This window comes from Pseudoalteromonas thalassia, assembly GCF_049257215.1.
Taxonomy (GTDB): domain Bacteria; phylum Pseudomonadota; class Gammaproteobacteria; order Enterobacterales; family Alteromonadaceae; genus Pseudoalteromonas; species Pseudoalteromonas lipolytica_C.
Genome location: NZ_JBMMUE010000007.1, coordinates 1 through 115343, shown reverse-complemented (window position 1 = coordinate 115343; position 115343 = coordinate 1). Strand labels below are relative to the sequence as shown.

The window sequence follows — 115343 nt, the reverse complement described above, 5'->3', positions numbered from 1 at the left end:
CTTACTTAGGTGAGCAAGCGAAAGAGCTTGCAGAAAACTTTGATAACGTAACTGTTGAAATTATTGGCGAAGAAAAAATGGCTGAGCTGGGCATGAATTCATACCTAGCGGTTGGCCGTGGTAGTGCTAATGAGTCAGTAATGTCTGTGATCAACTATCAAGGTGGCGACAAAGATCAAGCGCCAATCGTCTTGGTTGGTAAAGGTTTGACCTTTGACTCAGGTGGTATTTCAATCAAGCCAGGCGAAGCCATGGATGAAATGAAGTACGACATGGGTGGTGCTGCAGGTGTTATTGGTGCTATGCGCGCCTTGGTACAAATGCAGTTACCTATTAATGTGGTTGGTGTACTTGCCGGATGTGAAAATATGCCAGGCTCGAACGCTTATCGACCGGGTGATATTTTAACAACCATGTCAGGTCAAACTGTTGAAGTGTTAAATACCGATGCAGAAGGCCGGTTAGTATTGTGTGATGCATTAACGTATGTTGAGCGTTTTGAACCAGATACTGTTGTCGACGTAGCGACACTAACTGGTGCGTGTATCATTGCGCTGGGCTCTCATGCTACGGGTTTACTCTCAAACCATAACCCACTTGCTCATGATTTACTTAAAGCGTCTGAGCAAAGTGGTGACCGCGCATGGCAATTGCCACTGTGGGATGACTACCAAGAGCAACTTGAAAGCCCATTTGCTGATTTCACCAACTTAGGTGGCCGTGCAGCAGGTACGATTACTGCAGCGTGCTTCTTGTCTAAATTTACCAAAAAATATAATTGGGCTCATTTAGATATTGCAGGCACAGCGTGGCGTAGTGGCGGTAAAAATAAAGGCGCTACAGGCCGTCCGGTCCCAATGCTGACACAATATTTACTTAACCGCGCAGGCGTAAACGAAGCCAATCACGACTAACAAGCTAAACATAGCTAAATAAGGCGCCAAATGGCGCCTTATTAATTGAAGCAATACGCGTTCTATGTCAAAATCCCTGCTTTGATCTGTGTATCTGTGGGGACGCCCGTCACAATGAGTATGAACGCACAATTTTACGTTCTAAAACAAGATGATAATGCCCAGCAATCAACTGACGCACGTTTCGATCTCGCGGCAAAAATTGCTGCTGATCAGTATCGTCTTGGTCATCGCGTATTTATTTACGCCGATAACACTGACATGGCCCACACAATCGACGACATCATTTGGTCATTTGAACCAGATAGTTTTGTACCACACAACCTACAAGGTGAAGGCCCTAAAGGTGGCGCACCGGTTGAAATTGGTATGACTCCGCCTGTCGGCAACAGAAAAATATTAATCAACTTAGCTGAACACCTGCCGGATTTTATTCGCCGTTTTCAGCAAGTTTTTGACTTTGTACCCATTGAGCCAAACGCTAAGCAAGCCGCCCGTGAGCGGTTTAAAAAGCTTCGCCAACTGGGCGCTCATATTGCAACGCAAGAAATTGACATTTAAGCATTTATTTAAGGTTCTGTGTAATGGATAAAACCTATAATCCGCAAGATATTGAACAGTCTTTATACCAAGACTGGGAAGAAAATGGCTACTTTAAACCGTCTGGCCAAGGTGACGCATACTCAATTATGATCCCGCCACCAAACGTCACGGGTAGCTTACACATGGGCCATGCGTTCCAAGATACCATCATGGATACGCTAACGCGTTTAAAGCGTATGCAAGGCAATAATACATTATGGCAAGTAGGTACTGACCACGCGGGTATCGCAACACAAATGCTTGTTGAGCGTAAGCTTGCTGCTGAAGAAGGTAAAACACGCCACGACCTAGGCCGTGATGCATTTATCGAAAAAATCTGGGAGTGGAAAAACCACTCTGGCGGCACTATCACTAAACAATTACGTCGTTTAGGTGCTTCTGTAGATTGGGACCGTGAGCGTTTCACTATGGACGAAGGTCTTTCTGAGGCGGTTAAAGAAGTATTCGTACGTCTTCACAAAGAAGATTTAATCTACCGTGGTAAGCGCCTAGTAAACTGGGACCCTAAACTACACACCGCTATTTCTGATCTTGAAGTTGAGAACAAAGACAAACAAGGTCACATGTGGAACTTACGTTACCCACTTGCTGATGGCGTAACAACACAAGATGGTAAAGACTATATCGTTGTTGCCACAACGCGTCCTGAAACAATGCTAGGTGATTCAGGTGTTGCGGTTAACCCTGATGATGAGCGTTACCAAGATCTGATCGGTAAAGAAATTTTACTACCTATCGTAAACCGTCGTATTCCAATTGTTGCCGATGAGCATGCAGACATGGAAAAAGGCACTGGTTGTGTAAAAATTACCCCTGCCCACGATTTTAACGATAACGAAGTGGGTAAACGTCACCAGCTTCCTATGATCAACATCTTCAATAAAGATGCTGCGATATTAAGCGAAGGCGAAAGCTACACATTCGACGGTAAAGAGCTTGAATTAGATGCGCCAATTCCTGAGCGCCTACACGGCCTTGACCGCTTTGATGCACGTAAAGCGATTGTGAGCGAATTTGAAGAACTTGGCCTACTAGAAAAAATTGAAGATCACAGCTTAACAGTCCCTTACGGTGACCGTTCTGGCGTAGTGATTGAGCCACTTCTTACTGACCAATGGTACGTGCGCGTAGCACCTCTTGCTGAACCAGCAAAAGAAGCGGTTAAAAATGGCGACATTAAATTTGTACCTCAGCAATACGAGAACATGTACTTCTCGTGGATGAACGACGTACAAGATTGGTGTATTTCACGTCAGCTTTGGTGGGGTCACCGCATCCCTGCTTGGTACGACAACGAAGGTAACGTATATGTTGGTCGTGACGAAGCTGAAGTACGCCGCGATAACAACCTTGCTGATGATGTTGCACTTAAGCAAGACGAAGACGTTTTAGATACCTGGTTCTCGTCTGCGCTTTGGACTTTCTCAACGCAAGGCTGGCCTGCAAACACTGATGATTTAAAAACTTTCCACCCGTCTGACGTGCTGGTAACAGGTTTCGACATCATCTTCTTCTGGGTTGCTCGTATGATCATGATGACCATGCACTTCATCAAAGATGAAGACGGCAAGCCACAAGTACCATTTAAAACCGTTTACGTAACAGGCCTTATCCGTGATGAAAACGGCGATAAGATGTCTAAATCGAAAGGTAACGTTCTTGATCCTATCGACATGATTGACGGTATCGACCTTGAAAGCCTAGTTGAAAAGCGCACTGGTAACATGATGCAACCACAACTAGCGAAGAAGATTGAGAAAAATACTCGCAAAACATTCGAAAACGGTATCGAAGCACACGGTACAGACGCGCTACGTTTCACCCTTGCAGCAATGGCTTCAACGGGCCGTGATATCAACTGGGATATGAACCGCCTAGAAGGTTACCGTAACTTCTGTAACAAACTATGGAACGCGAGCCGTTACGTATTAATGAATACAGAAGAGCAAGACTGTGGTTTCGCTACAGATGCTGAAAAACAGTACTCACTTGCTGATCGTTGGATTTTAGGCCAATTTGAAGCAACAGTTAAAACCTATACCGAGCATCTAGAAAACTACCGTTTTGACCTAGCTGCAAACACCATTTATGAGTTCACTTGGAACCAATTCTGTGACTGGTACCTAGAACTGACTAAACCAGTATTGTTTAAAGGTAACGAAGCACAGCAACGTGGTACTCGTCATACTTTGATCACGGTATTAGAAAGCCTACTACGCTTAATGCACCCGTTAATGCCTTACATCACAGAAACGATTTGGCAACGCGTGGCACCACTTGCAGGCATTGAAACTGCGGGCACTAGCATCATGGTTCAAGGTTTCCCTGTTTACAATGAAGCAAATGTTGATAGCCAAGCGATGGCTGACCTTGAGTGGGTTAAGCAATTCATTCTTGCTATTCGTAACATCCGTGGTGAGATGGATATCAGCCCAAGCAAGCCATTATCGGTATTGCTTGCTAATGCGTCTGACGAAGACAAGCGCCGCTTAACGGATAACGAAGCATTCTTAGCGTCTCTTGCTAAGCTTGAAGAGTTCACGCTTCTTGATAACAAAGACGATGCACCTGCATGTGCAACATCATATGTTGGCAACCTTGAGATCATGATCCCAATGGCTGGCCTAATCGATGTAGAAGCTGAATTAGCCCGTATCGCGAAGCAGCTTGAAAAAGCAGAAAAAGGCTTAGCACAGGTTCAAAACAAGTTAGCTAACGAGAAGTTCGTAAATAATGCACCAGAAGCTGTGCTTGCTAAAGAGCATGCTAAACTGGCTGAATTTACAGATGCGAAAGACAAACTATTAGCGCAAAAAGCGAAAATCGAAAGTCTATAACAGCATATATCAAGCGCGATTTATTCGCGCTTACAAAAAAGCCGCGCTATAACATTGTTATAGCGCGGCTTTTTAATGCTCTGTAGCGCAACTTTACATCGCGCCAGTATTAAAACGTGTAGTTATACTGAGCACCAACTAGTACTGCGTGACCTTTTGATTCATATTCCCATGAAACATTTTGGCCTAAAGAAGCTGCTAGGCTGTCTTTTTCAGAGAAGTTTTGTGTTTTACCACGAAGGATACTTACACCTAAGTCAACATTTGAGTTTTCGCTAAATGCGTAGTTACCACCAAACGAGAACCAGAAACGATCTGTATCAGGGATAGAGATTGATAAGTGTGATTTATCAGCTGGTGATTCGTCGTATGCAATACCTGCACGAAGTAATAATGCATCGCTGTACTGGTAGTCAGTACCGATAGAGTAACGCATTGAATCAGAGAAGTTCTCTTCTTTAGAGAATACAGGCGTTTCAAGGCTTGGTGTATATGCTTCTAATTTTTGGAAGCTGTCCCAACCTGTCCATAAGATGCTGTAGTGTACGCCTAGCTTCTTATCAACTTGATGTGAACCAGAAAACTCAGCAATTGCTGGTAGTGTTAGTTTTAACTCACCAGGTACTACAGTGCCCGCTAAACCGCCAACAGCAGCTGGAAGTTGGTTTGAGTACTCACCTTCAAAATCGATATCTGTTTCGCTGCGGTAGTTAAAACCAAAACGGCTATTCTCATCTAGTTGATACATTACACCAACGTTCCAACCAAAGCCGTAGTCGTCGCCTTCAAGGTGAGCGATTTGCGTGCTAGCTGGTAAACCAAATGGGTTAGTACCTGCATTACGAATCACTTTCGCATCAGCATAAACATAGTTTAAACCAAGACCTAGGCTGAACTGTTCGTTGATTTTGTATGAAGCGCTTGCATTCATATTTACAGTAACGATTTCAGTTTCACCTGCAATAGAGCCCGCAGCGTAGTCATCATTAAATTCAGTAGAAAGACCAAAGTTTGAGAAAGCACCAAAGCCTAGTGATACTTTGTCGTTTAATGGCATTGTGAAGTAGCCAGCAGGAATAAATGCAGATGGTGCGATGCTGTCATCATCAATAACATTCTCATCTAAACCATATGCCGCACCTTCTCCATTTAGACTTACGTCTGGAATTACAGCAATGCCTGCAACTGAAATTTGCTTGTCTTTGAATAAAGACATAAGTGCAGGGTTGCGAGCAACAACAGAGGCATCATCAGCTACGGCTGCTTCACCAGCGTATGCACGACCTAAACCTGATACGTTTTGCTCTGCTAATTGGAAGGCTGCAGCAAAGCTGTCAGCAGAAACAACAGCAAGTGATGCTGCAATTAGTGTTTTAGTGAACTTCATAAATCTGTGTCCTCTTGCAAACTTGTGCGTTAGCTAATCCAACATCGAGGGCAACCCATTAGTTAAGCATAAAAGATTAGCACTGTATGTTGGTATTAGATGTTTTATTCTAATGATTACAAACTTTCGAACATTACCTTAATTAAGATCAAAAAACTGTAATTTTTCGTTAGAAATAGGTAAAAAACCCGCATTTTAACAACAAGATAACAACTTATTAAAACTCATCAGATCTCTGGTTACAAACCTTGCAAACAACAATAGTTATCATTTGCATTGACATGTATTTGTTGTCCCTTTAGACTTAAATAAAGGTTTTTCAGTTAGGATCGGACCATGGAAATCGCACTTATTGTTGTTGCGCTGATGTTATGCGGTGTGAGTGTTCATTATTTTTGTAAAGCTAACTACTGTGCGTGTACTAAAGCAGGTGATTGCGATAACCCTGTGAATCACTTTTGGTTAAAAGCGATGTTTAGTGCGGTATTGTCACTCATGTTATGTTGCATCGCCTTGCATGTCGAAAAAGGGACGTTGTTGTGGTTGGTTTTAATGACGAGTTGTTTTAGTGGTGCATTTATATCAGCAAAACGCAGCGCTAGAAAACGCTGCGTTAAGTCTAAACAAGCAGATGCTCTTTTAACAAACGAGCCAAATTAAGCTGATAATCTAGCGGTTTTATACTTGCAACAATCTTAAGATCTTGCTCTTCATTCAAATTAACATCTTTCGCAGTAATGTGGTGCTTGTGTTTCGCGTTATAAAATATTTTAACTTTAGGCTTGATTGGATTTTGATGATTTCCTTCCATTACCAGCGCCAAACGCTCATTGTTTAACTTCACAATCGTGCCAACAGGATGTACACCTAAGCATTTAATAAAGCGTTGCACCAACTCTGAATCAAACATCTGTTTGTTAGCAAGTAAATAGCGCAGTGCCGAAATGGGTTCTTCACCCATTTGGTGAGGTCTGTCCGCCGTCATTGCATCATACACATCAACAATAGCCATAATGCGCGCTGGTCGACTTAACTTTTCTCCGGTGATGCCCCGAGGATAACCGCTGCCATCTAAACGTTCATGATGATTAACTATCATCTCTAACATTAAGGGCGTAATGCCTTTTTCACCTTTCACTAAACCTAAACTTTGTGCCACATGTTTTTTTACTACCTGCATTTCATTATTATTTAATGCGCTTGGCTTAGAAAGAACCCCCTGTGGCATCTTGGCTTGCCCAATATCATGCAGCAATGCACCCATTGCTAATTCTTTAATGGTTTTTTCTTTATAGCCTAAGTACTTGGCAAACACACTAACCAAAATGGCGGTGTTGATCATATGTCGCCAATTATAAATATGTTTATCTCTGAGCCGCGTTAAGATAGTCAACGCATTGTGATTACGAAATACCGAGCTGACTATATCAACGGCGATATCATCAAGTACCGACACATTCATTTTTAAACCCGAGGTAATATCAGAGTAGAAGCCTTGCAATTTTCGACTATGTTGTTCGTAATGCACACTGGCTTTTAGAAACTCTTGTTGAACAGTGATCCCTTGCGGTACTTCGTTAGCCGCAGGCTTTTGTTCTACTTTGGCTTTAGTAGTCTCAGGTTTTGGTTGATATTTTTTAGGAAGTGCAACATCACTTTGGGTGAAGTCGATAAGAAGCTCTTCAACACCTTCAGATATTAAGCGCTGAATAATAGTTTTATCGCGGACCAGGCCACGCGTCTTAATTTTTATGCTATTTATGTGCTCTTGCTGCTTACTGACACTGTCAACAAACATCCCTGGTACTAGTTCGGCAATGGGTAAAGTTATAAGCATAAACGCGCTTGGTGTATAAAAATATTGAGTTTTTAATTATCACCAATTAATCAAAAATGTCTATATATTATTCTTAGAATACGAAATAGGTATGGGTTAGAAAATTGAAAAGAGGAAAGTTAAAAAAGGGAAAGTTAGAAAGTAGCAACTCGCTAACTTTACTCTTTCCCCTAGAAGCTCACAAACTATTAAGTTTCAATCTGAGAGCTGACAGCTGATAGCTGTTTACTCCTGAAAGTAAGTGCCCCAGCCGTCGTATTCAACATCAGTTTGCTGAGCAAGCGCTTCTAGCTTGTCTACGTCTTCCATAATCGCTTCTACGTCAAGTTCACACTCAACAACCACATCAAAGCTCCACACTTTCTCGCCGTCTTCTAGCTCAAGTTCAGCAGGCTCTTCAACATCATAACCTAGTTTAAAAGCGGCTAAAGCTGCTTGCTCTAACTTTTCAAAATTTTCGCTAACAAAGTGGTGTTCCACTTCATAAAGTACTTCAGGATCTGAGCCATCTTCAAGTAATGAAGTTACGATGTCTTCAGTAATTTCGCGCCAATTTTCCATTATTTATTTCTCACTTGAGCATCTAATTCAGTTATTTTAGCAGCCATAACCTGATGAACATGGGATGCATGATCACGAGCAGATACGTCTTTATCAAGATAGATTGGCGCTAACATTTCGAGATAAATTGTACCATTATCCCAGCGATTTAGCTTAATAGTTTTATGTGTTGTACTCATACAAACAGGCACTACTGGCACATCGGCACTCATAGCAGTATGAAAAGCACCGGTTTTAAAAGGTAATAAACCTCGGCCATAGCTACGCGTCCCCTCAGGGAACATCCATACCGATAACCCTTTACGCTTAATTTTTTCGGCTGATTTAGAAATTGTACCAGCTGCTTTTGAGCGATTAGCTCGGTCAATTAATATATTGCCTGATAGCCAATAAAGCTGGCCAAAAAATGGGATCCACTTAAGGCTTTTTTTACCAAGGCTTACACAGTTCTCAGGCACCATCGCTGGCAAAGTAAATAAATCATAATTATTTTGATGGTTGGCTACATACACTGCAGGACCAATATTTTTAGGATCTTCGTGGTACTTAAGCTCAAGCTTTACACCCAATACTTTAGCAACTTTGCAAAACCACCCAGAGATAATGTGAACGTTATTGGCATGAAACGGCTTCACAATACATAAAAGCAAACCAACAAGGCAGCTTAAAACTATAAATAAAGCCATGAAAATAATGCGAAAAACAGCTAACAAACGAATTCTCCTCGTACTAATCAGCGCGCATTATACCGTGATTAATTGCATTTCCATAGTATTAAGCGAACACATGTAAGCTAAAAATTATTACAAAATCGCTTACCGGCATTACCATTACGGCTATCTGAAATAGCCAATTGCTAACCGTGTTCAGAGTTTTCTCTTGTTTATTTATGAAGCATCTTAAAAGGTGCTAGGCCTATGAATGATAGTATTTTCGATAGCATTATTCCTACTTATGACGCAATTGGTTGAACGTTTATGAAAAACACATCTTTATCTCTAGCTGTACTGTGCGCATTAACGCTAAGTAACTACAGTGTGGCAAATAACACAGATACTCACTACTTTAACCAAAATGCCCTTAATAGTGATACCGAAGGAAACTTTCCTGCAACCGTACTTTTTGCTCAAAATTCAATAACGCCTTCTCTGAATAAGATCGAAGACGATATTCAACCTCATTTAGTAGCGCAAAGAAAAACCATGCTGATGTTCAAGCCACATCAAGAATTAGCAAATGACTCTCAAATTATCTTAAGTGTGCTTGATAGCAACGATACCCTCGTGTATCAAACGTTTATGCGCTCGCCTGATGCCTTTACTAAACCCTTTGGTTATGATGATAATTCTGTTAACTATTCTGATAACACTTTTTCGAGCATTCTGCCGGCATCAGTTATTCAGCCGAACATTCACTTTGCGTTTGAGCTAGGCGATAAGTCAAGTAAACTAAATAACGTCAAAGTTGGTGCAAGCACAAGTCTTATAATTAATACTATTGATGTAGGCTTACTTACTCCTTATCGAGACAAGTTCACTTTTCAACACGATGCTGATTTACATCGCCAGTACTTTCAGCAAGTCCCTATTACTAAGCTATCTGTAAATAATTTTGAACCGCTGCATTTAACCGAAGTGATGATGCCTGACGGCCGCCTGTTGACTGACTCAGATCCAAGTAAAGGGGGGTTTACTCTGGCGATATGCGCCATTTAATTGCTAAAAACCTGCTGTCGCATGGTATCAATAATGCTAACTATGGTATCAATGCGTCTGGTATCGGAGGCCCAACAGCACACCCGTATAGTGCAGCACAAGTAACCGCCCATAATGCTATTGGTAAGTACGATAATGGTATCTTTGTTCACGGTTTATCAGGTGGTGCGGGCATGGTGACACTGTATAAATCTGTTGGTAATGAATTTAGTCACGAGTTAGGACATAACTTCGGTTTAGGCCATTACCCTGGCGGCGAACATGGAGTATTGAATCGCCCCGCCGATGAACGTAATTCAACTTGGGGTTGGGATGGCGACTTAGATAAATTTATACCAAACTTTTCACCTAAGTTATCGTATAAAGACCGCTGCTATAAACAGACCTGTATTGCTGCATTTAATGGTCATCAATATGGCACAGGCTCTATGTCTGGTGGTGGGCCAATGTACAGCGAGTACAACAAATACACGCTACATACTCCATACGAGTTGCAACATATACAACGCTTTTTAGAAAACAAAGCACATTTTGATAGCAGCAGCAAAACTGGGTTTAGTAAATGGGATCCGCTGACTCAATCAATGCAACCTTGGAACAATACAGTCTTAGATACCAATACACTGCGCTTGGTTAATCGCACTCCTTATAAGCAAAATGTTCCAATCACAACTATTATCGGTTTTTACGATCCTGAACAACAGCTACAAAGCTTTATTTACCCTGCACTTCACGGTGCTTCAGGCGCCGTCTATAAAGATAGCTTCTCTTCATCAAGCTGTACGTTAATTGTCAAAACCCAAAAAGCAGGGAATAAAACCTTCAACCTACCTGCAACACGATTAACAACAGGTAAAATGAATAAGATCCACATCAATCTAGAGGCAGCTTCAGTACCAACTAGCGCTTCTGTGTACTGCGACTCAAACCTACTGGTATGGCAAGAGCTAGAACCTGCAAAACAAAACTTACCAGCCTCAGTTATCACTACTCAAGAGAAGCCAAAAGCCTGTATTGTAAACATAGAAACAAACGAAGAGTTTTGTCTACAGGATGGACAAAAAGCAAGCTCTCTTCCCGCTTTTGTAAGTCGAAAGCCTGTTTATGTGAGAGCACCACAAGGTTTACAGGTTATGTTATCTGACTATGGAAACTTATCTTATAACCGCATTGCGACTTTTAATGGCACCGTTGAAAATAACAAACTAAAAAATGTTTTAGCAAAAAATGGACAATATTTAGATTTCTCTAAGCCGCGCTCTATGCGCGTATTTAGCTCTGAGGAGCCTTTAGGTTGCATTGTAAGCTTGCTAGATCAAAGTGAATACTGCTTAAAAGCAAATGAACGCTCAAACTACAGGCTACCTGCTTATATCAATAAACATCCTGTATACGTTAAAGCAACGCCAGGAGTAGCAGTGACTCTTTCTGATTGGCCGAATCTATCTTATCGCCATACAGCTACGTTCACTGAAAATACCAGCCATCAAGATTTGCAAAATGTAAAAGCCGATAACGGTCAATACCTTAACTTTTCTAGGCCGGCTTCAATGAGAGTCGTTGCAAACTAAAGCAACAAAAAGGCCTGCAATTGCAGGCCTTGTATTTTACTCTATTACTTCACTTGGCGACTCATCATTATCATCAGTCTGAGTCATCTCAACCACAGCTTCATCAACCCGCTGCAGACCGCGTGGTAATTTGTTACCTCGTCTACCCCGTTCACCATGATAATGCTCAAGATCAGACGGTTTAAGTGTCAGTTTTCGTTTACCTGCATGCAGGGTTACGCTACTGCCCTCTGGCACCACAGCAAGTACTTTTACAAACTCTTCACGAGCTTGTACTTTCGCACTTGGAATAGAAATAATCTTATTCCCTTTACCTTTACTTAACTTAGGTAAGTCACGCAGTGGGAATAACAACATTCGGCCTTCGTTAGAAATTGCCATACAGTAGTCTGTCGCTACATCAGTCACTCTAATTGGCGCGAGTAATTCACCGCCTTTAGGAACACTAACAAGCGCTTTACCGTTTTTGTTCTTACTCACTAAATCTTTAAAGTCGCTAATAAAGCCATAACCTGCATCTGAAGCCATTAACAACACTTGGTTGTCTTCAGCCATCACCACATGCTCAAAGTTGGCACCAGAACTTAGGTTAAAGCGCCCTGTCATTGGTTCACCTTGACTACGAGCTGAAGGTAAACTGTGCGCATCGGTAGCAAAAGCGCGACCACTTGAGTCTAAGAACACTGCTGGCTGATTACTCTTACCTCGCGCCGAGGCTTTATAGCTGTCGCCAGACTTATAACTTAGCCCTTCAACATCTAAATCATGGCCTTTACCAACACGTGCCCAGCCTTTTTCAGATAGCACAACTGTAACTGACTCAGAAGGAATAAGATCTTTTTCGCTTAGTGCTTTTGCTTCTACACGTTCAACGACTGGTGAGCGGCGATCATCACCGTACATTTCAGCGGCTTCTTGGATTTCTTTTTTCATCAACGTCGACATACGACGCTCAGAACCCAAAATTTGCTCTAACTTGTCACGTTCAAGCGCAAGCTCATCTTGCTCACCTTTAATCTTAAATTCTTCAAGTTTTGCTAAATGACGTAGTTTTAATTCTAAAATTGCTTCGGCTTGAATATCGGTAATACCAAAGCGCTCCATTAATACGGGCTTTGGTTTATCTTCAGTACGAATAATTTCGATAACTTCGTCGATATTTAAAAAGGCAGTTAATAAACCTTCTAAAATATGCAAGCGTGCTAACACTTTATCTAGGCGGTATTGTAAACGGCGACGAACTGTTTCACGGCGGAACGTTAACCACTCAGTTAAGATACTACGTAAGTCTTTAACTTGCGGACGACCATCAAGGCCAAGCATGTTTAAGTTTACGCGGTAGTTCTTTTCTAAATCGGTGGTTGCAAACAGGTGTGCCATTAATGGCTCAGCCTTGATGCGGTTCGAACGCGGTACAATCACGATACGAGTTGGATTTTCGTGATCTGATTCGTCACGTAAATCGGCAACCATCGGTAACTTTTTAGCGTTCATTTGTGCAGCAATTTGCTCAAGTACTTTTGCACCTGAACACTGATGAGGTAGCGCTGTAATTACAATATCACCGTGCTCTTCAGTGTAAATTGCACGCATCTTGATAGAGCCACGTCCGGTTTGATAAATCTTACGAATATCATCTTTCGGAGTGATTATCTCAGCTTCTGTTGGATAGTCAGGGGCATGCACTAACTCAAGCAGCTCTTCGATTTCAGCTTTTGGTTTATCAAGCAGTAAACAACAGGCACTGGCTACTTCACGCACGTTGTGTGGTGGAATATCCGTTGCCATACCTACCGCGATACCAGTCACACCATTGAGCAAAATGTGCGGTAAGCGCGCTGGCAATACCATTGGCTCATCCAGTGTGCCATCAAAGTTTGCGGTCCAATCAACAGTACCTTGGCCGAGCTCTTTTAATAAAACTTCAGAGAACTTAGATAAACGCGCTTCGGTATAACGCATCGCCGCAAATGACTTAGGATCGTCCGCGGCACCCCAGTTACCTTGGCCGTCCACCAGCGGGTAACGGTAAGAAAACGGCTGAGCCATCAACACCATGGCTTCATAACAAGCACTATCACCATGGGGATGGTATTTACCAAGTACATCACCAACAGTACGCGCAGATTTTTTATACTTAGCTTGCGCCGATAACCCAAGCTCGCTCATTGCATAAATGATACGACGCTGTACAGGCTTTAGACCATCACCCACATGCGGTAAGGCGCGGTCCATAATGACGTACATTGAGTAGTTTAAGTAGGCGTCTTCAGTAAAACGCCCCATTGTTTGTTGTTCTATGCCCTGCATCAGCAAGGTATCAGTATCACTCATTAACGCTTACCTATTTTTTCTTTGCGCTAACACGATAAATCACGTTAGCAAAGTCGTCTGAGATCAATAAGCTGCCATCTGCAAGTTCTGCAAAGGCAACTGGGCGACCAAATGTTTCTTCATTTTGCATAAACCCTGTAACGAACGGAGTGTATTGAGTAATACGACCTTGTTCAACGTTCGCTAACATCACTCTGTAACCCGATTTTTTACTGCGGTTCCAAGAGCCATGCTCAGCAACAAATAGTTGCTCCTTGTATTTCGCAGGGAACTGTTTGCCGTTATAAAAATGAATACCAAGAGGTGCTACGTGCGCACCAAGTGCAAGCGCAGGTGACTTGTAATCAGCAATGCTCTTACCTTGACCAAACTCAGGGTCTAAAATGGCACCTGCATGCACATAAGGGAAACCATAATGTGCCCCTTCTTCACCTTCACCTACACGGTTGATTTCGCAAGGAGGCATATCATCGCCCATCATGTCACGGCCATTATCACTAAACCAAAATGCATTGGTAGTTGGGTGATAATCAAAACCAACTGAGTTACGAACACCTTTGGCGATTGTTTTAATTTCTTTTGTATCTACATCTAACGAAAAGATACGACCATATTTGTCGTCTTCCGCACAAATGTTACATGGCACACCCACAGGCACAATTAGCTCACCGGTTGGCGCAAAGCTAATGAACTTCCAGCCATGATGACGATCGGTTGGGAATTTATCGTAAACGACTTCAAATTTAGGGTCTTTTAGGTTTTTATCGATATCTTTAAAACGGATGATACGCGACACTTCTGCCACATATAAATCACCATCTTTAACAGCTAATCCCGAAGGCATTTCAAGGCCTGTGGCGATAACCATTTTTCTATCGGCAACGCCATCACTATTATGATCTATTAATGCATATACATTGCCCGCTTTTCGTGAACCAGCATACACAATGCCTCTTTTTGACACGGCAATCTGACGCGCATTTTCAACGTCATCAGCAAACAAGCTGATAGTAAATCCATCAGCTACAGTGAGTTTATCAAGAATATCTTTGGCCATTACCGGCGCTGACAACAAGCTCAGCGATAATAATGAGGTCAGTATTTTTTTCATTTTTCTTGCCCTTTCATTCGTTCAACTACCTTAACTAAACTTGTGCGCGGTTACCGTGATCTTCTAACCACTGGCGACGGTCTGATGAACGTTTCTTTGCAAGTAACATATCCATCATCTCCATCGTTTGCTCCTCTTCGTCCAGCGTTAATTGCACTAGACGACGCGTATTTGGATCCATAGTGGTTTCACGTAATTGTAGTGGGTTCATTTCACCCAACCCTTTAAAGCGTTGAACATTGACCTTACCACGTTTCTTCTCGGCCTCAATGCGCGCTAAAATGCCGTTCTTTTCATCTTCATCAAGGGCATAGTACACCTCTTTACCAATGTCGATACGGAATAATGGCGGCATTGCTACATACACGTGACCTTCTTTAATAAGTGCAGGGAAATGACGCACGAACAAAGCACACAATAGAGTCGCAATGTGTAATCCATCCGAGTCAGCATCGGCCAAGATACAAATTTTGTTATAACGCAAACCAGATAAATCACTCGAATCTGGGTCTATACCTAGTGCCACAGAGATATCATGCACCTCTTGCGACGCTAAAATCTGACCCGACTCCACTTCCCAGGTATTTAAGATTTTACCGCGCAGTGGCATGATTGCTTGGAATTCACGGTCACGCGCTTGTTTTGCTGAACCACCCGCAGAGTCCCCCTCTACTAAAAACAGTTCAGTGCGGTCATTATCTTGCGCGCTACAATCGGTTAATTTACCTGGTAATGCAGGGCCTGAAGTAATGCGCTTACGCACAACTTTTTTGGCGGCACGTAAACGGCGCTGTGCATTTGAGATACATAGCTCAGCTAATAATTCTGCCGTTTCTGTGTGCTCGTTTAGCCATAAGCTGAATGAATCTTTTACTACACCAGAGACAAACGCTGCACATGAACGTGAAGATAGCTTTTCTTTGGTTTGACCAGCGAACTGTGGGTCTTGCATTTTTACCGACAACACATAGCTACAGCGCTCCCAGATATCATCTGGCGTTAGCTTTACGCCACGCGGTAATAGATTTCTGAATTCACAGAATTCACGCATTGCTTCAAGTAAGCCTTGGCGTAAGCCATTGACGTGTGTACCGCCTTGGGCAGTAGGGATTAAGTTTACATAACTTTCAGCGATTGACTCACCGCCTTCAGGTAACCAAACCACAGCCCAATCAGCGCCTTCTGTAGAGCTAGAAAATTCACCTATAAATGGGTCTTTTGGCAGTACTTCAAACCCTTTAACAGCTTCATTTAAGTAATCTTTTAAACCTGTTTCGTAATACCACTCTTGGCTTTCTTTGGTTTGCTTATTGGTAAACTTAATACGCAGGCCTGGGCATAATACTGCTTTGGCTTTTAGCAAATGATTAAGCTTAGTAATAGAGAAGTTAGCTGAGTCAAAATAGCTGGCATCAGGCCAAAAACGCACAGTTGTACCTGTATTACGCTTACCCACAGTACCAATGACGTTAAGGTCTTCAACCTTGTCACCGTTCTCAAAAGCCATACGAAATTGCTGTGCATCACGGCGCACGGTTACTTCAACACGAGTCGATAGCGCATTTACAACCGAAATACCTACCCCGTGTAAACCACCCGAAAACTGATAGTTTTTATTTGAGAACTTACCACCGGCATGTAGCTTGGTAAAAATAAGTTCCACACCCGGAATACCTTCTTCTGGGTGAATATCAATTGGCATACCACGGCCATCATCAATAACTTCAAGTGAGTTATCTTCATGAAGAATAACATCAATTTTTGTTGCATGACCTGCCATTGCTTCGTCGACACTGTTATCGATAACCTCTTGACCTAAGTGGTTAGGACGAACCGTGTCGGTATACATACCTGGGCGGCGTTTTACGGGCTCTAACCCGTTTAAGACTTCAATTGCTTCGGCGTTATAATTTTGCTGACTCATAGTTTTTATATCTTTTATGCGCTTAGCTATGTTTTACGTGATTTTAAGAAAATCTACAATACTTGCAAAGGTTTGTTCGAAGCCGATAAAACTATGATCGCCTCCAAATTCAACGTGTTGCTTACACTGAGAATAATAGTTAACCGCCTGCTGAAAAGGCAGTACTTCATCGCCCGTTTGCTGTAGCAAATAAAGCAATGAAGGAGTGTCTAATTGCGGCAAATATAAACTGCGCAATGCATCCATGTGACGAGTACCAAGTTCGTAATGACTATCTTGATACGGGTTATAATTTGGCCCTAAATAGTTATCGAGTAACTCAAATGGGCGAACCGCAGGGTTAATCACCACCGCAGGTATCGAATAACGTTGCGACAAATAGGTCGCATAAAAACCGCCTAATGAACTACCTAGTAATACAGTATCATCATTTAGCAATTGTTCTAATTGTATAATTGCATGTAATGGCTCATGGGTTAATCGCGGCACCTGATAATCAACATCGAATAGCGCCATATGTTCACCAAAGCGCACGGCTTTGTAAGATTGCTCAGAACTATTAAAGCCATGAATATAAATTACCCGTTTAGCCATACTACATCCGTGCTTAACTGCAATTTTTGTTGTGCATCAACATTTAAGTTAATGACACGAAATGCGGGGCCTAAATCGTCTTGCTGCCATGCCATCGTGTGCTTAGTAAATTGTATCGAGCTGGCTGGTGTAGCAAACACGCTAAGATCACGGTAAGTTTGCGTGTATTCATGATGCACATGACCATGAAACACACCAATACACTGCTCACTATTAACACACATGTTTAAAAACTGTGGGCCATTTTCTAGCATATGTTTATCTAAATAAGCTTGAATTGGCAACGGATTATGATGACAAAACACCACGCTTGGAACTTGCCCTATTGCTTGGCTTAATTCATTCAAATGCGTGTGAGTTACCCAACCTGCTGGCGTCGAACCTTTTGAGTTTGCTAAAAGCAGTTGCCCACCTAAAAAAGTAATGCGTTTACTGTTTAAAATTTGCGGGCTTGTAAGCTTTTCATATTCAGCGAGTTCATCATGATTGCCAGGCAACCAAAATACCGGGCAGCTGAGCGCTGAATCTGTAATTAATTTAGCAAAAAGTTGATAAGACTCGCTGCTGTGATCTTGTGTTAAGTCGCCACCAAACACCACACAATCAGCATCTAGCTCAGCAATGGCATGTAAACAGCGCGCAAAATACGCAGCCGTATTCACAGAAAAGTAGTCACCATTAGGTTCTTTAAATAGGTGACAATCAGTTATATGGGCGACTTTCAGTGCTGTTTTATCAAAATGATAGCGGTCACTAAACCAAGCCATTATTTACATCCCAATTTAAAACCGCTCGGCCATTTTCAACACAGGCAACCAACCAGTCATACAAAAAGGCATTAAGCTGATACTTTTCATCTTTTTGATGCATACTCGGATTCGGGTACGCGTATGAGGGCTTGATACGTTGATGAAAATCATGATGAATGATTTCAGCCACTTTCGCATCATGATACATACGGACCGTTAGATATAGAGGCTGTAATGAACTCAATTGTCCAGTTTCTTGATTAATAGAGATATCGGTGGTGTATTTAGCCGTATCGTCCACTTTTATCACAAAAGTGCTCTGACCTAACTGAACTTTTCGCTCCTGCCCTACCAAACGCTCACGTGGCAATAATTTTAGTGCACGCGCATAGTTGTGTTCACACAATATTAAGTACTTGGGTAAACTTTGAATATAGCGCTGTTCGGCAGTAACGTAGGCCAAAATAATCCCCTATTTATTGTTCCAATCAGACAGTATACGTTGCTTATTAAGTGCTAACCACTGTAATGAGATCACAGTTGCAGCGTTATCAATTTCGCCTTGCTCTAAACGTAGCATGGCCTCTTGATATGACATTACATGGGTTTTGATATCTTCATCTTCATTATCTAGACCAAAAAGGCCACCTTGATACCCAGATAAGTCAGTGCGCGCCAAATATAAGTACAAACGCTCAGTCGTACCACCAGGGCTTGAAAGATACGACATCATAAATTCGAGCTCATTAAGTTCAATGCCCGCTTCTTCAAACGCTTCTCGCTTGGCAACCTCTTCGTAGTCAGTACTACCATCAGCCATGCCAGCGATACACTCAAGTAACCAAGGGGACTGCTTTGATGCCATTGCACCAATCCTGATTTGCTCAATAAGCAACACTTGATCAGTAACAGGGTCATAAGGAAGTACAGCTACAGCATGGCCTCGCTCTAAAATTTCACGCTTAATCTCCACCGATTTACCACCAGCAAACAGCGCATGATGAAAGCGATACACATTAATTTTAAAAAAACCATCATAAACTCGCTCAATTGGCTTTAACTCTATGTCGTCATGGCTAAATTGTGAGATTGCTGATATTTTCATTCACTATTTCCTGTAAGTATTACGTAAAATTTATCGTCAATTATATTCTGTTACACTTGGACATGTAGATTTACGTAATTTTTTTTTGGTTATTCATTAAAAAAGAGTACCATGTTGGCAGTACGAAATTGTCTAAGGACTGAACAAAAAATGAAAAAAACATTACTCGCTGCGCTGATTGGTTTTTCTAGCGCATTGACTGCAACAGCAAGTAACGCTGAAGACCTACTTCAAGTTTACGAGATCGCAACCGCAAACGATCCTACCGTACTTAAAGCAAAAGCCCAAGCAGATGCGCAAGCCTATGAGAGCGATCGCGCGTTAAGTGCACTATTACCACAAATTGGCTTAAGCCTTGGCTATGAAAAAACCAAGTCGGACCTATACGATGGTAATGATGCTACAGGCTATGCTGGTTATGATTATGACCCTGACGTTTTCAGTCGTGGCCTTAGCTTAAGTCAAACATTGTTCGATTTAGGTGCATGGAACTCACTTGGTATTGCAGAAAAACAAGCATTACAAGCAACTGCACAATATGACTTTGCACGCCAAGACCTAATCGTTCGTGTTGCTGAAGGTTATTTCAATGTTTTAAGCGCCATTGATAACCTTGAGTTCGTACAAGCAGAAAAACGTGCTATCGAACGTCAATTACAACAAACTAAAGAGCGTTATGCGGTAGGTTTAACTGCGATCACTGACGTTCATGAAGCACAAGCTCAGTTCGATAACTCTGTAGCACAAGAAATTGTCGCTAAAAATAGTGTTGAAACAGCACGTGAGCAACTTCGTGAAATCACAGGTAAATACCACGCTAAGTTAGATGTATTAAATACAGAAACCTTTTCGACGGTTGCACCTAATAAACAATCAACTGACTTTATAAAAATTGCCGAAGACAACAACTTAAATCTACAAGTGTCTAAAGTAACGGTTGATATTGCAAAAGACCAAATCGATTTAGCAAAAGCAGGTCACTATCCTAAGCTAACTTTGAACGCGTCTTATGGTGACAGCCTGACAGATTTAAACAGTAATTCACATCAACCACGTGAAGACAGTGCAAAAGTGGGTGTTAACTTCAGCTTACCTATTTATTCAGGTGGAGCAACGACAGCAGCAACAGATCAAGCTCGCGCTTACTATGTTGCAGCAAGCGAAGACTTAGAAGCAAGCCTACGTGCAGTAACACGCTCAGTGATCACGTCATATAATCAAGTGGTCTCTGACATCGCAACTTACAAAGCACTTCAACAAGCTGTTGTTTCTGCAGAAAGTGCGCTTAAAGCAACTGAAGCAGGCTTTGAAGTTGGAACACGTACTATCGTTGACGTATTGATCAGCACACAAAACCTGTATAACGCAAAAAGTAACTTAGCGAATGTTCGTTACCGTTATGTTGTTTCTACACTACGCTTGAAACAAGCTGCCGGTACCCTAACTAGCGAAGACCTTATTGCAATTAATCAGGGTTTAAAAGAAATCTAATCATTTCTTCTAATTGAGTCCTTAAATAAAAGCCAGCCTAGCGCTGGCTTTTTGTATTTTTAAAGACATACAGTTAAACTAGCTTTTTTATTTTTAGAGATTTTTTTGTGGTTAGTTCATCTCCGTTTAAAGCGTCTTTTTTAGGCCCACGTTACTGGTTAACTTGGATTGGCGTGTTCTTTTTATATCTTATCTCTTGGTTACCACACAAATTACAACTTGCACTAGGTAAACTACTTGGCCGTTTAGTGCATCGCTTTATGAAACGCCGTCGCCATATCGCTGAGGTCAACATTCGTTTATGTTTTCCTGATATGCCAGAACATGAACAGCGCGAATTAGTTCGTAAAAATATGGAAAACACCGGTATTGCCATGATGGAAACTGGCATGGCTTGGTGGTGGCCCGAGTGGCGTGTAAAAAAAGTATATGGCTCCATTAAGGGCCTAGAATACTTTGAGCAAATACAGCAATCAGGAAAAGGGGTATTGTTACTTGTACCGCATATTCTTCATTTAGAAATGGCAAGCCGTGTCATGGGTTTAAAACACCAAGGCATTGGTTTTTATCGCCCTCATAATAATCCTTTGATGGAATACTTTACGACTAATGGGCGCTTACGCTCAAACGAATACTTAATTGGCAAGCGAGATGTAAAGGGTTTACTAAAAGCACTTAAAAATAAAAAAGTGTGCTATTACCTTCCTGATCAAGATTATGGCCGTAATCGCTGTGAGTTTGCGCCTTTTTATGCAGTAAAAGAGACAGCAACAACAACAGGGACTTTGCTTTTCGCTAATAGCAAAAACTGCGAAACTGTCAGCCTAACCAGCCGACGTGATGAACAAGGTCGCTACCATTTAGAAGTACTGCCTATTTTGCACGATTTCCCAAGTGGCGATGATCTAAGAGATGTAACACGTGTCAATCAACGAATGGAACAAGCCATAGATAATGCCCCAGAGCAATACATGTGGTTACATCGACGTTTTAAAACGCGCCCTGATAAGAACGCACCTTCTTATTACAAGTAGAGTGACAATTTTTAATTAGTATGTTTTTATTAAGGTAATAAACAACAAGAGTATTAGAAATGTGGTTCTGGGTTAAGCATTTATCATTAGCTTTTATTTTAATTGCTGCTGCAATCTACTTTTTATTCGGTAGCGGTCCGGTATTTGATATGAAAGAAACAAAAAATGCCGCTGCTCAGGGGTTGTCTCGCTTTTATTCTGCGTTACGTAACCAAGTAAACAGCAAAGATAACGAACGTGATAAATACGTTCTCAAGTTACCAACACCTGAAACAAGCTTAGATGTTGTACTATTTGAGCGCGAAAAAGTAGTTGAACCATCGTCACCAAACTGGACCGGCGATATTCAACCGCGCCGCTTTGAAAATGGTAATACGTTAAAAGACGTGCTCTCTGATTATGCCCGTAATGAAGACATTGTACTTTATTGGTATTTAAGTAAAGACTATGTCGTTAAAGATCATTTTCGTGTTGATAGTAATTTTGTTTCAACACTGTATCAGGTTGGCCGTGCCATCAATGACGACTTCGAAAATGAGGTTTATACCTTCTTTTGCTTTAAGCAAAGAGCAGCTGTTATCACTGAGCTCCCCTCTGCTTATGTGCGCGAGAACTGCCGCCGCTTAAAAAGCTAACGGCACTTCTAAAACCATTTTGTTTAAGTATTATTGCTGTTTGCTATAAATACTTGCTGCCACGCGTTACTAACCAATGCTATGTGCTGAGTTAGCTCAGCACGTGGCGCACAACGACCTTGCTGATCTAAACTCATTACATGATAGCGTGAGCGATAGGTAATATATGCCTCGACTAATTCCTGCTGCATTTGCTCTGTGATACAACCTAGACGTGCAGCATCAGCTAAAATACGCACGTTATCAGACCAAGTAGTTAGCTCTGGATGCTGCATCGCATTATTCAGCACCAAATATTGAGTGATAAACTCAATATCTGTGATACCACCTCTATCTTGTTTTAAATCAAACAGTTCATCATTCCCTTTCGCTAGGTGAGTGCGCATTTTTTCGCGCATCTCGATGACCTCTTTTTTCAGCTTTTCTGTATCACGTGCTTGGCACAACACATCTTTACGGATCGCAGTAAAGCGCTCGTGTAATGAGACTTGCCCATAAATCATGCGTGAGCGGACTAAAGCTTGGTGTTCCCACGTCCATGCTTGAGTTTGCTGATAGTGATAATAACTTTCTAAATTAATAGCCAGTAAGCCCGATGCCCCTTCGGGACGTAAACGGGTATCAAGTTCATACAAAATGCCAGACGCAGTTCGCGTGTTGAATAAGTGCATTAGTCGCTGCGCGAGCTTTAAATAAAACTGACGTGAATCAATTGATTTATCACCGTCGGTATAACTACTGCCATCGTGATTATGCACAAATACCAGATCAAGATCTGAATCGTAGCCAACTTCAAAGCCACCCGTTTTACCATATGCAATAACTGCAAAGCCCTTTTCTTGATCAGAAGTATTGGCTGGCCGACCAAAGCGCTCAACACAAGCATGCCAGGCAATATTGACCGCTTGCTCTACAATAGCCTCAGCAAGCGCAGTAAGGTGATCGCTAACCTTCATCACACTAAGCACACCGGTTGCATCAGCGGCAGCAATGCGTAACTGATGCGTTTGTTTAAACTGACGAAGTGCTTCCATTTGCAGCTCTAAATCGCCATGCTCTATACGCAAGAAATACTGCCTAATTTCATCTTTGTAAGCAGATAAAGGCGTCGGTTTATAGAGCACCTGAGGATCAATCAGCTCATCGAGTAAGATTGGGTAACGCGAAATATGTTCACCAATCCATTTACTATGACAGCAAAGTGCAACCAGTTGATTTAATGCGCCTGGATTTTCATATAACAGCTCAAGGTAAGCGGTTCGAGAAATAATTTTATTCAGCACTTGGCTTATCATGTTAAATGCTTCGCCACTTGCCTTGGCAACAGTAAGCTGTTTAAGCAACAGTGGCATTAATTTGTCGAGAATATCTCTGCCGCGCGTGCCTATTTTAGCCTTAGTTAAACGCGCTTTAAAGTCTTCAAGCGCCGCTTGCCAGTCAAGGTTAGGCTCGCACATCAAACTAACATCTGTCATCTCCCACGCGCTAATAAACTCACTTTCACAGGGATCTGCGCTCTCACTTTCAAAGCCAATGACTTGCTCAAACTCATTATGCACTTCAGTCATCACCTGCTCGATTGCAGCTAGGCAGTGGCTAAAATCAGCCTTATTAAGTAAATAACAAAGGCGCTGCTGATTAAGCTCATCATCAGGAAGTGTCTGAGTTTGTTTATCAGCAAAAATTTGTAAATACTGCTCTACACGACGTAATTCTAGGTAGTTCTGTTTTAACAATTGCGCTTCCGTGGATGTCATAACTTGATTATTAACCAGCTCTTTTAGAGCCAACAGTAATGACTGCGTTTGCAAGTTTGCTTCTCGACCACCACGCACCATTTGCAGAGCTTGCACTACAAACTCCACTTCACGAATACCACCTGCACCGAGTTTTATGTTATTGGTTAAACGTTTACGACGTACTTCTTGAGCAATCATATGCTTCATTTTTCTAAGTGACTCAATCACTGAAAAATCAATATAACGCCTGTAAACAAACGGCCTTAACAGTTCGTAAAACTCGCTCCAATAGCGATTCTCAGTACCAATTAAACGCCCTTTGAGCATGGCATAGCGTTCCCACTCTCGACCTTGTTCTTGATAATAATCTTCCATTGCATGAAAGCTCATCACCAAAGGACCACTTTCGCCAAAAGGCCGCAAACGCATATCTACTCGAAAAACCTGGCCGTTCACTGTTGTCTGGTTAAGCGCCATAATTAACTTTTGCGCTACCTTAGTATAAAAAACTTGAGCTTCAACTGAACGACGACCACCTTGTGTTGCAACATCTCGAGGATAAGAAAAAATGAGATCGATATCCGATGAATAGTTAAGCTCTCTTCCTCCTAACTTTCCCATACCAAGAACCAACATAGGGATGGCATTTCCGTCAGCATCGACTGGAGTGCCGCTTACTTTAGCAACTTGCGCAAAAGCCCATTGATTTGCGCTGTCAATAAGCTGGTTTGCCAGCTCAGAGATATAAGCAATGCTGTCAGCAATTGGGTTTGCACAACACAAATCTAGATACGCAACTTTCAACCAATATTTTTCACGATATAAACGCAATTTTGCCATTGCTGCTGAATCGTCAAGTTCACTTAGGTCACTGTTACTTAATGGCGACTCTACCACGCGGTTAGCACATTCTGTTTCATCAAGTAACCATGTTCTCAAAGCCGGCTGTGATTGTAAGCAGTGCCAAGCAAAATCACTTAATGATAATAACTTAGCGATATTTTCGTCGACATCTTGATCAGGGTATAAGCTAGTAAAGCGGGTTTGGCCTAACTGTTGAACTGACGTTGGAAGCGGATACGAATTACTCATTAAATACTCTCTTTTAACTTGCCAATAACCGTACTAGAATGATTATCAAAGATTTATTTAGCAGGGATCTGCATGTCATATTTATCATTATCTAACACTAGTTTAGTCGCGATTGCTATTAGTTTTGCGGTTATTTGTATCACCATAGTACTGCTGCGTATCCTAACGCAAATAAAGGCAAAACAAGCCCTTAAAGAAGAACTGGCGCAACATGATAATTTTGCTATGGGAATAAGCTTTGCCAGTGAGATCTTAGTTGTCATTGCTACCATTGCTTACATCTTTGATGAAATAAGTCTAAGCGCGGCTCAATCAAACCCTTTAAAAGTATTGATACTCATTTTTTTATTATTTTCTTTCATTAAGATTGGTCATTTAATACACCGAAAATGGATTTTATATCGCTTTAACGAAGAAGCGGCTATTTTAAAACAGAATGTCTGCGCAGCACTGGTTGATTCAGGTATGCTGATAGCTAACTGTATCATTTGTCTTGGTTTATACAATTGGTCGCATACGCAAGGCTTTAGTAGTTTACTTATTGCTACCGTTAGCTTTTTTGTCATACAAGGCATGTTTGCTCTTGATACTAAGATCCGCGAGTACCGCTTTGCAAAAGCCAACCAAGGGGCATCGCTGCAAAGTAATTTCAATTTAGAAAACACATCTATCGGCATACGTTATGCCGGGAAGTCGATTGGTCTAGCACTTTCTGGTTACGCTGGTCTTTCCAGTGCATCCTTTATTAGTGGTAAGATGGTAGAAAATTTATTCACTTTAGTATCACATTGTGGTGCTATGTGGGTGTTATTGTATGTTTTGAGCTACATTATTAAATATATTTCTTTACCCAATATTGATACATCTCTGGAAGTTGATCACCAAGATAATATTGGAATTGCGTGTATCGAATTTGCCGTTTTTGGTGCTATAGGCTATTTACTAATTAGTATGTTTTCAATTTGATCAGAAGTGTTTGAATCGTGGGGCTTTATGCCAAATAAAATTAATAATTTTTTATTAGTCGATATCGACAATGAGTTTAGTCGAGCATTCGCTGAGCATTATTTTGCTAAAGCTGAAAGCTCTACACTTGTTGTGGCTGGTGCTAATAGCCGACAAATGGTCAAGCTGATGTTCGATGAACTAATTAAAGATTATTGCTACTGCGATTTTAGCAATGAGATAAGCGTTTCTGAGCTAGCCAGCTATTTGCACGAGCATCACACAATACAGGGAGTACTCATTAATCTAACTGATTACCAACTGGCTGATGATGCACAAAAGTTTATTTATAATTCATTACACAAGATAAGGTACTTAGTTCAACAAGACGAGCAAGGTTTTAGCTTTATCCCCTGCCCTGATGCTGCTCATATTAATCACCTTTCTTGCCAATCTGAGATTGCCGAAACTACCGCTCACGTCTTAAGTGCAAAAGACGACCTTAAATAACAAATAAATAATTGCACCTAAACCGCTGTATACTTACCATATTGCTAAAATTATTAATAAGTGACAGCCATGCGAGTACCTCATATTTACCAACCTTCAGCGATTTCTTTAAACACTCCTGTAGCACTTGATGATGATGCAGCAGGTCATGTTGGCCGAGTGTTACGTATGCAAGTCGGAGATAAAGTATCTATTTTTAATGGCGAAGGCGGTGAATACCTCAGCGAAATCATCGAGGTCAGTAAAAAAACAGTCGTTGTTGAACCGCAAGAGTTTATCGATCACGACGTTGAATCACCACTTAAAATTCACTTGGGCCAAGGCATCTCTCGTGGCGATAAAATGGATTTCACCATTCAAAAATCGGTGGAATTAGGTATCACTGAAATCACCCCTATTTTTAGTCAACGCTGTGGTGTAAAACTGAGTGGCGACAGACTGCAGAAAAAACACCAACAATGGCAAAAAATTGCAATTGCTGCAGCTGAGCAATCTGGCCGTAACTTCGTGCCTGTTGTGCATCCACCTATCGATATAAAAGAGTGGTTAGAGCAAGCTAGCGACGCAATTAAACTTACCCTACACCCTCGCGCTGAGCATAGTATTAAAACCATTCAAGTGCCTAGCGAAGGTGTGCGCTTTTTAGTTGGCCCTGAAGGCGGTTTTACTGATGAAGAAATTAACATTGCAAAGCAACAAGCCTTCGTTGATATTCGCTTAGGCCCACGCGTACTTCGAACAGAAACAGCCGCATTGACTGTTTTAAGCGCATTGCAATTACAGTTTGGCGACTTAGCCAATTGAAAATGGTAAAAATACCCATATATCAAAGTTACTAAATACAGTATGGCACTTCGATTCTAAGGCAAAAATATGGCAATTAAGTTAGGCATAATCTCTGATCCAATTAGTGGCTTTAACATTAAAAAAGACACTGGCTTCGCAATGATGATGGAAGCACAAAAACGTGGCTACGAACTTTATTACATGGAAATGGACGACCTGTCACTGCGTCAAGGTCAAGGCTATGCAACAGCTGCCAAAGCCCGTGTATTTGACGATGTAAATCATTGGTACGAATTAGAAGAAAAAGCCACCGTTGCCCTTGCTGATTTAGACGTGATCTTAATGCGTAAAGATCCACCTTTTGATACTGAATATATTTACGCAACCTATATTTTAGAGCGCGCAGAACAAGCTGGCACATTAGTTATTAACAAACCGCAAAGTTTGCGTGATGCAAATGAAAAACTGTTCACCGCTTGGTTCAGTGAACATACACCTGATACATTAGTAACGCGAAGCCAAGCAGATATTCGCGCATTTTTAGCTGAGCATAAAGACATCATACTAAAACCACTTGATGGTATGGGCGGTGCCTCTATCTTCCGTGTTAAAGAAGATGATGCCAATATTGGTGTAATTTGCGAAACATTAACCGAGCATGGTAGTCGTTTTGCAATGGCACAAAACTATATTCCTGAAATCAAACAAGGCGATAAACGTGTCCTTGTCGTTGACGGTGAAGTCATGCCTTACTGCCTAGCTCGAATTCCACAAAATGGCGAAACGCGCGGTAATCTAGCAGCAGGTGGCCGTGGTGAAGCTCGCCCTATTAGCGAATCAGATCGCAAAATCGCCGAAGCAGTCGCACCAACGTTAAAAGAAAAAGGCCTTATTTTTGTGGGCTTAGACATCATTGGTGACCGCTTAACTGAAATCAACGTCACTGCGCCGACTTGTGTAAAAGAAATTGAAGCCGCGTACGACATTTCTATCACTGGTAAGTTATTTGATGCCATTGAGAGCAAACTGAGCCATACTTAATCTAAACAACAAAAGGGGCGACCTATGCAGTCATTAGAGAATCATTTCTTAATCGCGATGCCAAGCATGCAAGACCCTTTTTTTAAACGTGCTGTCACTTATATTTGTGAGCACAATCAAGAGGGTGCTATGGGGCTGGTTATTAATCAGCCTATTAATATTACTGTGGGTGAATTACTCGATAAAATCGAGATTGATAACGACAAAAATAAGCAAGCCGCAGGGCTTGCTGTTTATGCTGGCGGCCCCGTAAAAACAGACCGCGGCTTTGTGTTACATTCTCCTAAGCATGGCTATTCATCAAGCCAAAAGCTTAGCAGTGATATTATGATCACCACTTCAAAAGATGTGCTGGCAAGCTTAACCACTAATGAAGCACCTGAACAATTTATTATTACTTTAGGTTATGCAGGTTGGGAGCAGGGTCAACTTGAGCAAGAGCTGCTAGAAAATTCATGGCTTATCATAAAAGCAGATCCAGATATCATCTTTAACACCCCTGTTGAAAAGCGCTGGGAAAAAGCGGTATCCATGTTGGGGTTTGATGTAAGTCAGCTAAGCTCTGAAGCCGGCCATGCCTAACATAAATGAATTATTGAAACTATGACAAAAAGAACATTCAAGCCCGTAGGTGAGCGCACCGTTATGGGCTTTGATTTTGGCACCAAAAGTATTGGTATCGCCATAGGCCAAGAGCTAACCGGCACAGCCTCAAGCCTTCAAGCAGTGAAAGCCAAAGACGGTATTCCTGATTGGCAGCAAATAAAAAAGCAAGTAGATGACTGGCAACCAGATCTAATGGTAGTTGGTTTACCGCTTAATATGGATGGCACCAATCAAGAAGTCACTTTTAAAGCTAAGAAGTTTGCAAACCGTTTGCATAATCACTTTGCTATCCCGGTTGAAACTCAAGACGAACGACTAACAACCGCAGATGCCAAAGCGCGTTTATTCGAACAAGGTGGTTACCGTAACCTTGGTAAAGGTAACGTCGATAATATGTCTGCGGTGATCATCTTAGAAAGTTTTTTTGAGCAATCTTATGGCGACTAACGCGCTTTGTTAATCACGGTATAGTCGTTTAAATCTGGAATAAAGCCTGCCTCTCGGTAGGCTTTTTCAATAGCGCTGCTATTACGAAGCTGCTGTAAGCCTTTTTGAATTGCTGCAAAGGCGGCTTTTCCGTCTGGATGCTTTTTCGAAATAATAAAGTGACGGCTATCATTTAATTGCAATACCACGTTAGGTACTGCAACCAGTTCAATATTTTCCAAACTGTAACGATTATTGAGACTTGGCATTAAAGGCATCATCATAAAATCAACCCACTGCATCGATACCGTGCGGACTTGCCCAAGCCACTCATCTTCTCTGAGCAGCTCTTTGAGCGGTAGAGCCGATAACGTTTGCCAGTCAGTTTGCCAACGAGGTGTTGAAACCGCAGTTAATTGCTTAAAGTCAGCAAACTGCTTTAATTGCAGTGCTTTTTTATTGTTTGGGGACGTGAATATACCAGCAAAATATTCACCATTACGGATCACGGGATCTGAAATATACACAGACTCAGCAAGCTGCTTTGCATCTACTGACCACACACTATCAAAGCTAAGTAATAACTGGCCATCTTCTAACAGCTTGGTGTTACGGTAATTAGCATTACCTTTGTGATAGCGAAATGATTTATTGAAACCACCTAAGCTCAACGCTTGTTGAGCAATGATCATATCAACTACATCACGGCGAATGTAAGCTCCACTAAAGTCTTTTACTTCAATAGGTTTACGACCATTTAAGAAGCGACTGTAATCGTCATAAACATCATCGCGGATAAAAATAACAACATCTTCAACAACATTACTAGACGCCTCAAAGGCAGTTACCAGCAGTATAAAGGCAGCTATAATTATCCGCGAAAACATTATATATCGCTCTTCTCGTCAAGGCCGTCGATGGTAACACCTTGTAAGAAACCAGCACCTTTTTGCTCATTATTTTGCAACTTGATCATCAAGCGTAAGTCGTTTGGTGAGTCGGCATGATGAAGCGCATCAGCGTAATTAATTCGACGCTGTTTATAAAGCTCAAATAACGCTTGGTCAAAGGTTTGCATGCCCATTTCTTTCGATTTCGCCATGGTTTCTTTGATAGAGCCAATATCACCACGTTTGATAAGCTCTGCCACCATCGGTGAGTTAAGCAGAATTTCGATAGCTGCAACACGGCCTTCACCATCGGCTGTAGGTATCAACTGCTGGGCAACAATGGCACGTAAGTTTAGTGCTAAGTCGTACTTTAATTTATCGTGCTTCTCTTTTGGTACTAAGTGCATGATACGGTCAATGGCTTGGTTGGCGTTGTTGGCGTGCAGTGTTGCTACACACAAATGACCGGTTTCGGCAAAGCTTAGGGCATATTCCATGGTTTCTTGGGAGCGTATCTCACCAATCAAGATAACATCGGGTGCTTGACGCAGTGAACTTTTCAGAGCGGATTCAAAGCTTTCTGTATCTAAACCAACTTCACGTTGGGTGATAATACTTTTACGATGTTCATGAACAAATTCGATAGGGTCTTCAATGGTAAGAATATGACCACGTTGATTGCGGTTACGATAACCCAGAAGCGCTGCTAATGACGTTGATTTACCGGTACCTGTACCACCCACAAACAATACTAAACCACGCTTTGCCATGATCACATCGGTCAGTGTTGACGGCAGACCAAGCTCATTAACGTCCGGTATTTTCGTCACGATACGACGAATAACCATACCGGCACGATCTCGCTGCCAAAAAGCAGAAACACGGAAACGCCCTTCATCTGTCGCTATAGCAAAATTACACTCTTTAGTATCATGAAATTCTTGGCGCTGCTTATCGCTCATCGCAGACTCAACTAAAGCCAGAGAGCTTTCATCAGAGAGCTTCTCATCAGTAAGATGCACAAGCTCACCATTGATTTTTGCACTCACTGGTAATTGGCTCGAAACAAATAAGTCAGACGCTTTTTTATCGATCATAACTTGTAAAAAGTGATTTAAAGGTAAAGACATCTTAAGTAACTCCGTTAGCCACCAAATTGAGTTTTATCTTGCGCTTTCGCACGTGCATCATTGGTTGTAATGATACCGAAGTTAACTAAGCTTGCTAAACATTGATCCATCGTTTGCATACCATGCGAAGCACCTGTCTGAATCGATGAGTACATTTGCGCAATCTTGTCTTCACGGATCAAGTTACGAATTGCAGGAATACCGATCATAATTTCATGAGCAGCAACTCGACCACCACCGACTTTTTTAAGTAATGTTTGCGAGATTACGGCACGTAATGATTCAGATAGCATTGACCGCACCATGTCTTTTTCTTCACCTGGGAATACGTCGATGATACGGTCGATAGTTTTTGGCGCAGAGGTAGTATGCAAAGTACCAAACACTAAGTGGCCGGTTTCTGCTGCAGTCATCGCGAGGCGAATTGTTTCAAGGTCACGCAGCTCACCAACTAAGATAACATCAGGGTCTTCACGCAACGCACTTCTGAGCGCATTCGAAAAGCTATGCGTATCACGATGAACTTCACGCTGGTTTATCAAGCTCAATTTATTCTCATGTACGAATTCGATTGGATCTTCAATCGTCAAAATATGATGGTGCTTGTTCTGATTGATGTAATCGACCATTGCTGCCAGTGTCGTTGATTTACCGGAGCCAGTAGGCCCTGTCACCAACACGAGACCACGAGGGTTATCTGCAATGGTTTTAAAAATATCCGGCGCACCTAAATCATCTAGAGTCAGTACATCACTAGGGATAGTACGAAACACCGCAGCCGGGCCACGGTTTGAGTTGAATGCATTAACACGAAAACGCGCAAGATTAGGTACTTCGAAAGAAAAATCCACTTCGAGATTTTGTTCGTAGTCCTTACGCTGATTATCGTTCATAATATCGTATACCAGACTATTTACATCTTTTTGTTCTAATGCTGGAATATTAATACGACGTACATCGCCATCAACGCGTATCATAGGTGATACGCCTGATGATAAGTGTAAATCCGAGGCTTTGTGTTGCACACTAAAGGCCAATAATTCGGTAATATCCATTTATGACTCCACAACCAACTGATAATTATATGGTTACAATAGCAGAACGACTTACATCCGCCTATGCCAGAATTGCGCAAGCTGCAAAAAATAATCAACGTAATGAGCAATCAATAAACCTATTGGCTGTCTCAAAAACCAAACCAACCGACGATATCATTGCTGCTTATGAACAAGGCCAACGATTGTTTGGCGAATCTTACGTACAAGAAGCAGTAACAAAAGTGGCTGCCCTTGCTGAATACAAAGATATTGTTTGGCATTTTATTGGCCCTATTCAATCGAATAAAAGTGCACTTGTTGCCAGCCATTTCGACTGGGTGCAAAGTGTTGACCGTATAAAAATAGCCAAACGTCTGAACGAACAACGTCCCTCGGATAAATCACCGCTGAATGTATTAATTCAAGTAAATATTAGTTTAGAAGAGGCTAAGTCAGGCTGCCACCCCGACGAGGTAATGACATTGGCAGAATTTATCAGTCAATGTGATAATTTATGTCTCAGAGGTGTGATGGCTATTCCCGCCAAAACGGACGATACGGCGCAACAATTACAATATTTTGAGCAATTAAGCGCTTGCTTTGATAAACTAAAGGCCCAATATCCCCAAGTAGACACCTTGTCGATGGGTATGAGTAATGATGTTGAAGCGGCAATTGCAGCGGGTTCAACCATGGTACGCATTGGCACGGATATATTTGGCCAACGAAATTAAAAGGTGATAACAGACATATGTCAGACAAAAAAATCGCATTTATAGGCACGGGTAACATGAGCTACGCCATTATCGGTGGCATGGTAAAGAACGGTTTTGCAGCTAAAAATATTATTGCAACCAATCGCAACCAAGAAAAATTAGCTAAGGTTGCTGCTGATTTCGGGGTGCAAACTACCGCGGATAACAACGCGGCACTTCGCGATGCAGATGTGATTGTCTTGTCTGTTAAACCACAAATGATGGGTGATCTTTGCCAATCATTCCAAGATTCTGGTGTTGATTTTAGCGACAAACTATTTATTTCAGTGGCAGCAGGTCTTACCGTAAAACGTTTACGTGAAATGCTAGGTCAAGATGTGAAAATGGTGCGTTGTATGCCAAATACACCATCATTGCTTGGTCGTGGCGTATCTGGATTATTCGGCGCAGATGAAACCGCTGAAGAACATGAGTTTGTTCAACAGGTATTCGAGTGTACAGGTATTGTTAAATGGGTAGAACACGAGTCTCAAATTAACGATATTATCGCTGTGACAGGCTCATCACCTGCTTACTTTTTCTTATTTATGGAAGCCATTGAAGAAAAAGCAAAAGCCCTTGGTTTTAATGATGAAGATGCACGCCGCTTAGTACAGCAAACGGCGCTTGGCGCAGCTGAAATGGCACTTTCACAACCAGATATCAGCATAACTCAGTTACGAGCAAATGTTACATCGAAAGGCGGTACAACTCATGAAGCGGTAGAGCACCTTAAATCACAAGGTTTAGTCGCTACAGTTGCTGATGCAATGGACGCCTGTATCGCTCGCGCTCAGGCAATGGAAAAAGAACTTTAAGCTTACTTTTTGAAGGTAAAACTATGCAAGCCATGCAATTTTTAGTTGGGATTGTTTTCGATCTCTTTTTAATGGTGGTCCTTTTACGCTTTTGGTTACAAACGGCAAAAGCGGACTTTTATAATCCAATTAGCCAATTTGTAGTAAAAGCAACATCATTTGCAGTAAATCCTCTTCGTAAAATTATTCCGGGATTGGGTGGCTTTGATATGGCATCGTTAGTCCTTGCATATCTTGTAGCCGTAGCCAAAATTAGTGTGATTTTACTGATGTTTTACGGTACCTGGTCTCCAGCACCAGTATTTGTTTCTGCTTTAATGACTGTAATAAAAGAAGGCTTAAATCTGTTATTTTGGGTCTTAATAATTCGTGCATTATTGAGCTGGGTAAGCCAAGGTTACAATCCTATTGAGGCCGTTTTTCATCAGCTGACTGAACCTATGCTTCGCCCTATTCGTAAAATCATTCCGCCACTTGGCGGTCTTGATTTATCGATTTTAGTACTGATCATTGGTCTACAGTTTTTACAAATCTTATTGATGGATTTTATAGGCTAAGTAATAACAACTACATCAAGAGGCCGGAAAGGCCTCTTTTGTTAAGTGAGATATAGCATGAAGCAAGTTATTTATTTTTCTTTGATTTTATTGAGTTTATTTACAACTCTTGCCCAGGCCGATGAACAAGCAGGCGCTCAGTATAAGGTACTTGGCCCTTGGGAAGTTCACTACATTGCATTTCCATCGACCTTTATTCAGCCTAGCATCGCCAAAAACTACGATTTAGACCGCAGCCCTAACAAAGGGATAATCAATATTTCGGTATTAAAAAACAGCGATAAATCAGCGCAGACTGCAACTTTAACAGGCACAGCGCGCAACCTGCTTGGCAATAAAAAGCAGCTTGAATTTAAAGAGGTTGTTGAAGGCGATGCAATTTATTACCTCGCGCAAATCGATTACAGCAACGAAGAAATTTACCGTTTTGATATCGAAATTAATCAAAATGGCAAAGTACAAACGCTGAAGTTTCAGCAAAAATTTTACGTAGATTAATAGACCCTATGAACAACACCTTGGTTTTAGCCACGGGTAATCCTGGCAAAGTAAAAGAGCTGGCAAGTATGCTCAGCCCACTTAATATTAACGTGGTTCCACAAAGTGATTTTCAAGTACCTGACGTACCAGAGACAGGCACCACATTTGTTGAAAACGCCATTATTAAAGCGCGTCATGCGGCAAAGATCACGGGCATGCCTGCGATTGCCGATGACTCAGGTCTGGAAGTCGACGGCCTAAATGGTGCGCCGGGTGTGTACTCTGCACGCTTTGCTGGAGCGGGTGCCAGCGATCAAGATAATATCGACAAGCTATTAAAAGAGCTTGCTGATAACCCTGTTCGTAGTGCGCGTTTTTGGTGTGTTTTAGTATTAATGCGCCACGCCGACGACCCGACACCACTTATTTGTAGTGCCAGTTGGGAAGGCGAAATCACCCATAGCCAAGATGGTCAGGGTGGGTTTGGTTATGATCCGGTGTTTTATGTACCGTCTGAACAATGCACCAGCGCTCAGCTTACTAAAGAGCAAAAAAATGCTCTTAGTCATCGCGGCCAAGCTTTGAAACAACTACTTGCGCAATTGCAGCAAAAAGGCGGCCTGTGAGTTTACCGCCTTTAAGTTTATATGTGCACGTGCCTTGGTGCGTGCAAAAGTGCCCATACTGTGACTTTAATAGCCATGGCCAAAAAGGCACGATCCCCGAAAAAGAATACGTTCAGCATCTTATTGATGATCTCAAGGCCGATTTGCACTTAGTACAAGGGCGTAAAATCCACAGTATCTTTATTGGTGGCGGTACTCCAAGCTTATTAACCGGTGACGCTTATACTCGCCTACTTGGTGAAGTTGACAGGTTAATTGGCCTAACTGATGACTGTGAAATTACCCTAGAGGCTAACCCTGGTACTGTCGAAACCGGTCGCTTTAAAGAGTATGTTGCCGCTGGCATTAATCGTATTTCGATTGGTGTGCAAAGCATGCAAAACGACAAGCTAAAAGCCCTTGGCCGCATCCATGGTGCAGATGAAGCAAGCTATGCGGCTAAACAGGCGCACCAAGCGGGGCTAAACAGCTTTAACCTCGATTTAATGCATGGCTTACCCGGACAATCTCTTGAAGATGCCTTGGGCGACCTTGAAAAAATCATCGCGCTAAATCCTCCCCATATTTCTTGGTATCAGCTAACAATTGAGCCAAACACTCAGTTTGCGTCAAAGCCACCGACCTTGCCTCATGATGACATCCTTTGGGATATTCAAGAGCAAGGACAAGCCTTACTAGCAGCAGCAGGTTATGAGCAATATGAGATCTCAGGTTACGCAAAGCCCGGTTACCAATGCCGTCATAACCTGAATTATTGGCGATTTGGCGATTATCTCGGTATCGGCTGTGGCGCTCATGGTAAAATTACTGATGAAAATAAAGTCATCACCCGTACGGTAAAAGTTAAACACCCGCGCGGTTATATGGATCTAGCTAAACCGTATTTATATGAGCAATGGCAAGTAACCAAAGACGACTTAGCCTTTGAATTCTTTATGAATCGTTTTCGCTTAGTTGAACCGTGTCCGAAAGCTGATTTACCTTTGCTTACAAGTTTGTCACTGCAAAGTCAGGAACAAGCCTTGACTGAAGCGATTGCAAAAGGCCTACTAATTGATGATAAAGATAACTGGCAGGTAAGCCCTAAAGGCCAACGTTTTTTGAATGACCTGCTAGAATTATTCGTTTAAGAATTATAATTAAATTTCTAACAACTACAAAGGAACGATAATGCGTAAACTGACCTTCATCGCTGCGGCGGTAAGTGTTGCATTACTTGGCGGCTGCCAACAAATGCAAGAGCAACCAACGCCTGCACCAAGTGTACAAAGCCAACCTGTACAAAGTGAAATCGATAAAGCTAATGCCTTCTTCGAAGATACTTTTAACCGTGACGTAATGAAAAGCCCTATTTATCAAACATACATGGGCATCAAAAAAGATTACGACAAATGGGACGATGGCAGTGAAGAGCGCGTTTTAGAAGACTTTGAACAAACTAAAGCTGACCTAGTTGCGCTTAACGCAATTAACCGCGACCTATTAGATGATGCAACAAAAGTAAGTTACGACCTTAAAAAGCAAGATCTTGAAAACGAAATTGCTGATTTTAAATGGCGTCATTACAACTACCCGGTGAACCAAATGTTTGGTGTTCACTCAATGATCCCTGCGTTTTTAATCAATCAACATCAAATTGCCGATGTCTCTGATGCAAAAGCGTATATCTCGCGTTTAAATGGTGTTACAACGGTTATTGATCAACTTATCAAAGATCTTGAAGTACGTGCAGATAAAGGCATTATCGCGCCTAAGTTTGTTTTCCCACACGTGATTGATTCAAGCCAAAATATCTTACGCGGCGCACCATTCCACGACGGTGAAGACTCAACATTACTTGCTGACTTTAAACGTAAAGTAAACGCATTAGAGATTGCCGATAGCGAAAAATCAGCACTTATCAGCGATGCTGAAAAAGCCTTAAAAGCAGCAGTAAAACCTTCTTATACTAAGTTAATTAATTTCTTAGCTCAGCTAGAAAAACGCGCTGATGACCGTGATGGTGCTTGGAAATTCCCTGACGGCGAAGCGTTTTACAATAATGCCTTAGCACGTACGACAACCACTGATTTAACTGCGAAAGAAATTCACACAATCGGTTTAGCTGAAGTCGCGCGTATTCACGACGAAATGCGTGCAATCAAAGACAAAGTAGGCTTTGAAGGTGACCTTAAAGCATTCATGCAATTCATGAAAACTGATAAGCAGTTCTACTACCCTAACACAGCAGAAGGTAAACAACGTTACCTTGATGAAGCAACGGCGCTTATCGATAACATGAAATCTCGTTTAGACGAGCTATTCATTGTTAAGCCAAAAGCTGACCTTAAAGTTAAAGCTGTAGAAGCATTCCGTGAAAAAGCAGCAGGTAAAGCGTTCTACCAACAACCTGCGCCAGATGGTTCACGCCCAGGTATTTATTACGCAAACCTTTACGACATGGAAGCAATGCCAACATACCAAATGGAAGCACTTGCATACCACGAAGGTATTCCAGGCCACCACATGCAAATTGCTATCGCGCAAGAGCTTGAAGATGTGCCTAAATTCCGTAAGTTTGGCGGCTACACAGCGTATGTTGAAGGTTGGGGTTTATACTCTGAGCTAGTACCAAAAGAAATGGGCTTATATGAAGACCCATATTCAGATTTTGGTCGTCTTGCTATGGAACTATGGCGTGCATGTCGACTAGTAGTAGATACAGGTATCCACGCTATGAAGTGGACACGTCAAGATGGTATCGACTACTACGTAAATAACACACCAAATGCGACCTCTGATGGCGTTAAAATGGTTGAGCGTCACATTGTAATGCCTTCACAAGCAACGGCATACAAAGTGGGCATGCTGAAAATTTTAGAGCTTCGTGAAGGAGCTAAAGAAAAACTTGGCGATAAATTCGATATTCGTGAATTCCACGATGTAGTACTTAAAAATGGTGCAGTACCATTAAATGTACTAGAGAAGTTTGTTGACCAATGGGTTGCTAAGAAACAAGCAGCTTAAGCAATAAAAACTTGAAAAAGGCCGCTCAGCGGCCTTTTTTATTTATTTAAACAAGTAGTTGAGCTATAAATGTATAAATAATAAAAAACGGGTAATTCCATGCAAAGCGCGATAGAGCAACTGAACAGCCGACTTCAACATCATCAGTTAAAAGAACTTATTGCCGATTATCAAAGCTTGTCGGGGGTTTTACAAGCGGCACAGTTACAGCATATCTATCAATTAGCTTGCAGTAGTGAGGTTAAATACCTGTTTTTACAAAATGTTGCTGCGCATTTACTTGAAGCAAGCCCACTGCCAAGCGAAGCTGTTGCCTTGATTGATGATATTGATAAGCTGAGCTTTTTCACACCTGGCCTTAAGTTTCAAAATGCCTTTTGTGTTACAGACAACCAAGGTAACACCCTACTACATCATTTATTTACGCTGTGTCAGGCAGATAAACTCCCCTTTAACTATTTGCGTTCGTTAATGTTATTTGAAAGCAACGAAAGCTTAGGCGTTGCTTTAAAAACATTGAATAAACAGCAGCTCACTCCTATTGGTTGCTTTATAGCGCAAAACAGTACGACTCAAATGCTAGCAAAGCATGAGTTCTCCGCATTATTAGCCATGATGGAAGTCGACCAAAGCCACAGCCCTAGTGCAGTCAGTGCCTTAATAAACACCCTTAAACAATTTTATGGTGCCAATCAGCCAACGAGTGCCGATAGTAAAGTTTTACTGTGTGCGGCCTATTTGCAAGTGCCAACGGCGCAGTTATTAAACGCCCTTAATCAATAACTTCATGAATAAGGATGTTGTTAAAGCGTTTTTATCGCTCAGCAGTTTTACCGCCCTTAACCATGGTAGCCGTATTGTTCTTACCTTGTGCCTTGCAAGGTTATTAAGTAATGATGAGTTCGGCACTTTCGCCGCGTTACTCGCACTGTGTGAAATTCTTTTGTTACCAGCAAGCATGGGCTTTGCATCGTCGTTAATGCGTATTAGCTATCCGCTCTACAAAGCTCAACAACATGATTTACTGCGTGGCTTAAAGCATGTTTATTTAGCTGCATCTTGTTTATTCGGGGTGATTTTTGTTGCAGCTGTGGTGATCAGCTTTCAGGCCATTTCACCGCATCAAAGCGCCAAAGAACATGTAATTTATTTACTTTTACTAGTGCCGATTGGCGCCATTATGCAAAGCCAATCCGCTTTTTTAGTGGCTTTAAACAAACCCAAAATAGGCCTGATAACGCAGCAATGTATCTTTGAATTATTAACCGCGGGTTTTTGTTTCTTAGTTTATTTGATACGTGGGGACTTATCTTTAGTCGAGATTTGCATCTTGTTGTTTTGTAGCATGTTGTGTGTAGTCAGTTATCAATATTGGTTAATCAAGAAAATGATCGTCGCAAGTACTGCCCGCTACCAAACCAAGCAATGGTGTAAAGACTCATTGATCATGCTCGCCAGTGGTGCAGGCACTGTATTAGTTGCAAAACTCGATGTATTACTGGTGCATCACTGGTTTGGTGCACAAGGCGTAAGTATCTTCTTTCCTGCGGTGGTGATTGCCGGCTTACTGACTATTTTAGGCAATGCCGCCAACCAATATTTAAAACCCATTTTAATGGCCGATGAGACAACCGTTCAGCAACTTAGTGAGTTAATGAAAGTGCTGTGGCGCTTTAACTTTGCCGCTATCTTGCTACTTGCCCTGCTCGCAAATCCGCTACTTAATTTATATGGTGAAAGCCAATTAGAAGAAGGGTTTTGGATTTTAATGCTGCTGTTACTCGGGCAATTGTTACTACCAGCAAGAATTTTAGCCAGTAGTATGATCAAGTTAAAAGGGAATCCGCTGATCAACTTGTATGTATTACTGGGTGCAACCAGCATCACGGTTTTGATGGCGATGCTGTTAAAAGATCAGTTTGGCTTATTGGGGGTGGCTGTGGCGTTTAGTGGTGGTTTTATGCTTGGTGCGCTTTGCCGCATGGTGATTGTATGTACACGCATGCGGCTGCCTTTATCTGTGGTATTGGGTTTAGTCAGATAAATAATATTCTACACTGGTAACAACACGCACTTTTTTCAGCTGAGGCGTGTTTGAATCTCTATCAGAAATTGAAAACTGGCCTTGGTGGGCGGTTTTAATTTTACCCAATTTAGACTGAGAATCTTTGGCAAATTTCATTGCCACTTCGCGCGCTTTTTCGGTTGCCTCTTGAATCATATTAGGCTTGATTTTATTTAAGCCATTAAATAAATATTGAATACGCGTTTCGTAATTGTCTTGTACTATCGCAATGCCTTGCTTAGCTAATTGGCTTACTTCGCCTAGCGCATGCTGTACTTTTTCAATATCATTTGAATAAACAATAACATTATTACGGGCAATATAACGAAACTGCTGATTTTCGCCGCCATATTCACGAGCTTGTTTATCAATAATTGATTGGCTGCCGAGGCTTATTTCTTCATCGCTAAAACCATGTAGCTTTAAAAAAGCCACAACCGCATCGCTTTTCTCTTCAACCCGACCAACTAGTTTTTCGAGGTTGTTATCGGCATCAGAAAACTGTAACGGCCAAATAACGGTGTCGGCTGGCACTTCCATTTCCGCTAAACCTTTAACGTGGACGGTGCGCTCCATGCCTTTTACATCAAGGGCTGCACTTTTCAATATAAAACCTAATCCAAGCAAACCAACCGCCAATGCGCACGCTGCAATAACGATATTAAATGGTTGCGTCTTATTCATGCTTTTCTCCTTGATGTAGTTCACTGTTTTTGACTCGAAAAGTAGTTATAAACAGGTTATCTTATGAGTATAACTATTAATACTTTAGAAGCGTGTCGGTTCTAGTTTGGGTGTATTAAACTTAACAGACCCTGAAGTTTTAACAAACAGCGCAAGCAAAGGAAACAGCATGAGCGTTAAACGTATTAGCCAATTTTTTAACCCTAAATCGGTCGCTGTAATTGGCGCCTCTAACTCTCCAAATCGTGCTGGCTTTGTGGTGATGCGCAATCTGCTGCAAGGGGGTTTTAAAGGCCCTATCATGCCTGTTAGTTTAAATCACAGCGCTGTACATGGTGTATTAGCTTATCCAAGTATAGCAGCGTTACCAAAAGTACCCGACCTTGCGGTTATTTGTACTAACAAGAATACCTTAATTAACATCATTAATGAGCTTGGTGAGCTTGGCTGCAAACATGCAGTGGTAATTGCTGCGGGATTAAACGTAGAACAAAAACAAGCACTGAAAGAAGCTGCCCTTGCAGCTAATGTGTCTTTGCTTGGGCCAAATTGCTTGGGCTTACTCATTCCTCATATTGGCTTAAATGCCAGTTTTTCACATACAGTTGCAAGCCCTGGAAAGCTCGCCTTTGTATCGCAATCAGCTGCTGTTTGCTCAACCATTCTTGATTGGGCGAAAAACAAAGAGATAGGCTTTTCATATTTTGTGTCTGTGGGTGATTGCCTAGATATCGACTTTGATGAGTTACTCGACTTTTTAGGCCGAGATGCTAAAACCAAGGCCATCTTGTTGTATATCGATAATATTGAAGATATTCGCAGCTTTATTTCTGCAGCGCGAGCCGCTGCGTTTAGTAAACCCGTAATTGCTATTAAAACCGGTAAAACCAGTGCCGGAGCGCTTGCCGCAGAGATCCATACCGGTGGCAAACAAAGCTCAGATGCGGTCTATGATGCGCTATTCCAACGAGCGGGTATGTTAAGAGTAAACGACCTACGAGAGCTTTTTGCTGCTACACAAACGCTAGCAATGCACCCCAAATTACTTAAAGTCGAACAACTGACTATTTTAACCAATGGCGGCGGCCCAGGTGTCATGGCCGTTGATACGCTATTACAAAGCTCAGGTAAGCTGGCTGAGCTCAGCGACGAGACAAGAGCTGCACTTAATAAGGTTATCCCGCAATCGGAGATGACCTCAAATCCGGTGGATATTTTTGGCGACTCAGCGCCAAGACGCTATCAACAAGCGTTAGAAATCTTATTGCAAGCTAAAGAAGTTAAAAACCTGCTGATCATTCATACCCCATCAGCGCTTGCACCGAGTGAAGACTATGCAGAGATCATTGTCGAAACCTTAGAGAAAATCCCGAAGATGGCTCGCCCTTATGTTATGACTAATTTTATGGGTGAAGATGCCGCGTATGCTGCGCGAAAGGTCTGCGCTAATAATGCCATTCCGACCTACCGTACACCTGAAGGTGCAGTTGGTGCCTTTATGCACTTAGTAAGTTATCGTCGTAACCAAAAGCATTTAACGCAAACACCAGAGTCAAACACAGATGATGCAAAAATAAATAAAGATGCAGCTCGGGCTGTAGTGAATGAGTTTTTAGCCGAAGAGCAAAGCTATTTATCAACCCATGAAGCAAGCCAAATTCTCACTCATTATGGTATTGATTGTATTCAAACTGAGGTTGCTTACACGCCAACAGAAGCCAAAGAACAAGCCATAGAGCTAGGTTTTCCGGTAGCGTTGAAACTTATTAGCCCAAGTATTCCTTCTAAATCAGAAGTCGGTGGTGTGGTACTTAATTTAAATGATGCGCAAGAAGTTGAGCAAACAGCCTTTGCCATGCTGCTACGAATCAAAAACACCTACCCTGATGCGCATATTGAAGGCTTTTCATTACAAAAAATGGCGCCGCGAGCAGGTGCTAATGAACTGCGCATCGCTATTAAAACAGAGCCGAACTTTGGCCCGGTGATCTTACTGGGTGAAGCAGGCACCGGACTTGAGTTCGCTCAAGCCGCAGTGGCATTACCACCACTAAATATGAACTTGGCAAAATACCTGATTGCAGCGGCGCACGATAAAGGGGTTCTTAAAGACCGCGTGCTACCAGAAAAAGTCGATAAATACCGTTTATGTGCCCTACTTACTCGTATCTCACAGCTTGTTATCGACCAACCTGATATTACCAGTGTTGAGCTAAATCCTATTTTAGCCAGCAACGGGCAGTTTTTGGTACTTGATGCGACCATTGGCCTTAGCCGTTATAAAGCAAAAGCGAACCGTAAACGTTTGTGCATTCGCCCATACCCGATTGAATTAGTTAAAGAAGTAACACTTAAAAACAATACCCAAGCACAGCTAAGGCCTATTAAACCGGAAGATGAGCAAGCACACTTAGAGTTTGATCAATCATTAAGTAAAGAAGACAGATATAAGCGTTTCTTCGGTGAATTACCGCAATTTAATCATGATCAACTCGCAAAAATGACGCAAATCGATTACGACCGAGAAATGGCGTTTATTGTTAGCCAAGAGCAAAATGGTTCAGCCTGCACGTTAGGTGTATCTCGTGTATTGATGGATCCTGACAAGCTCGATGCTGAGTTTGCAATTGTGGTGCGCTCTGATTGCCAAGGTTTAGGGCTTGGTACAATATTAATGAATGCGGCGATTGAGCATTGTAAAAACCAAGGCGTTAAACAAATTGCAGGCATCACTTTGCCGGAAAACACCGGCATGATTGAACTGGCACGAAAGCTCGGGTTTAAGATCACCCGCGACTTTGAAGAAGGCAGCATTAATATGGTGCTAAAACTAAACTAAAACTGGATCATTATTTTGCATCGTTTAAGAAATTACACTGCACGGGTTTTTGAAGGTAATGGCAAATACCGGCGTATAGGACGCGCACTTGACGTGTTTTTGATGTCGTTGATTATGGTCAATGTGATTGCGATTGTGTTGGAGTCGGTTGCTCCTTTAGCAAAGCAATATCATCATGAATTTTTAATGATTGAGCTGGTTTCTGTCGGTATCTTCACCTTAGAATATGTGCTCAGGCTTTGGTCTTGTGTAGATAAAAGCGTGCATAAAGAAAGCACGCTGACAAACTCAAAGATTCGCATTCGATATTTCTTTTCGCCGTTGGCGCTGATTGACCTTATCGCAATTTTACCCACCATTCTGATGGTCTTTGTGAGTGTTGATTTACGCTTCTTACGGGTGCTTAGGTTAATGCGTATCTTTAAGCTCACTCGTTATTCGCGTGCGATGCAACTACTCTTAAACTCATTCAAAGAAGAAAGCAGCTCACTGCTTGCGGCTTTTTTTATTATGGCCGTAGTGCTGATAATTGCCTCATGCGGTATTTATTTAATTGAACACGATGTACAGCCCGATAAATTTGGCTCTATCCCTGCTGCAATGTGGTGGGCCATGGTGACACTAACAACCGTTGGTTATGGCGATGTCGTGCCTGTAACTCCCCTAGGTCGCTTATTTGGTGGTGCCATTACATTAGTGAGTATGGGCATGGTGGCTATTCCAACCGGTTTGCTAGCTTCAAGCTTTTCTGAGCAGTTACGTAAACGCAGACAAGTATTTACCGATGCAGTACACGAAGCCGTTGAAGATGGGCACTTGTCACCCATTGAAGAAGAACACCTAGAAAACCTACGTTATAAACTGGGGTTAAGTCAGCAAGAGGCGAATAAAGCGATTCATAATGAACTTAAAAACCGCAATCGCAACCTGTATTGCCGCCACTGCGGTAAACGCCAAGATTAATAATTAAAGGGATAAAGTCAGTAACTTTATCCCTGAAACTCTTGATGCCAACTCTTATCTAAAAGCGGCCCTATTGCATCCCCAGGTACCGGTTTACTAAATAAATAACCTTGAAAATACTCACAATCTTTTGCCTGTAAAAAACGCAGCTGTTGGATTGTTTCTACACCCTCTGCGACGCACTCTTTTCCTAAACTTTTTGCCAAGGTTAGAGTTGAGTTGATAATTGCCTCATCACCTTTATCAACACCAATATCATTAACGAAACTTTTATCAATTTTCAGCACATCAACCGGGAAACGCTTTAAATAGGTTAACGAGGCATAACCTGTACCAAAGTCATCCATATAAATACGACAGCCTAGCTGCTTTAATTTCTCCATGCTTTGTTGAGCTTTTTCTGAATCTCGCATCATCACCGACTCGGTAATTTCAAACACGACAGCACTGGCCGGTACTTTTATGGCATTGAGAGTGTGTTCAATGTTGGCAACTAAGTTAACACTTTCAAAATCAAGGGCCGATAAATTAATTGAGATATACAGTTCAGGATGAGTTATGTGCCACTGACGCAACTCAATAAGAGCTCGCGATAACGTTTGCAGCATTATTTTGGTGATCAGTCCTGAGCTTTCTGCCGCATTAGCAAAATCTTCAGGGCTATATACATCGTTACTAGGCCAGCGAAGTAACACTTCTAAACCAGCGACTTGATGAGTTTTTGCACTGACTATTGGTTGGTAATAATTGCAAAACTCATGCTCTAGGTAAGCTTTACTCAATTGCGATTCAAGATGCAATGTACGCTGAACCTGTAAATTCATCTCTTGTTTATAAAATTGATAACACCCCTCTACATGACGCTTAGCATGATATAAAGCAACGTTTGCCGCTTTTAACAACGCTTTAGTTCCGCTTGCATCATCTGGGTATACGGCCACCCCAACGCTCAGATTAACCTTAACGGCTTGCTGACTTAGCTCTATGTGTTTTTCTACTGAGTCCATCACCTTGGCACAAAGTAACAATAACTCATCTATTTGTTTGTAATCTTCAGCTAGAATCACAAACTCATCGCCATCAAATCGCGCAATACTATCTTGAGGTCGAAGCACATTTTTTAACCGCTGAGCTACTCGTTTAATTAATTCATCAGATTCTTCGCGCCCAAGTGAGTCATTAAAGTATTTAAAGCGCTTGATATTAACATTCAACAAGGCAACTTTGGTTTTATGATAATCAGCTTGCTCAATCGCATGATTCACACGGTCATTAAATAATGTTTTATTTGGTAAACCAGTAAGCGCATCATAGTTTGCTAAAATATGTAGTTCACTTTCTGCTAGTTTTTGTGCACTGATGTCAGTAACAATGATCACATAACTATCGAGCTGACGATTGCTGCCTGCTACAGCACTAATTTTAATCAATACTTGTCGTTTCTCACCGTTTGCCACAACCACGACATCTTCGGCGGAATAATGCTCACCCGATTGTAGGTTTTGCATAACTCGTAAGTAATTGATCCGAGCCGATACAGGTAATCCCAGCGTTAAAGAGCGGCTTGAGCGCGGCTCTGCGGGAAAATCAAAGGCATCTTGAAGTGATTTATTTGTGGCGCGGATACGCAGGTTTTTATCTATGATAAATACCCAGTCTCTCGTTTGTTCAAAGGCTGCACCAAAGAGACGAGCATTCTCTTCAAACACTAACTCACGCGTCATATTCGTGTAAGTGCCCGCTACTTTTTCAGGAGCTGTGCCTTGCCATTCGACCACTTTGCCAAAGTCTTTGTACCATCGCCATTGACCATCGGCATGACGTAATCGGTAAGTACAATTAAAGTAACCTTTTTGAGTGGATAAAAACTCCAGCCATTCCAATCGGAAAGTTTGCTTATCATGCGGATGAATTTTTGCTAAATAGTCATCTAAATTAACACTGTCGGTATCATAGCCTAGCTCGTTCCTAAGACGAGGTTGATAAATAATAGGGCTTTGTGACGACCAATCCCACACCCCTGAATGACTTCCCTCTAAAGCAAGCTTTAACCGCGCTTCACTTTCTTGGCTTTCTTTATGAGCGGCCAGCAAAATTTTCTGCATGCGATTACGTCTAAATACCCATGCAGCAATAATTAAAACTATCAAAATTAAGTACAATACAATGACATGTGGGGCTCGCCAAGGTGGGTACTTTACTTCAATATTTAAAATAGCTGGCGGAGTCAGGTCCCCCGTAACTGGGTCTTTTGCCCATACCTTAAGATGGTACTTTCCTGCACTTAGTTTTGGAAAAAGAACACGATTGTTATTGCGCGTATATGTTTTTTGTCCATCACCTAGTTGGTACTCATAAATGATACGTTCTTGATAATTAAATGCCATCGCCGAAAAAGCTACCTCAAGACCAATATCATCATGCTCAAGGACAACACTGTCGATAGGCTGTTTTAACTCAGCAGGCAAATCGCGAGACATTAGATCAAGGTTAGTAATATTGACATGATCAATCAGCGCTTGCTGGTAGTGGTTATCCATCGGATAAAAATAGGTAAACCCTTTTAAAGTACCATAAACTATCTGCCCAGATTTTAGCTTGGTAAATGCGCCACTATTAAACTCTGTTGAGAACAACCCTTCTGCACCGGTAAACTGCTGAAAATGCAAGTTTTCTGGATTTAATCGCCACAACCCTTTGTGACTACTCATCCAGATCATACCGGCCTCATCGAGGACCATGTCGTAGAGCAATGTACCCAGTTTGTTTTTTTCTAGGTCAATCGTGTAAATATGCTCATAAGTATCAGCATCTAAGCCAATCAAACCGAAATTAGATAACGACAACCACAGTACATTGTTGTTATCTATGATGTACGACATCACATTAACAGCAACATTCTCATGTTGTTCTGGAACTGTATAAATAGTGGTTAGCTCGTATGTATCAGGATCAACTTGATACAGAATGCCGGCATTATAAAATAGTGGCGAATCAGGCTTACTTGTTAAAGCAGGTAAGAATCCATAGGCTAGGAAAGGCTCAAATTCATCAAACTGCCCTGCCAAACGGGTAATTACTTGAGTTTCAATATTATAAACAAACATGCCGTAGTCAGGGTGAACGTAAAATAGCTCCCCAGATGGCATCAATAATACACCGTGAACCCAATCGTTTATTAATTTTTGTTGCTCTGGATCTGCGGTTTTCACCGGGGTCGCTTGGCCTGTTTTTGGATCAAAACTCATGATCCCACGATTACTGTGTAACCACAGCTTATCTTTGTAAGGCATCACCTGATAGATGGTAAACTCTGTGGTGATAAGATCCACTTGGTAATCTTTTAAAAACACCTCGCTTTCGTAGGTATCCAAATTAATGGCTGTTAAACCATTATGGGTAGCAAGCCAAACTCTGTCCTGAAACTCAGTAATTCCCCATATAGAATGATGAGATAACCCATCTCCCTTTATTGAGTTTGCTACTACATTGCTAAAATTATAATTATCATAAGGTAAGTAAAAGGCTCCATCATTTTTAGTCGCCAACCACATACCGCCTGATTTGTCCTCAACTAAATCAATAATACTCGTATCAGCGAGTGTGTATCCGCTATCTTTTAAACGCGTACTTTTTACAAGCTCATTATTCGATGGAGTAAATTCGAATAACCCTTTATCAGTGCCTAAAGTTATTGATGTTTCCTTCGGAGTTATCGTCCAAATATTTAAATCATCAATTAAGGTTTTACTGCTAAAAGCAAGCTCGGGAGAGGCAAACATTTCATCTAAATGACTTATATCAATCTGATACAAGCCCCTAACAGCACCAACCAATAATGTTTGCTCGTCAACAACTGCGAATGACTTTACATAGTTTTGATAAATATGAGTTGGTTCTTGTTGGAGATGGTCAAGTTTTCGATATTTACCTGACGCAATTTCATACACAAACGCCCCATTGCTGGTACCTATAAAAATGAAGCCTTTGTACGGGTACAAATCGCGAATGACACTACTTCTAACTCGATCTGGTATTTCAAAAATTGTTGTTACTTGTTTAGTTTCTAAGTCTAGTTTTGCAAAATCCCAACCACGTCCAAGCCAAAGCGTCTTATCATCAAGAGCGACCATGCTAAACACAGACTCGCTGAAAATCTGTTCTTCGGTAGTTGGTTTTGCAATAAATTGTTGATAACTATCAGTGTTAGGATCGTAACGAAATAAACCCGCTTGCAATGATGCAATCCAAATATAACCCTGGGGATCTTGGTAGATGCGGTCGATAATTGCGTCTTCTAGCTCGCCATTAGGGCCTTTAATATGCACAACTTGATAGCCATCGTAGCGGTTTAAGCCACCTTCGGTCGATAGCCATAGGTACCCACTATCATCGATCAGCATAGTATTCACATAGCTTTGCGATAAGCCTTCGCTGGTAGATAAACGCTTTACCTGTGCAAATGCTGGTTGACTAAACAAGCCACAGATAAAAAATACAAACAGCACGATGATGGAAAAGAACTGTGTCATTGACGTTCCAAATTGCTAACTTGGCACTGTGTGTCGTGTACAGTGCATCGCAACTATATTTCGATGCGCATATAACTCAAACAACAATTGCAAAGAATTGGGTAATGTTAACGTACAGTTAAACCCATGTTGTACATAAAAATCAATCAGATTTTGGTATGCAAAAGTAAATATAGGCGCGTTTTGTGCTGTAATTAACGTCGTAAGTAATTGAGAAGCAATCTTTTGACCTCGCCATGCATCATCAACATAAAGTGTTGATAAAAACAAAGACCCCGACTGGTTTTGTATTCGACATGCTGCAATAATCTCTAAACCAGAGTAGCAAACCCATACTTGGTCTGCTTTGCAGGCTCGCCCTCGAGCACCATGTTTATCATAAAACTTATTAACTAACGGTGTTTTTATTGGTTCAAGAAGACAAAATTTTAGCGCAGTCATATCAGCTCATAAGTGCAAGATAATGCTCAAACTGCTGTTTCAAAAATGCTTGTTCTGACATTGGGCGACTGTTAATTGTTGTATATACCCCCTCCCGCGTATTTTTACCTCGCTTTATTTGGTAAGCCCAAAAAGAGGCTTCATAGTCCAGTTGTATTTGATACTTTTGCTCTCGTGGCAACTTACATAAATTAAAACTCATATATTCACAACAACTAAAAAATAATAGTGGCCAGTATAGCATTTTTTATTGGTCTGTTTAGCCTAATGCCATACGATTAACCTTGATTTTGGTAGCACATACCAGTAAATTAACGGCGGTTTTTTAAACACGCAAGGAATGCACATTGTCAAAATATCTGCTTCTCAGATTTGCGCTAGTCTTATTGCTTTTTTGCCTTCCTGCTAGTGCTAGCTCGAACCTATTAATTTTCAATCGACCAGCCGATACCCCACAAGCACGTTATGTTATTGATTTACTGAAAATGGCCTACAAAGAAATAGGTTATGAAGTACATATCATTGATTTTAATCACCAAAGTGCCCTTATAGCAGCCAATAATGGTATTTTAGATGGTCAACTAGGCCGTATTGCAGATGTAAAAGATGACTACCCAAACCTACTAAAAGTTGATTTCCCGCTTTTTGATTTTAATCTTGTGCTATTAAAAAATTGCCAACACTGTCGCTATAAAGAGTTAAAATCATTAGCAATTCAATCAAGTTATCCTGCTGCCCAAAGTTACATCGATAAACACCCATTCGGCGGAGATGTTATTAAAGTACGAAATATTACCGCACAATTAAATTTACTAACCCAAAAGCGTGTTGAAGGCACTATATTGCTAGATTTTATGCTCAAAACAAAGCACCCAGATTTTAATCAAGCAGCTTTTCATAAAGAGGTTTTAATGCCAATGCAGAGCTTCCATTTCGTTCATAAACGCCATGAGGCACTAATTCCTAAGCTCACTCGCGCCCTTCAGAAATTGCAGGAAGAGGGTAAAGTGCATTTTCTAAAATCCAAATACAACTTAACTGAATTTTAAAAATCAAAACCACCTTGCGAGGGAGAAGACGGTGGGTTTTCTGCTTGTTGTTTTTTTTGTAGGTAACGCTTATATCGCTGTTGGCACAAGCTAATTACTTTACGCTTTTCGGCATTAGTAAACTTATTCCAATAGAAGCGTTCATCCCTGCTTCGATAACAGCCTTTACAATACCCTCGATTGTTAACCTGACAAATCCCTTTGCAAGGGCTTGGAATCTCAAAGATTTCAATTTGTTGCATCATATTTGCCAGTGACGAGTTCATAACTAAAGTATAGCCTGAAAAATAACCATAAAAAAAGCCACTTTATAAAAGTGGCTTTCTAACGCTATTTTTAGCCGCTAAAAATTTAGGCTAATTCACTGTTTGTCAGTTCTGCTTTACGATGAAAAGGCTTCGCATACATTGCAAGAACTAGTGGCTTTAATTCATCGGGTACTTTTGCCAAGCGAGCATTAAATGCCTCTGCATCTTTTTTATCGACAACGGCTTCTTTACAGCCACCAGCAATATAGTTACCAGGGTGTAGAAAGAATGAATCAACGATTTGCTGATCAATAGTTTTTGCAAGCTCTTCAGGTGACTCACAGCCTGACTCAATTGGCTCACCAAAGGCTAAATGCACATGTCCTTTAGCTGTACTAAAGCCTTCAACAATGCTGGCAATATCTTCGCCTTGTTGTTTAACATACTGACCATGTTGCTGCTTATGATAAAGTTCTTTTGCTTTAGCTATCGCACACGGCTCGTATTGATAAGAGATAGACACAGGCACAATTTTTAGTTCGCGCACGTATTCAGCAAACTCTTTCTTCTGCTTACGACCTTGTAACTGCAACATCTTAAGTAGAGCTGGATCTGTTTGGTCAAAACCATCTTTTGCTCGGCCTTCTTTTTGGGCTATCCAAATTGAGTGACCTTCAGCTAGGGAGTCATAAATATAAGCAGACAGCTGCGACAAAGCTTTTAGCATCTCTTTAGGTGCTTTCGCTGAGCGCTTCACAATAAAGCTTTTGTTTAAACGCATTAACTCAGTGATATAAGGAATTTGCAGTAAGTTATCACCAATTGCGATGCGAACAGTCGGCATATTATGTTTAAACAACCCCCAATTCACCAATGCAGGGTCAAGCACGATATCTCGGTGATTCGAGATAAATAAATAGGCTTGTTTAGGATCTAGTTTATCTATGCCTGAAAATGTCACTTCAGAAGTAGTACGGGTGATTAACTTATTTAAATAATCTGCCACTTCATGCTGTACTTGCTCAACCGATGAGGTATTACCCCACTTTTTACGCAGCTGGCTGCGCACTAATGGGCGAGTAATAAATGGAAAATAGGATAAAAAGCGCGGTAGATTATATTTGGCAATTACATCCACAAAAGCATTATCAGCAATTAAACGTGCTACTGAATCAGCGACTTCATCATCATTGTAAGGTCTTATGTCGGCGTATTTATCCACACTTTCACTCATTAAAAACTACTTAAGTTAAAAAACGGCACGCACAGCGCACCGTTTAAATATTTGGCGGATTATAACTCAGGCAATTTTAAATGCGAACCGAGACGCGATAGTTAACCAAGTTATTTGCCAAATGTTAGTAAAATATATTTTTATAACAAGTAATTATGCAATGCTCTTACCAGTTTGCGAGGACTTTTTCAGAACCATTTTTAACACTAATCTAAGCATTAAAGTAGCCAATACAATGCCCGATATAAAACTTAACCAATGCGGTAAAACTTCATGCTCTTCGCCTATCATCGGTGCCACCACAAAACCATATTGCGTCACTAAATAATCAGTTAAAAAGCCAAATACCAACGCTGTAGCAATCACACCTATTAAGTAAGCAACCACTGAACGCTTACCTAGTTCTTTACCCACAACACCTAAGGTTGCAATATTTGTAGCAGGGCCTGCCAACATAAAAACTAAGACTGCACCAGGCGATACACCACTGAGTAATAGTCCAGCAGCTATCGGTGTTGACGCTGTTGCGCAAATATACATAGGAATACTAATTAAAATAACCACAAGCATCGCAAGTATGCCACTGCCCCATTGGCTTAAATAAGATTCTGGCACATAGGTTTGTACTAAAGCGGCAAAGAATAAACCAATCATTAACCAAATCATGGTGTCTTCAAGTAATTTGTTACAACTAAAACTCACCGCTCGTTTCAGTTTACTAAAACGACTTTCAACGGCTTTAGTTGGCTGCTCACTGCTACAACAGCTTTTCTGCGAAGGTGCAGCTTGTTCACTTGCGCAACTTTGTTGCGGCTCTGGAGTAGCTTGTGAACCTTTATTACTACAACAACTTGTTGTTTTAATAGCCTCAAGTTCTTTAGTTGTTTGCTTGCTGCAACAACTTTGTGCGGGCTTAGCAGGCGCCTCTTTACTGCAACAACTCGATGTGGTCATAGGCTCAGGCTGTTTACTGCTGCAACAAGATGTTGTTTTGGTGTTCTCTTTATTTGCTGTTGTGCTTTGCTGTTGATGAAGCTCACTGTCTTTACCCACTAATACACCCGCCACAATGGCACTACACACGGCCGCAATTGGACGTATCACCGCCATAAATGGGCCTAGTAACACATAAGATACCGAGACCGAATCGACTCCCGTTTCAGGGGTTGAAACTAAAAATGCGGTGGTGGCACCTTTTGACGCCCCCGCCCTTCTTAAACCAATGGCAGCAGGGATAACACCACATGAGCACAATGGCATAGGAGCACCAATAAAAGCCGCTTTAACTGTGGTCCATAGCCCTTCTTTTCCTAAATGACGGTTAAGAAAGTTGGCAGGCAAATACACATTTAACAGACCAGCTATGAATAAGCCCAGCATTAACCAAGGCGCCGAGAGTAAAAACAGATGCCAAAAATTACTGAGTAAGTCCATCGATATCCTCCAGCGTCGTTAGTATTGAACAGTTTTCAGCGGGTTCTTCGCCACCACAACATTTATCAGCCAATAATGAAAGTGAGTCATAAAAGCGGGTAAGCTCCGCAATTCTTTGTGCTACGAGATCGCGCTTTTGTAACGTCATCTCTTTAACTTCATGGCAAGAGTGCTGATCTTTATGAAACTTAATTTGCAGCAACTCTTTGATCTCAGCCAAACTAAAGCCAACATTCTTTGCTCTGAGAATAAACGCCATTTGCTTATAGTCATCCTCAGAATAAAAACGATATCCCACGTCTGAACGCGAACTTGGCGTTAACAAACCATGCTTTTCGTAGTACCTTAGGGTATCTGTTGAGACACCCAACTGGCGGGAAAACTCACCTATTTTCATCACCGTCTCCATTGTGAAGCGTTTATTTATTATGCTCACTATAAACCTTGGAGTACACCCCAAGGTCAAGCAATAAATTAAAAAAGGAAAGCACATGAATATTACTGTCCTTGATGCAGCAACATTAGCCAACACTTCGTTAGATGCCTTAGCACAGCTAGGTAAATTAACTTGTTACGATCTAACTTCCCAAGAGCAAGTTGTTGAGCGCTGCCAAAATGCTGATGTAATTATCAGTAATAAAGTGGTGATTGATCAGCACGCTATGAGCCAGTTAACTAATTTGAAATTAATATGCGTTGCAGCAACAGGCACTAATAATATCGATTTAGAGGCAGCAAAAGAGCATAACATTGCAGTGACAAATGTGGCGGGCTATTCAACACCGAGCGTGGTGCAGCATACCTTTACCTTAATCACTAACTTATTGGGTAATACTCATAGATACATTAATGATTGCCAGCAAGGTTTATGGCAACAAAGCCCAATGTTTTGTCGCTTAGATTACAGCTTTAATGAAATTGCCGGCAAAACATTGGCAATTGTTGGTTATGGGTCATTAGGTAAAGCTGTGGCTGATGTAGCGCGTGCCTTTGGTGCCAATGTCATCATTAGTGAGCGAAAAGGTCATACGCCTCGTGAAGGTCGTGTTAGTTTTAATGATGCCCTAAGCACAGCCGATATTATTAGTGTTCATTGCCCGCTAACGGATGAAACACGCAACCAAATAGCCGCGGCAGAATTAAGCATGATGAAATCGTCAGCTATTATTATCAATACCGCTCGTGGTGGGATTATCAATGAAGCCGATTTAGCTGACGCTTTAGCTAATAATGTCATTGCTGGCGCAGGTGTAGATGTACTTAGTAAAGAACCCGCAGAGCAAACAAACCCGCTGGCACTATACAAAGGCGCAAACTTATTACTCACACCACACATCGCATGGGCAAGCCAAGAATCAATCGCTCGCCTAGTTAACGAAATAGCTTTAAATATCCAAGCATATAACCAAGGCGAACCACGGAATAGATTAGTCTAAAATACAACAAATTAGTCAAACAGACTAATCTACGTGTTTATTTAGCCTACCACGCATGAAAGTTAACAGACAAAACATTGATTTAAAAAGATTTTTAAAGTTGGCAAGCTGATTGCTATTTAACAATCACTTAAACTCGAATTTCTAGGGATAAAAAAAATGAAAAAAGCTCTTCTAATCGCTGCACTATCTGCTCCATTCTTAACAGGTTGCGTTATTGCAGTTTCAGATGGCGAAGCCGATACGCATTGGGCAGGTAGTTCTTCATCAAGCTGGGAGAAGCAACATAAAAATAATCGTGAAATTATTTCTAACCTTGCACTCGATACCAGTTATCAAACAGTATTAAACAAACTTCATACACCTAACTTTACCGAGCTGCTAAAACAAGGTGATGATGTATATCAAGTGCTATTTTATGTTACGCATAGCATTCATTCAGATGGCAAGATGACAAAAGATGAGTGCACACCTTTAGTATTTAAAAATGATAAGTTAATCGGCGTGGGCGATACAATTTATCAATCGCTAAGTAACGGCTAATTAGCAAGCTAAAGTTAAGAGTAGGCTTTGCCTACTCTGATTCATTTACCGCAACCATCCTTGAAACAACTTTATCGCGTCCAGTATCTTTAGCTTGATACAAACCTAAATCAGCCTCTTCTAATAAAGTTTGCTCTGCGTATACTTGCCCGGTTTCAGTGGTGGCAATACCAATACTAATCGTAATGTGATCAGCATTTAAAGACGCTTTATGAGGGATATTTAGTTTATTCACTGCATCGCGTAGTTTGTTAGCAAATGCAATAGCTTCTTTTGCAGAAGTGTTTGGCAGTACCGCAGCAAACTCTTCACCACCATAACGTGCTACAAAGTCACTGCCGCGCTCACATGCACCAACAAGCGCGTGAGCAATTTTTTTCAAACAATCATCCCCGGCTCTATGTCCATAACAATCGTTGTAGCGTTTAAAGTGATCAACGTCCATTAACAGCACAGATAACGGTGTACAGTCTCGACGACTTCGACGCCATTCACGAGCTAAATTCTCATCTAAATAACGCCTGTTAGGTATTTCCGTCAACCCATCAATTGAAGCAAGCATTTCAAGAAGGTCATTTTTTTGCTTAATTAATAACTGATTGCGTACCCTTGCACGAACTATCGCAGCACTAAAAGGTTTAGTGATGTAGTCCATTGCACCTAATTCAAGGCCCTTTGCTTCATCATCATGGCTGTTATTCGCGGAAATAAAGATAACGGGTAACATGCTGGTTGTGGCATTTTCTTTTAACTTGCCAAGTACCTCGTAACCATCAATGCCGGGCATCACTATATCTAAAATCAACAAGTCGACAGTTTGAGTTTTCAAAAACGTCAGTGCTTTTTCACCACTTTCAACACAAAAAACATCGTAGTCTTGCTGCAACGTTTTCTCTAATACCAAGCGATTTAACGGATCATCATCAACAATCAGTACCTTGGCTCTTTTCAACATGTGTAGATCCTTGTTCGATGATAAATGCAATCACTTGCTGTAATTGGCATTGCAATTCATCATTTAATTGTTCGGGCAGTTCACCAGTTTTCTTCAGCTTGACTTCACATTCCTGAGCGCACGCTGACAAACGTTTAAAACCGAGGTTTCCAGCTGACCCTTTAAGATTATGCACCACACGTATCAGCTCTTGCGCAGTGTTTACTTTAGATATGAGTAATAACTGCTCTTGTGCCATAATCGCAAACTTTGACAACATAGTTAATACTAACTTAGTGCTGTTTCCAAATTGAGATAGAATAAAGTCTTGATCGAAAAAGGATTCTTTTTTATGTTCCAATTCATTCATGGCTAAAAATAATTTGCTCGCAACAATTGGCTTGGTTAGGTGCTTATTCATACCAGCTGCAACTGATTGCTCTATGTCAGCAGGTTCACTGTGTGCCGTTAATGCATAGATTGGTATTTGTTGTTTACTAAATGTCTGACGAATAATGCGCGTTGCTTGGCAACCATCCATTTCTGGCATTTGAATATCCATAAAAATCAGATCAGGTTGCAATGACTTTGCAAGCTTTATCGCTTTTTCACCACTGTCTGCACAAACAACATTAACATCAGCTTGCTCTAGAATACTTTTAATTATGTTTAAATTTAGTGGGTTATCGTCTACAGCAAGTACGAGTAAGCCTGATAAATCCATTTTAGAGGGTAACGACACCACAGACTTTTTGGCCGGCTCTGTGGTTTTATCAAGCTGTAAGCAAAAGTAAAACTCACTGCCTTTGCCTTTTTCACTCTCAAGCTTGATTTCACCTCCCATCAAGGCAACCTCATACTTCACAATGGCAAGACCAAGTCCTACGCCTTGATGTGAACGAGTAAGAGATTCATCGCCCTGTGTAAACGCATCAAATAAACAACTTTGATCTTCTTGGCTTATCCCTATACCAGTATCTTTGACGTTAAAACAAATAAGTTGCTGCTCTGTTGATTGTTCAATGAGCTTCATACACAAGGTGACACTGCCTTGCTCTGTAAACTTAGCGGCGTTTGTCAGTAAATTTCCTAACACTTGTTGCAAACATATTTGGTCGCCAATTAAGCTGTCATTGATATCATCATCACATTCAATATTAAAAGTTAAGCCTTTTTTTCTGCACAGTGGTGCGATCAAGCCTTGGCAATACTCAATTAAATTAGAGACACTAAATGGCGCATTACTTAATTGCATTTGCGAGTTTTCTGCTCGAGCAAAGTCAAGCATGCGATTAAGTAAAGTAAGTAAACTATTTGCCGCAGATTTAGCTTGTTCTGCATGAGTACGCTGCTCAGCTGATAAGCCTTGTAAAGCAATTACATCAATTAGGCCTAACACTACATTCAACGGCGTACGAATTTCATGACTTAAGTTTGCAATAAATCGGCTCTTTGCCAGTGTTGCTCGCTCAGCATCGTCTTTTGCTTGCACAAGCGCTGTAACATCTTGCACATGCACAACATAGTAGTCGGGTGTTTGCTCGCCATTAAACACTAATGAAACACTAATTTGTAGCCATCGCTTTTGCTCTTGTTGTGGCAGGCTAAAGTGATAGACATTCTTTTTCTCGTTGAGTAAATCTAGTAATGTCTCTTTTAATGTATTAAATGATTGCTCAGCAAATAGGTCTTCCAATGTATAGTGACTAGGTGATTTATTACCTAAATCAATTGAAAAAATCTTCCTTGCCGCTTTATTTACTTGTAAAACCTGATAATCAAGTGACACTAACAGCACGCCATTGGCAGCATACTCCATTGCACTTCGTAATTTAGCTTCTGAACTTTGCAACGCATTGAGCGCTTCATACTGTTTGGTAATATCACGGCCAATCGCCATAGTCCCCAAAAACTGCTGATGCTCGTTATAAAAAGGCACTATGCTCAAATCATAGATTTTATCTTGTGTTGATAAACGTTTTTGATAAACCTGTCTGTCTTTGAGCACTTTCTTTTCAAGCTCGTTGATTTCACCATTATCATCACTGATATCACATAATTGCTGACCCACTAACTTTTCTTGTGGCAAGCCTATGTAGCGTTCATATGCTTTATTACACCCCAAAAATGAGCCATCAATGTTCTTAAAATAAATAATATCCGGAACATTGTTGAGCATGGTGTTTAATAACGCTAATTGACGCTCTTTAGCATCAATACTTCTTCTAAGCTGTTGCGACTTTACTTGTACTTGAGAATCTAAAGTTTTATTGGCTTCTTGTAAGGACTGTACTAACTCTTCATTGCGTCGAAAGATCTGCTTAACACGACTAAACCAAGGCTGCCAGTTAGCAGGAATTTTGTAACTTACAAGCGCTTGCTTGCCCTCATCATGCTGCTCTAAATAATTCATCAAATGCGTCATGGGTTTTACAAAAATACGTTGGCTTAACCAAAACACGGCACTAAACATCATTACTAAAAAGACGCTTAAAAACATAAACTCTAAAAAAATGTCATAGCCAATAGGCTTACTCAATGCCCTAAGTGATTCGTGAAAACGCGTATGAATAGGTAAGTTGGTAGTATCTTGTACAAAATGACTTTGATAGCGCGAGCCTGAACTTTCAACGATATCTGGCCAATATCCTGTCGCATTAATGGCGCGCTTTAATATGTCTTTAGAGCTAGCAATCACTTGGTTGTCTTGATTAATAAAGATAAACTCACCATCACTAGGTGCTATCTTCTTAAGCCACAATGAAATAGCCTCTAGGTCATAGATCAAAACGATATAATCTTGACTATCAGCTGCTCTTTGTTTACCAATCGCAAAATAGGCATGACCGTTTATGGTCAAAACAGAGCTTGAAGCAAGCCGTTCTTCATTCAGTTGCAATGGACGAAACTTGTTATCTAAAACACTCGTAAGCAACTCACTTTTCGTTGTATTACGTCGTTTAATAAAAACAAAACCCTGCTGGTTTACATAGGCAACTGCTTCAAGTGATTGAATTAAAGAAAGTGCGGTATTGAACGATGGACCTAGGGCTATAACTTGTCGCCATTGATTAACTGCAAATTGCGTTGAAGCAAATCGACCTTGCCCCACAACTTCTCCGATCCCCTCACCTACTAATTGGTAATAATAATGGTCAAACTGATTAACATTGCGCGCCAAGCTAGGCGCATAATCATAAGAAAGTGGCTGCTCGTAGAGCTTGAACATAGTATCTATTAAGCCATTGGCAGCATTCATTGCATGGCTAAGCTGTGCAGAGATATTATTAAAACCGTTTTGCCTGCTTTCAATAGCACGTTCGAGCTTTAAATTATAAAGATGCAAACACAAAAAAAACGCCACCAGCAGTGGCACAATAAGTGCCACTGATAAAGAGCGATAATAATGCTTTAATGGTAAAAAATTCACTGGTTATAAGTACCTTACCTCGTTAACGGTTAGGTTAACGAGGCATAGAAGTACTAGCAAGTTATAAATTTTCTTCAGCGAAGCTGGCTAAACGGCTGCGTACGACGCCATTTAAGTTAACAGTGGCGCTGCCTTCAAAATCTTTAAAGCGTTCAACAATATAGGTAAGCCCTGAAGTTACGGGGGTTAAGTAGTTGCTATCTATTTGCGCCAAGTTACCTGAGCAAATTAGTTTCGTGCCTTCACCGCAGCGGGTAATAATGGTTTTAAGCTGTGATGCCGTTAAGTTTTGACTCTCATCCAAAATAACAACGGCGTTTTGAATGCTACGGCCGCGCATAAAGTTCACCGATTTAAACTGTATGTTGGCTTTTTCCATAATGTAATTACGGCTCGAAATCGGGTTTTCATCCCCTTTATGCAACACCTCTAAAGTATCGGTAATTGCTGCTAACCAAGGGGCCATTTTCTCTTCTTCAGTACCGGGTAAAAAGCCAATTGATTCAGCAATTTCTGGCGTGTTACGGGTGACTATAACTTTATCGTAAATGCCTTTTTCAATGATCATTTCAAGGGCACTGGCAAGAGCAAGCAAAGTTTTACCACAGCCTGCTGGGCCCGTTAAAATCACTAGTTCTATACTTGGGTCAAGTAGCGCATCAAGTGCCATCCCTTGATACACATTCTTAGGTTTTACACCCCAAGCGGTATGGCTCATCAAACGCTCAACACTAATATCTTTTAAAGTAATTTGTTTATCATCGTAGCTTGTTACTCGAGCCGCAAAGTGATCGCTATCATCTAAAATATATTCATTGCAGAACACATCACTAATCGTATTTTTTGCTACGTGGTGATAAGTATCTCGGCCTTGCTGCTCAGTTTCACACTCACCAACCTGTTGCCAAAAGTCTCCGTCAATTTTTTTATAGCCGCTGGTCAGTAACGCTATGTCGTCAATTAATTGGTCTGTTCTGTAGTCTTCAACAAATTTAAGGCCGGCTCCCTTCGCCTTTAGGCGCATATTGATGTCTTTTGTTACAAGCACCACTTTGCTGTCGCTGTGCTGCTTTTGCAAATGCACTGCACAATTGATAATACGATGGTCATTTTCGTTGCCTGGTAAACCCGAAATACTGTCTGCAAATAAGTGATCATTAACGATAATTAGGCGGCCACGAGACTCTGTTTTCGCCTTTTTATTACTCGGCAGTGCCACCCCTTGCAACATCTGCTCAGGAGACGCGTCTTTTAACACTTCATCTAACCCACGAATAGCAACACGGGCGTCACGACTAACATCGTGTTTTCTATCTTTAATATGGTCAAGCTCTTCTAATACTGTCATGGGGATAACAACATCATGCTCTTGGAAAGATAAATAAGCGAGGGGTTCGTGGAGTAATACATTGGTATCGAGCACATACATTTTACTATCAAGGTTCGAAGCTTTTTCCATAGCACTTTCCTTACGTTTTATGATTTTTATGCTATACCCAATAAACTAAACAAGCGGCGGATGAAGCTATGATTTATTCGTTAGGTATATACTCAGTTTAGTCTATTTACGACAAAAGTCCTTTTTATGACAAACAAATATACAATTATTTAACTGGTTAAAATATATACAGATTTCACTAATATTTTCACCCGTAAAAATGACTTAAAAAGGTTGACTAAATTTAATTGTGTGCGGCGAGTTTACTACCTTGAAGTAGCATGGCGTTACAGGTAACATAGCCGCCTTTTTTCTTCATAGACGAGACATACATGAATTTTTCCTTAGGTCAGCGTTGGATCAGTGATACAGAGTCAGATTTAGGATTAGGCACCGTTGTTGCCCTTGAAGGCCGTCAGGTCAGCATTTTATTTCCAGCCAGTGGAGAAAACAGAGTTTATTCTTTAACTGAAGCACCTGTTACTCGTGTCGCATTTAATCCAGGTGATATTATTCGCAGCGTTGAAGAATGGGAATTAGAAGTCGAGTCTGTTGAACAGCAGGGCGAGTTACTATGCTATCACGGCACTCGCGTTGATAATGATGAAAAAGCCCAGTTAAAAGAAACCTTTTTAGATCACTTTATCAAATTCAATAAACCACAAGACCGTTTATTTGCAGGTCAAGTAGACCGTTTTGACCGCTATACGCTTCGCTACCAAACTTGGCAGCATCAATTTGAGCGCCAACAATCACCTTTAAAAGGCTTAATTGGCCAGCGTGCAAACCTTATTCCGCATCAGCTTTATATCGCCCAAGAAGTGGGTAAACGTTTTGCGCCACGCGTATTACTTTCTGATGAGGTGGGTTTAGGTAAAACCATTGAAGCGGGTATGATTTTACATCAACAAATCATCAGTGGCCGTGCTAGCCGCGTATTGATTGTTGTGCCTGAAAATCTTCAGCATCAGTGGTTAGTAGAAATGCTACGCCGCTTTAACTTACGTTTTTCAATTTTTGATGAAGAACGTTGTGATGAAGCATTTGCAGACTCACCAAACGTATTCGAAACAGAACAGTTAGTACTTACTAGCCTTGAGTTTTTAAGCAAGAAAAAACGCTGGTTTGAGCAAGCAACTCTGGCTGATTGGGATTTATTAGTTGTCGATGAAGCGCACCATTTAAGTATCAATAATGGTAAGCCAAGCACAGAATATCAACGTATGGCAGAGTTAAGCCAAGACATTCCGGGCCTTATCTTATTAACAGCAACGCCAGATCAACTTGGTCACCGTAGTCACTTTGCACGTTTGCAATTACTCGACCCAGATCGTTTCTACGACTACGATGCGTTTGTAGAAGAAGAAAGTAACTACAAAGAGGTTGCCGAAGCAGCCAACCAATTACTGGGTGAAAAAGGCCTTGATGATGCATCTAGAGCAACTTTAAAAGAGCTATTAAAAGAAACCGACATCACTGACCTTTTAGCTAACGCAGAGCAAGGTGATGAAACGGCACGTAACGAAATTTTATCAATGCTGTTAGACCGCCATGGTACAGGTCGTATTTTATTTAGAAATAGCCGCAGCGGTATTGATGGTTACCCAAGCCGTAAGCTTCATGCTTATCCAATGGCAATGCCCAAACAATATAAAACGGCAATGTCGGTACTAGGTAATATGGGCGGCATTCAAAATGCTGAGCTAACTGCACTTCGTGCTTTATTCCCTGAAAAAATCTTCCAAGAGTTTGAAGGTGAAAATGCCAGCTGGGGTGCATTTGACCCACGTGTTGATTGGTTAATTGAAACACTTAAAACCCTTAAGCACGAAAAAGTACTGCTTATTTGTGCTAAAGCCGAAACCGCACTTAGCCTAGAACAAATTTTACGTGAGCGTGAAGCAATTAAAGCCTCTGTGTTCCACGAAGGCATGTCGATTGTTGAACGTGACCGTGCAGCGGCTTACTTTGCCGATGAGTACGACAGCGCACAAATTCTACTTTGTTCTGAAATTGGTTCTGAAGGTCGTAACTTCCAATTCTCGCATCACCTAGTACTGTTTGATTTACCGCTTAATCCAGACTTACTCGAGCAACGCATTGGTCGTCTTGACCGTATTGGTCAAACGCAAGACGTAAACATCCACGTGCCATATTTCGAAAACACTGCACAAGAAGTGTTACTTCGTTGGTACAACGAAGGCTTAGATGCGTTTGAAACAACATCGACAACAGGACAAATGCTGTATAAAGAGTATGGCGAAGAACTACTTGAGTTTATTGGTGCACACAATTGTGACGAAGAAGAGCTAGACCCACTACTAGAACAAGTTGCCAGCCAAAATGCTAAGCTTCGTAAACAAATGGAAAGTGGTCGTGACCGTTTGTTAGAGCTGCACTCAAGTGGCCAAGGACGAGCCGAAAGTCTTGTTGCTGATATCGAAGAGTTAGATGATCAATTCACGCTACCAAGTTATATGATCAATGTGTTCGACACCTTTGGTGTAAGCCAAGAGGATAAAGGTGAAAATACCATCATCTTAAAGCCAACTGAGCACATGCTAAATCCATCTTTCCCATGCTTGAAAGATGATGGCATCACAGTAACGTTTGATCGTAGCACCTCGCTTTCGCAAGAAGACGCGCATTTCATCAGCTGGGACCACCCTATGGTGCAAGGCAGCTTAGATATGATTTGTGATGATGACTTTGGTACTGCCTCTGTAGCGTTACTGAAAAACAAAAAGCTACCTGCTGGTACCTTCTTTGTTGAGCTCATTTTCATTGCTGAGGCGATGGCGCCTAAAGCACTTCAGGTTGGCCGCTTCTTGCCACCAACGCCAATTCGTATCTTATTAGATAAGAGCAGCAATAACTTAGCCGACAATGTTGCCTTTGATGCCTTCAACCAGCAGTTGTCTGCAGTTGGTCGCCAAACTGCAAGTAAGTTAGCCAGTGCGTTACAAAGTGCCATTCACCCAATGATCACCAGTGCACAAGGCATGGCACAAACTAAGCTTGAAACACTCCGTGCGGAATCACTAGAGAAAATGCAAACAGCCCTTGGTGAAGAACAAGCTCGTTTAACAGCACTTAAGCAAATCAACCCGAATATTCGTGACGAAGAGCTTAGCTTCTTTGATAAGCAACGCAGTGAACTCACTACTTACATCGAAAAAGCCCAAGTTAAACTGGATGCAATTCGTTTAATTGTCGTTTCACACTAACGTTAAATAGCTAAACTCAAAACTACAAACGCGATGTGCTTTCACATCGCGTTTTTTATGCCAAACAAAACAAGGGGAAAAAATCAGAGTCCTACTTGTTAGCATATACTCGAAAACCAGTCCTGCCATTGTGTATGCGCTCATACTCCTTTAAAATAGCGCCCTTGCATATCATCGAGGCTGGCTGTGTTACTCAATTATAATCCCCCAATGACACCTTATTTAAGTATTGTTTATCAAGACGATGACTTGCTTATTGTAAATAAACCAAGTGGTTTACTTACTGTGCCGGGAAAAGATCCAAAACACGCCGACTGCCTTATTGCTCGCATTAATCGCGTTTTTCCAACGGCAAAAATTGTTCATCGCCTTGATATGGCTACCTCTGGCATTATTTGTTTAGCTATGCACAAAGAAGCGCATCGTAATTTAAGCATTCAGTTTCAAGATAGAAAAACTGCAAAACGCTACATTGCTCGTGTATTTGGTAAGCTTGAGCAAGAAACTGGATCGGTAGATTTACCACTTATTTGTGATTGGCCGAACCGACCAAAGCAAATGGTTGATCACGATAATGGCAAACCGTCATTAACCCACTATAAAGTGCTTGAGTATGAACAGAATGCGACTCGTGTTGAGCTGACCCCTATTACAGGGCGCTCTCACCAACTACGTGTGCACATGTTGTCTTTAGGTCACCCTATTTTAGGCGATAAGTTGTATGCGCACCCCGAAGCATTCGCCATGGCTCCTCGCTTACAACTGCATGCCGAAATGCTAACCTTAGCTCACCCTGCCAGTGGTGAAACGCTTGTTTTTGAGGCTGCTCCTGAGTTTTAAGACAATTAGCTAAATATTTTACCAACACTGCCGATAGTTAATTTAATCACTGATTTAATTTAAGACTCAGGAAATTTCGGCATGAAGTTAAAACCCGCACATTGCTTAGTTTACGCAGCCTGTTTTGCGTTGATGGGTAATGTGAATGCTGCCGATTTTATTAAACCCACCCCTTGGTCAAGTTTGGTCACTAACGATATTCAACGCTTTTTACCAAGTGATGAAGTACGTACTCTGCTTGCCGGTGAAGATGAGTTTATTAGTTTATATCGCCAATCTATGGCAGCGAGTCAACGCGGAATTGTACTCATTATTCCTGATTGGCAGCATGTTCCAACTAATAATGCCGGAATCAACTTTTTACGTAAGCAGTTAAATGAAATTGGCTATGCAACCCTTGCCATGACCATGCCTGACATTGATTGGCATCCTGTCGATATGGCAACGCCCGAGTCACCTGAGAGCTCTGAACCTGAGTCAACAACACAAAGTAATGAACAAGGCGATGAGCAAGCAGCTTCTGCTCCATCAGCCCAAACACAACAAACGCCCCACTTTGTTACAGGTGAACCTAATATCAGTGAAGCCGTACTTGATGATTACAAATTAAAGCTAATTGCCAGATTCAATGCCTTGTATAACAGTGCAATGGATGAAGGTGGCAATATTATTGTCGTGGCGCAAGGTGCTAGTGCGGGGCTCTTGATTGAGCATTATGCTAGCTTTCCAAATAACGAACTAAACGCTTTTATTAGCCTAGGTAGTTATTTACCTAACAGTGTTCGTAACCAGCATCTTAATGCCACGCTTTCAACTATCAGCCCACCATTACTGGATATTTTTTACAGTGAAGGTAACCCTGACACACTGCAAAGCGTAAAAGATAGAAAACGTTGGGTTAGAAAGCACGCAAAATATGACTACCGACAAAGAGAGTTATTTGGTGTGCCTTCAGAGCCAGAGCAGCACGAAAGGCTACTCAAAGAAATTGATGGCTTTTTACGCCGCCTTTTTTAAATACTCATAAGCCGCTTGAATATCTTGGCTTTTCTTTACCGCTACTTCCATCATGTGTTTTGGTAAACCTTGCGATACTAATTTATCGGGGTGATGCTGAGCCATGAGCTTTCGATAGGCAACTTTAATATCTCGTGCAGAAGCATCACTGCTTAAGCCTAAAAGAGCCAATGCCTGCGCGCGATTCATGCCATTATTAGGTGGCACACTGTGCCCTCTTTGTTCACTATAACTGCTGCGACTTTGCTGGCCTTGTTGGCGTTGCTGCTCATAAAAGCGCTGTTGTTGCTGGCGAAATGCAAACTCGGCTTGGTAGCGCTTTAACAAAAATGCGAACTGGGTGCGCGAAATACCTAACTGCTTGCTCACCTCTTGCAATAGCTGCTTTTCTTGCTCTGCAAGGTGGCCATCAGAAAAGGCCATTTGAATTTGGATTTCGAGGAATAATTGCAATAAATCATGGCGTCGAGCAAAGCGCTCTTTAAAGTCATGAACGGTTTCTTTTAATGAAAAATCTGTTTCTTTACCACTACGAAAGGCATCTTGTGCTTCACGACGTTCATCACCCGACAGCCTCATTTCGTCCATAAAGACACTGGCAGCTCGAATATGAGTTTCACTAACACGACCATTTGATTTGGCAATATGCCCCATCACCGCAAAACAACTAGAAAAGAAAAGCGCTTGACGTTCGTTAATATCATCGCCTTTAAACAAACCAGAAAACCCACCGGCTTTATCAAAGTCTTGTTTTAAGCTGCGATCGAACATATGGCCTAAGTATAAGCCTAGTAAGGCACCGATAAACTTGCCAAACATAAACCCAAAACAAAAACCAAGTACTTTTCCCCACATAATTGGCAAACCTCTGTTGTTATTGCAAAGCGAAACGCTGATTGATTTCGTCTAATCTGGCTGGTGTGCCAATGTCATCCCACTGACCTAAGTAAAGCTCCGTAGATACTTGATGTGCACTGAGCTTTTCACGCAAGATTGGTCCAAGTGGACGAACACCTTCGGTTAAACCATTAAAAAAATCAACGTGGTAACGACTTATACCTGAAAAAGTATACTTTTGGCTATCAGGACTTAAATGACTAAGGGCAAAATCACCATCAGGATTATGAGCAGGATTTTCAACAAGTACGATGTGCGCCTCTCCCGCTTGCAAATAAATCTGCATCAACGAAGTCACATCGTAATCAGTATACACATCACCATTTATGACAATAAATTGCTCACCCAATAACGGCAATGCTTGAATGATACCACCTGCGGTTTCAAGCCCCCCCGCCTGTTCTTGGCTGTAAGTGATCGACACACCAAACTGCGAGCCATCAGCAAAATACTCTGTTATTTTGTCGCCCTGCCATGCAAGGTTAATGACAATGTCGGTAATGCCTGCTTGACGTAAATTATTAATATGATGCTCTAATAATGGCTTGCCATTAATCCTAAGCATCGGCTTTGGCATTGTTTCTGTTAGCGGCATCATGCGCTTACCGCGCCCAGCCGCTAGGATCATTGCTTTCATTTCATCTCTTTTGTTAAGCGCAGCTTGGTACGTGGAATAACAGTGTGTTCTATCCACTGACCAAGTGCTGTTAACTCTGGGTATTCTTTGCTTACATTACTAATGTATTTAAGGGTTGGCAGTACATTATTCAAATAACCAGACTTATCGTCACGAAGTTTTAAGCGGCAAAATATGCCTGCTGCTTTTAAATGACGCTGTACACCGGTCAAATCAAACCAACGTTTAAACATGGCAAATGAGGTGTCTTGCAATAACTGTTGCTGGTTAAACTCGTCATATGCGTAATGCAAAAGATAGTCGAGCTCTTGCTCAGGTAACTTGAAGTAGCAATCTCTTAATAACGAAACAAGGTCATAACACACAGGCCCTTGTACGGCATCTTGATAATCAATGATCGCCCATTGCTGCCCTGTACGCATTATATTGCGGCTATGGAAGTCTCGGTGCACCGTCACAATCGGTTGTTCAAGCGCATTGTTAACTAATAACTCACAAGCTTGTTGCCACATTTGCTGCTCAGCAACAGAAAGTTGCTCACCAATAAAGGTATCAACTAACCACTCTTTAAAAATACTCAGTTCAAACTGTAAAAACTCACCATCAAATACTTTCATGTATTGAGCTGGCGGTATTTGTGCCCACTGCGCACTTAACTTTATTAGGTGTTTGTAGTGTAAAGTGCGGTCTTCATCGCCTAGTAAATCAGCCAAGTGTGTATTGCCTAAATCACTGAGTAAAAAGAAACCTTGTTTTTCATCAGCCTGAAGAATTTTAGGTAATTTAAAACCGTGCTTAGAAAATACCTTGTTGAGCTCTATATAAGGCGTGTTGTCTAATTTGTTGGGGTCTGAGTCCATGACAATATAGCTCTGATCACTTGTATTTATACGGAAATAACGGCGAAAGCTCGCATCTCCAGTGATGGCGGCTAATTGATATTCATCCTCTTTAAAGTGAGGATTTAAAAACTGCTGTAAACTTTTATAACGATTCATTTAGTAAGATATCTATTTTTCACTAAGTCAATTACTGTATTTGCCATTGTTTTCCTTTATTATGTCTAGCTTATATCCAACCAAAGAGCATTAAGGTCATTAAATGAGCAAAACCTGGGGCATAATGATGCTAAGCGTACTTAGCGCACCATCGTTCGCCGAAACTGAACTGGCACACAATTTTTGTGGCACTTCAATGCAAACCAGAGCTTGGCAACCGCTCCCTGGCCTTGAACTTAATATGATCGATATCAAATCCGATGATATTGAACTATTGGGTACCCAAAGCGCAGAATTTACCGGTAATGTAGATATTAACACCCTAACGATGAATTTGTCCGCACAAAGTGCACTGATTGACAAACAACGTGGGTTACTTAATGCAACCGGCCCTATCGTGTATCGCGATAAAGTAAGCCAAATTAACAGTTCTGGGCTCAATGCGGATTTAAATAATTCTGAATTAAGCTTGCTTGGTGCTGATTATAAGCTCACCGACCAACTTGGCCATGGTGGCGCAGAAAAACTAACAGTCAACGAGTCTGGCCTAAACCTGATGAACGCAAGCTTTACTACTTGCCCTGGCGAAACACCCGTATGGGCAATCGAAGCTGACGAAATTGACTTATCAAGTGAAGATGGCTGGGGCGAAACCCACAATACTGTATTACGTGTATTTGATACGCCCGTGCTTTATATTCCCTATTTTACGTTTCCGTTAGATGACCGCCGTAAATCAGGTTTATTAACACCTAATTTCTCAAGTTCTGGTCGTTACGGTATTGAAACAATCACGCCATACTATTGGAACATTGCACCAAATTACGATGCCACCATCACGCCACGTTATATGTCTAAACGAGGCTTACAAATGATTGGTGAGTTTCGTTATTTAACTGAGCAAAACAATGGCCTCGTTGCGGTCGAGTATCTTGATAAAGATGACGAAGAACCTAATGTTGACTCACGTTATTTATTTCACTGGCAACAGCAAAGTTACTTTGGTGAGAGCTGGCGCGGCAATATCGATATTACTAACGTTAGTGACGATAACTACCTAACAGACTTAAACTCTAATTATGCAACTCGCACAGACACTCAGTTATACCGTACTGGTTCACTGACTTACTTGGGAGATACTTGGCATACAAACATTAAACTACAGAGTTTTGAAGTACTTGGTGATCACAAAGAATCCTATGCAGCGTTACCACAAATTACTTTTTCACAAATGGATGCCTATGATTTCTACGGTATCGATTTAACGCTTGACGGTGAGCTCAGTTATTTTACCAATGATAAAGCCATCATTGATGAAGCGAGTAGACTTCACATTGAACCAAAAGCAAGTTTTGGCTATCAAGAATATGCTTGGTCGTTTTTATCTGAATTCAGCTTACTCCACACTGAGTATAACCAGCATGGTGATTTAACAGGCACCGACTTCGACGAAAGAGTAACACGTACTATGCCTAAAGTACGCTTGTACAGCCAGTTAAACTTCGAGCGAGAAACTGCCTTTTTCTTTAAAGATGGCATTCAAACGCTTGAGCCACAAATTCAGTACTTGTATACGCCAAATAAAGACCAGTCGAACATTGGCCTTTACGATACAGCTAAATTACAAGATGATTTTTTTGGTTTATTTAGAGACCGTCGTTTCTCAAGTATCGACCGTATTGCCACTGCAAACCAATTCACATTGGGTGCCACAACTCGCTTATTCAGTAATGAAAACGAAGAAGTGTTTAATTTTAGTGCCGGCCAAATATTTTATTTAAGTAATGATGCTAAACCAACATCACAAGGGCTTCAGTCAGATACTAACTACAATGCCTTGTTTGCAGCGCAAACCATGTTACATTGGCACCGTCGCTGGTATTTATCGGGTGGTATTCAATATGACACTGACGGTAAAGAAATTATTCAATCAAACATAACCTTAGATTACAAAGGTGACGATAAACAGCTCGTACAATTGAACCATCGCTATGCAAATGATGTCTCAGGCAATACAATCGAGCAAGTTGGTCTATTCACCAGCATTCCGCTAACACAAGATTGGCAGTTTGTTGGTAGCTACCACCGCGATTTAGAAAGTGGTCGTAGCATTGAGGTTTTCAGTGGTCTTCAGTATGAATCTTGCTGCTGGGCGTTTCAAATCACAGGCCGTCGTCAAATCGAAACTGATTTGAATCAAGCGATTGGTCAAGAGCAAGCTACTTTTGATACCAGTATTGGTTTCAATATCGTATTAAAAGGGCTTGGAAGTAAAAGCCGTTATGATGCACAAAAATTATTACAACAAGGTATTTTTGGCTATCGTAGACCGTATTTTCTTAATAACTAGTACCGCAGTACTATTAGCAAGAGTATTAGAAAAAGTATGAATTTAAAAAAACTATTTGCATCAGCATTATTAACAGTTGGCCTATGCCAAAGTGTTTTCGCAAAACCTGTCGAAATCGACAAAGTCGTCGGGGTTGTTAACCAAGGTGTTATTTTACAAAGTGAAGTTGACACCATCATTAACCGTGTTAAAACTCAAGCAGCGGAGCAAGGCCAGCAACTGCCTTCTGATGACACGCTACGTATTCAAGCGATTGAACGTTTAGTAAATCAAACGCTTATGATGCAACTTGCAGAGCGTATGGGTCTAGAAATCTCAGATTCTCAATTAGACCAAACACTTGAAAACATGGCCCGTGAGCAAGGCGGTACGATTGCAGATTTACGTCGTACGATTGAGGCTGCAGGTGAAAGTTACACCGCGTATCGTGAAGAGATCCGTAAAGAAATAACGACTCAGCAAGTGACTCGCGCCAATGTTGATCGTCGAATTTACATTAGCCCACAAGAAATCGATAACTTATTAAAAATCATGGAAACTCAAGGTAAAAATGCCGAAGAGTATGACATTGGTCACATCCTGATTGATATCCCAAGCGATGCAACAGCTGATGAAATCGCAAGTGCAAAAACACGTGCAGACAAAGTAATCGAATTTTTAAATGAAGGTAAAGAATTCAAACGTATTGCTATCTCATCATCAAGTGGCTCAAAAGCCCTTGAAGGTGGTCAACTAGGTTGGATGAGCATCAATGAAATGCCATCGTTGTTTGCAGAAGCAGTGAAAGGTCACAAGAAAGACGATATTGTTGGCCCGCTTCGTTCAGGTGCTGGTTTCCACATCATCAAAGTTCAGGATGTTCGTGGTCGTCAAGTGGTTGAAACAACAGAAGTTCGCTCACGTCACATTTTAATCAAGCCATCAATTATCTTAAGCGAAGAAAAAGCGCGTGACATGCTAAAAGGCTTTGCTAAAGACTTACGTGAAGGAAAGGCAGACTTTGCTGAACTAGCAAAAGAATACTCTGAAGACCCGGGTTCTGCATTAAAAGGCGGTGAGTACGATTGGACTGATCCAAGTACTTATGTACCTGAGTTTAAAAATACTCTGCTTTCACTTGATAAAAATGAAATCAGTGAGCCTTTCAGAACGCAATTCGGTTGGCACATTGTGCAGTTACTTGATAAGCGTGTAGCAGACAAAACAGAGCAAGCTAAACGTAACCGCGCGCATCAACTGCTGTTTAATCGTAAATTTAAAGAAGAAAGTTTCAACTGGCAGCAAGAAATGCGCGAACAAGCCCATGTTGATATTTTCCCAGCAGAATAACGATCATGACTATACGAATTGCAATAACACCCGGTGAGCCGGCCGGTATAGGCCCTGATTTACTAATAAAATTAGCTCAACATCACTGGGATGCCCAGCTTGTTGTGATTGCTGATGGTGCGCTGTTAAAACAGCGCGCAAAATTATTAGGGTTAGAATTAAATCTAATTAAGTTTGACGAAACGCAAGCTCCCACCGACACACCAGCTGGAAGTGTTTACCTTCATCAAGTCGATTTAGGTGAAGACGTTGAAGTTGGCGTTTTAAATGACGCTAATGGCCAATATGTACTTGATACCTTACGTATCGCCAGTGAAAAGAATATGGATGGAACCTTTGCTGCTGTTGTGACGGGTCCAGTTCATAAAGGCATTATCAATAAAGCAGGTATTTCATTCAGTGGTCACACCGAATATTTTGCTCAGCAATCAAATACTGCCGATGTCGTCATGCTTCTTGCAACCGAAGGCTTACGCGTTGCACTTGTTACAACGCATATTCCACTGGCGTATGTATCACGTGCCATTACAGTTGAACGATTAAGTAAAGTTATCTCGATATTAAACCATGACTTACAGACAAAGTTTGGTATCGAGAAGCCGCGTATTTTAGTGTGCGGATTAAACCCACATGCAGGTGAAGACGGTCACTTAGGTACTGAAGAGATTGACACAATTACACCTACCCTTGAGCTTTTAAATAACCAAGGTATGAATTTAATTGGTCCTTTACCAGCTGATACTCTTTTCCAAGATAAGTATTTATCGCAAGCAGATGCAGTGCTGGCAATGTATCACGATCAGGGCTTACCTGTGCTAAAATACAAGGGTTTCGGCAAATCAGTCAATATCACTCTTGGCTTGCCATTTATTCGCACATCAGTAGATCATGGCACAGCACTTGATTTAGCCGGTACAGGCACTGCTGATGTGGGTAGTTTTGAATTAGCGATCCGCGAAGCAATTAAGCTCGCCCATGAAAAAGCACAGAATCAATGACAGATAAAGTACATTTAGGACACCGCGCCCGTAAGCGTTTTGGTCAAAACTTTTTAAACGATGACATGATTATCGATAAAATCGTCACGGCTATCGATCCTAAACCTGAAGACAATTTAGTAGAAATCGGCCCGGGTCTTGGTGCAATCACTGAGCCTGTTGCTGATTTAAGTGGCCATTTAACTGTTGTTGAGTTAGACAAAGACTTAGCAGAGCGTTTAACAAGCCATCCATTTTTAGGTCCAAAACTTACAGTGCATCAAGGTGATGCAATGAAGTTTGATTTTAGTACCTTAATCAAAGCGGATGAAAAACTAAAAATATTTGGTAACTTACCTTACAACGTTTCAACTCCGTTGTTATTTCACTTATTTGAATTTGCAGACAACGTTGAGCATATGCACTTTATGCTGCAAAAAGAAGTGGTCAAACGTATGGTCGCAGGTCCGGGCAGCAAAGCTTTTGGCCGTTTAAGTGTGATGACACAATATTACTGTCATGCGATGCCAGTGATTGATGTGCCACCTGAGTGCTTTAAGCCCGCACCAAAAGTTGACTCAGCAGTGATCCGCTTGATCCCTAAAAAACCTGAGCAACGTACAGCAAAGAGTACCAAACTTTTAAATACAGTCTGTTTAGAAGCGTTTAACCAACGCCGTAAAACACTGCGTAATAGTTTATCTAACTTACTGACAGCTGAAGAGTTAACTGGCATAGGTATTGATATTACGCTTCGCGCAGAAAGCCTGTCTTTACAACAATTTATTGATATAGCTAATTGGATTTATGACAACAAGCAGTAATTTAGGTTCGCCAATTAAGGTCTCTGTTGAGACCTTCTATGTTGAAGGCCAATCAGAGCCTGAACAAGATAAATACGTTTTTGCTTACTCAATCACCATTAAAAACCACAGCTTATGCAGTGCAAAACTTTTAAGTCGCTATTGGTTAATTACCGATGCCAACGGCAAAGAAGTCGAAGTACAAGGTGAAGGGGTTGTTGGTGAAACGCCAACAATTGCCCCTGGAGAAAGCTATAAATATACCAGCGGAGCAGTTCTCGATACTCCTGTGGGCACGATGCAGGGCCACTACACAATGCGCAATGAGTTTGGAACTGAATTTGAAGCGCCTATCGAAGTGTTTCGTTTAGCACGTCCAAATATACTGCATTAGGTAAGCATGGCTGACTACGCAATAGGTGATCTACAAGGCTGTTTTACTGAGTTTGATGCGTTACTAAAACGTGTTAACTTCAACCCTAGCCAAGATCATTTATATTTAGTGGGTGATATAGTCGCAAGAGGTCCTGATTCACTTGCGTGTCTTGAGCGGCTATATAGCATGCAAGGTAGTGTTAGCATTACATTAGGCAATCATGATCTGCATCTGATTGCCTGTCACCATTTGAATAAGCCAGCCAATCCTAAAGATAAATTAGAACCGCTTTTTAATAGCTCAAAACGGGCTGATTATATTCAATTTTTACAGCAACAACCTTTAGCTATTTGGCTTGAAAACTATAATATGTTTATCAGTCATGCGGGGCTAAACCCTAACTGGTCAGTTAAAAAAGCCCTCAAACGTGCTCGCTTCGCCGAATCCTGTTACCAAGGTGACGATGCGCATCATTATTTTACGCATATGTATGATCCTCACCCGCTTGAGTGGTTGAAATCTTTAAGCAATGAGGAAAAGTTTCGCTACATCGTTAATTATTTTACTCGGATGCGGTTTGTCGACCACGATGGCAAGTTAGATTTAAATAATAAAACCAATACAAGTATCGATACTTCATTTATTCCTTGGTTTGAGCATCCAAATATTCTGAAATTAAAACAACAGATTACATTTGGCCACTGGGCTGCTCTAGAAGGAAAGGTTGAATATAAAAATATTCATGCCCTCGACACAGGCTGTGTATGGGGAGGTGCTATGACACTAATGGAACTAAGTAAAAATAAGTACCACACAGAAAGTTCTCATTCTTTTATCTAAATAAACTGAAAAATAACTGAACATCTGTTAGATTTATACAATTAAAGTAAATTTAAATTAAAGCTACTTAAATTTAAATACTTAACTAATTGGCAACCTTGCCGATAAGTGTTGATTAGTACTATTTTGTGGAATTACATATGAACTTGACCGTTAGACAGCGTATTTGGGGTGGCTTTATTGTCATTACCTTGCTCCTGCTTTTTATTGGTGGTAACTCGTTGGTCAGAATTACCAATATTGATCAATCAACGCAGCGTGTTAATCAGCTGTCGCTACCAGCGCTTGATAAAAGCTACGAGCTGCAGGTCGAATTTATTTTAATGAGTAAAGCTGCACAAGCCAGTTTTTATACATCATCACAAGAAGAACTAACAACAATACGTAATCGCTTTAATGAACAGAAAAAACGTTATGATAGCTCTTATCAAGAATTACAACGCATTGTCAGCGATGATCCTGAACTAAAAAGCAGCAGCCAACAAGTTGAGCAGACCTACAAGCGATTCAATAAATCTGTCGAAAATTTATTTGCTGATAAGAAAACACAACTCGATTTAAACAAAACACTCGCAAGCCAGCTTGAGAATATAGAAATTAGCGCAGAAGATGCGAACTCAGTAGTTCTTGATATCATTGATATTGACGGTCTTGAAGAAAACCATTCTCGCGCCTACCAAGCCGCCAACAACATGGAAAACAACTTCCAGTCAGTGGTTACAAACAGCACTGATATGCTTACGGTGAAAACGCTAAATACCCTCGATATCATTAAAAATGAGCAAGTATATTACCTAGAAGAGATTGAGCGAAGCCTTGGTCTTATTCGCCCAGCAATTATTGATAACAATGCTGGACTATACAATGATTTAAATAATTACTTTGAATCTTTGGCTAATAATGTGCGTGGTAACAACAGTTTATCAGCTAACAAAAAGCGCTTAATCGATGCCATAGCGCAAACACAAGCAGAACTTGCTAACGCAGAAAACTCAACCACCGAAGCATTAAAGCAGTTAAGAGACCTTGTAAACGAAGCAACTGTCTTAGCATTTGATCTACAACAAGATGTGAGTGGTAATGTATCGACAGCGACCATTTGGACATGGATTGCGATGGCTATTGCGACCTTAATTGCTATTGTTGTCGCAGTCATTACAGTTAACCGTATCACGAAACCTCTGCTTGAGGTGAATCGTATTCTTGATATCGTTGCCAGCGGCGACATGACGCAACGTTTAGATGATTCAGCAAAAGATGAATTCGGTGAATTGTCTCGTAGTTGTAATACCCTGATTGAAAGTTTACGAACACTTATTCAAGGTATTATTTCTCGTTCTACGCAACTTGCTGCCGCATCAGAAGAGACTTCAGCGATCACTGAGGAATCTAGCCAAGCAATTCGCAATCAACAAGCACAAGTTGAACAAGCAGCCACTGCAACCACTGAAATGAGCAGCACATCACAAGCAGTAAGCAGCAGTGCACAACAAGCACTTAGCGAAATAAAAAATGCTGATAAAGAAGCTGATCGTGTTAAAGGTATTTCTTCGCAAAACAAAGCAACCATAGAACAACTTGCGCGTGAAGTTGATGATGCATCACACGTTATTAATCAGTTACACAAAGACAGCGCCTCAATTGGCGGTATTTTAGATGTAATTCGTGGCATTGCTGAACAAACTAACCTCCTTGCACTCAATGCGGCTATAGAAGCGGCACGTGCAGGTGAACAAGGTCGTGGTTTTGCGGTTGTAGCAGACGAAGTACGTTCACTAGCAAGTAAAACACAAGAGTCGACCCAAGAAATTCAAGCAATGATTGAATCTCTGCAAGTAGGCGCAGAAGCTGCTGTAGCAGCAATGTCTAAAGGTAAACAACAAGCTGAATCATGCGTTGAGCAATCAGATCTTGCCAACACTGCACTAGACTCAATTACTGCAGCTGTTGCTCAAGCGCACAATGTAAGTGAAGAAATTTCCACTGCGGCTCATGAGCAACAACAAGTATCGCAAGAGATCAGTGAACGATTGGAGTCTATCGTGGCAATTGCAGAGCAAACCGCTGAAGGCGCAAACCAAACTAACATCTCAAGCTCAGAAGTTGCTAAGTTAGCAGAAGAGCTTCGATTATCGGTCGATGCGTTTAAAGTTTAATAAGCATAAACACAAACAAAAAACCGTGTTCAAAACACGGTTTTTTTATCTTTAAAAAAGGCTATGACTTAATTTGCACTAAGTCAAAATCTGCCATTCCAGGCACTATTTTTTGTAATCTTGATTCAGTTACATCTAAAGAGTTTAAACATTCACAGTACTCAGAAGCTTTCATCTCAAGCTGCTCAGCTTTTTTTTGCAGTGATTTATCAATTTCTTTTGAAATGATATCCATTCGCTGTCCCATATCGTTGATACGATCTTCGATATTCCCTTCGCGCGATTTAAACGCATCCCCCAGCGACACTAAAATAGCCCCCAGTGAACCGTGAACTGCGGAGTGAATTTTTTGGCTAATTTCCTTAGTGAAGAAATCATCGATTTTCGACAGCGACTGCGGAGCAATAAAGAAAAAGTCATCGCCACGCTTAAACTTATCCATCAGCGCACGTTCAACATATTGCAGCTGAGTTTTTAGTACTTCAGGCTCTTTATCTGACATACCTTCAACGACCTGTTCAATCGCACTTAAACCGAGATTTACACCATCAGTCGCAAGGTCTACTAACTCTGGGACGGTTTGTCTGATACCACGGCTAAACTGTTCAACAACTTTGCTTTCTTCGGGGCTCAAATCAACCCAGTAACCACGAATAAATAATTGCTTATCGTTATTAATTTGTACCCGTGTCTGACCTTTATCAACAATACGAATAACATCGTCAGTAATAATTAAGCCATGACTAAGCTCAACATCACATTGTTTTTTTTCAAGGGTAGCGTAGCTGGAAAAACTAGAGAATGTAATGGCCGCTGCCAACAACGAGCGAGAAAAGAACGCCATATACACCTCAATAAGACAAAAAAGGAAGGCCGCTAGATTAGCAAATATCCAGTTTTATGCAAGTAAAACGCCTAGCTATGCTAGGCGCCTTAAAACACAGGAAGGTTAAATTGGCGAACCCGGTGGCATTGGCAACACTTTAAAGTTGGCAGGCCATTCACCACTTTCTAAAAAGTGACTGATTTGCTCGCTTAAATATTGCTTGAATGCACTGTTACCAACTGATGCGCTGCCTAGCATTGATTCTTGCTGATAACTCTTTGCTAGTTTAGCTAAGTAGTAACGCAGTTGGGCTTGTACCTCAGGTGCGACTTCGCTGCTTGCGACTAAATCGGCAAACTGTTTCGCTGTTAAAAGCTGCACACGCTGGCTAATTTTACCTGCCATCCCTGAAGCAATTTTTTGCTCAAAAACTTGCTGATAAGTTTGCGCTAATAGCGCATCTAAACCATAAAATGCATCGCTTCTTGCTTGCTGCTGCGCTAAGCGGTTAATGCGTTGGCTATTAAAAAGTAGATTCAAACTATGTGCAGCAGCCACCTCAGGCAGTGCCATAGCATCAAGCGTAAGTCCTGTGCGACCAACAATGCTCTCCCGTGACTTAGATTCACCATACGCTTTTGGTGGAATAAGCGCTAATACCGACTCAGGTAAAACAAGGTTCTCGGCTTTTAGTGTAGCAAGCACTGCATCGGCTGCCGCTTGTTGTGTTTGCTTTGCAACAACCTGCGCCCCTTTAGGCTGTGAGCCATCGCGCACTTCGTATTCGTAATTCACACCAGCAATTAGTTTAACCGCAGCTTCTACTTGATAACGGTGGAATAAATAAAGTGGCACCAGCATTTCTTCTAGTTGCGATAAAGCAGTGCCCGTTTTGATGTTCTCAATGCCAAAGCTCGTCAGCGCTTGTTTACGAACATCAAGTACACGCATTAGCTCATCACTCGGTGAACTACCGTTATCCCATAAATGGCCAGTTGGGTGAGCACCACCTTGAGCACGGGCATCACTGTCTGAGATAAACTCCAGCCCTTTACTTTTATTTTCAGCTAAAATTGCGGCCAATTGCTGTGCTTCATCTTGATTAGTGAAATCACTATAGCCGTATTTAATCACTTGAGTATCCCAAACGCCCATACCAGCAGCATAGCCTCGGCTTACATCTAACTTACCTTGCTCATTAAAGCTCAGTAACGGATGTGGATAATCCATTACAGAGGCTCTGTCTGCCACTGACGCTGCAAAGTTATGCGAAATACCTAAAGTATGCCCTACTTCATGGGCGCTTAATTGACGAATACGATCAAGTGCCATGGCTTGTAAACGCTTAGCCACTTCATTGCCTTCAAAGTATGGAGCAGCTAATGCTTCTGCAATTAGGATGTCTTGACGAACACGCAGTGACCCGAGTGTCACATGACCTTTGATAATTTCGCCTGTTCGCGGGTCAATCACAGAGCTGCCATACGACCAGCCACGTGTTGCACGGTGAACCCATTGGATCACGTTATAGCGCACATCCATAGGGTCTGCATCATCAGGTAATACTTTAACGATAAAAGCATTCTTGTAGCCTGCTGCACTAAATGCATCATTCCACCATTTAGCACCATCAAGTAACGCTGTTTTAACTGGCTCAGGTACGCCCGGATCTAAATAATAAACAATCGGTTCAACGGGTTCGCTGATTGGTAAGCTCGGATATTTTTTCGCTAAACGATGACGTGGGATGTAACGTACATACATAGACTCACCCAGCGCAGCCGCATAATCTTTATGCTCAATGCTCCAAAAACCTGCTTGAGGATGGAATTTACGCGGGGTGTAATTATCATCAGGTAACTCAATTAATGAGTGATGCATATGCACTGTCAGCGCATAGGGGTCGGCACTCACTTGACGAACATACTTACCCGGGTTATTTCCATGAAAAGTAAGTACTGCTTCTAATTCAGTATTTTTTTCAAATGCTTTTGAACGCGCTAAATAAACTGCACTGCGGTTGCTATCTAAGTTAAAACTTCCTTGCCCGGTTGCCGATAAACGGCGGCTCACACCATGAACATCGCTTAATAGGTAAGGTGTATAATCAACTAATACAGCAGTGTCTGACTGAGCAACAACACTAAAACCCGCTAAAATACTTGATGCGAATGCTTCTTTAATACTTTGTTGTTCCGCAAGATTATTAGTGTTAGCGCGGTAATAAGTATTAATGGCTCTTAGCATCACCTTATCACCAAAACGCTCAAACTGTACTAAGTGAGTATCACCTAACTGACCACGATCTAAGCCAATATCGTTTGAGCCAACACCGTAAGGTAGGCTTTGTTGTAATAAAAATTGCTGCTCGAGTTTATCCACCTCAAGGTACAATTTGCCGTTTTCTGTATCGTAATAAAATGAAAAATAGCCAGAAAAATGAGTCATTTTTTCAGTAAAATCATTTATAGACTTAATTGCTGCGTGTGCTTGAGTTATCATAGTAAGTAGCACAGCTAAGAGCAGATATCGTAGTAATGGTATTTTTTGCATAATCTTATCTTTGTTATTCGCGTTTTAAATACTGTATAGGTATTAAGCAGTATAAAGTACCGTTTATAAAAATCAGCTATTTAAGACGAAATTCAGCGCTTGCTAAGACATTCTCTCTCACACTAAAAATGTCTGGCTACAACGTTATCAGGAAAATAGAATGCGTAGACTCCCACCGGTATTGTTAGAAGATGGTTGCCCTCGTGAACTGATCTCATTGATCAGAACGGTACTTGCGGCATGTAAAGAGATTTCATTTCGTGTTGGTCAAGGCGCCCTATCTGGCGTATTAGGCTCAACCCTAGACGAAAACATTCAGGGTGAAACACAGAAAAAACTCGACGTTCTAACTAACCAACTTTTAAAAGATATTTTATTAGAATCGGGCTACGTAAAAGCCATTGCCTCTGAAGAAGAAGACTTCACTGTTGCAGGTAATCCAAATGCCAACTACATTGTTGCATTCGACCCACTTGACGGTTCATCAAATACTGATATTAACTCGCTCGTTGGTACGATTTTCTCAATTATGGCGGCACCTGAAGGCTCTGATCCAGCTGACCCAAGTATCTTTATGCAACCAGGTAAGAACCAAGTTGCGGCAGGTTACGTGTTATATGGCCCATCAACCGTATTGGCTCTTACCACAGGTAAAGGCACGCGCTTTTTCACTTTAGATAAAACTCACGGCACCTTCTTATTAACGCAAGAGTTTGCAAAAATCCCAGAAGAGACCAGCGAATTTGCTATCAATGCTTCAAATCAACGCCATTGGCAACCTGCGATGCAAAATTATATTAACGATTTGCTAGCCGGTGACACAGGCCCGCGCGGCCGTAACTTCAATATGCGCTGGATTGCTGCAATGGTGGGTGATGTTCATCGTGTATTATGCCGTGGTGGTATCTTCACGTACCCAACAGACACGAAAGATCCAAACAAACCAAACAAATTACGTTTATTATACGAAGCAAACCCAATGGCAATGCTAATTGAGCAAGCTGGCGGTATTGCCTCTACAGGTACTGAGCGCATCATGGAGATTCAACCCGATGCCATCCACCAGCGAGTGGCGGTGATCTTAGGCTCTAAAAATGAAGTTGAAACCTGCTTAAGCTACCATAAGTAACCCGAGCTCTTAATAACAAAAACCGTGCTTGTAATAACAAACACGGTTTTTTTGTTGCTCCAATCTAAATACAAAAAACCCAGCCTAAGCTGGGTTTTTTAAAGCTATTCATTAAAAGAACTTACTTCTTTTTAACTGCTTTTTTGTTTGGAAGGTCAGTGATTGAACCTTCGAAGATTTCAGCAGCTAGACCGATTGATTCGTTTAGCGTTGGGTGAGCGTGAATAGTTAACGCTAGGTCTTCACCGTCTGCGCCCATTTCAACTGCTAGGCCGATTTCACCTAACATTTCACCTGCGTTGATACCAACCATAGCACCACCGATAACGCGACCTGAGTCTTTATCGAAGATTAGCTTAGTTTGACCTTCAGTACGTGCTGAAGCGATTGCACGGCCAGAAGCAGCCCAAGGGAATACCGCAGTTTCGATGTTTAAGCCTTGCTCTTTAGCTTCTTTCTCAGTTACACCAACCCATGCGATTTCTGGATCTGTGTATGCGATTGAAGGAATGCACTTAGGATCGAAGAAGTGTTTCTGACCTGAGATAACTTCTGCTGCAACGTGAGCTTCGTGAACCGCTTTGTGCGCAAGCATTGGCTGACCAACGATATCACCGATAGCGAAGATGTGATCAACGTTTGTTTTAAGCTGCTTATCAACATTGATGAAACCACGCTCATCAACGTTAACGCCTGCTTTATCAGCGTCAAGTAATTTACCGTTAGGTGTACGACCTACAGCTACAAGTACTTTGTCGTAACGTACTGCGTCAGCTGGTGCGTTTTTACCTTCGAATGAAACGTATAGACCGTCTTCTTTCGCTTCAACGCCAACTACTTTAGTAGAAAGCATTACGTTGAACTTGTTCTTAACGTATTTTTGGTAGATCTTGATAACGTCTTTATCAGCTGCTGGTACTAATTGATCAGCAAATTCAACAACGTCGATTTCAGAACCTAGCGCACGGTATACAGTACCCATCTCAAGACCGATGATACCACCACCTAAAACAAGTAGTTTCTCAGGAACGTCTTTAAGCTCTAGTGCACCTGTTGAGTCAATTACGCGGTCATCTTCAGGGATGAAAGGTAAATTAACAGGTTGAGAACCTGCAGCGATAATAGCATTATCAAATGTGATCGTTGTTGTACCGTCTTCACCTTCAACAGCCAGTGTGTTGCTACCAGTGAATTTACCGTAGCCGTTAACTACTTTCACTTTACGCATTTTAGCCATGCCGTCTAGGCCGCCAGTTAATTGACCGATTACAGACTCTTTCCAATCACGGATTTTGTCTAGGTCGATTTCAGGCTTGCCAAAAGTAACGCCGTGAGATGACATTTCTGCAGCGTCATCAATCACTTTAGCTACGTGTAAAAGTGCTTTTGAAGGAATACAACCCACATTTAGACATACACCGCCTAATGTGTTGCGAGATTCTACCAATGTTACTTCTAAGCCCAAGTCAGCAGCACGGAAAGCCGCAGAATAACCACCAGGACCACCGCCTAGTACAACAACTTGAGTTTTTAATTCGTTGCTCATGCTATTACCTTAAATGTTTGAACGGGACACTGCCCCTAAGTTTAACTGCCATGTTTCTGCAAGGCAGAAAGGGAGAGCAGATATCTATACCAAGATTGTTCTATGGCAAAGATTGTATCATTGCCAATGGTAAAAATCCCAGCAAAAAACACCTTGCTGGGATTTGATTCTTATAAATTATGAGACGATTACATCACCAATTGACGAATATCGCTCATGTAGCTTGCTAGCGTCACAGTAAAGCGTGCTGCTAGTGCACCGTCAATAACCCTATGGTCGTATGACATTGATAATGGAACCATTAATTTAGGTTCAAACTCTTTGCCGTTCCACTTAGGTTTCATTTCTGACTTAGATACACCCAAGATAGCAACTTCTGGCGCATTCACAATTGGCGTGAACGCTGTACCACCGATACCACCTAGGCTTGAGATTGTGAAACAACCGCCTTGCATATCAGATGAAGTTAGCTTGCCGTCACGTGCTTTAGCTGAAATTTCCATTAATTCACGAGAAAGTTCAATGATGCCTTTTTTATCAACATCTTTGAATACTGGAACAACCAAGCCGTTTGGTGTATCAACCGCAACACCAATGTTGATGTACTTCTTCAAGATTAAGCTTTCGCCGTCTTCAGACAGTGAAGAGTTAAACGTTGGGAATTCAGCAAGTGCTTTCGCCGCCGCTTTCATCACAAACACAAGTGGTGTGATTTTAACACCCAGCTTTTTCTTCTCAGCAAGCGCGTTTTGCTCTTTACGGAATGCTTCAAGGCTTGTGATATCCGCTTCGTCAAACTGTGTAACATGCGGGATTTGCACCCAGTTACGGTGTAAGTTAGCACCTGATAGCTTCTGAATACGAGAAAGTTTCTTCTCTTCGATTTCACCAAACTTAGCAAAATCAACCTTAGGCCAAGGAATAAGACCTAACTCACTGCCACCCGCATTACCTTTACCTGCAGATAGCTGACCAGATTCAACTTTCTTCACAAGGTCTTTTACGTAGTTTTGTACGTCTTCTTTAACAACACGATTCTTACGACCCGTGCCTTTTACGTTTGCTAGGTTAATACCGAACTCACGCGCTAAACGACGAACAACTGGTGATGCATGTGCATACGCTTTGTTATCTGCAAAACCTTCGTTGCTTGCAGGTGCTGATGCAGGCTTTTCAGCTGCTGGTGCTTTTGCAGCAGGAGCGGCTTCAGCTTTTGCAGGAGCAGGTTCAGCTGCAGCGGGTGCACTACCGGCTACTTCAAATACAAAGATAAGTGAGCCAGTTGATACTTTATCTCCAGCTGCTACTTTGATTTCTTTAACTGTACCGGCAAATGGTGCTGGCACTTCCATTGATGCTTTATCGCCTTCAACGTTTAAGATTGATTGATCTTCTTCAACCTTATCGCCAACAGCAACCATCACTTCGGTTACTTCAACTTCATCACCACCGATATCTGGCACGTTTACTTCTTTAGTGCCAGATGTAGCAGGAGCAGCTTCTGCTGAAGCTGATTCTGCTTGAGTTGATTCTGCTTGAGTTGATTCTGCTGCAGGTGCTTCAGAGCCGCTTGATGCTGTTTCAAAAACGAAGATTAAAGAGCCAGTTTTCACTTTATCGCCAGTTGCGATTTTGATCTCTTTAACAGTACCAGCAAATGGCGCAGGTACTTCCATTGATGCTTTATCGCCTTCAACGCTTAATAAAGATTGCTCTTCTTCAACCGTGTCACCTACCGCAACCATGATTTCAGTTACTTCAACTTCATCATCGCCGATATCTGGCACATTAACTTCTTGCGTTGCAGAAGCTGAAGATTGTTTAGTTGGCTCTTCTTTAGCTTCTTCTTTAGCCTCTGCAGGAGCCGCAGCTTGTTCTTCACCTTCGAAGATCATGATAAGTGAACCCGTCGTTACCGTATCACCTTCAGCTACTTTAATTTCTTTAACCGTACCTGCTTGTGCAGCAGGTACTTCCATTGATGCTTTGTCGCCTTCAACCGTTAATAACGACTGATCAACCTCAACCTTATCACCAACGCTAACAAGGATTTCGGTTACTTCAACTTCATCGCCACCGATATCTGGTACTTTAATTTCAATACTCATTGGAACCTCTTATGCGTATAGCGGGTTAACTTTGTTTGTGTCGATGTCGAACTTCTTGATTGCTTCAACAACCACTGACTTCTCAACTTCACCACGTTTAGCAAGCTCAGATAATGTTGCAACTACAACATAGCCCGCATTAACTTCGAAGTGACGACGTAAGTTTTCACGGCTATCAGAACGACCGTAACCATCTGTACCCAACACTTTATAGTTGCTGCTTGGAACAAATGAACGAACTTGTTCTGCGTAGTTCTTCATGTAGTCTGTTGCTGCAACAGTTACTGCATCTGTTAATGCATTTGTGATGTAAGCAGTCTTTTGTTCTGCTTCAGGGTTAAGCATGTTGAAACGCTCAACATCTTGACCATCACGTGTTAACTCGTTGAATGACGTTACAGAGAATACATCTGAACCAATGCCATATTCTTCGCTGAGGATTTGTGCCGCTTTACGCACTTCCATCATGATTGTACCTGAACCTAGTAACTGTACTTTTGCTTTCTCGCCAGCCACAGTTTCAAGTTTGTAGATACCTTTACGAATACCTTCTTCAGCGCCTTCAGGCATTGCTGGTTGATGGTAGTTTTCGTTCATTAGCGTTAGGTAGTAGAACACGTTTTCTTGGTCTTCACCGTACATGCGACGGATACCGTCTTGCATGATTACTGCTACTTCGTATGCGAATGTCGGATCATAAGAAATACAGTTAGGTACTGTGTTAGCAAGAATGTGGCTATGACCATCTTCGTGCTGTAAACCTTCGCCGTTAAGTGTAGTACGACCAGCTGTCGCACCTAGTAAGAAACCACGTGCTTGTTGGTCACCAGCCATCCACGCCATATCACCTACACGTTGGAAACCAAACATTGAGTAGTAGATGTAGAATGGGATCATCGGTAAGTCGTTAGTGCTGTAAGATGTTGCAGCAGCAACCCATGATGACATTGCACCTAACTCGTTGATACCTTCTTGTAGTACCTGACCTGATGTCGCTTCTTTATAGTAAGAAACGATGTCACGGTCTTGCGGCGTATAGTTTTGGCCATGCGGATTGTAAATACCGATTTGACGGAATAAACCTTCCATACCAAACGTACGCGCTTCATCAGCGATAATAGGAACGATGTTTTTACCAATGCCTTTGTCTTTTAGTAACACGTTAAGTGCACGAACAAAGCCCATTGTTGTAGAGATGTCACGTTTTTGCTCTTCAAGTAGCGGCTTGAACGCGTCAACTTCAGGTAATGTTAACTTTTCAGAGAACTTAGCAATACGCTTAGGCGTGTAACCTTGCAACGCTTCACGACGTGCATGAAGATACTTGTACTCTTCAGAACCTTCTTCAAGTGTAAGATATGGAAGGTCTTTAATTTCTTCATCAGAAACCAAGTCTTGAAGACCTAAACGTGAGCGTAAGTGCTCAACGTGTGTCATATCCATTTTCTTAACTTGGTGCGCGATGTTTTTACCTTCAGCTGCATCACCCATGCCGTAACCTTTTACAGTTTTAGCTAGGATTACTGTTGGACGATCTTTGGTTTCTTCCGCTTTTTTGAATGCAGCGTAAAGTTTTGATGGCTCATGACCACCACGCTTAAGTGCGAAAATTTCTTCATCAGTCATATCAGCAACAAGTGCTGCTGTTTCTGGGTAACGACCAAAGAAGTGCTCACGAACGTATGCACCATCTTTCGCTTTATATGTTTGGTAATCACCGTCAATGGTTTCGTTCATTAACTGCAGTAATTTACCTGTTGTATCTTTAGCTAGTAGGATATCCCAACCGCTACCCCATACAACTTTAATCACGTTCCAGCCAGCGCCTTTGAATAGACCTTCAAGCTCTTGAATGATCTTGCCGTTACCCATTACTGGGCCATCTAAACGCTGTAAGTTACAGTTGATTAGGTAACATAGGTTATCTAGCTTCTCACGCGCAGCAAATGAGATTGCACCACGTGATTCTGGCTCATCCATCTCACCGTCGCCTAAGAAAGCGTATACACGTTGGTTTTTAGTGTCTTTTAAGCCACGGCCATCTAGGTATTTTAGGAAACGCGCTTGGTAGATTGATGCAATCGGACCAAGACCCATAGATACTGTAGGGAACTGCCAGAATTCAGGCATTAATTTAGGGTGTGGGTATGAAGGAAGACCTTTACCATCAACTTCTTGACGGAAGTTATCAAGCTGCTCAGCTGTTAAACGACCTTCAACAAATGCACGTGCATAGATACCAGGAGAAATATGGCCTTGGTAATACACTAAGTCACCGCCGTCTACATCGTTTGGTGCTTTGAAGAAGTGGTTAAAACACACTTCATAGAATGCAGCAGAAGACTGGTAAGACGCCATATGGCCGCCTAAGTCTAGATCTTTTTTCGACGCACGTAATACGATCATGATCGCATTCCAACGGATGATTGAACGAATACGACGTTCAATATTTACGTCACCTGGATAAGCAGGCTCTTGATCTACCGGAATGGTATTAACGTAGTTAGTAGTCGTGCCAGTAGGCATATCAACACCGTCTAAACGGGCTTGCTCTAACACTTGCTCAAGTAAATATTGAGCTCGTTCTACACCTTCTTCGCGCACAACAGATTCAAGGGCTTGTAACCACTCTTGTGTTTCTAGCGCGTCTACGTCAATTTTATTGACTTCAGACATATGGAGGTTTCCTTATGTTTAAAATACTAATTATTTTAATAAATCTTAAATTAAGTAGTTAACTAAACTTAGCTAATCACTTGCTTAATGTTGTTTGGTGCGTCTTAAACTACGTTCAATCCGCGAATGCTCTTTGCCAGCCTCAAGTAAGGCTTCTTCGATAAAGGCTAAATGAGCATTACTAGCAAGACGTGCTTGCTCTGGGTTTCCTTCAATAACCGCATCCATCAACAGTCGCCTATGCTCTGCAAGCTGTTGGCTGATCTGTGGTTTTTTTAACAGTACAGTTAAATTCTGTAATACATTTTGCTCTAGTAGAGCCTGCATCCCTCTAACTAGATGTAGTAACACCACGTTATGAGATGCTTCAGCCACACTAAAATGGAATGCATTAATGGCTTTTGCTTTTTGCACAATGTCATCGTTAACAAGCGCGATATTATCAAAGCTTTGTTTTACTTTTTTAAAGTCATTGGTGGTACCACGCATAGCCGCGTAATAAGCCGCGATCCCCTCAAGGGCATGACGAAATTCAAGTAAATCAAATTGTGACTCTGGATGCTTACTGATCAAATCAAAAAGCGGATCAGTGAGCCCCTCTTCAAGTTGATTTTTTACAAAGGTTCCGCCGCCTTGGCGACGTGTCACCAAGCCTTTTGCTTCTAGCTTTTGGATTGCCTCACGCAGTGAAGGTCGCGACACTTCAAATTGTTTCGCAAGCTCACGTTCCGGAGGCAGCTTTTCACCTGGCGCTAACGATCCCTCGAGAATCATATTCTCAAGTTGCTGTAAAATAACATCAGATAATTTTGCTGCTTTAATCTTTAAAGACATTTATTAACGTCCGCATTGTTATGCATTAACCCTATAAATATCGGGTACTTAACTTTGTGCCTTGACCAAAAAGGTAAATTGGTCATACCAAATTGAGACATACGTTATCAAAAACCCGTATTTCTGTCAATTTCAGTGCGATTTAAGACTAATAACACCCTAACGCAATTCGCTTAAAGATTAAACAGTATGGATTAAAGTGACTTTTTCTGAAGGAAAAAACAATAAAAATTAAATGGTCAGACCAGATTGGTAAGCACTAGGTATTACATCTAAGCATTTAGTCATCAGATAGTAGATGTTAGTCTATTTGAATGACTTGGAAGCAAGTACAGGTAGGATGCACTTCAGTGCTGAAAAATCAGAACTCAATAGAAGTGCACTAACAGAGCAATTTATGAATAAAGTCATTCCTACAATCTACTACGCCAAACCACCAAATAAAGTAAGTGCTGCAATAATCACTAAAAAGAACAATACATTTCTTTTTACAAGTTTCATCATGCAGGTGGCTTCGTAAGTACAGCCAAAATGTTGTTGCTCTATTTGCTCAGCAGCAAGTGCGGTTTGCGTAACGACTTTTCGGTTACTAACTGAAAAGTCGAGCACATACTTCAACCAACAACTGGTGCCTTTATTAAAGTTACCAATCACTAAATAACCAAAGCTAGCAACACGTGCTGGTAACCAATCGAGCCAAAACAGTAAGCTATGAATCAGTTTAAAACGTTTAGCATAGACAACACTGTGATCGTCCCTTACCTTGTCTGCAAGGGTTCGAACTAGTGCATAAAGCACCGCGCCTGGTACACCTAAAACCACAAACCAAAAAATCACTGCACAATAAAAACGAAAATTTAGCCATGCTAGCGTTTGCCCAAATGTCTCACCATGGGGCTGATCTTCTGTTTTCTTTTGCCCCATCTGTAATGCAAATAAAGAAGCAGCTTCTTGATCGTTACGTGTTAATGCATTTAAGTATGACTTATATAAAGCACGCTGCTTAGCACAGCCAAAGCAAACCAACAGTACAGCAACATTCACAGCTAACTGCCAAATTATAAAATCTGAGAATTGATAAACTAGTCCAACGGCAACCACTGGTAACATTAACCAAATCAAAAAGCCTATTGGGGAATTGAATAAGCCTTTTTCTGAAAGGTGTTTTTGCGAGTGCTTAAGATAGGAGTTGGCATAAAAACCGATTTGCCAATAATCAGCCCGCGCCCCTAAACGCTCAATCACCAAAGCAACAATTATTGAAATTAAGATCATGCTTTTACCTATATCCTTTAACTAAAACACTAAATCAAAATAGTATTGCCAATCGAAACTTCTACCTGGATCCGTTTTTCGGCCCGGTGCAATGTCACAATGACCAACGATACGCGAACGATTTATATCTGGGTACTTTTCGATTAATGCCGATGTCACCAAGTGTAATGCATTATATTGTGCTTGGGTATACGCTTGCGTGTCGGTGCCTTCAAGCTCAATACCAATACTAAAGTCATTACAGCGTTCTCTGCCTTCAAATGTTGATACGCCTGCATGCCAAGCTCGTTTGGTAAAAGGAACATACTGAATTATCTCTCCTGTACGACGAATAAAGCAATGGGCGGAAACCCGCAAACCGTCTAAATCAGCAAAGCTCTCATGCGCAGAACAATCAATACATCCCATAAATAAATCATCAACATAAGGTGTTGCAAACTGCCCTGCCGGCAAAGAAATATTATGAATGACCAATAATGAGACTTCATTATCAGGGCGTTCATCATAATGTGCACATGGACGTTGTAACACATTGTTTAATTGACCAAGTTCATTTATATGCATTTTAAAAACTAACAATGACAGTAAAGTTAAATAGTGTAAATGGTTAAAAACTTAGGGTCTAGTTAGATTCATTTTCGCTAAGGAGGATGCGATTAAGCTTCCTCTACTGGCGGTCGATCTTTAACTTCTAATAAGGGGTTAAACATAGTAAAATTTCGCCAATTTATTCATAAACAATGAGCTTTCTACATGTCAGTCCCTCACTCTTTAATTAGCCAATTGGTTAAACTTGCCCTTGATGAAGATTTGAATTACCAAAGCGCCGGTGACGGTGATATCACCGCACAGCTGATACCTAAAAACGAGCAAGCGAATGCCAAGGTAATAACTCGTGAAGACTGTGTATTTTGTGGAAAAGAGATTATTTTAGAAGTATTTAACCAAGTCGATCCAACAGTGAAAGTTGATGTACTGGTAAATGATGGCGATAAAGTCGCAGCGAATGCCACTTTGTTTACAGCATCTGGTTCAGCTCGCGCTATTTTAACTGCAGAGCGCACGGCCCTTAACTTTGTACAAACACTTTCTGGCACAGCAACAACAACTGCTCGTTATGTAAAAGAGCTAGAAGGTACAACCACACAGCTACTCGATACACGCAAAACAATTCCTGGCTTACGGGCGTTACAAAAATACGCAGTTAAATGTGGTGGTGGCGCGAATCACCGCATCGGGCTATTTGATGCATTTCTTATTAAAGAAAACCACATCGCTGCATGTGGCGGTATTGATAAAGCAGTAGCACAAGCAAAAAGCAATCACCCTACAAAGCCAGTTGAAGTAGAAGTTGAATCACTTAATGAACTTGAGCAAGCAATCACTGCGGGTGCTGATATCATTATGCTCGACAACTTCACCGTTGAGCAAATTCAGCAAGCAGTCACAATAACAGATAAGCGCGCAAAACTTGAAGTGTCTGGCAATATGACACTCGAAACTCTTAAAACTTACTCGCAAGCAGGTATAGATTTTATCTCGAGCGGTGCACTTACAAAAAATTTACAATCAATCGATCTATCCATGCGATTTAACGGCTAACTTCCCCTTTATACGTATTTAGTGACTTACCTAATTTATTGACAAGAAAATAAAAAAAGCATTAAATACGCAAAAAGCTTAGGTGAGTAACAAAAAACATACATTTGTTTGATACAGCTCAACCTTTTGTATTAACCTACTCATAACTAAAAGTTAAACTATAAACATTTCAATGATTTACAGCAGGCGTATAGACCCTACTAATGGGTTCCCCCTATTTTAGAGGCTTGACCTGTCTCAAAGTAAGGCCGGAAAGTTCAGAAAAATTGCTTGTCTTACAGTAAAATAGCTTTCAAATGCATTGAATAATGCTAAAGTAATTTTACATGCTTTGAACATGGGATGTTTGTTGAAAACTTTGTTATCAATCACGCTATATTTGAAGACATTTAAATTAAAACTGTAAGATTTAACCTGTAAATTGAGCCTTGGTTTTACAACGCTGAAGTTATAGCTAAACTTACTAAATCATCATATCCTTTAGGAGAGGAACAAATGACACAACAAAAGCAAAAGGGTTTCACCCTAATTGAATTAATGATTGTAATTGCAATCATCGGTATTCTTGCAGCTATCGCACTACCGCAATACCAAACTTACACTAAAAAAGCACGCTTCTCTGAAGTAGTTTTAGCAGCATCTTCAGCTAAAGGCCTTGTAGACGTGTGCTTCCAAACTCGTGGTGCTGGCGACTTAGATAATTGTGATACTGCAGCAGAAATTGGTTTAAACACAGCAGGCGCAGCTGCAGGCGATCATGTAGCAAGTGTTGCAGTTGCAGCTGATGGTATTGTGACAGCTACTGGGGCTGCAACTGTAGACAGCGCTACTTATATTCTTACCCCAACCGCTACTAATGGCACGTTAACATGGGATCAAACGGGTACATGTATCGCAGCAGGTATCTGCTAATTGTAAGTTTATTTAATTGTGAATAAACCTAATGGTTTTACACTAATCGAGCTAATGGTAACGGTGGCAATATTAGGTCTTCTGTTATCATTGGCTCTTCCTGCCTATAACAATCATTTCAAACGTTCTAAATTCACTGAAGTTGTGCTTGCCAGTAATGCTTTGCAAAGAGCGGTTGAGCTTTGTTATCACAGGTATGTTGATTTATCTAAATGCGACACCTTCACTAAGCTAGGCCGTAAAAAAACCGATTTTACTTCTCCTAAGCATGTATCAAACATTGAAATCACGAATTCGGGGAATTTTATTATTACATCAACAGCGACTGCTGATGCGTCTGAGTCGAATGGTGATACTTATATAATGCAAGGGCAATTAAATGCTGGTCAATTAATATGGAAGTTGTCACAAACTAGCACTTGTATCAGCGGTGGTACTTGCTAATAAAAGACCATACCCTCTTTGGTACTTTTTAATTTAACTAGCCCTGATTTAGAAATCACTTCGCAAGGTGATTCATTACATTCGCTCGATAACGGAACTTCCACAAAATATTCATACATTTCAATCGGTGGTATGGCATGTTTTATCATCATTTCATAAAAAGCTCTTTCATTACTTTGCACTGTAGGCTCATTAAAGTGATATAAAGCTTCTTCATAGTTTACTCTTCTATCCTCACTTTTTAACACCGTAAAGTAGGAGTTTTGCCATTTAACTATATAGGCCAAACGTTGACCATCTATCTGAGTAATACCATAAGCAAGCGATACAATCTGCAACATGAGGATACAGCCAAAATTAATTGAGTTTTCACGCTTCGACTTTAGTGGCGATAGCAACCAGAAGTTAAATATTGGGCCTAATATAAGATCAATTGAAAGAATAATTACTGTAATACCCACTAAATCAGTGAGTAAGTATCGCCCATGATTAAACCAGCTAAAAAAAAGCCAAGTGGCAACTATAAACAAGAACAAGCTACCCACTAGAAAATGAATAAAACTCCAAACAAACTTTGTTCTATAAACCTTCAATGTATTTTGCACTTTTGAGACCCGAATCCTCTGAATCTTCATATTTAAGCAAGATAACATCACCTTATCAATTGTTTCAGCCTCAAAAGGCCGCTACTATTAAGCTATTAAACATCAATCAGTAACATATGGATTTACAATGAGTAAAGTTCAAGAAAAGCAATCTTTAGATACTTTTGAATGGGTTGGTGTAAGTGCTCGAGGTAAAAAACTAGAGGGTGAGCTTTCAGGACAAAGCATTGCTTTAGTCAAAGCGCAGTTACGTAAGCAAGGTATTACGCCTTCAAAAGTTAAGCGTAAAGCAAAACCAATATTTGGCTCACGTGTACAGAAAATAACCTCTAAGGACATCGCCCTAATTTCTAGACAAATTGCAACTATGCTGATGGCAGGTGTTCCCCTAATTCAGTCTATTGAAATGATAGCCTCTGGTGCAAAGAACAAAAGCGTTGCAAAATTAATGGAGGGTATTGCTGATGAAGTAAAAGCAGGTATTCCCCTTTCTCAAGCTTTACGAAAGCACCCTCGCTATTTTGATGATCTTTATTGCGACTTAGTTGCATCTGGTGAACAGTCAGGCGCACTTGATAAAATTTATGACCGTGTTGCACTTTATAAAGAAAAAGCAGAGGCTCTTAAATCAAAGATTAAAAAAGCCATGTTTTATCCTATTGCGGTTTTGGTGGTTGCTATAATCGTAACATCTATTTTGCTGATATTTGTAGTGCCGCAATTCCAAGATATTTTTAACGGCTTTGGCGCAGAGCTACCTGCTTTTACTCTTATGGTAATTGGTATTTCGGAGTTTATGCAGGAATATTGGTGGGTAATGCTAATCATTGTAGTAGCTGCAGGCTATATTTATAAAGAAGCACTTCTTAAGAGCAGAAAACTCAGGGATGCCAATGACAGAGCAATATTAAAACTACCTGTTGTTGGTATGATTTTAAATAAAGCGGCTGTTGCACGCTACGCTCGTACGCTCTCAACGACTTTTGCGGCAGGTGTACCTTTAGTTGACGCACTCGATTCTGCTGCTGGCGCTTCTGGCAACGCGGTATACCGTTATGCGATTTTAGAGATAAAAGCCGAAGTAAGCTCTGGTAATTTAATGAACTGGGCAATGCGCAACACAAAAATTTTCCCAGATATGGTAGTGCAAATGGTGGCTATTGGTGAAGAGTCAGGTTCGCTAGATGGTATGCTTGCAAAGGTGGCAACTATTTATGAGCAAGAAGTCGATGATGCCGTTGATGGCTTATCAAGCTTACTTGAGCCTTTAATTATGGTTGTATTAGGCGTCCTTGTTGGTGGGTTAATTGTTGCTATGTACTTGCCTATCTTCCAATTAGGCTCGGTGATTTAAAATATAACTGTAAGAAAAATACTAAACCTTAATTGATAGCTTGCAATAAAAAAATAAATAATAAAAACGGTTCAACACAGCGAAATAAAATCGGCCTATAAATGGCCAGAAATTAGGTAATTTAATGGAAAACTTTTTTCTTGATATAACCACTGCAATGCAAAGTCAGCAGTGGTTTTATTTTTTGACTGTGGGCTTAGTTAGCCTGTGTATTGGTAGCTTTTTAAATGTGGTGATTTATCGTTTGCCACTGATGATGAAACGAGAATGGCAAACGGAATGCCGTATTGTATTGGCCGATGAGCTCAATTCAAAACAGCAAACAGAACAAGACCCCTTTAACTTAGTAAAACCTAATTCAACTTGCCCTACATGCAAAGCACCAATAAAAGCTTGGCAGAATATTCCTGTTATAAGTTGGTTATTACTCAAAGGTCGTTGTGCCAGTTGCAAAACACCGATTTCGGTGCGTTATCCTATTGTTGAAATTTTAACAGCTGTTTTAAGTTTAATAGTTGCAGCTGTGTTTGGTCCAACTAAATTAGCTCTACTTTATATATTAATTACTTGGGTTTTGGTCGCTTTAACCTTTATAGATATAGATCATATGTTACTGCCTGATCAGCTCACATTGCCATTGGTTTGGTTAGCATTAATTGCTGCAACTTTGGATATTACCATTGCTCCGAGCGATGCTATTATCGGCGCCGCAGTTGGCTACCTGAGCTTATGGAGTGTCTACTGGTTATTCAAGCTTGCTACTGGTAAAGAAGGCATGGGTTATGGCGACTTTAAACTGTTAGCCGTGTTTGGTGCGCTACTAGGCTGGCAAGATATTTTAACTATCGTGTTATTATCAAGTGTCGTTGGTGCCATCATTGGCATTACACAAATAATCATTCAAGGTAAAGATAAAACCACGCCAATCCCATTTGGGCCCTACCTTGCGATTGCTGGTTGGGTCACTTTGCTATGGCGTGAGCAAATTCAGGCCTATTACTTTAACTTTTTAGGTTAATGATTATGGCAAAGTGGATTTTAGGAATTACTGGTGGTATTGGTTCTGGTAAAAGCGCGGTAAGCGCAATGTTTGAAGAACTTGGAATTAAAGTAGTCGACGCTGATATTGTTGCCAGAGAAGTTGTCGAGCCAGGTTCAACGGGTCTTAAAAAAATTACTGAATATTTTGGTGATGAAATACTCACGAGCAGCAGCACACTCGATCGCGCAAAACTAAGAGCAATAATCTTTGCTGATGAATCTAAAAAACAATGGCTAAATAGCTTATTGCACCCACTTATTAGAGAATCAATGCTGAGGCAATTACAACGAGCCACCAGCTCCTATGTAATATTAGTTGCCCCACTACTGTTCGAAAATGGCTTAGAGAAATTTTGTAACCGTACTTTGCTCGTTGACGTTCCGGTTGAGGTGCAAATAACGAGAACCACAGCACGCGATAATGTTTCCACTGAATTAGCTGAGCAAATCATAGCCTCACAAATGTCTAGATACGATAAGCTACTAAAAGCGGATGATATTTTAGATAACAACCGCCCTCTTAGGGAGGTTTTTCTAACAGTTAAAGAGTTACATCTCTCATATTTAGCATCTGCACAACAATAGCTAATTAAAAATAGAATGCTAATATTAAATAGCACGCCAAAACCAGTACAAAAGAATTATCTTAAAATATAAATATATGAGTTTATAATGGTTTTACTTTGCAATTTTGACTAAATCAGACAAGACTGATGTTACACCCTAATTTTTTCTGGTAGATTGTGGCAAAGATAGGCTCAACTTAGGTGCGCAATGAATATAAACTCACCGCTTCTTAGAAAGTATATTACTCTTGGTCGTATTGATGCCGAGACAGTAAAGTTAAAACAAAAAGAGTATAGCTCTACCGCAGAGCTTATCGCCAAAAGCTGTGGTATGAATGGCCATGAACTTGCCGAGCAATGCACCGATCTATTTCGTGTTCCTTATTTTGATATTAAAGACTTTGATGTCACAAAAGTATCTGAAGAACTGATCAAAGAAAAACTCATTCGCGAGCATCACATTCTGCCACTTGTAAAAAAAGGCAGTAAGCTCTATATAGCCGCATCGGATCCAACCGACTATGGTGCATTTGAAAACTTTGAGTTTAGTACAGGTCTCTCATGCGAAGTAGTGGTTGTTGATTACAATCAACTCGAAAATAAAATTGAACAATTATTCGATGCGACCGGAAGTTTACATCTTAGCGAAAGCGAATTTAAAGAGCTTGGCGAGCTTGAAACCGAAACCTCAACTGATTTAGCAGCTAAAGATGAAGACAAAGACGATGCACCGATTATTGTCTACATTAATAAAATTTTAATGGATGCAATTAAAAAAGGCGCGTCGGATTTACACTTTGAACCTTATGAACACCGATATCGTGTGCGTTTTCGGATCGATGGTATTTTGCATGAAATGGCAAGCCCGCCAAATAGCTTGGCTAGCCGCTTATCTGCACGTATCAAGGTTATGTCGCGACTAGATATCGCAGAAAAACGTAAACCTCAAGATGGTCGTATTAAGCTTAAAATAACCGAACGTAAAAGCATCGATTTTCGTGTAAGTACATTGCCTACATTATGGGGCGAGAAAATCGTAATGCGTATTCTCGACTCATCAAGTGCCATGCTCGGTATCGATGTCCTTGGCTATGAGCCTGAGCAGAAGAAGCTTTACATGGATGCACTTGAGCAGCCACAAGGGATGATCTTGGTGACAGGTCCTACAGGGTCTGGTAAAACCGTATCACTTTATACCGGTTTAAACATTCTCAACCAGCCTGAGCGTAATATTAGTACCGCCGAAGATCCAGTAGAGATAAACCTTGAAGGGATAAACCAAGTACAAATTAATCCAAAAGCTGAAATGACCTTTGCTAACGCATTAAAAGCATTCTTACGACAAGATCCTGATGTTGTCATGGTTGGTGAGATCCGTGATCTTGAAACCGCTGAAATCGCGATTAAAGCAGCACAAACGGGTCACTTAGTTTTATCAACTCTACACACAAACTCAGCGCCAGAAACCCTAACTCGTCTTTTAAATATGGGGGTGCCTGCTTATAACGTAGCAAGTTCAATTAGTCTTATTATTGCACAGCGTCTAGCAAGACGACTTTGCCCTAAGTGTAAAACACCAGAAACACTACCTGATGAAGAACTGATTCGCCAAGGTTTTGATAAAGACAAGCTTAGTGAAATACAACTATTTGCACCTAAAGGTTGTGATAGTTGCACTGAGGGTTATAAAGGACGTGTTGGTGTCTATGAAGTAATGCAGATCACACCTGAAATTGCGCAAATTATTATGCGGGGTGGTAATTCCTTAGAGATTGCAGAAGTAGCATTAAGATCAGGATTCAATAACTTACGATTATCTGGACTCAAAAAAGCCGCAGCGGGTGTCACCTCACTTGCAGAAATCAACCGAGTAACGAGTTTCTAACTCGTTACTGGATTCTCTCACTCCAGTTCAGTAAGATCAGCCTAAATGAATTATTGAGAAGCAGCAATGCCAACTGTTGTAAATTGTCCAACCTGTAAAGAAAAAGTGGAGTGGTCAGAACAAAGTCCGTTCCGTCCATTCTGTTCAAAACGATGTCAACTTATTGATTTAGGTGAGTGGTCATTCGAAAATAATCGAATTTCAACACCTATTAGCAATGCTAATGAGCTTAGCCAAGATATGATTGAAGATATTGAAGCCATGCTCGCTAAAAATGACGACTCATTCTTTAAAGAGTAAATTTTAAGTAGGACCAATCCGCAATAATACTTAATCATTTTGAGGGATTAAACCTGTCGCTACCTGCGTTAAAAATTTCTGAATTACGACTGCATGGATGCAGAAGGTAGAGCAATGCAGGATCAATTGCCGAGCACAACTAAATAACAAAATTTTTGCCTTGTTATCAACGAGGTTTTGCTGCCTCAAAATAGACCACTTTATTAAGCGAATTGGTATGAAATACAAAATGCGGCAACTGCCGCATTTTTAATATTAACTTTTAACCTTCAGAGCGCTCACCTTTACGCTCGCCACGATTTCCATGATGACCCTTTTTATGGCCTTTTTTACGAAGATGCTTTTTAATTTCTTGGTAGCTTTCACGTTGCTCAGTATTCAAAACCTGCCAAATATCATGCTCTGATTTCATCTTTAACAAGGCAAACTGCTGAGCTTTCGCCTGACGAGCTTTGATTAGCTCAAGAGCCGCATTTTCGTCAAATTTTGCTGTAGATAAGAATACATCCATTTTTTCTTTTTGAGCCGCACGAGCGGCTTTCATTGCATCTTTGTCACCACGTAATGCTTCAAATTGCGTTTTCTGCTCAGCAAAAATCGCTTTTAGTTTCGTTTGCTGCTCTTCTGTAAGTTGTAATTTATCAATACCGCGCTCAGAAAGTAAAAAGCGTGCTTGTGGGTTCATTCCACGATTAAAGTCACCTTTTGCCATTGCTGAAGTAGTACCAACACTGGCTGCTGCTAAGCCACAAACAAGTACGAATTTAGAAAGTTTATTCGAAATAGTCATAATCATTACCTTTTGTTGAGTGGTGTTCCAGAGTCGTTTTCGACTGATGAGTTAACTATACTCATTACAATGCAAAGGAACGCAAAGCAGTGTAAAGGTTGTGTAAAGATTCACTTTTACACAATTTACTGAGTAAAATAACCTCAAAGAATTAAACTGCTAGGTGTCAAATGAAACTATTAATGATCGACGACGATACAGGGTTGTGCGAATTACTCAGTGAGTACTTAACAGCACAGGGATTTACAGTAGATTGTTTTCATGATGGCGCTGAAGGACTAAAACAAGCACTGCAATATAACTACGAACTTATTCTACTTGATGTGATGCTTCCCTCTATGGATGGGTTTGAAGTCTTAAAACAATTAAGGCAGCATAAACTCACTCCTGTGATCATGCTAACAGCCAAAGGAGAGGACTTTGATCGTATCTTTGGGTTAGAGCTTGGCGCCGATGATTATATTGCCAAACCATTTAATCACAGAGAGCTACTAGCTCGCGTTAAAGCAATTACCCGTCGTATTGAACATATTAATAGTCTGTCTAATCAACATAGCAATTCGTTAAGTGTAAACAGTATCAATATTAACTTTGCAACACGTGAGGCCTCAGTAAACGACAACATCCTCAGCCTAACAGGTACTGAATATGAAATTCTTGCAATGTTAGTAGACCATGCAGGAGAAGTGATCAGTAAAGAACAAATAAGTGAACAAGTATTGGGGAGACGCCTTGCTCCGTTTGACCGTTCAATAGATATGCATGTGAGTAATATTCGTAAGAAAATAGCTGAACATGTCAACAATGAACGAATAAAAACAATACGTGGTAGTGGCTACGTACTCATTCAAGGTGAATAACATGACACCTCCTAGTTGGTTAAAGCACCCACGTCACTACCTATTTTTAAAAATCTTTGTATGGTTTTGGATTACCGTGCTGGCCACCATTACCCTACTCGTTTTTTTGAGTCAACTAACCAGCAATGTAGGCAGTGATAATCTACGCGGCCCGATGCTAAAAAACTTGCAGTACACTGCAAAAAGTATTGAGCGGATAGTTGCTAAACATGGCAAATCAACGCAAGAAGTATTATCCCATCCGCGCTTTTCAAAGCATAAATTGCTGTACTTAAATGGTGACGTACACGGAGTTGAAATGCTCAGTGAACCTATCTCTAAAGACATTGACTTAAGTTTGCTTAACTTTACTAAATACATGAGCCCACAAATTATATTTACCGATGAGTATCAAGCTTATGGGCCAATAGAATTAAATGTACCCGAAGGTAAGTTTTACCTCTATGAGATTGACGAGAAACGCAAAAAGCCGTTCTTCGTTAGCTTATGGCTAATGCCAACGTGGTTAAAGCTATTTATCGCTTTAATTGCATCATTAATGCTCAGCTTTTTCTTCAGTCGCAACTTAATTGCACCTATTAATAGCTTAAAAGAAACAGCAAAAAAACTCGCAAATGGTAACTTAGCAGCCCGAGCTGATGTATCGTCCACTCGACAAGATGAACTTGGTGTACTCGGACGTGACTTTAATGCTATGGCAATACAGCTTGAACAACTTATTACGGCTCAAAAGCGATTACTAGCAGATATTTCTCATGAGCTGCGTTCACCTTTAACGCGCTTAAAAATGGCAACTGGCCTTGCGCAAATGCAGGCTGATGATACCCAACAGGCCTATTTAGAGCGTATCGAAAAAGAGGCCAACCAGCTTGATAAAATGATTGCCGATGTACTACAGGTGTCACGGTTAGAAGCGAAGAGTCAGACCCTTTCATTAAGTACGCAGTCACTACAAATCATAGTCGAGCACGTACTTAACGACGCCCAATTTGAAGCCAAACAAAGTAATAAAGTATTACGTGTTAATGGTGCGCTCAAAACCGATATTCGATGTGATGAAACCTTAATTGCCAGTGCACTTGAAAACGTGCTTCGCAATGCAATTAAGTACGCAAAGCACACCATTTCAATTAACCTAGAAGAGTCTGATGCTATTTACATGACTATTTGCGATGATGGTAAAGGTGTTGATGAAGCAAACCTTGCAAGGCTGTGTGAGCCTTTCTTTCGTCAAGAGCATGCACGCGATAGAAACACCGGTGGTACAGGTTTAGGGCTTGCAATTGCAAAGAATGCGATCTCTGCACATGATGGTACACTAACACTTGAAAACCAAGAACATGGTGGACTTTGCGTTAACATCCGCCTTCCTTTAAAGAGTCAGTAAATGTTTTATAGCACTGAAGCCAGCCTTATAAATAACACAGAGCACATTAATCAGTTTTTTTCTGAGCAATTACAAAAAGACTTTCTTAGCACGAGTCATGGTCAGCTTTATTATGGTTATGCCATACCTGAGCAAGCAAATACAGCTATCGTCATTAGTAGTGGCCGAATTGAGTCTTTGGTTAAGTATAAGGAGTTACTGTGGGAACTTTATCAAAATGGCTTTGCGGTTTTTAGTGTTGACCACCAAGGCCAAGGTCGCTCTTATCGTCATTTAAAAAACGCTCATAAAGGCTATGTAAATCGTTTTACTGACTATGCCGATGACTTTGCCGTGTTTATTGATAAAGTGGTAAAGCAGCATTGGCAAGGAAAGCAGGTTTTACTCGGCCATTCAATGGGGAGTGCCATTGCCTATGATTACCTCTCGCGTTATCAGCATCAGTTTTCAGGTGCTTTTTTATCCGCGCCAATGTTTGATATTCACACCAAAGGTACACCAAAGCCTTTAGCAAAACTGGCAGCTAAAATTGCATCCTTACTTGGCCTTGGCCGTAGTTACGCATTTGGCCAAAGCGACTATTTGCCGGTCGACTTTACAGCCAATGAATTAACCAGTAGTGAAATTCGCTATAAGCTGTTTAGAGAACTGTATGCAGCAGAAGATGATTTACAACTAGGTGGCGTCACCTACGGCTGGCTCAATGCATCGTTTGATTTTATTGCTTCTTTAATCGATAAAAAAGTCGATATTCCTTTATTTATCGCAAGTGCAGAGCAAGATACCGTGGTCGATAATGCTGCGCAATTTGCACTTACCCATAAACAGAAACATGCACGATTGAAAACCTACGTGGGTGCTCGCCATGAACTGTTATGTGAACGCGACGAGATAAGACAGGCAGTACTCAGCGATTTTTATCAGTTTTGTGACTCTGTTTGACGAGACTTCTGAACGACTGAGAGCGGGTCTAGGTGAACTAATATATCCATCTCACATGCAAAATGAGTTTGGATCATTACCTCAACTTCATCAGCAACTTGATGAGCACGAATGAGCGATAGTGAATCTTCTAGCTCCAAATGCATTTGAATGAATTTGATCTTACCGCCTTGGCGAGTACGAATATCATGTGCGCCATAAACATCTCGATGACTATTTACAATGGCAAGAATCGTTTCTTTTTCTTCATCTGGAAGCTCTTTGTCCATCAGGTGATCAGCACTTTCACGGGCAATATCCCAACTGTTATAAAGTAAATAAACCGCGACGCCAATTGCAAACAGAGGATCTGCATATGCAACACCGTATTTAGCCAACACAATAGCCAGCAACACAGCTAGGTTTAAGATCAAGTCACCTTTGTAATGAATTGAGTCAGCTTTAATTGCGATAGATTCTGTGTGGTTAATCACTTTGGTTTGTACAAATACCACCACTAACGTACAAACAATCGCAAAAATACTTACCCAAATACCTAAATCAGAATGCTTTAAGGTAACAGGGTTGAATAAACGCTCAATACCATGGAACGCTAAAAAACAACCAGAACCGGCAATGAATGCAGCTTGAGCAAGGCCAGCTAATGCTTCCGCTTTACCATGACCAAAGCGATGATCATCATCCGCTGGACGTAATGCATAACCTAGCACTAAAAAGCTCATTAAAGATGCAGTGATGTCCATCAGTGAGTCGGTTAATGAGCCAAGCATAGAAGCTGAGCCTGAAGCAAGCCATGCCCAACTTTTTGCGGCAATCATCAAGCTGACCATAGTGATAGTCACTAAACTAGCTGTTTTAACCCAAAACTCATAACTGCGATGTTGCACAAAACTTACCTTTAGATATTAACAGTTGTCAGTATATCATCTTTTTATTTGAGTTCGTGTATACTCACCGACAATTGATATTGTTTAAAAAGAGAGTCACATGCTTGATATAGTGTTATACCAACCAGAGATCCCACCTAACACTGGAAATATCATCCGTTTATGCGCAAACACTGGCTACGCCTTACATCTTATTGAACCTCTTGGCTTTGAATGGGATGACAAGCGTGTAAAACGTGCAGGACTTGATTATCATGAATTTAGTCACGTACAACGTCATGCTTCGTTCGAAGCATACCTAGAAAAATGCCAACCTAAGAAAGTCTATGCATGTACGACTAAAGGCAGTCAGTTTCACCATCAAGCACAATACCAACCAGGTGACTGTTTAGTGTTTGGTCCGGAAACTCGAGGCCTACCTGATGAGCTCATTCAATCTTTACCTAAAGAGCAACGAGTACGTATCCCGATGCAAAAAGACAGTCGAAGCATGAACTTATCTAATTCTGTGGCTGTATTTGTATATGAGTCTTGGCGTCAACTTGGCTTTGTTAATGGCCAGTAAGTTATTGAAAAAACGTTTTTAATAAAAACACACTAATTATTTAGCATTACCATTTTTATGAACTAACCTAAATAGGCTGGCTTGTTCCTAAAGATGGTTTTAAATGCGCCCTTTTCATATTTTATGTTGCTCGACCTTGCTGATGCATCTTCCATTAGGTAAAGCATCAGCTGCAACAACCTTGCCCACGCAAGCTTCTAATTTTCCATATATCATTCTTCTGGCCCTCATTACCTTATTACTTTTGGCTTGGCTGTTTTTTTATTACAGAAATAAAAAAATGATATTCACGGATGCGTTATTGTCTAAAGCAAAAGATGCTATTTGGATAACCGACGAAGACTTCAATATCATTGAGATAAATGACGCTTTTTCTGAAATTACTGGCTATCAAAAAGTCGATGTTATCGGCAAAAAGTTTAAGGCGCTAACTCAAAGCGGTCGAGACCAACAGCTTGAAGCAATCATTCTCCAAGAGTTAGAGCAAGATGGTTACTGGTCTGGCGAAATGTGGAACATTCGTAAAGACGGTCAACCTTACGCTCTGGCTTTATCAATCACCAAAGTAATAACCTCATCACTGACTAAGCCTACTGTTCGCTATGTTGGACTGTTTTACGATATCACAACTCGTAAAAATACTGAGCGCAGTATGCTTAAGCTCACAACAAAAGATACTGTTACAGGATTATCGAATCGTGCTATTTTTATTGAATCTCTTGATAAAGCAATCAAAGCATGTAACGACACTTACCCGAGTTTACTCATCGTATTTATTGACATCGATAATTTCAAAAAGATAAATGACTCTTTAGGTCATACCTTAGGTGATGTGTTACTCAAAGAGGTCGCGTGCCGCTTAACAGCATCGCTCAATTCAGGCTTCACAATCGCCAGACTAGGTGCAGATGAGTTTGCAATACTTGTTCCTCCATACCTTTATTCAGGAAAAACGATATTCTTTGCAAAGCAAACTGTGGATACAGTTCTTCAGCAATTCAAAACACCTTTTATGCTGGATAATTTTGAAACTTCATTATCTGTATGTTGTGGCCTCGCTATTTATCCAGACAATGCTTATAACTGCGAAAACCTGATGCGCAGTGCCAATAGCGCATTAAATCATGCAAAAAAAATAGGCCGAAATACATACCAGTTTTTTGATAAAGATCGCCACACACTTGACCCAACCGAGTTAACGAAAGAAAGCGCTCTGTTTAAGGCAATTACCAATAATGACTTTGAACTTTACTTCCAACCTAAGTTTGATGCTCAACACAATCGTCTGCATGGCTTTGAAGCCCTAGTTAGGTGGCCTCAAGATGATGGCAGTATTATAACACCTGACGAATTCATCCCTCTTGCAGAACAAAATGGTGCCATTATCCCACTAACACAATTACTAATAGAGCGGTTACTAAAACAACTATCTAGCTGGCAAAAGCAAAATATACGGTTTGGCAATGTAGCCATTAACATTTCTGCATTACACTTTCAGCACAGTAGCTTAATAGACACATTAATAGAATACTTAGGCAAGTTTGATGTGCCAGCCTACTGCTTGGAGTTAGAAATAACAGAAAGTGCAATGATGGATAACCCTGAGTTTGCCCTTCAGCAAATGACCCGCATAAAAGCGCTTGGTGTTAACATCGCCCTAGACGACTTTGGTACAGGGCACTCATCATTAAGTTACCTGAAACGGTTTCCTATCGACACCCTAAAAATTGACAAATCCTTTGTCAAAGACATCGCTCATAACGATCAAGATAGAAACATCACGGCAACTATTGTCCGCTTGGCAAAGTATCTCGGTATTAATATTATTGCCGAGGGCGTTGAAACCCAAGAGCAGGCTTACATGTTACATATTATGGGTTGCCATTTTCAACAGGGATTCTATTACAGTAAGCCTCTTAAAGCTGAACAAGTGGTCGATTTCATTAATAAAAACAAGTTAAACAACCAACTTAAGTAATACCTATTCGCTTAATTAAGTGAGCTATTTTGAGGCAACAAAATCTCATTAATAACAAGGCTAAGATTTAGTTTTTTAGATCTTTAAAAGAGAAGGTATTAGTACCTCGCATTGCGAGCAGTTATAAGTTGTAAAAAACAAAAAACGCGATTAATAATCGCGTTTTGTTTTAAGTGCGCCGGTATCATTACTCTGACTTTTGCTCTCGACCAAGCAACGCCATCGCAGCTTCTTTTACATCTTTATTTTCATAAAGCACTTTGTAAATTTGCTCTGTGATTGGCATTTCGATGCCGGTACGCTCAGCAAGTAAAAACACTTCTTTAGTATTTCTATAGCCTTCGACAACCTGACCAATTGATTCGATTGCCGCTTCGACTCCTTCACCTTTACCCAGTGCCAGACCAAAACGACGGTTACGCGATTGGTTATCTGTACAGGTTAAGATTAAGTCACCAAGACCAGCCATGCCCATAAAGGTATCTGAACGGGCACCTAATGCACAACCTAAACGACACAGCTCAGCTAAACCACGGGTTATTAAAGCTGTACGAGCATTAGCCCCAAAGCCAAAACCGTCCGACATACCTGCGCCAATCGCAATAACATTTTTTACTGCGCCACCAAGTTGTATACCAATGAAATCATCATTGTTATACACCCTAAATGAGCGGCCACAATGTAAAAGATCAGCCAGCTGCTTTGCAAAATCTTTAGAAGTCGACGATACCGAAATAGCTGTTGGCAAGCCCATAGCCATTTCTTTAGCAAAAGTAGGTCCTGAAAGCACAGCCAGTGGAATATTATCCCCAAGCTCTTGTACTGCAACTTCTTGCAATAAACGCCCAGTGTTAGGCTCTAAACCTTTTGTAGCCCACGCAACTTCAGCTTCCTCGTTTAACCATGGTTTTATTTTCTGAAGAGTGCCAGCAAAAGCATGACTTGGTACAACCACTAGAATGATTTTACTTGCTTTTACTGCTGTTTCTAGATCAGCTTCTAGCTTTAGCGACTCAGGAAAGGTGACATCAGGAACATAACGTTGATTTTTTCGCTCAGCTGCAAGCGTAGCAACGTCATCGCTATTGCGCCCCCATAAAGTGACTGGGTGACCATTTCTGGCAAAGCAAATAGCAAGGGCGGTGCCATACGACCCCGCCCCTAAAACTGTAACAGCTGATTGTGCTGTAGTCATAGCTTATGCGTCTGCAGTTGCCTGTTGCTCTTGAGCTGCACGCTGTTGCATGTATTGAGCAAAAAGAGCATCAAAGTTAACTGGTGCTAAGTTTAATTGTGGGAAAGTACCACGGTTAACTAAGTTTGATACTGCTTCACGGGCGTAAGGGAAAAGTACGTTCGGGCAGAATGCACCTAGCATGTGTGCAAGTTGTACTTCTTCAACATCAGCGATAGTAAAAATACCTGCTTGTTGAATTTCACAAAGGAACGCAGTTTCTTCACCGATAGATGCTGTCACTGTTAATGCAAGAACAACTTCAAATACACCTTCTTCTAACTTGTTAGAACGAGTATCTAGGTCAAGTTTAACTTCAGGAGTCCACTCTTTTTGGAAAATTGCTGGCGAATTAGGTGTCTCGAATGAAACATCTTTTGTGTAAATACGTTGGATTGTGAATTGCGCGCCTGCTTGTTGTTCTGCTGCGTTTTGATTTTCTTCGTTCATTGTAATTCCTATCTTGAATTCGTTTTTATAATTAAAAAATTAAGCGTTAAGCTTTGCGTCTAAAAGGCCTTGAGCCTCTATTGCCATCATGTCGTCGCAACCACCGATATGTTCATCATTGATGAAAATTTGTGGCACCGTGTAACCACCATTTGCTTTATCGATCATTTCATCGCGTCGTTCTGGATGAACACCAATATCAATGTTCGTGTAGTTTACACCTTTACTGTCTAACAATGCCAAAGCGCGTTGGCAAAATGGGCAGTAAGCCTTTGTGTAAAGAACAACATTACTCATAATAATTCCTCTATCGAGCTGCAACGTAGATATTTAACGGCCTGTCGTTGTTGGTAGGCTCGCTGATTGCCATGCACCCATACCACCTGATAATACATAAACACGCTCATAGCCTGCTTTATGCATAGCAGTTGCGATACCTGAAGCTGTCATGCCTGTAGTACATACAAGTATAATGGGTTTACTCTTGAACTTTTCAAGGCTTGAAAAATCAGATTGTTTAGCTTTTTCCGGATTTAAATGCTCTGCCCCCGCAATTCGACCCGAATTAAATTCTTTTTGAGGACGAATATCAACGACTTGACCATCTTCACGATTAATCAGCAAAGTTACTTGTTGTGGGTTAATCTGGCGAATAGCTGAAAATTTACTTTTAAACCAACTGCTGATCAGCATTGCTACTAATGCTAACCAAATGATGCTCAAAACCGGATGATTTGAGATAAATTCAATATATTGATCCATGCGTTTTCCACTAAGAAATTTAGGTACCACAGCGCATAGCCATGGGTTAATTAAAATTTGCCACGCAAGTATACGTGCTTGAATTGAAAATGCTAGGGCGTGAAATATTTTAATATGACATATTGATAGCTGATCAAAACCATAAAACACGGTATGCTAGTGATATATAAGTGCCAATCTTCAGGAGCTATAATGACAGAGCATAAAAAACCATTGGTATTAATGATCTTAGACGGTTGGGGATACCGTGAAGATACAGAAAGTAACGCTATACTTGCTGCTAATACCCCAGTACTCGATAACCTTTGGGCAACCCGCCCACATACATTAATTTCAGGTTCGGGACTTGATGTTGGTTTACCTGCAGGACAAATGGGTAACTCTGAAGTAGGCCACGTAAACTTAGGTGCTGGCCGTATTGTTTACCAAGATTTTACGCGCATCACAAAAGCCATTGATGATGGTGAATTCGATAGCAACCCAGCACTTGTTGATAATATCGACAAAGCTGTAAATGCAGGCAAAGCTGTACATATCATGGGTCTTTTAAGCCCGGGTGGTGTTCATAGTCACGAAGACCACATTGTTGCAACGATTGAACTTGCAGCCAAGCGCGGTGCAAAAGAAGTTTACTTCCACGGTTTCTTAGATGGTCGTGACACGCCGCCACGCAGTGCAAAAGCATCAATTGAGCGTATCGAAGCATTATTTGCAGAACTTGGCTGCGGCCGTTTAGCAACACTTGTTGGTCGTTACTATGCAATGGACCGCGATAACCGTTGGAACCGTGTCGAGCTTGCTTATGACGTTATGGTTAGTGGTATTGCTGAATACAGCTACACTGATGGCGTAACCGCACTAGAAGAGGCTTATGCACGTGATGAAAACGATGAATTCGTTGCTGCAACTACAGTAGTACCAGAAGGCCAAACAGCTGTTGAGATTAATGACGGCGACACTGTTATCTTTGCTAACTTCAGAGCAGACCGAGCACGTGAAATGACTCGTGCCTTTGTTGATGCTGACTTTAGCGGTTTTGATAAGAAAAAATCACCTAAGTTAAGCGCTTTTGTAATGATGACTGAGTATGCAGCAGACATTAAAGCACCGATTGCATTTGCCCCAGAGCCTTTAACAAATGTATTAGGCGAATGGCTAGAGAAACAAGGTAAAACACAACTACGTATTTCTGAAACAGAAAAATACGCACACGTTACCTTCTTCTTCAGCGGTGGCCGTGAAGATGAATTTGTTGGCGAGACTCGCGAACTAATTCCATCACCACAAGTTGCAACATATGATCTGCAACCAGAAATGAACTCAGAAATGCTGACCGATAAATTGGTTGAAGCAATCGCTAGCGGTAAATACGATGCCATCATCTGTAACTACCCTAATGGAGACATGGTAGGTCACTCAGGTGTATTCGAAGCGGCAGTTAAAGCATGTGAAGCTGTTGACCACTGTATTGGTCGTGTTATAGCTGCACTTGAAGAGCATGGTGGTGAAGCGCTGATCACAGCAGACCACGGTAATGCAGAACAAATGGCTAACCCAGCAACAGGTCAAGCGCATACCGCACACACTAGTGAGCCTGTGCCATTTATCTATGTTGGCCGTGATGCAACACCACATGATGGTAAAACATTAAGTGACGTGGCTCCAACCATGCTTCACCTACTCGGCTTAGAGCAGCCAAGTGAAATGACTGGTAAACCAATCATGACGCTGAAATAAGCTATGAGTAAATGTATTAACCACTTCTTTAAAACTGGTTTAATACTGACTTCATTAGTAACAACTTCGGTTGTTGCTAATGAAGATCAAACCAAAAAAGACTTATCAGACATTCAATCAGCTTTACAAAAAACAGAGGCTGAGCTTAAAGGTCAACGCAAGTCCATTGCTCAAATGCGCAAAGATCTGCGTGCTCATGAGCTCGATATAGCTCAAAATGCCAAAGCATTAAACCTTGCAGCCCAATCGGTTAAAGAAAACGAGCAACAACAGCGAGAACAACAAGCTAAAGCACAGCAGCTTAAAGCTCAACAAGCCAAGCGACAAACCTTATTAGCTGCCCAGCTAAAAAGCGCCTACATGGCTGGTAGCCATGACTATTCAAAAATGCTGCTTAACCAACAAGACACTGCCAAAATTGAGCGCACACTCAGTTATTACAATTACCTAAATAAAGCACGCATTAAGCAAATTGAAGAGCTCAAAGCACTGCAACAAGAAATAGCTGACAATCAAGCTGAGCTTGAAAAAACGAAACAACGTCTAGTTGCCTTATATGATGAGCAAAAGCAGCGTCAGCAGGCCTTAGTTAAAGCTCAACAAGAACGTAAAAACAACCTCAATAAACTTCAGTCAGCACTCAAAGAGACTAAAAGCTCAATAGACTATTTAAAAGAGAATGAACAAACTCTCATCACAGCCATTGAAGAGTTAGAAAGAGAGCGCAGTGAAAAAGTAGAACTACTAGGTCTTCAAAGCAGTAAAGGAAAGCTAGACTGGCCAACCAAAGGGGCACTACGCCATCGCTTTGGACAACGTAAGCACGGCAACATAGACTGGAAAGGCGTACTCATTAGTGCCAAAGAAGGCAGTAATGTTAAAAGCGTACAGAACGGCCAAGTTGTTTATGCCGATTGGTTAAATGGCTTTGGCTGGGTGATTGCCATTGACCATGGTGATGGCTTTATGAGCTTATACGGCCATGCTCAAACTCTACTTCGCGATGTTGGTGACCTTGTTAGAGAAGGCGAAACAATTGCTTTAGTTGGTCAAAGCGGCGGACAGCCAGATCCTGGTCTATACTTTGAAATACGCCACAAAGGACGCGCAGTAAATCCTGTAAAATGGTGCAGACGCATTTAATAGATTAAATAGCTGCACCCTATGAGGAGCAGCTGATGCTAAACACAACTCTTACATTCAGAGCTATCTACCCAGCCAAGTTTTTTACTCAGCTGTGTTTTATAACGTTAGTTACATTTTTTTGCTTGGTGTTTCAATCATTCCCAAGCATTGCTAAACCCTCGCTTGAAACACTTCATCGTCAACAGTTAAACGAAATACTTTTTAATATTCACACCTATTATGTAGATGATTTGAAGTTACAAAATAGCTTTGTTAGTCAACCTAATAACGACCAAGTGGAAGAATTACTAGAACAGCTTGATCCCTACTCTAAATATCTTAATGAAAATGAGCTCGATGCCATATTTAGCAACACCAATGGCCGTTACACAGGCTTGGGGATCGAAGTTAAAATGAATAATGGACGAGTTTATATCGTCAATACTTTAAGTAACTCCCCAGCAGAACAGGCGGGATTACAAATAAATGATGAAGTTGTTGCGATTAATCATCAGCCTATCATGAATAAGAGTATTGATGAGGTTGCAACGCTGATTCGAGAGAGCGGATTAGACGCCGTCAATGTTTCAATCATGCGAAAAGAATCAACAGCATTAAGCTTTTCAATTAAGCGCCAACAAATCACACTAGAAAGCGTTCATGGCTACCTATCCGATTCAGGCGTCGCTTTATTAAGCATTAATACATTTAATAATCACACACTACATGACGTTGCACGTGAACTTGCAAAAATGCAAGTTAATAACAGCTTCCCATTATCTGGTTTAATTATTGATTTACGTGATAATCCCGGCGGCACATTGCAAGGCGCCATAGAGGTTGCAGACTTATTTTTAGACAGCGGCATCATTGTTTCAACTAAAGGACGCTTTAATGAGGCAAACCAGAGATACACTGCACATAGCGGTGATATTTTAGAAGGAGCCCCTATTGCTGTTTTAATAAATGAAAACTCCGCTTCTGCCGCAGAAATACTCGCCGCTGCACTTCGCGATAACCAACGTGCAACTTTAATTGGCGAAACATCTTTTGGTAAAGGCTCAGTGCAATCGCTTATTCCGCTAGGCAACGGTAATACAGCATTAAAACTCACCACTGCGCGTTATTATACCCCTCTTGGTCAGTCAATAGATGGTAAAGGGATCACACCTGATGTGAGTATAAATCAAACAATACTTTCAGAAATTAACCAAGACGTTATAATAAAAAATATACAAGAATTGGCGCTTTTTAGTTCACTGCTTGATAGACAGGACAAAAAACAGCTGACAGCAAAACAGTTCGCTATTATGCAGTAAGTAAGCGCACACACTGGATATAATAATTACAAAAAGTGAATCGACTAAAAAGCTTATTAATCGCTGCTTTGTGCTTGCCTCTATTCTGCCAAGCAAAGCAAATTGCCATTGTTATAGACGACATTGGTAATAACCAACGCGATCTAGAGATACTCAACTTACCAGGGCAAGTTACGTTTTCTATCTTGCCCCATACCCCTTACTCACAAATTTTTGCAGAGCGTGCTAGTAAAACTCATAAAGAATTGCTTTTACATGTTCCAATGCAAGCGCTTGATAAAAGCAAAGCGCTTGGTCCTGGAGCCCTCACCGATACTATGACTAAGTCTGAGTTACAAACAACCCTCGGCCATGCGTTAGCATCACTGCCACAGGTAAAAGGGGTCAATAACCATATGGGCTCTGAGCTAACACAGCTTACCGAGCCAATGAAATGGACGATGGAAGTTTTAAAAAAACGTGGTTTGTACTTCTTAGATAGCCGTACAACCAGCCAAAGTGAAGCGCAAAATGTTGCTAACCTATATGGTGTGGCAAACGTATCTCGTCATGTATTTCTTGATAACAATGTCACCCAAAGCCAGCTACAACATCAACTTGAGGAACTTAAAATCAAAGCTGAGCACTTCAACTACGCAATCGCCATTGCCCACCCCTACCCAGAAACCGTTACATTTCTTCAGCAAGCACTCCCAGAACTTCAACGACAAGGATTCGAACTTGTTCCTCTCTCACAACTAGTCGAAACCAAATACATTCAACTAGCCAAAGCAGAACAAAGACAAGGGGAGTAAGCGCTATAAACGTGAGTGGCGAGAGTAAAGCTACAAGTTAGAAAGAGTAAAGTTAGCGAGGGGAAAGCTTGAAGCCTGCCGCAGGTTGAACAGGGCACGTTGTGTGAATAGCTTAAACGCAAAAAAGCCCGACTCTTTCGAATCGGGCTTTCTTTAATTTGGAGCCTGGCAATGTCCTACTTTCACATGGCAAATGCCACACTATCATCGGCGCTGTTTCGTTTCACTACTGAGTTCGGCATGGGGTCAGGTGGGTCCAAAACGCTATTGTCACCAAGCAAATTTGGGTCGTTA

Annotated in this window: 101 protein-coding genes and 1 rRNA gene (1 of these 102 running past the window's edge); 57 read left to right on the top strand and 45 right to left on the bottom strand. The window is 41.2% G+C overall.

All coding sequences use genetic code 11. The annotated features are described in order from the left end of the window. From pepA to AAEU31_RS10385, 3 genes are all read left to right on the top strand, one after another. A protein-coding gene (pepA, locus tag AAEU31_RS10395) for a leucyl aminopeptidase (RefSeq protein ID WP_135923634.1) crosses the window boundary here: on the top strand, window positions 1-914 show its 3' portion. Its footprint begins 601 nt before the window's first position; the window shows 914 of its 1515 coding nt (coding positions 602-1515); its start codon lies beyond the left edge, outside the window; its stop codon occupies window positions 912-914. Window positions 915-1028: 114 nt separating this feature from the next. Continuing rightward, on the top strand, window positions 1029-1475 hold the full coding sequence (locus AAEU31_RS10390) for a DNA polymerase III subunit chi (protein WP_199526111.1): 447 nt from the start codon (window positions 1029-1031) through the stop codon (window positions 1473-1475). A gap of 23 nt (window positions 1476-1498) precedes the next feature. Continuing rightward, complete coding sequence (locus AAEU31_RS10385) at window positions 1499-4354, top strand: valine--tRNA ligase (RefSeq protein ID WP_135923632.1); 2856 nt, start codon at window positions 1499-1501, stop codon at window positions 4352-4354. 109 nt (window positions 4355-4463) lie between these two features. On the opposite strand, the gene AAEU31_RS10380 is transcribed toward AAEU31_RS10385, so the two are convergent. Next, window positions 4464-5741: an outer membrane protein transport protein gene (locus AAEU31_RS10380; RefSeq protein WP_199526107.1), complete on the bottom strand. Its 1278-nt coding sequence runs from the start codon at window positions 5739-5741 to the stop codon at window positions 4464-4466. A 336-nt stretch (window positions 5742-6077) separates the two neighbouring features. Between AAEU31_RS10380 and AAEU31_RS10375 the strand changes: the two genes are divergently transcribed. Further along, window positions 6078-6401 carry a hypothetical protein gene (locus AAEU31_RS10375; protein WP_135923630.1) on the top strand — a complete coding sequence of 108 codons (324 nt, stop codon included), beginning with the start codon at window positions 6078-6080 and terminating at the stop codon, window positions 6399-6401. Here AAEU31_RS10375 and AAEU31_RS10370 read toward each other — a convergent pair. The 3 genes from AAEU31_RS10370 to AAEU31_RS10360 all read right to left on the bottom strand — a co-directional run bounded on the left by AAEU31_RS10370 (window position 6361) and on the right by AAEU31_RS10360 (window position 8852). Next, complete coding sequence (locus AAEU31_RS10370) at window positions 6361-7578, bottom strand: cyclic di-GMP phosphodiesterase (protein ID WP_138557190.1); 1218 nt, start codon at window positions 7576-7578, stop codon at window positions 6361-6363. The genes AAEU31_RS10375 and AAEU31_RS10370 overlap by 41 nt on opposite strands. Window positions 7579-7803: 225 nt before the next feature. Beyond that, window positions 7804-8139 (bottom strand): ribonuclease E inhibitor RraB, encoded by a 336-nt coding sequence (rraB, locus tag AAEU31_RS10365; protein ID WP_054552644.1) that lies wholly within the window; start codon window positions 8137-8139, stop codon window positions 7804-7806. Beyond that, window positions 8139-8852 (bottom strand): 1-acylglycerol-3-phosphate O-acyltransferase, encoded by a 714-nt coding sequence (locus AAEU31_RS10360; RefSeq protein WP_281546553.1) that lies wholly within the window; start codon window positions 8850-8852, stop codon window positions 8139-8141. The genes rraB and AAEU31_RS10360 overlap by 1 nt, the downstream gene beginning before the upstream one ends. Before the next feature lie 264 nt (window positions 8853-9116). Here AAEU31_RS10360 and AAEU31_RS10355 point away from each other — a divergent pair, with 264 nt between their 5' ends. Further along, complete coding sequence (locus AAEU31_RS10355) at window positions 9117-9854, top strand: M66 family metalloprotease (RefSeq protein WP_421967168.1); 738 nt, start codon at window positions 9117-9119, stop codon at window positions 9852-9854. Then, window positions 9842-11425 carry a M66 family metalloprotease gene (locus tag AAEU31_RS10350; protein WP_421967167.1) on the top strand — a complete coding sequence of 528 codons (1584 nt, stop codon included), beginning with the start codon at window positions 9842-9844 and terminating at the stop codon, window positions 11423-11425. Before AAEU31_RS10355 ends, AAEU31_RS10350 begins: the two co-directional genes overlap by 13 nt. A gap of 36 nt (window positions 11426-11461) precedes the next feature. Here the strand turns inward: AAEU31_RS10350 and parC are convergent, their stop codons facing one another. From parC to AAEU31_RS10315, 7 genes are read right to left on the bottom strand one after another with little or no spacing between them, the layout of a single operon-like run. Further along, window positions 11462-13759, bottom strand: coding sequence for a DNA topoisomerase IV subunit A (parC, locus tag AAEU31_RS10345; RefSeq protein ID WP_421967166.1), 2298 nt, complete (start codon window positions 13757-13759; stop codon window positions 11462-11464). Between the two features lie 10 nt (window positions 13760-13769). Further along, entirely contained in the window at window positions 13770-14870 is a 1101-nt protein-coding gene (locus AAEU31_RS10340) for a PQQ-dependent sugar dehydrogenase (RefSeq protein ID WP_199526099.1), read from the bottom strand. 34 nt (window positions 14871-14904) lie between these two features. Next, window positions 14905-16794: a DNA topoisomerase IV subunit B gene (gene parE, locus AAEU31_RS10335; protein WP_135923625.1), complete on the bottom strand. Its 1890-nt coding sequence runs from the start codon at window positions 16792-16794 to the stop codon at window positions 14905-14907. A gap of 33 nt (window positions 16795-16827) precedes the next feature. Continuing rightward, complete coding sequence (locus AAEU31_RS10330; protein WP_253038615.1) at window positions 16828-17388, bottom strand: YqiA/YcfP family alpha/beta fold hydrolase; 561 nt, start codon at window positions 17386-17388, stop codon at window positions 16828-16830. Continuing rightward, window positions 17373-18155 (bottom strand): metallophosphoesterase, encoded by a 783-nt coding sequence (locus AAEU31_RS10325; RefSeq protein WP_421967165.1) that lies wholly within the window; start codon window positions 18153-18155, stop codon window positions 17373-17375. The genes AAEU31_RS10330 and AAEU31_RS10325 overlap by 16 nt, the downstream gene beginning before the upstream one ends. After that, window positions 18142-18600 carry a DUF1249 domain-containing protein gene (locus AAEU31_RS10320; RefSeq protein WP_421967164.1) on the bottom strand — a complete coding sequence of 153 codons (459 nt, stop codon included), beginning with the start codon at window positions 18598-18600 and terminating at the stop codon, window positions 18142-18144. Before AAEU31_RS10320 ends, AAEU31_RS10325 begins: the two co-directional genes overlap by 14 nt. Window positions 18601-18609: 9 nt before the next feature. Beyond that, a complete protein-coding gene (locus tag AAEU31_RS10315) occupies window positions 18610-19242 on the bottom strand; it encodes an NUDIX domain-containing protein (protein WP_135923621.1) in 633 nt (210 codons plus the stop codon). Window positions 19243-19392: 150 nt separating this feature from the next. Here AAEU31_RS10315 and tolC point away from each other — a divergent pair, with 150 nt between their 5' ends. The 3 genes from tolC (at window position 19393) to AAEU31_RS10300 (ending at window position 22402) form a co-directional block, all read left to right on the top strand. After that, on the top strand, window positions 19393-20733 hold the full coding sequence (tolC, locus tag AAEU31_RS10310) for an outer membrane channel protein TolC (RefSeq protein ID WP_135923620.1): 1341 nt from the start codon (window positions 19393-19395) through the stop codon (window positions 20731-20733). Between the two features lie 107 nt (window positions 20734-20840). After that, the gene (gene lpxL / locus AAEU31_RS10305) at window positions 20841-21767 is read left to right on the top strand and encodes an LpxL/LpxP family Kdo(2)-lipid IV(A) lauroyl/palmitoleoyl acyltransferase (protein WP_421967163.1); all 927 of its coding nucleotides are present in this window, start codon (window positions 20841-20843) and stop codon (window positions 21765-21767) included. Window positions 21768-21826: 59 nt separating this feature from the next. Further along, window positions 21827-22402 carry a TcpQ domain-containing protein gene (locus tag AAEU31_RS10300; protein ID WP_421967162.1) on the top strand — a complete coding sequence of 192 codons (576 nt, stop codon included), beginning with the start codon at window positions 21827-21829 and terminating at the stop codon, window positions 22400-22402. 23 nt (window positions 22403-22425) lie between these two features. Here the strand turns inward: AAEU31_RS10300 and glnE are convergent, their stop codons facing one another. Further along, on the bottom strand, window positions 22426-25233 hold the full coding sequence (gene glnE, locus AAEU31_RS10295; protein WP_421967161.1) for a bifunctional [glutamate--ammonia ligase]-adenylyl-L-tyrosine phosphorylase/[glutamate--ammonia-ligase] adenylyltransferase: 2808 nt from the start codon (window positions 25231-25233) through the stop codon (window positions 22426-22428). A 72-nt stretch (window positions 25234-25305) separates the two neighbouring features. Here glnE and AAEU31_RS10290 point away from each other — a divergent pair, with 72 nt between their 5' ends. The 6 genes from AAEU31_RS10290 to ruvX all read left to right on the top strand — a co-directional run bounded on the left by AAEU31_RS10290 (window position 25306) and on the right by ruvX (window position 29568). Continuing rightward, window positions 25306-26199: a DUF350 domain-containing protein gene (locus AAEU31_RS10290; protein WP_135923616.1), complete on the top strand. Its 894-nt coding sequence runs from the start codon at window positions 25306-25308 to the stop codon at window positions 26197-26199. A 27-nt stretch (window positions 26200-26226) separates the two neighbouring features. Next, window positions 26227-26688, top strand: coding sequence for a hypothetical protein (locus AAEU31_RS10285; RefSeq protein ID WP_199526091.1), 462 nt, complete (start codon window positions 26227-26229; stop codon window positions 26686-26688). Between the two features lie 69 nt (window positions 26689-26757). Next, window positions 26758-27492: a 16S rRNA (uracil(1498)-N(3))-methyltransferase gene (gene rsmE, locus AAEU31_RS10280; protein ID WP_138557182.1), complete on the top strand. Its 735-nt coding sequence runs from the start codon at window positions 26758-26760 to the stop codon at window positions 27490-27492. A 69-nt stretch (window positions 27493-27561) separates the two neighbouring features. After that, entirely contained in the window at window positions 27562-28515 is a 954-nt protein-coding gene (gshB, locus tag AAEU31_RS10275) for a glutathione synthase (protein ID WP_135923613.1), read from the top strand. 24 nt (window positions 28516-28539) lie between these two features. After that, complete coding sequence (locus tag AAEU31_RS10270; RefSeq protein WP_135923612.1) at window positions 28540-29097, top strand: YqgE/AlgH family protein; 558 nt, start codon at window positions 28540-28542, stop codon at window positions 29095-29097. Between the two features lie 21 nt (window positions 29098-29118). Further along, on the top strand, window positions 29119-29568 hold the full coding sequence (gene ruvX / locus AAEU31_RS10265) for a Holliday junction resolvase RuvX (protein ID WP_421967160.1): 450 nt from the start codon (window positions 29119-29121) through the stop codon (window positions 29566-29568). Here the strand turns inward: ruvX and AAEU31_RS10260 are convergent. From AAEU31_RS10260 to AAEU31_RS10250, 3 genes are read right to left on the bottom strand one after another with little or no spacing between them, the layout of a single operon-like run. Beyond that, on the bottom strand, window positions 29565-30434 hold the full coding sequence (locus tag AAEU31_RS10260) for a hypothetical protein (RefSeq protein ID WP_235381787.1): 870 nt from the start codon (window positions 30432-30434) through the stop codon (window positions 29565-29567). The two genes, ruvX and AAEU31_RS10260, sit on opposite strands and share 4 nt — an antisense overlap. Continuing rightward, window positions 30434-31567 (bottom strand): PilT/PilU family type 4a pilus ATPase, encoded by a 1134-nt coding sequence (locus AAEU31_RS10255; protein ID WP_135923610.1) that lies wholly within the window; start codon window positions 31565-31567, stop codon window positions 30434-30436. The genes AAEU31_RS10260 and AAEU31_RS10255 overlap by 1 nt, the downstream gene beginning before the upstream one ends. Window positions 31568-31581: 14 nt before the next feature. Beyond that, the gene (locus tag AAEU31_RS10250; RefSeq protein WP_135923609.1) at window positions 31582-32622 is read right to left on the bottom strand and encodes a type IV pilus twitching motility protein PilT; all 1041 of its coding nucleotides are present in this window, start codon (window positions 32620-32622) and stop codon (window positions 31582-31584) included. Window positions 32623-32624: 2 nt separating this feature from the next. On the opposite strand from AAEU31_RS10250, the gene AAEU31_RS10245 reads away from it, so the two are divergent. From AAEU31_RS10245 to AAEU31_RS10205, 9 genes are all read left to right on the top strand, one after another. Continuing rightward, window positions 32625-33338, top strand: coding sequence for a YggS family pyridoxal phosphate-dependent enzyme (locus tag AAEU31_RS10245; protein ID WP_135923608.1), 714 nt, complete (start codon window positions 32625-32627; stop codon window positions 33336-33338). 17 nt (window positions 33339-33355) lie between these two features. Next, entirely contained in the window at window positions 33356-34177 is an 822-nt protein-coding gene (gene proC / locus AAEU31_RS10240) for a pyrroline-5-carboxylate reductase (RefSeq protein WP_199526089.1), read from the top strand. A 23-nt stretch (window positions 34178-34200) separates the two neighbouring features. Beyond that, window positions 34201-34734, top strand: coding sequence for a YggT family protein (locus tag AAEU31_RS10235; RefSeq protein ID WP_135923606.1), 534 nt, complete (start codon window positions 34201-34203; stop codon window positions 34732-34734). A 57-nt stretch (window positions 34735-34791) separates the two neighbouring features. Continuing rightward, window positions 34792-35232 carry a DUF4426 domain-containing protein gene (locus AAEU31_RS10230; protein ID WP_235381781.1) on the top strand — a complete coding sequence of 147 codons (441 nt, stop codon included), beginning with the start codon at window positions 34792-34794 and terminating at the stop codon, window positions 35230-35232. A gap of 8 nt (window positions 35233-35240) precedes the next feature. Further along, the gene (locus AAEU31_RS10225) at window positions 35241-35840 is read left to right on the top strand and encodes an XTP/dITP diphosphatase (protein ID WP_058586594.1); all 600 of its coding nucleotides are present in this window, start codon (window positions 35241-35243) and stop codon (window positions 35838-35840) included. Next, the gene (gene hemW / locus AAEU31_RS10220; RefSeq protein WP_421967159.1) at window positions 35837-36970 is read left to right on the top strand and encodes a radical SAM family heme chaperone HemW; all 1134 of its coding nucleotides are present in this window, start codon (window positions 35837-35839) and stop codon (window positions 36968-36970) included. The genes AAEU31_RS10225 and hemW overlap by 4 nt, the downstream gene beginning before the upstream one ends. A gap of 40 nt (window positions 36971-37010) precedes the next feature. Next, entirely contained in the window at window positions 37011-38846 is a 1836-nt protein-coding gene (locus AAEU31_RS10215) for a DUF885 domain-containing protein (protein ID WP_421967158.1), read from the top strand. 99 nt (window positions 38847-38945) lie between these two features. Continuing rightward, a complete protein-coding gene (locus AAEU31_RS10210) occupies window positions 38946-39629 on the top strand; it encodes a hypothetical protein (RefSeq protein WP_421967157.1) in 684 nt (227 codons plus the stop codon). 4 nt (window positions 39630-39633) lie between these two features. Further along, entirely contained in the window at window positions 39634-40890 is a 1257-nt protein-coding gene (locus AAEU31_RS10205) for a lipopolysaccharide biosynthesis protein (RefSeq protein ID WP_421967156.1), read from the top strand. On the opposite strand, the gene AAEU31_RS10200 is transcribed toward AAEU31_RS10205, so the two are convergent. Beyond that, window positions 40879-41595: an SIMPL domain-containing protein gene (locus tag AAEU31_RS10200; protein WP_421967155.1), complete on the bottom strand. Its 717-nt coding sequence runs from the start codon at window positions 41593-41595 to the stop codon at window positions 40879-40881. The genes AAEU31_RS10205 and AAEU31_RS10200 overlap by 12 nt on opposite strands. Before the next feature lie 169 nt (window positions 41596-41764). On the opposite strand from AAEU31_RS10200, the gene AAEU31_RS10195 reads away from it, so the two are divergent. Next, the gene (locus AAEU31_RS10195; protein ID WP_135923599.1) at window positions 41765-44434 is read left to right on the top strand and encodes a bifunctional acetate--CoA ligase family protein/GNAT family N-acetyltransferase; all 2670 of its coding nucleotides are present in this window, start codon (window positions 41765-41767) and stop codon (window positions 44432-44434) included. A 9-nt stretch (window positions 44435-44443) separates the two neighbouring features. Continuing rightward, window positions 44444-45397: an ion transporter gene (locus AAEU31_RS10190; RefSeq protein WP_421967206.1), complete on the top strand. Its 954-nt coding sequence runs from the start codon at window positions 44444-44446 to the stop codon at window positions 45395-45397. A 26-nt stretch (window positions 45398-45423) separates the two neighbouring features. Here AAEU31_RS10190 and AAEU31_RS10185 read toward each other — a convergent pair whose 3' ends face one another. From AAEU31_RS10185 to AAEU31_RS10175, 3 genes are read right to left on the bottom strand one after another with little or no spacing between them, the layout of a single operon-like run. Continuing rightward, window positions 45424-49929 carry an EAL domain-containing protein gene (locus AAEU31_RS10185; RefSeq protein ID WP_135923597.1) on the bottom strand — a complete coding sequence of 1502 codons (4506 nt, stop codon included), beginning with the start codon at window positions 49927-49929 and terminating at the stop codon, window positions 45424-45426. A gap of 15 nt (window positions 49930-49944) precedes the next feature. Beyond that, complete coding sequence (locus tag AAEU31_RS10180; protein WP_421967154.1) at window positions 49945-50370, bottom strand: GNAT family N-acetyltransferase; 426 nt, start codon at window positions 50368-50370, stop codon at window positions 49945-49947. 1 nt (window position 50371) lies between these two features. Next, entirely contained in the window at window positions 50372-50572 is a 201-nt protein-coding gene (locus AAEU31_RS10175; RefSeq protein WP_135923595.1) for a DUF3283 family protein, read from the bottom strand. Between the two features lie 145 nt (window positions 50573-50717). On the opposite strand from AAEU31_RS10175, the gene AAEU31_RS10170 reads away from it, so the two are divergent. Then, the gene (locus tag AAEU31_RS10170) at window positions 50718-51419 is read left to right on the top strand and encodes a transporter substrate-binding domain-containing protein (protein WP_235381770.1); all 702 of its coding nucleotides are present in this window, start codon (window positions 50718-50720) and stop codon (window positions 51417-51419) included. Here the strand turns inward: AAEU31_RS10170 and AAEU31_RS10165 are convergent. From AAEU31_RS10165 to zntR, 4 genes are all read right to left on the bottom strand, one after another. After that, window positions 51416-51661, bottom strand: a complete 246-nt coding sequence (locus AAEU31_RS10165) for a DUF1289 domain-containing protein (RefSeq protein ID WP_135926240.1) — start codon at window positions 51659-51661, stop codon at window positions 51416-51418. The genes AAEU31_RS10170 and AAEU31_RS10165 overlap by 4 nt on opposite strands. A gap of 109 nt (window positions 51662-51770) precedes the next feature. Further along, a complete protein-coding gene (locus tag AAEU31_RS10160; protein WP_135923594.1) occupies window positions 51771-52901 on the bottom strand; it encodes a 1-acyl-sn-glycerol-3-phosphate acyltransferase in 1131 nt (376 codons plus the stop codon). A gap of 153 nt (window positions 52902-53054) precedes the next feature. Next, window positions 53055-54335 (bottom strand): SO_0444 family Cu/Zn efflux transporter, encoded by a 1281-nt coding sequence (locus tag AAEU31_RS10155; protein WP_421967153.1) that lies wholly within the window; start codon window positions 54333-54335, stop codon window positions 53055-53057. Continuing rightward, window positions 54319-54732, bottom strand: coding sequence for a Zn(2+)-responsive transcriptional regulator (zntR, locus tag AAEU31_RS10150; protein WP_135926239.1), 414 nt, complete (start codon window positions 54730-54732; stop codon window positions 54319-54321). The genes AAEU31_RS10155 and zntR overlap by 17 nt, the downstream gene beginning before the upstream one ends. Window positions 54733-54826: 94 nt before the next feature. Between zntR and AAEU31_RS10145 the strand changes: the two genes are divergently transcribed. Continuing rightward, the gene (locus AAEU31_RS10145) at window positions 54827-55771 is read left to right on the top strand and encodes a D-2-hydroxyacid dehydrogenase (RefSeq protein WP_421967152.1); all 945 of its coding nucleotides are present in this window, start codon (window positions 54827-54829) and stop codon (window positions 55769-55771) included. Window positions 55772-55930: 159 nt separating this feature from the next. Further along, window positions 55931-56314, top strand: coding sequence for a DUF3192 domain-containing protein (locus AAEU31_RS10140; protein ID WP_135923591.1), 384 nt, complete (start codon window positions 55931-55933; stop codon window positions 56312-56314). 31 nt (window positions 56315-56345) lie between these two features. On the opposite strand, the gene AAEU31_RS10135 is transcribed toward AAEU31_RS10140, so the two are convergent. The 3 genes from AAEU31_RS10135 to AAEU31_RS10125 all read right to left on the bottom strand — a co-directional run bounded on the left by AAEU31_RS10135 (window position 56346) and on the right by AAEU31_RS10125 (window position 62137). Then, window positions 56346-57269, bottom strand: coding sequence for a diguanylate cyclase (locus AAEU31_RS10135; RefSeq protein WP_421967151.1), 924 nt, complete (start codon window positions 57267-57269; stop codon window positions 56346-56348). Then, window positions 57238-60678, bottom strand: coding sequence for a response regulator (locus AAEU31_RS10130; protein WP_421967150.1), 3441 nt, complete (start codon window positions 60676-60678; stop codon window positions 57238-57240). The genes AAEU31_RS10135 and AAEU31_RS10130 overlap by 32 nt, the downstream gene beginning before the upstream one ends. Window positions 60679-60739: 61 nt before the next feature. Further along, a complete protein-coding gene (locus AAEU31_RS10125) occupies window positions 60740-62137 on the bottom strand; it encodes a PhoH family protein (RefSeq protein WP_421967149.1) in 1398 nt (465 codons plus the stop codon). 311 nt (window positions 62138-62448) lie between these two features. Here AAEU31_RS10125 and rapA point away from each other — a divergent pair, with 311 nt between their 5' ends. From rapA to AAEU31_RS10110, 3 genes are all read left to right on the top strand, one after another. Further along, entirely contained in the window at window positions 62449-65343 is a 2895-nt protein-coding gene (gene rapA, locus AAEU31_RS10120) for an RNA polymerase-associated protein RapA (RefSeq protein WP_421967148.1), read from the top strand. Window positions 65344-65529: 186 nt separating this feature from the next. After that, window positions 65530-66183 carry a bifunctional tRNA pseudouridine(32) synthase/23S rRNA pseudouridine(746) synthase RluA gene (rluA, locus tag AAEU31_RS10115; RefSeq protein WP_421967147.1) on the top strand — a complete coding sequence of 218 codons (654 nt, stop codon included), beginning with the start codon at window positions 65530-65532 and terminating at the stop codon, window positions 66181-66183. 81 nt (window positions 66184-66264) lie between these two features. Continuing rightward, window positions 66265-67200 (top strand): DUF3530 family protein, encoded by a 936-nt coding sequence (locus AAEU31_RS10110; RefSeq protein WP_421967146.1) that lies wholly within the window; start codon window positions 66265-66267, stop codon window positions 67198-67200. Here the strand turns inward: AAEU31_RS10110 and djlA are convergent. Genes djlA through AAEU31_RS10095 form a run of 3 tightly spaced genes read right to left on the bottom strand, consistent with a single transcriptional unit; the run spans window position 67183 to window position 69732 of the window. After that, window positions 67183-68055, bottom strand: coding sequence for a co-chaperone DjlA (gene djlA, locus AAEU31_RS10105; RefSeq protein ID WP_421967145.1), 873 nt, complete (start codon window positions 68053-68055; stop codon window positions 67183-67185). The two genes, AAEU31_RS10110 and djlA, sit on opposite strands and share 18 nt — an antisense overlap. A 19-nt stretch (window positions 68056-68074) precedes the next feature. Beyond that, window positions 68075-68734, bottom strand: coding sequence for an N-acetylmuramate alpha-1-phosphate uridylyltransferase MurU (murU, locus tag AAEU31_RS10100; protein WP_421967144.1), 660 nt, complete (start codon window positions 68732-68734; stop codon window positions 68075-68077). Beyond that, complete coding sequence (locus AAEU31_RS10095; protein ID WP_421967143.1) at window positions 68731-69732, bottom strand: aminoglycoside phosphotransferase family protein; 1002 nt, start codon at window positions 69730-69732, stop codon at window positions 68731-68733. The genes murU and AAEU31_RS10095 overlap by 4 nt, the downstream gene beginning before the upstream one ends. Before the next feature lie 103 nt (window positions 69733-69835). On the opposite strand from AAEU31_RS10095, the gene lptD reads away from it, so the two are divergent. The 7 genes from lptD to AAEU31_RS10060 all read left to right on the top strand — a co-directional run bounded on the left by lptD (window position 69836) and on the right by AAEU31_RS10060 (window position 78563). Then, window positions 69836-72082 (top strand): LPS assembly protein LptD, encoded by a 2247-nt coding sequence (gene lptD / locus AAEU31_RS10090; protein WP_135923564.1) that lies wholly within the window; start codon window positions 69836-69838, stop codon window positions 72080-72082. Between the two features lie 36 nt (window positions 72083-72118). Then, complete coding sequence (gene surA / locus AAEU31_RS10085) at window positions 72119-73411, top strand: peptidylprolyl isomerase SurA (protein WP_135923563.1); 1293 nt, start codon at window positions 72119-72121, stop codon at window positions 73409-73411. Window positions 73412-73416: 5 nt separating this feature from the next. Further along, window positions 73417-74409: a 4-hydroxythreonine-4-phosphate dehydrogenase PdxA gene (gene pdxA, locus AAEU31_RS10080; protein WP_135923562.1), complete on the top strand. Its 993-nt coding sequence runs from the start codon at window positions 73417-73419 to the stop codon at window positions 74407-74409. Beyond that, window positions 74406-75212, top strand: coding sequence for a 16S rRNA (adenine(1518)-N(6)/adenine(1519)-N(6))-dimethyltransferase RsmA (rsmA, locus tag AAEU31_RS10075; RefSeq protein ID WP_135923561.1), 807 nt, complete (start codon window positions 74406-74408; stop codon window positions 75210-75212). The genes pdxA and rsmA overlap by 4 nt, the downstream gene beginning before the upstream one ends. Beyond that, window positions 75196-75585, top strand: coding sequence for a Co2+/Mg2+ efflux facilitator ApaG/CorD (gene apaG / locus AAEU31_RS10070; RefSeq protein ID WP_054550996.1), 390 nt, complete (start codon window positions 75196-75198; stop codon window positions 75583-75585). The genes rsmA and apaG overlap by 17 nt, the downstream gene beginning before the upstream one ends. 6 nt (window positions 75586-75591) lie before the next feature. After that, a complete protein-coding gene (locus AAEU31_RS10065; RefSeq protein ID WP_135923560.1) occupies window positions 75592-76407 on the top strand; it encodes a symmetrical bis(5'-nucleosyl)-tetraphosphatase in 816 nt (271 codons plus the stop codon). Window positions 76408-76547: 140 nt separating this feature from the next. Beyond that, a complete protein-coding gene (locus tag AAEU31_RS10060) occupies window positions 76548-78563 on the top strand; it encodes a methyl-accepting chemotaxis protein (RefSeq protein WP_135923559.1) in 2016 nt (671 codons plus the stop codon). Between the two features lie 61 nt (window positions 78564-78624). Here AAEU31_RS10060 and AAEU31_RS10055 read toward each other — a convergent pair whose 3' ends face one another. Both AAEU31_RS10055 and AAEU31_RS10050 read right to left on the bottom strand, forming a co-directional pair. Next, window positions 78625-79407 (bottom strand): YggN family protein, encoded by a 783-nt coding sequence (locus AAEU31_RS10055; protein WP_135923558.1) that lies wholly within the window; start codon window positions 79405-79407, stop codon window positions 78625-78627. A 105-nt stretch (window positions 79408-79512) separates the two neighbouring features. Next, complete coding sequence (locus AAEU31_RS10050; RefSeq protein WP_421967142.1) at window positions 79513-81942, bottom strand: zinc-dependent metalloprotease; 2430 nt, start codon at window positions 81940-81942, stop codon at window positions 79513-79515. A 160-nt stretch (window positions 81943-82102) separates the two neighbouring features. Between AAEU31_RS10050 and AAEU31_RS10045 the strand changes: the two genes are divergently transcribed. Continuing rightward, entirely contained in the window at window positions 82103-83071 is a 969-nt protein-coding gene (locus AAEU31_RS10045; protein ID WP_235381745.1) for a class 1 fructose-bisphosphatase, read from the top strand. Between the two features lie 121 nt (window positions 83072-83192). Here the strand turns inward: AAEU31_RS10045 and lpdA are convergent, their stop codons facing one another. From lpdA to ampD, 6 genes are all read right to left on the bottom strand, one after another. Next, window positions 83193-84617, bottom strand: a complete 1425-nt coding sequence (gene lpdA / locus AAEU31_RS10040; protein ID WP_138557162.1) for a dihydrolipoyl dehydrogenase — start codon at window positions 84615-84617, stop codon at window positions 83193-83195. 188 nt (window positions 84618-84805) lie between these two features. Then, window positions 84806-86725 (bottom strand): pyruvate dehydrogenase complex dihydrolipoyllysine-residue acetyltransferase, encoded by a 1920-nt coding sequence (gene aceF, locus AAEU31_RS10035; protein WP_421967141.1) that lies wholly within the window; start codon window positions 86723-86725, stop codon window positions 84806-84808. A gap of 9 nt (window positions 86726-86734) precedes the next feature. Next, the gene (gene aceE, locus AAEU31_RS10030) at window positions 86735-89401 is read right to left on the bottom strand and encodes a pyruvate dehydrogenase (acetyl-transferring), homodimeric type (protein ID WP_135923553.1); all 2667 of its coding nucleotides are present in this window, start codon (window positions 89399-89401) and stop codon (window positions 86735-86737) included. 84 nt (window positions 89402-89485) lie between these two features. Continuing rightward, the gene (gene pdhR / locus AAEU31_RS10025; protein WP_036965924.1) at window positions 89486-90235 is read right to left on the bottom strand and encodes a pyruvate dehydrogenase complex transcriptional repressor PdhR; all 750 of its coding nucleotides are present in this window, start codon (window positions 90233-90235) and stop codon (window positions 89486-89488) included. A gap of 423 nt (window positions 90236-90658) precedes the next feature. Further along, window positions 90659-91510 carry a beta-lactamase regulator AmpE gene (gene ampE, locus AAEU31_RS10020; protein WP_281546527.1) on the bottom strand — a complete coding sequence of 284 codons (852 nt, stop codon included), beginning with the start codon at window positions 91508-91510 and terminating at the stop codon, window positions 90659-90661. A gap of 21 nt (window positions 91511-91531) precedes the next feature. Continuing rightward, window positions 91532-92074 carry a 1,6-anhydro-N-acetylmuramyl-L-alanine amidase AmpD gene (ampD, locus tag AAEU31_RS10015; RefSeq protein WP_281546526.1) on the bottom strand — a complete coding sequence of 181 codons (543 nt, stop codon included), beginning with the start codon at window positions 92072-92074 and terminating at the stop codon, window positions 91532-91534. A 189-nt stretch (window positions 92075-92263) separates the two neighbouring features. On the opposite strand from ampD, the gene nadC reads away from it, so the two are divergent. From nadC to AAEU31_RS10000, 3 genes are all read left to right on the top strand, one after another. Then, entirely contained in the window at window positions 92264-93112 is an 849-nt protein-coding gene (nadC, locus tag AAEU31_RS10010; protein WP_421967140.1) for a carboxylating nicotinate-nucleotide diphosphorylase, read from the top strand. 495 nt (window positions 93113-93607) lie between these two features. Then, entirely contained in the window at window positions 93608-94024 is a 417-nt protein-coding gene (locus AAEU31_RS10005) for a pilin (protein ID WP_421967139.1), read from the top strand. 18 nt (window positions 94025-94042) lie between these two features. Then, the gene (locus AAEU31_RS10000; protein ID WP_421967138.1) at window positions 94043-94468 is read left to right on the top strand and encodes a pilin; all 426 of its coding nucleotides are present in this window, start codon (window positions 94043-94045) and stop codon (window positions 94466-94468) included. On the opposite strand, the gene AAEU31_RS09995 is transcribed toward AAEU31_RS10000, so the two are convergent. Beyond that, window positions 94465-95073 (bottom strand): fimbrial assembly protein, encoded by a 609-nt coding sequence (locus AAEU31_RS09995; protein ID WP_421967137.1) that lies wholly within the window; start codon window positions 95071-95073, stop codon window positions 94465-94467. The two genes, AAEU31_RS10000 and AAEU31_RS09995, sit on opposite strands and share 4 nt — an antisense overlap. Window positions 95074-95200: 127 nt before the next feature. Between AAEU31_RS09995 and AAEU31_RS09990 the strand changes: the two genes are divergently transcribed. The 5 genes from AAEU31_RS09990 to yacG all read left to right on the top strand — a co-directional run bounded on the left by AAEU31_RS09990 (window position 95201) and on the right by yacG (window position 100219). Next, on the top strand, window positions 95201-96427 hold the full coding sequence (locus AAEU31_RS09990; RefSeq protein ID WP_421967136.1) for a type II secretion system F family protein: 1227 nt from the start codon (window positions 95201-95203) through the stop codon (window positions 96425-96427). A 124-nt stretch (window positions 96428-96551) separates the two neighbouring features. Beyond that, window positions 96552-97445, top strand: a complete 894-nt coding sequence (locus tag AAEU31_RS09985; protein WP_421967135.1) for a prepilin peptidase — start codon at window positions 96552-96554, stop codon at window positions 97443-97445. Between the two features lie 5 nt (window positions 97446-97450). Further along, window positions 97451-98053 (top strand): dephospho-CoA kinase, encoded by a 603-nt coding sequence (gene coaE / locus AAEU31_RS09980; RefSeq protein WP_421967134.1) that lies wholly within the window; start codon window positions 97451-97453, stop codon window positions 98051-98053. 189 nt (window positions 98054-98242) lie between these two features. Then, window positions 98243-99919, top strand: coding sequence for a type IV-A pilus assembly ATPase PilB (gene pilB / locus AAEU31_RS09975; RefSeq protein WP_421967133.1), 1677 nt, complete (start codon window positions 98243-98245; stop codon window positions 99917-99919). Between the two features lie 66 nt (window positions 99920-99985). Then, a complete protein-coding gene (gene yacG, locus AAEU31_RS09970; protein ID WP_135923543.1) occupies window positions 99986-100219 on the top strand; it encodes a DNA gyrase inhibitor YacG in 234 nt (77 codons plus the stop codon). Between the two features lie 262 nt (window positions 100220-100481). Here the strand turns inward: yacG and AAEU31_RS09965 are convergent, their stop codons facing one another. Next, window positions 100482-101009: a Spy/CpxP family protein refolding chaperone gene (locus tag AAEU31_RS09965; RefSeq protein WP_421967132.1), complete on the bottom strand. Its 528-nt coding sequence runs from the start codon at window positions 101007-101009 to the stop codon at window positions 100482-100484. 170 nt (window positions 101010-101179) lie between these two features. Between AAEU31_RS09965 and AAEU31_RS09960 the strand changes: the two genes are divergently transcribed. From AAEU31_RS09960 to AAEU31_RS09950, 3 genes are read left to right on the top strand one after another with little or no spacing between them, the layout of a single operon-like run. Further along, window positions 101180-101869, top strand: coding sequence for a response regulator transcription factor (locus tag AAEU31_RS09960; protein ID WP_135923540.1), 690 nt, complete (start codon window positions 101180-101182; stop codon window positions 101867-101869). A gap of 1 nt (window position 101870) precedes the next feature. After that, entirely contained in the window at window positions 101871-103256 is a 1386-nt protein-coding gene (locus tag AAEU31_RS09955; protein ID WP_421967131.1) for an ATP-binding protein, read from the top strand. Then, window positions 103257-104198: an alpha/beta fold hydrolase gene (locus AAEU31_RS09950; RefSeq protein ID WP_421967130.1), complete on the top strand. Its 942-nt coding sequence runs from the start codon at window positions 103257-103259 to the stop codon at window positions 104196-104198. It abuts the gene before it with no gap. Here the strand turns inward: AAEU31_RS09950 and AAEU31_RS09945 are convergent. Next, the gene (locus AAEU31_RS09945) at window positions 104177-105085 is read right to left on the bottom strand and encodes a cation diffusion facilitator family transporter (protein ID WP_135923537.1); all 909 of its coding nucleotides are present in this window, start codon (window positions 105083-105085) and stop codon (window positions 104177-104179) included. The two genes, AAEU31_RS09950 and AAEU31_RS09945, sit on opposite strands and share 22 nt — an antisense overlap. Window positions 105086-105185: 100 nt before the next feature. Between AAEU31_RS09945 and trmL the strand changes: the two genes are divergently transcribed. Beyond that, window positions 105186-105650, top strand: coding sequence for a tRNA (uridine(34)/cytosine(34)/5-carboxymethylaminomethyluridine(34)-2'-O)-methyltransferase TrmL (trmL, locus tag AAEU31_RS09940; protein ID WP_054550977.1), 465 nt, complete (start codon window positions 105186-105188; stop codon window positions 105648-105650). Window positions 105651-105951: 301 nt separating this feature from the next. Continuing rightward, entirely contained in the window at window positions 105952-107628 is a 1677-nt protein-coding gene (locus AAEU31_RS09935) for a putative bifunctional diguanylate cyclase/phosphodiesterase (protein WP_168246714.1), read from the top strand. A 187-nt stretch (window positions 107629-107815) separates the two neighbouring features. Here the strand turns inward: AAEU31_RS09935 and gpsA are convergent, their stop codons facing one another. Genes gpsA through AAEU31_RS09915 form a run of 4 tightly spaced genes read right to left on the bottom strand, consistent with a single transcriptional unit; the run spans window position 107816 to window position 110074 of the window. Then, the gene (gene gpsA / locus AAEU31_RS09930; protein WP_135923535.1) at window positions 107816-108823 is read right to left on the bottom strand and encodes an NAD(P)H-dependent glycerol-3-phosphate dehydrogenase; all 1008 of its coding nucleotides are present in this window, start codon (window positions 108821-108823) and stop codon (window positions 107816-107818) included. Window positions 108824-108826: 3 nt separating this feature from the next. Then, a complete protein-coding gene (gene secB, locus AAEU31_RS09925; protein ID WP_135923534.1) occupies window positions 108827-109312 on the bottom strand; it encodes a protein-export chaperone SecB in 486 nt (161 codons plus the stop codon). A 39-nt stretch (window positions 109313-109351) separates the two neighbouring features. Next, on the bottom strand, window positions 109352-109609 hold the full coding sequence (grxC, locus tag AAEU31_RS09920) for a glutaredoxin 3 (protein WP_135923533.1): 258 nt from the start codon (window positions 109607-109609) through the stop codon (window positions 109352-109354). A gap of 33 nt (window positions 109610-109642) precedes the next feature. Next, window positions 109643-110074, bottom strand: a complete 432-nt coding sequence (locus tag AAEU31_RS09915; protein WP_135923532.1) for a rhodanese-like domain-containing protein — start codon at window positions 110072-110074, stop codon at window positions 109643-109645. Between the two features lie 192 nt (window positions 110075-110266). On the opposite strand from AAEU31_RS09915, the gene gpmM reads away from it, so the two are divergent. The 4 genes from gpmM to AAEU31_RS09895 are packed head-to-tail and all read left to right on the top strand — an operon-like array spanning window position 110267 to window position 115049. Then, window positions 110267-111811 (top strand): 2,3-bisphosphoglycerate-independent phosphoglycerate mutase, encoded by a 1545-nt coding sequence (gene gpmM, locus AAEU31_RS09910; protein ID WP_281546517.1) that lies wholly within the window; start codon window positions 110267-110269, stop codon window positions 111809-111811. Window positions 111812-111814: 3 nt separating this feature from the next. Further along, window positions 111815-112954, top strand: coding sequence for a murein hydrolase activator EnvC family protein (locus AAEU31_RS09905; RefSeq protein WP_135923530.1), 1140 nt, complete (start codon window positions 111815-111817; stop codon window positions 112952-112954). A gap of 35 nt (window positions 112955-112989) precedes the next feature. Continuing rightward, the gene (locus AAEU31_RS09900; RefSeq protein ID WP_421967129.1) at window positions 112990-114255 is read left to right on the top strand and encodes a S41 family peptidase; all 1266 of its coding nucleotides are present in this window, start codon (window positions 112990-112992) and stop codon (window positions 114253-114255) included. Between the two features lie 35 nt (window positions 114256-114290). After that, entirely contained in the window at window positions 114291-115049 is a 759-nt protein-coding gene (locus tag AAEU31_RS09895; RefSeq protein WP_421967128.1) for a divergent polysaccharide deacetylase family protein, read from the top strand. A gap of 163 nt (window positions 115050-115212) precedes the next feature. Here the strand turns inward: AAEU31_RS09895 and rrf are convergent. Next, window positions 115213-115327, bottom strand: a 5S ribosomal RNA gene (gene rrf, locus AAEU31_RS09890). Window positions 115328-115343: the final 16 nt, after the last annotated feature.

What these genes read in the sequence shown, in the direction of transcription:
- AAEU31_RS10390 (WP_199526111.1), top strand. Translation starts at nt 1,029, where the DNA reads ATGAGTATGAACGCACAATTTTACGTTCTAAAACAAGATGATAATGCC.
- AAEU31_RS10385 (WP_135923632.1), top strand. Translation starts at nt 1,499, where the DNA reads ATGGATAAAACCTATAATCCGCAAGATATTGAACAGTCTTTATACCAA.
- AAEU31_RS10380 (WP_199526107.1), bottom strand. Translation starts at nt 5,741, where the DNA reads ATGAAGTTCACTAAAACACTAATTGCAGCATCACTTGCTGTTGTTTCT.
- AAEU31_RS10375 (WP_135923630.1), top strand. Translation starts at nt 6,078, where the DNA reads ATGGAAATCGCACTTATTGTTGTTGCGCTGATGTTATGCGGTGTGAGT.
- AAEU31_RS10370 (WP_138557190.1), bottom strand. Translation starts at nt 7,578, where the DNA reads ATGCTTATAACTTTACCCATTGCCGAACTAGTACCAGGGATGTTTGTT.
- rraB (WP_054552644.1), bottom strand. Translation starts at nt 8,139, where the DNA reads ATGGAAAATTGGCGCGAAATTACTGAAGACATCGTAACTTCATTACTT.
- AAEU31_RS10355 (WP_421967168.1), top strand. Translation starts at nt 9,117, where the DNA reads ATGAAAAACACATCTTTATCTCTAGCTGTACTGTGCGCATTAACGCTA.
- AAEU31_RS10350 (WP_421967167.1), top strand. Translation starts at nt 9,842, where the DNA reads ATGCGCCATTTAATTGCTAAAAACCTGCTGTCGCATGGTATCAATAAT.
- parC (WP_421967166.1), bottom strand. Translation starts at nt 13,759, where the DNA reads ATGAGTGATACTGATACCTTGCTGATGCAGGGCATAGAACAACAAACA.
- AAEU31_RS10340 (WP_199526099.1), bottom strand. Translation starts at nt 14,870, where the DNA reads ATGAAAAAAATACTGACCTCATTATTATCGCTGAGCTTGTTGTCAGCG.
- parE (WP_135923625.1), bottom strand. Translation starts at nt 16,794, where the DNA reads ATGAGTCAGCAAAATTATAACGCCGAAGCAATTGAAGTCTTAAACGGG.
- AAEU31_RS10330 (WP_253038615.1), bottom strand. Translation starts at nt 17,388, where the DNA reads ATGGCTAAACGGGTAATTTATATTCATGGCTTTAATAGTTCTGAGCAA.
- AAEU31_RS10325 (WP_421967165.1), bottom strand. Translation starts at nt 18,155, where the DNA reads ATGGCTTGGTTTAGTGACCGCTATCATTTTGATAAAACAGCACTGAAA.
- AAEU31_RS10315 (WP_135923621.1), bottom strand. Translation starts at nt 19,242, where the DNA reads ATGAAAATATCAGCAATCTCACAATTTAGCCATGACGACATAGAGTTA.
- tolC (WP_135923620.1), top strand. Translation starts at nt 19,393, where the DNA reads ATGAAAAAAACATTACTCGCTGCGCTGATTGGTTTTTCTAGCGCATTG.
- AAEU31_RS10300 (WP_421967162.1), top strand. Translation starts at nt 21,827, where the DNA reads ATGTGGTTCTGGGTTAAGCATTTATCATTAGCTTTTATTTTAATTGCT.
- glnE (WP_421967161.1), bottom strand. Translation starts at nt 25,233, where the DNA reads ATGAGTAATTCGTATCCGCTTCCAACGTCAGTTCAACAGTTAGGCCAA.
- AAEU31_RS10290 (WP_135923616.1), top strand. Translation starts at nt 25,306, where the DNA reads ATGTCATATTTATCATTATCTAACACTAGTTTAGTCGCGATTGCTATT.
- AAEU31_RS10285 (WP_199526091.1), top strand. Translation starts at nt 26,227, where the DNA reads ATGCCAAATAAAATTAATAATTTTTTATTAGTCGATATCGACAATGAG.
- rsmE (WP_138557182.1), top strand. Translation starts at nt 26,758, where the DNA reads ATGCGAGTACCTCATATTTACCAACCTTCAGCGATTTCTTTAAACACT.
- gshB (WP_135923613.1), top strand. Translation starts at nt 27,562, where the DNA reads ATGGCAATTAAGTTAGGCATAATCTCTGATCCAATTAGTGGCTTTAAC.
- AAEU31_RS10270 (WP_135923612.1), top strand. Translation starts at nt 28,540, where the DNA reads ATGCAGTCATTAGAGAATCATTTCTTAATCGCGATGCCAAGCATGCAA.
- ruvX (WP_421967160.1), top strand. Translation starts at nt 29,119, where the DNA reads ATGACAAAAAGAACATTCAAGCCCGTAGGTGAGCGCACCGTTATGGGC.
- AAEU31_RS10260 (WP_235381787.1), bottom strand. Translation starts at nt 30,434, where the DNA reads ATGTTTTCGCGGATAATTATAGCTGCCTTTATACTGCTGGTAACTGCC.
- AAEU31_RS10255 (WP_135923610.1), bottom strand. Translation starts at nt 31,567, where the DNA reads ATGTCTTTACCTTTAAATCACTTTTTACAAGTTATGATCGATAAAAAA.
- AAEU31_RS10250 (WP_135923609.1), bottom strand. Translation starts at nt 32,622, where the DNA reads ATGGATATTACCGAATTATTGGCCTTTAGTGTGCAACACAAAGCCTCG.
- AAEU31_RS10245 (WP_135923608.1), top strand. Translation starts at nt 32,625, where the DNA reads ATGACTCCACAACCAACTGATAATTATATGGTTACAATAGCAGAACGA.
- proC (WP_199526089.1), top strand. Translation starts at nt 33,356, where the DNA reads ATGTCAGACAAAAAAATCGCATTTATAGGCACGGGTAACATGAGCTAC.
- AAEU31_RS10235 (WP_135923606.1), top strand. Translation starts at nt 34,201, where the DNA reads ATGCAAGCCATGCAATTTTTAGTTGGGATTGTTTTCGATCTCTTTTTA.
- AAEU31_RS10230 (WP_235381781.1), top strand. Translation starts at nt 34,792, where the DNA reads ATGAAGCAAGTTATTTATTTTTCTTTGATTTTATTGAGTTTATTTACA.
- AAEU31_RS10225 (WP_058586594.1), top strand. Translation starts at nt 35,241, where the DNA reads ATGAACAACACCTTGGTTTTAGCCACGGGTAATCCTGGCAAAGTAAAA.
- AAEU31_RS10215 (WP_421967158.1), top strand. Translation starts at nt 37,011, where the DNA reads ATGCGTAAACTGACCTTCATCGCTGCGGCGGTAAGTGTTGCATTACTT.
- AAEU31_RS10210 (WP_421967157.1), top strand. Translation starts at nt 38,946, where the DNA reads ATGCAAAGCGCGATAGAGCAACTGAACAGCCGACTTCAACATCATCAG.
- AAEU31_RS10205 (WP_421967156.1), top strand. Translation starts at nt 39,634, where the DNA reads ATGAATAAGGATGTTGTTAAAGCGTTTTTATCGCTCAGCAGTTTTACC.
- AAEU31_RS10200 (WP_421967155.1), bottom strand. Translation starts at nt 41,595, where the DNA reads ATGAATAAGACGCAACCATTTAATATCGTTATTGCAGCGTGCGCATTG.
- AAEU31_RS10195 (WP_135923599.1), top strand. Translation starts at nt 41,765, where the DNA reads ATGAGCGTTAAACGTATTAGCCAATTTTTTAACCCTAAATCGGTCGCT.
- AAEU31_RS10185 (WP_135923597.1), bottom strand. Translation starts at nt 49,929, where the DNA reads ATGACACAGTTCTTTTCCATCATCGTGCTGTTTGTATTTTTTATCTGT.
- AAEU31_RS10180 (WP_421967154.1), bottom strand. Translation starts at nt 50,370, where the DNA reads ATGACTGCGCTAAAATTTTGTCTTCTTGAACCAATAAAAACACCGTTA.
- AAEU31_RS10175 (WP_135923595.1), bottom strand. Translation starts at nt 50,572, where the DNA reads ATGAGTTTTAATTTATGTAAGTTGCCACGAGAGCAAAAGTATCAAATA.
- AAEU31_RS10165 (WP_135926240.1), bottom strand. Translation starts at nt 51,661, where the DNA reads ATGCAACAAATTGAAATCTTTGAGATTCCAAGCCCTTGCAAAGGGATT.
- AAEU31_RS10160 (WP_135923594.1), bottom strand. Translation starts at nt 52,901, where the DNA reads ATGAGTGAAAGTGTGGATAAATACGCCGACATAAGACCTTACAATGAT.
- AAEU31_RS10155 (WP_421967153.1), bottom strand. Translation starts at nt 54,335, where the DNA reads ATGGACTTACTCAGTAATTTTTGGCATCTGTTTTTACTCTCGGCGCCT.
- zntR (WP_135926239.1), bottom strand. Translation starts at nt 54,732, where the DNA reads ATGAAAATAGGTGAGTTTTCCCGCCAGTTGGGTGTCTCAACAGATACC.
- AAEU31_RS10145 (WP_421967152.1), top strand. Translation starts at nt 54,827, where the DNA reads ATGAATATTACTGTCCTTGATGCAGCAACATTAGCCAACACTTCGTTA.
- AAEU31_RS10140 (WP_135923591.1), top strand. Translation starts at nt 55,931, where the DNA reads ATGAAAAAAGCTCTTCTAATCGCTGCACTATCTGCTCCATTCTTAACA.
- AAEU31_RS10135 (WP_421967151.1), bottom strand. Translation starts at nt 57,269, where the DNA reads ATGTTGAAAAGAGCCAAGGTACTGATTGTTGATGATGATCCGTTAAAT.
- AAEU31_RS10125 (WP_421967149.1), bottom strand. Translation starts at nt 62,137, where the DNA reads ATGGAAAAAGCTTCGAACCTTGATAGTAAAATGTATGTGCTCGATACC.
- rapA (WP_421967148.1), top strand. Translation starts at nt 62,449, where the DNA reads ATGAATTTTTCCTTAGGTCAGCGTTGGATCAGTGATACAGAGTCAGAT.
- AAEU31_RS10110 (WP_421967146.1), top strand. Translation starts at nt 66,265, where the DNA reads ATGAAGTTAAAACCCGCACATTGCTTAGTTTACGCAGCCTGTTTTGCG.
- djlA (WP_421967145.1), bottom strand. Translation starts at nt 68,055, where the DNA reads ATGTGGGGAAAAGTACTTGGTTTTTGTTTTGGGTTTATGTTTGGCAAG.
- murU (WP_421967144.1), bottom strand. Translation starts at nt 68,734, where the DNA reads ATGAAAGCAATGATCCTAGCGGCTGGGCGCGGTAAGCGCATGATGCCG.
- AAEU31_RS10095 (WP_421967143.1), bottom strand. Translation starts at nt 69,732, where the DNA reads ATGAATCGTTATAAAAGTTTACAGCAGTTTTTAAATCCTCACTTTAAA.
- lptD (WP_135923564.1), top strand. Translation starts at nt 69,836, where the DNA reads ATGAGCAAAACCTGGGGCATAATGATGCTAAGCGTACTTAGCGCACCA.
- surA (WP_135923563.1), top strand. Translation starts at nt 72,119, where the DNA reads ATGAATTTAAAAAAACTATTTGCATCAGCATTATTAACAGTTGGCCTA.
- pdxA (WP_135923562.1), top strand. Translation starts at nt 73,417, where the DNA reads ATGACTATACGAATTGCAATAACACCCGGTGAGCCGGCCGGTATAGGC.
- rsmA (WP_135923561.1), top strand. Translation starts at nt 74,406, where the DNA reads ATGACAGATAAAGTACATTTAGGACACCGCGCCCGTAAGCGTTTTGGT.
- apaG (WP_054550996.1), top strand. Translation starts at nt 75,196, where the DNA reads ATGACAACAAGCAGTAATTTAGGTTCGCCAATTAAGGTCTCTGTTGAG.
- AAEU31_RS10065 (WP_135923560.1), top strand. Translation starts at nt 75,592, where the DNA reads ATGGCTGACTACGCAATAGGTGATCTACAAGGCTGTTTTACTGAGTTT.
- AAEU31_RS10060 (WP_135923559.1), top strand. Translation starts at nt 76,548, where the DNA reads ATGAACTTGACCGTTAGACAGCGTATTTGGGGTGGCTTTATTGTCATT.
- AAEU31_RS10055 (WP_135923558.1), bottom strand. Translation starts at nt 79,407, where the DNA reads ATGGCGTTCTTTTCTCGCTCGTTGTTGGCAGCGGCCATTACATTCTCT.
- AAEU31_RS10050 (WP_421967142.1), bottom strand. Translation starts at nt 81,942, where the DNA reads ATGCAAAAAATACCATTACTACGATATCTGCTCTTAGCTGTGCTACTT.
- AAEU31_RS10045 (WP_235381745.1), top strand. Translation starts at nt 82,103, where the DNA reads ATGCGTAGACTCCCACCGGTATTGTTAGAAGATGGTTGCCCTCGTGAA.
- lpdA (WP_138557162.1), bottom strand. Translation starts at nt 84,617, where the DNA reads ATGAGCAACGAATTAAAAACTCAAGTTGTTGTACTAGGCGGTGGTCCT.
- aceF (WP_421967141.1), bottom strand. Translation starts at nt 86,725, where the DNA reads ATGAGTATTGAAATTAAAGTACCAGATATCGGTGGCGATGAAGTTGAA.
- aceE (WP_135923553.1), bottom strand. Translation starts at nt 89,401, where the DNA reads ATGTCTGAAGTCAATAAAATTGACGTAGACGCGCTAGAAACACAAGAG.
- pdhR (WP_036965924.1), bottom strand. Translation starts at nt 90,235, where the DNA reads ATGTCTTTAAAGATTAAAGCAGCAAAATTATCTGATGTTATTTTACAG.
- ampE (WP_281546527.1), bottom strand. Translation starts at nt 91,510, where the DNA reads ATGATCTTAATTTCAATAATTGTTGCTTTGGTGATTGAGCGTTTAGGG.
- ampD (WP_281546526.1), bottom strand. Translation starts at nt 92,074, where the DNA reads ATGCATATAAATGAACTTGGTCAATTAAACAATGTGTTACAACGTCCA.
- nadC (WP_421967140.1), top strand. Translation starts at nt 92,264, where the DNA reads ATGTCAGTCCCTCACTCTTTAATTAGCCAATTGGTTAAACTTGCCCTT.
- AAEU31_RS10005 (WP_421967139.1), top strand. Translation starts at nt 93,608, where the DNA reads ATGACACAACAAAAGCAAAAGGGTTTCACCCTAATTGAATTAATGATT.
- AAEU31_RS09990 (WP_421967136.1), top strand. Translation starts at nt 95,201, where the DNA reads ATGAGTAAAGTTCAAGAAAAGCAATCTTTAGATACTTTTGAATGGGTT.
- AAEU31_RS09985 (WP_421967135.1), top strand. Translation starts at nt 96,552, where the DNA reads ATGGAAAACTTTTTTCTTGATATAACCACTGCAATGCAAAGTCAGCAG.
- coaE (WP_421967134.1), top strand. Translation starts at nt 97,451, where the DNA reads ATGGCAAAGTGGATTTTAGGAATTACTGGTGGTATTGGTTCTGGTAAA.
- pilB (WP_421967133.1), top strand. Translation starts at nt 98,243, where the DNA reads ATGAATATAAACTCACCGCTTCTTAGAAAGTATATTACTCTTGGTCGT.
- yacG (WP_135923543.1), top strand. Translation starts at nt 99,986, where the DNA reads ATGCCAACTGTTGTAAATTGTCCAACCTGTAAAGAAAAAGTGGAGTGG.
- AAEU31_RS09965 (WP_421967132.1), bottom strand. Translation starts at nt 101,009, where the DNA reads ATGACTATTTCGAATAAACTTTCTAAATTCGTACTTGTTTGTGGCTTA.
- AAEU31_RS09960 (WP_135923540.1), top strand. Translation starts at nt 101,180, where the DNA reads ATGAAACTATTAATGATCGACGACGATACAGGGTTGTGCGAATTACTC.
- AAEU31_RS09955 (WP_421967131.1), top strand. Translation starts at nt 101,871, where the DNA reads ATGACACCTCCTAGTTGGTTAAAGCACCCACGTCACTACCTATTTTTA.
- AAEU31_RS09950 (WP_421967130.1), top strand. Translation starts at nt 103,257, where the DNA reads ATGTTTTATAGCACTGAAGCCAGCCTTATAAATAACACAGAGCACATT.
- trmL (WP_054550977.1), top strand. Translation starts at nt 105,186, where the DNA reads ATGCTTGATATAGTGTTATACCAACCAGAGATCCCACCTAACACTGGA.
- gpsA (WP_135923535.1), bottom strand. Translation starts at nt 108,823, where the DNA reads ATGACTACAGCACAATCAGCTGTTACAGTTTTAGGGGCGGGGTCGTAT.
- secB (WP_135923534.1), bottom strand. Translation starts at nt 109,312, where the DNA reads ATGAACGAAGAAAATCAAAACGCAGCAGAACAACAAGCAGGCGCGCAA.
- grxC (WP_135923533.1), bottom strand. Translation starts at nt 109,609, where the DNA reads ATGAGTAATGTTGTTCTTTACACAAAGGCTTACTGCCCATTTTGCCAA.
- AAEU31_RS09915 (WP_135923532.1), bottom strand. Translation starts at nt 110,074, where the DNA reads ATGGATCAATATATTGAATTTATCTCAAATCATCCGGTTTTGAGCATC.
- gpmM (WP_281546517.1), top strand. Translation starts at nt 110,267, where the DNA reads ATGACAGAGCATAAAAAACCATTGGTATTAATGATCTTAGACGGTTGG.
- AAEU31_RS09905 (WP_135923530.1), top strand. Translation starts at nt 111,815, where the DNA reads ATGAGTAAATGTATTAACCACTTCTTTAAAACTGGTTTAATACTGACT.
- AAEU31_RS09900 (WP_421967129.1), top strand. Translation starts at nt 112,990, where the DNA reads ATGCTAAACACAACTCTTACATTCAGAGCTATCTACCCAGCCAAGTTT.